Genomic DNA, 115,343 nt, shown 5'->3' with positions numbered 1-115,343 from the left:
TTTTGTCAATCCGATTGGTCAAAGATGTTTAAAAACTGAACAAATGATCATCGACTTTGCTAAACTTTATCAAATTAATGCTCATTTTAAATTTGTTGCTTTAAACAACTTTTTATCAATGAATAATTATCTCAAAAACAATAACTACAATTTAAGAAATATTAATTTGCGAAATAAGTTAACCGATGATGTTTATCAAGCTACGCTATATTACAAAGCAGCCACTTTTCAGGGGAATAGAAAGGGACGGCAATTTTTAATCAAATTACAGCATGCAATTAATGTACAATCTCAACCATTTAATCTAGAATTAATGAAAAAAATAGCGCTTAGTATCAAGCTTGATTGGAAAGTAATGACTCAAGATGCCAAAAGTGACTTAACTTTAGAACAGTGCATTGAAGATCAAAAAATCGCTTCCGAATTAAAAATCACCGAAACACCAACAACTGTTATTTATGATTATTCACAACATAAAAGTGCGCAAGCTGTCTGCTTAAAAAATGGTTCTACTTTAGAATTAAAGCACGTTTTAAATTCATTAGTTCCATCATCTAAAGCTCCAGCCAATGTTGCCAGTCCTGCCTTGCACTTAGTAAAATAGTGGTTTGCGAAATTAAGGGGAATTTTGCAAAAGCTGCCAACTTAGCATGATACACTAGCGGCACATAACAACCTAAATATTGATAAATTGGAAACACCGCCTGGGTCGGTGTTTTTTTGATCCAAGCTTTTAAATCTTGACGGTGTTGATAACACCAATTTTGTAATTGAATAAATTGTTGATCGGGATAGCGACAGTGGCTTTGGTACCATTGCGTCCAATTAACCGTTTCCATTTGATAGGAAACTAATTGGGGCCTAAATTGCATTAACTCTGGCCACGAAGCAATTTTTTTTAATCGCCACAACAACTGCCGGCTATTAGGATAGACCATTACTTGATAATACAAACGTAAAAAATTTTCCTGTGGTAATTTATAGAAAACATAATATCCCCAACGCGGATTAAAGCTTAAAATACTTTGTAAATGACGCAACTGCTGATTAAGTTGATAATGATATGGACCAAAAATCCATAATGGATGGAGCCCCTTTCGCAAATATTCATGATGACGTACCAATAATTCCGTGCGACTTATCGGCGAACATTGATATTCGATAGCTAATTTTTGATTGGCACGGTGTGCATAAACATCAATTCGTTGCTGCGGATCTAAAACATATTCAATTTGTACTTGAAAATGACGTTGCATAAATTTAGCTAACCAATATTTCCCTTTGTGATGGATAGCTGTCTCGTTATTTCCCCGATGCGTCACTTGATGGCGAAAATAAGGACGTTGATTACGCCGAGCAATGAGTTGAACTGGTCGGTTACATTTAGGACAAAAAACCGCCTGTGGTGCCTGATATTGACTAGCATAAATCAATTGTCCGGTTTTACTTTTAGCTATTAACACAGGAAACACCTTATTTTAATTACAAAAAAAGATACCAAAATAATCTTAAATTGGTTACTTTAACCACAGATTAAAATAGTATCTTTTTTTATTTAAGCAAAATAATATCGCGCTAGTTCCAAAGCCGTCTGTTCCATTACCAAATGACCATACTCAGATAACATTGGCTTAGAAATGTCGGCCAGCGAACCATATTCTTTAATCACAGCAATAACGTCAGCAACATTCACGCTATATAATTCGTCAGGATATAAAGTTAATTCTAAAAAATATTGATTTTGAAATTGATAGAGATTACTACCTAATGAATCAATTTGCAAAACTTTACTTAGGCTAACAAAATCTTCAAAGTCCTTAAAACTAAAAATCAAAGTTTTTGAGGAATCATCCCCATTTACTAAGTCTTCGTCATCGGCTAAACTCGGTTCTGATCGTCCAGAAACCACGTCCAAGGCATGCATCAGATCATGATCAACTTCATTATCACCTTGTTGCGAGTTAGGAACTTTCGTAATTAAAAGATCTAATCCCTTATGATTAGGAATAACCTGAAAAGTGACTGTCTGATCCTGCACAAAAGTATGAGATGTATCAACTTCTTCTAAAATATGATAAAAAAAGGTCTCAATTTGTTTGCGATTGCCGAGTAAATCTAGAACTGTTACTCCACGTTCTGCCAAGTCACGACTTTCCAAAGTTACTCGAATCATGTTTTCATTAACATGTTCCACTTCCACGGCTAACCCACCTCACTTATTACTTAATTCTAACAGGCATCACCAGAAAGTAAAAGGTTAATTTCAAGAATTTTAATTAAATGCTTGTGCCCGTTGTAGCTCTCGCAACTCCATTACCCGAATGGATCTTGGCAAAAAGCGGCGAATTTCATCTTCATTATAACCAACTTGTAAACTTTTCTCATCCATCATAATTGGACGACGTAACAAACCAGGTGTTTTCTCAATTAGACTAATTAATTCATCAACTGTTAAATCATTTAAATTAATTTTTAAAGATTGATAAGCTTTTGAACGTTTGGAGATTATTTCTTCGGTACCATCTTCAGTCATTTGAAGAATTTTCTTAATCTCATCTTTAGAAAGTGGTTGGGCAAAAATATTACGCTCTTTATAAGGGATATTATTATCTTGAAACCACTTCTTAGCTTTTCGACAAGATGTACAACTTGGAGACGTGTATAAGGTTACCATATAGAATTTCTCCTTTTACATAAAATTACAATTAGCTTAGTACAGATTAAATTATAGATATTATAAAATATAATGTCTAGTTTTATGCCTGTCTAATCAATTATTATCCAACACATTAATATTTTTTGTTGGAATCAGCAAAAAATTATTCAATTACTTGCGTCCAGCCTGTTTGGGCACGATCAACCGGAATGTTTCCAGCAGCTTGTTGTGCTTCATCAACTAGCAAATCTAAAGGATAAGTCTGTGGTAAATGTGATAATAACAAGCTTTTAACCTGTGCTGCTTGTGCCAATTGTCCCGATTGTGTTGAAGTCATATGCCAAATTTGTCCAGTTTTGTGAGCGCCAAAATTCGTATCGGTAATTAATAAATTTGCTTGTTGAGCAAAAGAAACTAAATCAGCAAAATAAGCCGTGTCCGCCGTAAAAGTCAAAATCTTTTGCTGCGAATCCAAAATTCTAGTAGCAAAAGTTGGTACTGGATGAATAGTTTGTTTAAAATTAAGCGTAAAGGGTCCCAGTTCTAAAGGGTGCTCGGGTGAATAAGCCCTTGCTTGTGTAAATGACCCAAAGCTCAAACTGGCAAAATTAAGAGGATCTTGCGTATTACCATAAATTGGTAACACTTCATGTTTTTTAGGACCCGCATGTAGCTGCCAATAATATTGTAAAACACCGACATCCGCAATGTGGTCGTGATGATAGTGTGTTAAAACAACGGCATCTAATTGCAAAGGATCTAAATAATTTTGTAATGCATTCAAGACCCCGCTACCACAATCCAAGAGTAAGTTATATCCTTGGTCTTGTAGTAAATAACCAGTCGTTGCCTGCTGCCGGTAAGGATAACCGCCATAGTACCCTAAAACTGTTACTTTCATTAACTTACACCTCGTTAGGAGAATTAATATGTCAGAAATCAGATTAGTATTTGGAACAAAATCTTTTTTAGAAACACATTTGGACAAGGATAGTACACTTGCTCATAATGTGCAACACCCCCAGGATTATTTAATCATTCAAAAACTAGCGGCTACCAAGCCCCAGGAGAATACTTGGCATTCAATTTTACTACAAGTTAATTTAAAAATTTCCACCACTTTTTACCTAGCTTTATTACAATTAAGTCCGGACAATGGCGCTTTATTAATCAATCAAGTGCATAAATTGCCCACTAACAGTATTTTATATCAAAAAAAGAAGCAGCTGCAATTTTTAATTATTACACCTGACCCACAAATTTTAAAATTTATTGCCACTTTATTAAATACCGATATTGAACATCTTAATGCTTCAATTGTTAAATACCTTAAAAGTTCAACAGCGAAGCATTAATGGCCACAATCACCGTTGATAGTGACATCAAAATTGCGCCCACTGCGGGACTTAAAACTAATCCTATTGGTGCTAAAAGGCCGGCGGCTAAGGGTAGTGCCACAATATTATAACCAGCACCCCACCATAAGTTTTGAATGGTTTTACGATGCGTATTTTTAGCTAACTGCAAAAATTTAACAATATCAAGGGGATCACTCTTAACCAAAACAACATCAGCAGCATCAATGGCAATATCGGTTCCCGCACCAATCGCTACTCCAATATTAGCTTGTGCTAAACTAGGGGCATCATTGATGCCATCACCAACCATTAAGACTTGATGACCTTGCTCCTGTAGTTGCTTAATAATATCCCGTTTATCCCTTGGTAATAAATCAGACTTAAATTCCGTAATGCCTAATTTTTGAGCGACTGCTTGCGCAACCAGTTTGTTATCACCAGTTAACATCAAAGGTTTCAAGCCTTGTTGTTTTAGTTGCTTAATCAAAGCTGATGCAGATGATTTAATCTGGTCACCGACACTGACGTAACCTAGAACTTGTTTTTGTGACACTAAATAACTAGTTGTCCCCGTTTGGGTTACTGCTGAAAGGGGCAAGTGTTGCTCTTGTAATGTTTTGAAGTTAATCAATTGGTACTCTTGGTTGTTAATTTTGCCCTTAATTCCGCGACCACTCAAGGTTTGAACTTGATGAGCTGTCAAAAATGACAGCTTCTTTTTTTGGGCTAATTGAACAATACTCTTAGCTATAGGATGATTAGACTGCTGTTCCAAACTAGCCATCAGCAGTAAAATTTCTTCATCTGAAATTTTTTTATCCAAGGACTTAACGGCCTGCACTTCAAAATTACCAACTGTTAGAGTTCCAGTTTTATCTACAACTACGTAATCAATTTGAGGACTAATATCAATGACCTGTCGGTTCCGAATTAACAAACCATTTTGCGATCCCAAAGCTGTACTTTTAGCATTGACTAATGGAATCGCTAGACCTAAGGCATGCGGACAAGCAATTACTAAAACGGTTACCAAGCGTAAAAATCCCGTTTGCAAATTAGTTAAAATACTCCACAAAATAAAAGCTAATAAACCAATAATTAGTGCCGCATAAAATAACCATCCGGAAACCTGATCAGCTAAAGTCTGCAAACGCGATTTAGCCTGCTGGGCGGTTTGAACCAACTGACTGACACCGGCCACAAAACCACTTTGAGCCGTTTGTGTAACCTTAATAACCAAAGTCTGATCCGTATTCAGTGAGCCACCAATCACTCGATCACCAATTTTTTTACTGATCAACTGAGCTTCACCAGTCACTAAAGATTCATTAACTTGACTATGACCAGTAATAACTTGACCATCGACTGGAATTGACGCCCCTGCTTTGACTAATACTTGATCACCTTTTTGCACTTGATTAATATCCACCGTTTGCCAGTGCTGTTGCTGTTTGACAGTGACCTGCTTGGGTAAAAGTTTAGCTAAATCTGCTACTGAATCACTCGCATTCATCACTGAATTCATTTCAATCCAATGTCCCAAGAGCATGATTAAAATCAAAGTTGCCAATTCCCAAAAGAAGTCCATCACTGGCGCTTGATTGGCAACAAAATTGTTCAGGACAAAGGCATACAAACTATATCCATAAGCAGTAATAATTCCCAAAGAAATTAAAGTCATCATTGCTGGTCGGTGTTGTTTGAGCTCACTCAATGCTCCCGTCAAAAACGGCCAACCACCATAAAAGAATAAGATCGTTGCAAAAATCATCACCATCAAATTGGAACCAGGAAATTGAAATTGAAAAGGTAGCCAAACTCCCATTGCTGATGAGCAGAACAAAATTGGCAACGCTAAAATGAGCGAATACCAAAATTTATGTTTCAAATTTCCCATATGCATCATTGTTCCGTTAGGCATCATTTGCATGGAATGCTTTGACATTGCTGAATCCATTTCCATGTTATGATCCATTTTCAGACCATGATCCTGCTTTGAATTATCATGAGACATTTTGACACCCCTCTCCCTTTAAACAATTACAAGCAATTGTTGTTGGTGCAGTTAATTGTTTCTGAGTTAAAATTTGCTGTAATGTGGCAATATCCGCTTGACTTAAATCCAGTTTTTGGATCAAATTAATCAAAGTACTGCCTTGTTTCATGGCACAAAGATGACTAAATAAATCTTGTACGGTTTGATCCATCATTTGCTTTTCACTAACTAAAGGATGATAAATTTGGGGTCGCTGTGATTTATCAACTCGAACAATTTGTTTTTTAACTAAACGTGTCAATAAAGTCTTGATTGTATTGGGTTGCCATGATGTTTGCTTTAAATTATTAATTATCTCTGGTGCCGAAGCAGTATTTAAAGTCCACAAAACTCGCATGACCTCCCATTCAGCGTTGGAAATATTTTCCATTCAGTTATGATCTCCTTTTAATTTTTTATGTTTAACAGTGTCAAATCAATATTAAAATCTTACTACTAAAATCACAATTGTAGTTTAGGCTATCCCTACTCAAAAAACAAATATTTCACTCATTGTACAATCAATCTCCACTCTGCCAAATAATTAACATTAATCTAAACAAAAAATGTGACTGGAATATAAAATCTTCCAACCACATTTTTATTAATTTTAAATTTTTAAGTTAATTTTACTTACGATGATTAGCTACAAAATCATTAACTAATTTTTCATTTTCAGCGTTACTTAAGGAGACATTCAAAGCTTGTTCAACTAAATCTTTTAATTCAGTTGTATCTAAATGCTTCATTAACGAACGAACTCGTAAAATTGAAGTAGCACTCATTGAGTATTCATCTAAGCCCATACCCAATAGTAATGGTACCATCACTGAATCTCCTGCTGCTTCGCCACACATACCAACCCATTTACCTTCTTGATGAGCTGAATCAATTACATGTTTGATTAAGCGCAAAATGGAAGGATTATATGGTTGATAGAGATAAGAAACATGTTCGTTACCACGATCAGCAGCCATCGTATATTGAATCAAATCGTTCGTACCAATACTGAAGAAATCAACTTCTTTAGCAAATTGATCTGCTAAAACAGCAGCGGCTGGAATTTCAATCATAATTCCAACTTCTAAATTAGCGTCAAATGGGATCTTTTCAGAAGTTAATTTATCCATTTCCTCTTTTAAAATTCCTTTAGCTTGCCGGAATTCTTGAAGTGTAGCAATCATGGGGAACATAATACGCAACTTGCCGTATGATGAAGCCCGCAATAATGCCCGTAATTGGGTTCGGAAAATATCCTGCCGATCCAAACTAATCCGAATTGCCCGATAGCCTAAGAATGGATTCATTTCTTCTGGTAATGGCAAATATGGTAGGTGTTTATCGCCACCAATATCCATTGTCCGCACAACAACTGGTTTACCATCCATACCTTCTAAGACTTCTTTATAAGCTTCAAACTGATCATCTTCAGAAGGTAATTCAGCGGAATCCATATACAAAAATTCAGTCCGGTATAAACCAATGGCTTCAGCACCATTAGCTTGAACACCCGCTAAATCCTTTGGTGTACCAATATTAGCGGCAATTTCAAAGTGCTTACCATCAGCAGTCACTGTTTTAGCACTCTTTAATTTAGCCCATTCAGCCTTTTCATTGGCATACTGTTCAGCTAGATCTTGATAATGTTTAACATCATCTGCAGTAGGATTAATGACCGCATCACCATGGACGCCATCAACAATCAAGTCATCACCGGCCTGAACTTCACTAGTTATTGTATCCGTACCAACAATGGCAGGAATTTCCAATGAACGCGCCATAATTGCTGAATGCGCTGTCCGACCGCCAATATCTGTAATGAAAGCCTTGACATACTTCTTATTCAATTGAGCTGTATCACTAGGAGTCAAGTCATGAGCAACAATAATAACTTCATGATCAATTAATGCTGGGTTAGGTAATTCAACCCCTAATAAATGACTCATAATTCGTTTAGAAACGTCACGCACATCAGCTGCACGTTCTTGCATATACTTATTATCAGTCATTGCTTCAAACATCGCGATGAATTTATTAGCAACATCACTTAAAGCTTGTTCGGCATTAACTTTATCAGCTTGAACTTGTTGAGCAACAGCGCCCGTAAATTCAGGATCAGCTAAAATCATTTTATGAGCATCAAAAACTTGAGCTTCTTCTTCACCCAAAGATTCTTTAGCAACATCGCGAATCGTTGTTAATTCAGCGTCGGATTTTTTAATTGCTGCTTGTAAACGATCGACTTCTGCTTGAGCGTCAGTAATCGTTTGTTTTTTAAAGGATAGATCAGGTTGCACTAATAAGTAAGCTGGTGCATGCGCAAAACCATCACTGGCAGCAATCCCCTTTAAAGTTTTAGTCATTATTCTGAAAGTCCTTCTTTAGTCATGGTTTCTGAAATAGCATTAATGGCTTCACTAGCATCATCGCCATCAGCTGTGATTGTAACATCAGCACCTTGACCAACACCAAGTGACATAACACCCATAATTGACTTCAAATTAACAGTTTTTCCATCATATTCTAAATTGATATCAGAACTAAATTTGCTAGCAGCTTGTACTAGCATCGTAGCAGGACGTGCATGAATTCCTGTTTCTGCAATTACGTGAAAATCTTTCTTTTCCATATTTAATAACCTCTCTTTAAGCCTAATTTTCATTTTGAATGAAAAGGGTTAACTTAACATCAAAACTACATTACCATTATTCAAAAAACAAGGCAAGTTTTTTCCGATAAAAATAAGAAAACCAAGGCGTTTACACCTAGCTATTTTCGTTTTCAGAAAAGCGGTAGGTAATCTTGCCATCACGATGGGCTGTACCAACAATTTGATTGTGTTGGTTAATTTTTAACCACGCCTGATTAAATTCCATAAAATGCTCACTATCAACTTCAATTCGATCTATTTTTTTATCAACCAAATCGTTCAATTGTTGTTCAAAATCCATTTTCTTGCCTCACAATGCAAATTACTTTAATAAACAAATCATTCCTTATATACTGTGTTTGACATGTAAAGTCAAGCTTTTTTTGAAGAAAATCTTAAATTTCTTCATTTTAGCACTTGCATGTTGAGAGTGCTAAATGTATAATTCACTTTGTACCATTAATGTACTCAATGACCAAAGAGGATAACTCCAGATTACAGTTGAGACCAAATTAGGACATCAAATAATAAATGAACCGTTACTTTCATCTATTATTGATCCGAGAGTTATCTTAAAAATTATTTCTACTATAGTATTTAGTTCGGAAGTGATTAAACGTTTTGGAAATTGAAACAAATTTCTCTCAAGAAAGGTGGAATGTAATTCATGCTTTGCCAAAATTGTCATAAAAATGAAGCAACTATCCATCTCTACACTAGTATTAATGGACAACGGGCGGAAGTAAATTTATGCCAGAGTTGTTATCGAAAGTTGCGTGAGCAACAAGCGATGGGAGGTAATTCTAATATGAATAATGATCCATTTGGTTTTGGTGACTTAAGTTCAATTTTTGGGGCAATGGACCCACAACAAGAAATGCGTCGCCAACAACAAATGTCAGCGCAAAGTCAACGTGGTGGCGGTAATAATAATAATTCAAATAGTATTTTGACCCAATTTGGTGTCGATTTAACCGCTCAAGCTAAAGCCGGTAAAATCGATCCCGTTATTGGTCGTGACAAAGAAATTGAACGCGTAATTGAAATTTTAAATCGGCGGACTAAAAATAATCCTGTTTTGATTGGTGAAGCAGGAGTTGGTAAAACTGCTGTGGTTGAGGGTTTAGCTCAAAAAATTGTTGATGGTGAGGTTCCGGAGAAACTACAAGACAAACGCGTGATTCGTTTAGATGTGGTTTCTTTAGTGCAAGGAACTGGTGTCCGGGGTCAATTTGAGCAAAGAATGCAAGAATTGATTACAGAGTTACAAAATAATAAAAATATTATTTTATTCATTGATGAAATTCACGAAATTGTTGGTGCGGGTAATGCCGAAGGCGGTATGGACGCGGGTAATGTCTTAAAGCCTGCTCTAGCCCGTGGAGAGCTCCAATTAGTTGGCGCTACAACTTTTAATGAATATCGTCAAATTGAAAAAGATTCGGCCTTAGCAAGACGTTTGCAACCAGTGGAAGTCAATGAACCCACGGTTGAGCAAACACTCAAAATCTTAAAAGGCATTGAGCCTAAATACGAAGCTTATCACCACGTTAAATATTCTCCAGAAGCTATTAAAGCCGCAGCAGTTTTATCCGATCGTTATATTCAAGATCGTTTCCTACCAGATAAAGCAATTGATTTGTTGGATGAATCTGGTTCACGCAAGAATTTAACTTTAAATCCAGTTGATCCAAAAGAAATTGAAAAGAAGATTAATGAAGCTGAAGCTAATAAGCAAAATGCACTCAAACAAGAAGACTATGAAAAAGCAGCTTTTTATCGCGATCAAACCAAAAAATTAGAAGCTGTTCGTGATAATAAAACCGATAGCGAAAAAGAACCGGAAGTTACGGAAAAAGACATTGAAAGTATTGTTGAAGAAAAAACAAACATTCCAGTCGGTGAATTAAAAGCTCAAGAACAAGAACAATTGCGCAATTTAACTCCAGAATTAGAAGCTCATGTTATTGGGCAAAATAAAGCAGTCGAACAAGTTAGTCGTGCTATCCGCCGTAACCGTGTTGGTTTTAACAAAACTGGCCGTCCCATTGGTTCGTTCCTCTTTGTTGGACCTACTGGAGTTGGTAAAACTGAATTAGCTAAACAATTAGCCAAACAACTCTTTGGTAGTGAAGATTCGATGATTCGGTTTGACATGTCCGAGTATATGGAAAAGCACAGTGTCTCAAAATTAATCGGTTCCCCTCCAGGGTACGTTGGCTATGAAGAAGCTGGGCAATTGACTGAACAAGTTCGGCGTCATCCTTATAGTTTAATCTTATTAGATGAAATTGAAAAAGCTCATCCCGATGTAATGCACATGTTTTTACAAATTTTAGACGATGGACGCTTAACTGATTCACAAGGACGGACAGTTAGTTTCAAAGATACTATCATTATCATGACCTCCAATGCTGGTCAAGGTGAAAGTGAAGCTAGTGTCGGCTTTGGTGCTGAGGCCAATGGCACGACCAATTCTGTTTTGGATAAATTAGGTAATTACTTCAAACCGGAATTTCTCAACAGATTTGATGGAATTATTGAGTTCGATCCGTTATCCAAAGAAAGCTTGCTCAAGATTGTTAACTTAATGATTCAAGATACTAATCGGATGATTGCCGATCAAGGTCTCGATATTGAAGTTACTCAACCTGCTAAAGAAAAGATCGTCGACTTAGGTTATGATCCTGCATTAGGTGCCCGGCCGTTACGTCGGGTCATTCAGGAACAAATTGAAGATCGCGTAGCTGATCATTACCTCGATCATCCTAAAGAAAAGCACCTCAAGGCAGTTTTAGAAAACGACAATATTAAGATTGAAAATAACACTGGCGAAGATAAAAAAGACAGTGCAACCAAAGCTAAAAAAACTCCTGATTCAACCAAGAAAAAAGACGATCAAGATAAGTAACGTAACCAAAAAAAGACAGCCACTTGGCTGTCTTTTTTTGGTTGTTCATTTATAAATGTTCAAACCTTGCTTACTTTTTCTTTTCATCCAGTAAAACAACGCCTTCAGGCGGATTTTGAGCAATGGTACCAACAATCGGATGCGGAACATAAGGTTCTTCCAAGTAGCGCACATCTTCCGGTGTTAACTTAATATTTAAAGCCTGTAAGGCACTATCAAAGTGCTGGGCTTTAGTGGCACCAATAATTGGTGCGCTGACGCCCTTGGCCCATTGCCAAGCAATCGCAATTTGAGCCATAGAAACTTGATATTTAGCTGCTAATTCCTGTACACGGTGCACAATTTTGATATCTTCTTGTTCCATACGATCATATTTACCAGTAGCAACGCGATCTGTTTTGGCACGTAGCGTGGAGCCTTGCCATTGAGGGCGGGTTAAATGCCCAGCCGCTAATGGACTATACGGCATTAATGACACCTGATATTGCTGACAAATCGGCATTAATTCACGTTCATCTTCACGATATAACAAATTATAATGGTTTTCCATAGCTTGAAATTGTGCCCAACCATATTGCTGTGCTACCAACTGTAAATTATGAAATTGATAGCCATACATGGCTGAAGCCCCTAAGGCTCGAACTTTACCGACTTTAACCAATTCATTTAAGGCTGCCATAGTTTCTTCCATTGGCGTTTGGTAATCAAAGCGATGAATCATGTATAAATCTAAATAATCAGTTCCCAAGCGCTGTAAAGTTCCGTCAACTTCTCGTTGAATCGCTACTTTAGATAAGCGACCAGGATTGAAATAAACTTTAGAAGCAATCACGACTTGATCACGCGCTACATTATGTTTTAAAGCTCGGCCTAAATATTCTTCACTAGTACCTTTGGAATAACTATTAGCCGTATCAAAAAAATTAATTCCTAAATCTAGAGCATGTTTCACCACTTGTTCAGTTGAACTGGCATCTAAAGTCCAATCATGCATTGTACCCGCTTGTCCAAAACTCATTGCGCCCACACAAATGGGTGCAATTTTAATCTCGGTTCGCCCTAAGTTTTGATATCTCATTTTAGTTATCCTCCATCATTATTTAACCAAAATCCGACCATGAAAATATTATTATTATGATCCCTCTTTCCTCAAAATTCGATAATCTTTTACTTGACCAGTTTGATATAAATTAATTTTATAATCCAAACGTGTTAAAGATTTTTGTAAGGCTACTTGTTTTTGATATAAAATGGCGCGTTGTTGTTCTAACAAAGCTTGACGTTGCTTTAAAGTAGTCGATCCCTGTTGCATTAACTTAACGTATTCAATTAGCGGTTCAACTGCTACTCCAGAATTACGTAGGCAAATAATCATTTCAATTAAATCTTGCAAGATTGGTGGATAATAGCGATTGCCGTTGGCTTGACGTGGAATTGGCGGTAATAAACCAATTTGTTCATAATAGCGTAAAGTTGCCGGAGTGATGTGATACTTTTGACTCACAGCAGTAATGGTTAAATTTGCCATCCTATCACTTCCCAAAAAAAGACTAGAATAATTTTAAGGACGAAAGCTTAACAAATCCTTAATTTTATTCTAGTCTTAGTTTATTACTTAAAGTTAACTTGAAGTCAAACCTTTAATTCAAAATAATATGACTGTCTTGTGCTTTTACTTCTAATTTAGTTGATGAATTAGCATTCATTTGCTGCCAATCATTTTTTATTTTACGATCCGTTGTTTTGATTAAGGTATCAGTCCCCAATATTTGATAATTGATGGTGGGATGTTGTAATTGCATAATCAATTTAGCATCAGTTAGCTGTAGCTGATTATTTTTATTTAAAATTGCATCAGTCATAACTATCCGTGAATCAACAATTTTTCCTTGCACTTGTGCTTTAATTTGCTGGAAATTAGCATGGCTGTCATCCAGTCGTAGGTGTAATTGTTTAAAATTAGAGTTCTCACTAGTAATCTTGGTATCATCAGTAATTAATTGTGCCTGTTGGTTCACATTCACTTGCTGAAGACGTAAATAACTGTCATCTTGGTGCATTAACAATTGCTTAGTCTGTAGCTGTTGAAGCTTAACATTGGCATCATCCGTCCGCACAATGATTCTTTGCAAATTGGTCTCTTTAGGAACAGTGATAATCAATTTAGGTAACTTAACCCCCAGCGCCATAATAAAATTATAATTAGGTTGTTTAGTTTGGACAACCAGTTGTTTTTGGTGGTTTAAATGATATTTAACTGCTTGATTATACGAACCGACCAATTTCATTTGATAGTTGGTTCCTGACTTGATTTGAACATCAGTGGATGAACTATTTATCTGCAAACCGGTAAATGCCGGTAATTTTTTTTGTTGCTGTAATTTATTTTTCTGACTCAAAACTATAATTTTTGTAGTAGGACCTTGACTGACAAAAGGTTGAACACCATGGTTTAAATAACCGATTATAGTCAAGATTAGGCCAATCACAAAAACTACCAAACTAATACGATATAATTTTTTCATGATTTACCTCCTCGACGAGTCAATTTTTGCCGAAAGTAATTTTTCTGCAAATATTTTTGCCCCATGTGGCGAGCAAAGTTTAAATAATGTGCTGTTAAAAAACGCACACTTTTAATTAACAACGGTACTAAGGCTAGTAAAACACCCAAAATTATCAGAGCAACTCCGATATAAAAACAGCCAACGGCCCAATCACTAGTTAATAGGAGTGGCGTTAACCTTAGCAAAATGAAAATACTGCTGATCAAACAAGCAAATATTATACAAATCCCCGCTACCACCACGGCCAAAACAACGATAAATGCAGCAATGAATAAGACAAGTATTGTTAACAAAGCCGGAATTCCGATTGGCGCTGCCAACATTCCTAATAAAATCCACCAAACCATTCGCAAATTATGCCGGGAAGATTTTGTCGTTGAACTATTGTTGGTTTGTTGCTTAGAAACTACAGGTAATAAAGAATCACTGGCTAAGTAATAGTCTGCTAAAATTTTATGCGCTAATTGTTTAGATGTTCCTAACTCAGCTTCTATCTCAACTAATTGATCAAAACCAGCATCCAAAATAAATTCACGATAAAACTCGACGACTTCTTGTTGTTCATCTACCGGTAATGGACTCAATTCAGTCATTAAGTCATTCAGATAATTTTCCACAATTTTTTTCATTGAGTTCCTCCATAACCTGATTAATTTGGCGACTGAATTGCTGCCAATCACTTTGAATTTCTGTAAATAATTCCTGCCCAGTTTGTGTTAAATGATAATAGCGCCGATTACGGCCTTGAAAAGGCTGATCATAAGTTTCTAAGTAACCACCCTTTTTTAAGCGACGCAAGACTGGATAAATCGTAGATTCTGAAATATCTAGTACTCCTTGAACTTGTTGCGTCAAAGCATAACCATATAGATCTTGCTTTCTTAAAAATGACAATACTGCACCATCTAACAGTCGCGTGGGAACTTGAATAGCCATCCCTTTCGCTCCTTTAACAATATTATATTTCATATAGTATTATATGATAAAAAAGCACCGTTGACAATAGTCATGCTGCTTTTTAAATTAGTTAGTAATTTTATTTTTCAAATAATTAAAAAAACTACATCAATTCTGTAAAGAAGCAACAGTTAGTCATCAAAGTCAAATAAAAAGGACTAACTCCGATTAAATATCGAAAGCTAGTCCCAAATTAAAATTCACTTTACTTTTAGGTGCCCATCATCATTTTGATTTTTGTCTAATCTTTTTATTTCACTAATTAAATTAAAAAACCGAATTTGTCACAGACCACGTTAATTGACCAGCATATTCACTATTATTAGCAAACGCGCCTAAATCTTTTAAATGCAACATTGGACCAGCAACCTGCTGCTTTTTGACGTTCCACCAACCTTTAGAAACTTCAGTTTCGACAACACCAATGTCATCTGCCAGAGAACGATTTAAACTATAAATAACTATTTCATTATTATCCAATATCTGCAACTCACCATCATCTTCCAGTTGATACTTTAAGATATTAGGCAATGAAGAATTAGCATTATTAGTAAAGGGCTTAGACAAGCGTACACTCAAATGCCAATGAGGCTGCTGAGTTGTGTCCTTAACTATTAAGGTCCCACTTTGACCTTTGGCAGTTAAACGAGAAATTGGATTAAGTTGCGGAATAATTTTACCAAAATCTAACGTCGGGACACTTTTTAAAGATACACAACCTGTATAATCATAATATAGATTAACATTAAATGGTTGGGGAATTGAGCTATCACCTACAGGTTTGGCTACTGATGAGAAGACCAATGAATCAGGCATATTTACTACAGCGTAACGTCGATATTTAGTTCTGATTACAGACTTAAATACCTCAGGAAGTTCACTAGTCCTAAATAAACTACCTGCTAGTCTAGTAACTTGTTCGTCACCGTAATTTCCAGTTTCGTCCAAAGACGGCAGCGCCACACCACTACCATCAATATAATAACTAACGTTAATCATACTATTCTCTGGGATAGATAAAATAATTGAAGAAAATTGAGGATTATTTGTCGAAAATTGACCGCCACTATCCACTGCATAGATATAAATTTTATGTGCCCCACCTCCCGGTTTAGGAGTAGCCAATTTTCTTAACAACGTTTTATTGTCAATACTAAAATTATAATCAAGCTCATTTATTGGGGTAGGCTTAACTGTCGTAAAACTATCAATTTTCGTACCTTTAGTTTGAATATTATTAATATCTGTCAATAATTGATCAATCGAATAATATAATGTCACACTAGTACTGTCAGTATCTTTTAAAGATATCCGTTCTGATATTGAATCAAAATTTTCTTCTTCCATATTCCAATTTTTGACATAGTCATGATTTTTAGAAGTACTACTAGTATCTCTAAAAATCAAAGTAGGTTCATCATTAACAAATTCCCGTTTCCAAACTAAAGTTTCTGGTGCACTACGATTAGTAGAAATATAGTTTCCTAGACTATCGACACTTTTATAAATTGTTCCTTTGGGATCATAATCGCTACCACTATCAACAGCCTGCCAATAGCCATGCTCAAAATTACCAATCGTTTTATAATTGTAATTATCATATAAAGATATTCGTCCTAAAGGCGGCATTTTTAAATCAGCAGCAACCAAGCGAGTATTTACCCCTAATTTAATTTTACTAAGTGATTCGTCTCCTCCAAACATTAGATCGGGCACTTTACCAAATGAACTCAAATCCAAAGCTTCTAAACTGTAGCACGCTCCAAATGCAGACCTATTATCAGTGATTTTATTAGTATTAAACTTAGTACCCAAATTGAGTTCAGGTAAGCTAGAACATTCATAAAACATATCTCGAATACTAGTAACTTGGCTCGTATCAAATTTATTCCCCAAATTAAGGCTAATTAAACTTTTACATCTAAAAAACATGCTGTTCATATCATTAACCCTACGAGTATCAAACTTATCGCCCAAGTCAAGATTAGTTAAAGTTTGACATCTATAAAACATATAACTAGTATCGTTAACCCTAATTGTATTAAATTTATCACCTAAGTTTAAGTTGATTAAATTATTACAATCACTAAACATTGAGTTCATATCGACAACTAGAACTGTATCAAATTTATCACCCAAATTTAAGTTGGTTAAATTATTACAACCACTAAACATATAATTCATATCTCTAACTTGACTTGTATCAAATTTATCGCCTAAGTTTAAGTTGGTTAAATTATTACAACCAATAAACATATAACTCATATCTCTAACTTTACTCGTATCAAATTTATCGCCCAAGCTGGTTAAACTACTACAACCGCTAAACATTGAACTCATATCATTGACTTGACTTGTATCAAACTTATCACCCAAGCTGGTTAAACTACTACAACCGCTAAACATTGAACTCATATCATTGACTTGACTTGTATCAAACTTATCACCCAAGCTGGTTAAACTACTACAACCGCTAAACATTGAACTCATATTAGTAACTTGACTTGTATCAAACTTATCACCCAAGCTGGTTAAACTACTACAACCGCTAAACATTGAACTCATATTAGTAACTTGACTTGTATCAAACTTATCACCCAAGCTGGTTAAACTACTACAACCGCTAAACATTGAACTCATATTAGTAACTTGACTTGTATCAAACTTATCACCCAAGCTGGTTAAACTACTACAACCGCTAAACATTGAACTCATATTAGTAACTTGACTTGTATCAAACTTATCACCCAAGCTGGTTAAACTACTACAACCACCAAACATTGAATACATATCATTGACTTGACTTGTATCTAAGTTTTCTAAACCATTAATTTTTTTTAAGTTAACTAATCCATTAAATAAATAAGAACAATCTTTATCTGCTTTTACATTTGGAAAGATATTAATTTGCGTTATGTTATAAATACTATCAACCCAAGGGCCAAATATTCCGTACTCATAATCGGACTCACTGTCAACAGGAACTAAAGTCCCTGCTTCAATATTTAAAGTTCGATTATTTTCGCTTAAATACCAATGGCAGCTTCCTAAATATCCAGAAGTCACTCTTAAACCAATTAAGGGTTCTTTTATTAAACTACGTTTTGATTTATTTGAATTTGATGACATTAAATTATGATTTATTCTAAATATAGAATCATCTACTTTGCTTTCATCCTTGCGATATTTTCGGACTGGACTGGACTGGACTGGACTGGACTGGACTGGACTGAATTCTGTTCTTGGGCAGCTGAAATAGTCATTAATTGTTGTGATTGAAATAAACTAACTGTCAAAAGCAAAAAAGTAAATACATATAGGTTCTTATTCATAAATTTAATTACCCTTTCATCAGTTCATAAGAACAAACATTTCCAAAAAATCATAATCATTAACTAATAATTTCGATTAATATACACCTAGTATAAAACAAAGAAATTGTAGCATATCATGAAAAAACTTCCAATACTTTTTAGTCCTCTTTCGTAAAATTTCCATTTAAATATTGGGGATAAATGTTTCATTAAAAATCAATGACAAAAAAGCCCAATTAGATTCCAATTTTGATTTTTTTAATCATCAAAAAAGTAAACCCAATTAGACTTATTCAAGTTTAAATATCACACTAAAATCTGATTGAAAAGACTAAACATTTTCTACAACTTAGCTGTTAGTTTTACATCCGGATATTTATTTTCAAACCACTGTTCAGCAAAACGATTTTCAAATAAAAAGAGTGGCTGTTCATCTAAATCTTTTACTAAAATATTCCGACTAGAAGACATGGCCGGATCTAATTGCTCAGGGTCAATCCATCTAGCAATTCTAGAACCAATTGGCTTCATAATCACTTCCGTATTATATTCATTTTGCATCCGAAACTTAAAGACCTCAAACTGTAGTTGACCCACAGCACCCAAGATATAATCGCCAGTTTGATAATTACGATACAACTGAACCGCACCTTCCTGGACTAACTGTTGCATCCCCTTATGAAACGACTTTTGCTTCATGACATTTTTAGGAATAACATCCATAAATAATTCTGGAGTAAACTGTGGTAACTCCGGATATTCAATCTCTCTTTTTCCTGTGTAAATGGTATCACCAATTTGAAAATTACCCGTATCATATAAACCTACAATATCACCAGCAACTGCCATTTTAACCTGTTCACGCTGATCAGACATAAATTCAGTAGCATTATTTAAGCGCAATTGCTTTTGCGTCCGTTGCAAGGTCACATCCATGCCCTTCGTGAATTCACCGGAACCAATCCGAACAAACGCAATGCGATCACGATGCTTCGGATTCATATTAGCTTGAATCTTAAACACAAAACCGGAAAATTCTGCATCATCTGCAGCAATCGTGGTTTCATCTTTTAATTCGTGTGCACTGGGTGCTGGTGCTAACTCTAAAAACTGATCTAGGAAAGTTTGTACGCCAAAATTGGTTAAAGCCGAACCAAAGAAGACGGGTGTTTGTTCACCTTGTAAGATTTTAGTACGATCAAATTGATTACCAGCTTCTTTAATTAAGCCAATTTCATCTAAAGTCTGTTGATAAATGCTATCATCTGTCAAAGGTTGATCGGAACTTAAATTTCCTTGTTCGTCTAATGGTAAAAAGCGTTCTTGACCATCTTGTGGGTGATACAATTCAACCCGATTATTCTGTAAATCATATAAACCTTGCAAGGTTTTACCACTACCCATCGGCCAGTTCATCGCACAACCTTCAATGTCTAAAAGGTCTTCTAATTCACCAATTAAATCCAATGGTTCACGACCATCGCGATCTAGTTTATTCATAAAAGTAAAAATCGGAATCCCACGTTTTTTAACAACTTTAAAGAGCTTTTTCGTTTGCGCTTCAATTCCTTTGGCCGAATCAATGACCATCACGGCCGCATCAACTGCCATCAGCGTGCGGTAGGTGTCTTCCGAAAAATCCTCGTGACCCGGAGTATCCAAAATATTAACATGCTTATCATGATAATCAAACTCCATCACCGAACTAGTTACTGAAATGCCCCGCTTTTTTTCAATCTCCATCCAATCAGACGTCGCATAATTGCCTGTTTTTTTACCCTTAACCGTTCCAGCAGAGCGAATTACACCACCAAATAATAACATTTGCTCAGTAATCGTTGTTTTTCCAGCATCCGGGTGCGAAATAATCGCAAAAGTTCGTCTCTGATCTACTGCTTTTTTTAAGTCAGCTTGTTTCATTATTAAATTACACACTCCACTAATTTTTTAAATTATCATCAAGTTTTATTTTTTAAGGATGTGCACCAATTTTTAAACCGTTCTCCTCTACCATTCGCCATCGGGTTTATACTATCTTTCTTAGACAAATGGCCAAAATTAAGCTAATATAAACATATGAAAGGAAATTGTTATGTCCAATAAAAAAGTTTTTGTAATTTATGCTTTCTTATTTATTATCCCTTATCTTTTGTGTCTGGCCTTAATTGGTACTGGCTATGATGCACTCGTTAATCATTATAACAGTTGGTGGCGATTAATCATATGTGCTTTTATTGGCGCGCTTTTGATGGTGGCGGTCAAGTCAATTGCCCATCGCCCCATTAAAATAATTACTCAGCAGACAACTAATCGTTCATTAAAGACAATTATTAATTTTTTCAATATTGATTACAGCTTAATTAATTTCTATTTGAACTTCATGATTGATTTTATTATGACCGTTATTTCAGCTAAGTTAATTCACGTTGTCTTTGCTCCTTACCAAATTCAAGGAACCTTAGTTGGTTGGCTGATTGCACTCTTAGTGTTATCACTAGTTTTAGCCTCTAACCTCGAATATAGCACATTAAGTATTGATCAACAATCAAAATAAATTTTGAATTGACTAAAAAAGCAGGCTGAGCCTGCTTTTTTAGTTTACATAGTCAAATCCTTCAAGCACGATGTAGAAGTTCTTGATATCTTTCATACCACAAATTAACATATCCAGTTGAAAAAGGTCCTTTTTTTTGATCAATCCAATCAATCAAAGTTTCAGTACTATTTTTTAAGATCTGATCAATATCAGCTGAATAATTCCATAAATGTTTATGAGCGGCATATTCATCAACGTCCAACAACCTTTTTTCGCCATCTGGAAAAACTTTTACATCTAAATCATAATCAATGTACTTCAAAGCTTCACGATCTAAAGCAAATGGTGTTGCTAAATTACAATAATACGATGGACCACTATCACGCAACATTGTCACAATATTAAACCAATAGTGTTTGTGAAAATAAACCAGCGCTGGTTCCCGTGTATACCAACGCCGCCGATCACTTTCAGTGACCAAAGTACGGTCATTACAGCCAATTAACTCATTTTCACTAGTCTTTAAAACCATTGTATCACGCCAAGTTCGGTGCAAATGACCATTATGCTTATAACTCTGGATTGCTATGTAATCTCCTTCTTTCGGAACTTGCATAGTTAAACCAGCTTTCCAATTACTAACGCAATTAAATTATATCAAACCAAGTATTTTATGCCACAGTTAATTTAAATTTTCTAACTGTAAACTGATTTGATTACTAGAAAAGCCACGCCTTAACAAAGCCGCATATAATTTTTGCTTAGCATGTGGTTTAGCCTGATAACGTGACCACAGCTTATCAATTGTTTGTTGTAATAACGCTAATTCTTTCTCCTCATCCTGTTGTAAAGCTAAATCTTGTAAAACTTGTTGAATTAAATCATAACTAAAGCCATTGGTTAATAGGCGCTGTTTAATTTTTTCTTGAATTTTTTTAACCGGTTGGCGCCGATTTTGTTGGGCACATTTTTGAGCCAACTTAGTAGCATTTTGGAGCTGAAGCTCTGGTGAATACAAAGTTAGTGCTTGTTGAATAAGATTAGCGACAACCTGCTTTTGTTGCAATTTATGTTGAATTTTCTTCGGACCATCCAAAGTGATTTTTATTTCAGTCCGAACTAAACTTTTGGCAAACTCACTATCATCCAAATATTTTTTTGCCTGTAATTCAGCAATAATTGACGAAATAATCTTTTCTGAAACATCTTGCTTACGCAAATAGGTTCTAATCTCGGCAGTACTACGCAGTTGATAACTCAAATAATTCAAAGCCTGATTGTAGGCGTAATCTTTACTCTCGGCTTGACGCAATTGGTCAACTTGCTCAGCGGTTAACTCTTGGCCCTTAGTTAATTGATAGGAAATCAATAAATTTTCACCCACTGCCAACGAAAATTGATCATCCAAAAAAATATTGTAACGTCCTGGACGTTTCTGAGTAGTAATTTTAGTAATTTTCACTGATTTCTAACCTCTTCTTTGCCTATGATATACTAACCTTATTATTTTAATTCAAGGGAGCTTATTGTGACCATCACTCAATCAGCAGTTAACACGGGACAAATCATTACACTAACAATTAAGAAAATGGGTATTAACGGCGAAGGTCTAGGTTATTACCATCATAAACCGATTTTTGTGCCACAAGCGCTACCTGGTGAAATCATTCACTGCCAGATTACCCATATCCAACCCAAATTTTTGCGGGGAAAAATGCTCGCTTATCAAACAGCTAGTACGTGGCGTAATTTACAACCACCCAAATTAGCTAATCAAGTTGGCGGTTTGGAGTTAGCTCATTTAAAATATTCCGCCCAATTAAAATTTAAACAACTCATTTTAAAACAAGCACTGAAACATTTTCAACCAGCGGGTTTTCGGCATTATCCGATTACCAAAACCATTGGGATGTCAAATCCGTGGCATTATCGTAACAAAGCTCAATTTCAATTACAAGAACAGAAGGGCAAAATTATTTGCGGACTCTATCAAAATCACACGCATCAAGTCGTTGACTCTTTACAAATCCCCACACAAAGTTCTTTAACTTTAAGCGTCTTACAAAAAGTAGTGGCAATCATGCAACAATTAAATTTACCAATTTATAATGAAGCTAAAAATGCTGGCATTTTTAAAACTTTAGTCGTACGTGAAGCAACAGCTAGTCATCGCGTACAATTAACCGTGATCACTCATTCTCGGAAGTTTCCCAAATTACGACCATTTTTGACTGCAGTTCAACAGCAAATCCCTGAAGTTCAAGGGATTTTTCAAAATTATAATCCCCAAACAACAAGTGATATTTGGGGAACAGAAACTAAGTTACTTTGGGGTAAAGAATATTTAACTGAAACTATTAATCAACAACAATTTTTATTGTCCCCCCGCGCTTTTTTGCAATTGAATTCCACCCAAGCTGCCAAATTATATCGTTTAGTGACTCAAGAATTAAATCCCACTTTTGATGACGTCATTGTTGATGCCTATGCGGGCGTGGGAACGATTGGCATTAGCCTGGCCAACCAAGTCAAACAAGTTATTGGTAGTGAAATCATTGCCGAGGCCGTTAACGACGCTAATTTAAATGTGCAACTCAATCATTTAGACAATACACACTACGAATTAGGCGCTACTGAGGATTTATATCCCCAATGGCTCCAACAAGGCTTAAAGCCAACAGGATTGGTAGTTGATCCGCCACGCGTTGGTTTAGCCAATAACTTGGCCAAATTATTAGTCGCCCAAGGACCTAAAAAGTTAATTTATGTTTCTTGTAATCCATCAACTTTAGCGCGGGATTTACGTCAATTAACTACCAGTTATCAAGTCAAAAAAATTATTCCACTGGACATGTTTCCACAAACCCCCCACGTCGAAAGTTTGACAGTATTAGAACGAAAAAAGACCGACTAAAATTTTTCAAAAAATTTAAATGAAGTTTGAAGACTTTAAATTAAAAAAATTCAATAAAGTCATTAAAAAAAGAAGATGAATTAACATTTGAATACAAATAGTCCAAAAGAATTTAAGACCTTGTCACAACAATGTAATATTTTGATTAATCAGCGTCAACTTCAGTTACCAAAATATGAAGAGCGGTCAAAATCAATTCAAAAAATTGAAAAAGAGCTTATCAGAAAAAACTATTTTGATTTAGTCAACGGCTTAGAAGATATAATAAATTCTTCTGATTCAAAACATAAATACTATGGCAATTATACCATCAATGATTTATTAGAATTATACAATCTAAACAAAAAGCTAAGGCAACTAATCTTATCTGCCATCAGTGAATTTGAAATAAGGTTAAAATCATCTATTGCATATTACTTTTCATCACAATACTCTCAATGGAATGATTATTGTAATCCTGAAAATTATAAAAATGTAACCCATAATGATCGTGATGAGATTTTTGTTGCACGCTATGGTTATTCTAGACAATATAGAGGAAATCATCCGACAATTAATCAAAAATCGATGCTTCCTTTCTTTATGACTGATGATAAATTAATTAGTAAATTCAAAAGAAGCAAACGATATCTCAGTTCTTATGGCGGTCATCCGCCACTTTGGATTGCAATTAAAGCATTAAATTTTGGACAACTGCATATAATGTTTTCGTTATTAAATGCCGATATTGCGACAAAAGTTTTGACGGAATTCAATTTCCAGCCTATGGATAGAAATAAATTTGAGTCAATATTACATGTCATAAACTGGTTGCGAAATGAATGCGCACATTTTGAAATGATTAATACTAGCAGATATCATGGTCGATACCCATTAGATCGATCATTAATCCATGATTTGCAATTAAGAACAAATAAATCCCGAAGAAACTTAAATTTATTTCAATCTATGTGTGTACTTGATAAAGTTCAATCATTTGAACAACGATTTAATGAATTATTATTAGATTCTATTCTCTCAGATAAATTAAAAAGAGAATATTTACGCAATATTGGCTACTGGCGACAATGTAATTGGATAATATCTATTGACTTTTAGCCTTAACATATTTACAATGTAGTAAATAAAAATATTTGCCAGTAATGGCGCTGTGTTGCTTAATAGTGCATAGTATAGAAAAACACTCGGATCTCAGACATACGTTTGAATGAAGGGTGTTTTTTAATACACTTTATTTTCAAGGTTATGTTGTAATAACAAATAATAAGGATTAACATTAAATCATTGATATTTAATCTATTTCATATATTCAGAATATAAAATCAAATTCTTAGCTCTTTGAATATTATAGGATAACTAGAAAATAGTTTTACCTAATATAAAGAAGTGATTATTATGTGTCAACATTCAAATGAACTGCAAGTTCAATTTGTACGTCATGGTTGTAAACCATTTTTCAAAAAATATAATGGACAAAAAAACTTAATTCAAACTAAAATTATCCATGCAATTGAACGAGAAGTTGCTACTGGAATGACTAAAGTTAAATTAGCAACACAACAAAGATTAGCTGGTGTTTCTTGTTATGAGTTTCGCTTAAACATTGGTTCCATTGGTTCGGTACGTATTGCATTTACAATACAAAAAAATCAAGCCAAAGTTTACTTTATTAGTCAACATTTACAAAAAGCAACTTTTAGCCAAGAATTAACGCAAGCTTTAAAGGGAGTTCAAGCATGAAAAGCATCCCAATTAAACAAGCAGCTTCGCTAATTAAAAAATTAATGAAAACTAAACGGCAACAACAAGTCACCTTTTTAACCAGAAAAAAAGACCGCTCGTTAATGATTATTACCAGCGATCCAACCATTAAATTAATTGAACAAGGTTATCAAAATCAAACAACTACCTATTTGCTCAATGATAGCCAAGCTAAACATGACATTCATACTGCTTTTAAACGCGAATTTCCTCGTAGTCATCAAGTTTACATTAGTCAAGACAAGTTATAATTGAACCCCATCAAAACTAGTTAACTAATTCAATGGAATAATTAGCACTGCCACTTAATAGTTTCGAAACAGGGCAACGCTTTTCTGCCTGTTTCAACATTTCACTTGCTTGTTCATGGTTAACACTGGGAATCTTAACTAAGGCTTGAACTAAAAATTCTAAACCAGTCGTTGCTTTAACCATCGTCACATGAACTTGAACTGACGATGTATGATCCAGTCCGTGTTCTTTTTCAATTGCCTGTAGAGTAGCATTTAAACAAGTACTCAACGCTAAACCCAATAATTGTTCTGGATTAGTGCCCGGAATTTCTGGTTTGCGTGGATCACTCACAGCCACCGAAATACCTTGGGGCACATACGCATAACCTTGAATACCGGCTTGATTATAAATATCAGTTTCATATAACTTATGATATTTTGTTTGTTCTGTCATTCAGACTCTTCTTTCCCATTTTAATGTTTATTTCAAACAAAAACAGCCAAGGAGAAATTTTCCTTGACTGTTTAGATGAGACAAGCAACTGCTCCCAATCCATTTTGACACAAAAACTTTTAACTTGCCTATTAAATTCATCCTAAAGACTGCTTCTAATAAATAAGAAAGTTTGATGTCTGATAAACAGGAACATCCGCATTGACTACTTTATCTTTAGTTGAATCCCCAAAAGCTGACGACTCAAAGTCCGCTTTTTAATCCATTTTAATACTTTAACCTTATCTTTAGATGCTAACGCATCTTGATAGCAGTTGCAGTAAGTTATCATCTCACCACGTCTTTATTATAGCACTTTTGAAATCGATTTCAACTTTTTTTATTCATATTTACGTTCATGATGCTCAATTTCTGCTAAATAATGCCCAGATGTCATATCAGATTGCGTCAATTTTTGTTGTGAACCGTCAGTAACCAGTTTTTGCTGAAATTGCTGTTCATATTCTGTCAAAGTTAAACGCTGGCGCTGGTTCAAAAGTAAGTGATGCTCTTTCGTTTTTAGTTCTGCACGAAAATTCGCTTGTAAAGTTCCAAAAAATAATTCTGCTTCTGAACCCGAACCATAACTATACAAACCAATACGTTGCCCTGGTAGTAAACTAGAATCATTTTCCAATAACGAAATCAAACCCAGATATAGTGAACCTGTATAAATATTTCCTACCTCTTGTCCGTAGATGATACTTTGCTCAAAACGCTGGGTTAAGCGTTGATAATCAGTAGCGGGAATTTGTTGCTCTAACGTTCGTAAAGCTTTCCGACCCATTTTAGAAAATGGGATATGAAATAATAGGGCCGCCAAATTTTCAACTTGAGTTTTTTGGGCAATAGTGGCTTGTTGCCAAAGTTCAGTAAACATTTGCAGATAAACTTCTTCCGAATACTTACCTCTGGCAAAGGCTTCTTGTGAATAATTAGGTCGCCAAAAATCGCCAGTACTTTGACTAGCATAAAATGATTTTTTTTCTAGCGCTAAAATTCGTGGTTCAGCACTAACTAGCATTGCTACCGCTCCTGCTCCTTGCGTTACTTCACCAGCAGTCTTTAAACCATAACGCGCAATATCACTTGCAATGACCAAAGCTTTTTGCTCTGGATGTAAACGTACAAAATCAGCAGCAATTTGTAAACCGGCAGTTGCCCCAAAACAAGCTTCTTTAATTTCAAAAGCCCGCATATTAGTTGGCAATTTTAATAAATCTTGCACAAATAAGGCAGCAGCTTTAGACTGATCAATCCCACTTTCAGTACCAATAATCAACAAACCTAGCTGTTCTTGATCAGTCATGGTTAAAATTTTTTCAGCTGCATTAGCAGCCATTGAAACAATATCTTGATCTAAAGGTGCTACTGCCATCTTTTTTTGACCGATCCCCAATAAATATTTATTAGGATCTACTTGGCGACCTTGTGCTAGATCAATTAAATCCAAATATTGTTGTGGCGTATAAAAATCAATTTTATCAATTCCAACTTGCATGTTTTTCTCCTAAGATTTGCGTAAATTTTGTAAAATTTGTTGTGCTAACGCTAAATTCGCAGTACTAGCGTGCTGCCTTAATTGCTGAACGACGACTGCTAACTCTGCGTCTTTGGCTCCTGCCATTAAGGCTAAACTTTTAAACTGTAAATTCATATGCCCCGCTTGAATACCTGTAGTTACTAACGCCCTTAAAGCAGCCAAATTAGACGCTAAACCAACACTAGCTACAATACTCATTAATCGTTGAGCCGTGGGATGTTGTAAAATTTTTAAACTAAGTTGTGCCATTGGCAGAGTGGAAATTGCCCCACCAACACTGCCTAATGGCAAAGAAATTTTAATTCGCCCAACTAAAAATTGCTCTTTGGTTTGCCAAGTAGTCCATACTGATCGTTCATTCGTTAATTGAGCATAACTAGCAGCGGCAATATTTCGCGTATCATTGCCAGTAGCCAACACCACAGCATAAATACCATTCATTATTCCTTTATTATGTGTTGCTGCCCTCAGCGTTGATTGCTGAGCAAATTGAGTAGCTGCAACAATTTTTTGTGCTACTTTTTGACCAGAAAAAGTTGCCGTTTTTAAAGCTGGAAAGGGAAATTTAGCCGTCACTACTACATTTTGTCGTGGTGCTTGATTAGACAAAATCGCCATTAATAAATCTAACTGTGGCAGCTGTGAAACTAAATATTGAGCCACTGCTTCAAGAATCGTATTTACCACATTAGCTCCCATAGCTTCACTAGGATCAATTAACAAGCGAAACTCGACAAAATGATCATTGGAGTGCACTTGAACTTGCTTTAAACCACCACCATGTTCTGGTAAACTCGGATGAGCTGCTAACGCGATTTGCTTAATTTGAACTAAATGTTGTTGCAAAAAAGTTGTTGCATCAGCCAAATTTCCTTGAAAAACGATTTGTCCATAAATCCCCTCACGCTGAACTTTTGTCTGAAAACCGCCACTCAAACAGCAGCGCTTAGCAGCATTACTAGCAGCAGCAATGACTGATGGCTCTTCAGTCGCCATTGGGATCAATAATTCTTGACCATCAATTATGAAGTTTTGTGCTAACCCCAAAGGTACACCAAAACTACCAATTTGATTTTCAATTAAATTAGTTGCAACAGCTGTGGGCAAATTATTGGCAGGTACTAATAGCTCTAAATCAGCTGCATCTAGCACTTCAGATTGATATAATTGTTGTAAGCGTTGTTTGGTTGTCAGCTCATAAAATTTAGTCATTGTAAATTCTCCACTTCCATTGCAATTCCTTGTCCACCACCAACACACAAGGCAGCAATCCCTAATCGTTGGTGCGTCCGCATTAAATTATGAATCAAAGTCGTCAGAATCCGAGCGCCCGAGGCTCCTAAAGGATGGCCTAAGGCTAGAGCTCCACCACTAATATTATAACGATCAGCTGGAATTTGTAATTCTTGCTGAACTAATAATGCCTGTGTGGCAAAAGCTTCATTAACTTCAAATAAAGCAATATCAGCCACTTGCTGTTGGTTTTTAGCTAATAATTTTTGAATCGCTAAAACTGGTGTATAGCCCATCAACTGTGGGTCATAACCGATTTCTTGATACCCAACAATTCTAGCTAAAGGCCGCCAATGATTTCTTTGTGCTTGCTCGGCCGTGGTGAGCACTAATAAACTAGCACCATCACTCAAAGAAGAGGCATTGCCAGCGGTCACTAAACCGTTAGCAGTAAAAGCAGGTTTTAAATGTTTTAAGGTTGCCAAAGTTGTTTGCGGACGAATGGTTTCATCTTGCTGCAAATTAGCGACGGGAATAATTTCTTGATCAAACCAACTAGCTTGTTGTGCCTGAGCTGCTTTTTGTTGTGACAAGACAGCATATTGATCCAATTGCTGGCGCGTTAAGTAGTATTTTTGATTAAGATTTTCTGCTGTCATACCCATCGCTTGTTGACTAAAAGCATCCGTTAACCCATCAATCAGCATGCTATCTTGCCACTGATCTGTCAAAAAGGTTGTCTTATCAAGACGCTTAGCCACAGCTGGTGCTTGAGACATCACTTCTACACCACCAGCTAATACAACTTGTGCATCTTCTAATAATAAAGCACTTTGAGCCAAGCGAATTGCTTTTAAGCCTGAGCCACAAACTTGATTAATTGTTAAAGCTGTTCCCCCTTCATTGAGTCCCGCTTGCACTTGCACCTGACGTGCAATATTTTGACCACTCCCCGCCGTCAAAACACTGCCTAAAATTACTTGTTGAATTATTTGATCAGCTATATTTTCCTTCGCTAAAATTTTCTGACATAAAGTTGTTGCTAATTCCACAGCAGTTAAATTTTTCAAACTCCCCTGGAACCTACCAGTAGGTGTTCTGTAAGCTGCTGTAATTACAATATCATTAGTTTTCAAAAATTTTATCCTCTAACATCAATCTTTTTATCGTAGTTTAAATTTATTTACTTACAATTTTTATAAATTGTCGAAAAGCCAGCTGCACACAAAAGGGCTTAGCAACTGAAAACAACTTAGAATTAATATTGGTTAGCTAATAACACTATCTTTGTAAGCATAGTAATGAATTAATATTGGTCTAACACTCAAAAAAAGACAATCCATTACCTAAAGCTTTCATTAACTATTCAATTTTTTAAATAACCAGTTTATATCAGTTGCCAAGACTTAATTTTGAAATTCATAATTCAGTGTTAACAAAAATTTCTTTTTATTTTAAATATTAACAGGAGAATCAGATGAATGTAGAAACTTTAATTCGGCTTTTAAGTGATATCAAAACTAAATGGCACGTATTTTATGAAGATTTTGATCACCATACTTGGGGAATCTCCAGTATATCATCAGTTTTTGCTTATGGAAACCATTATTTAATATTAAATACCAATCCTCAACATCATGCCTATCAAATTTGGGAACTAATTGCCCTTTTAAAGGTGCAACCAGCTGATACTTTGATTTACGTGAATTTAGCAAAAAAATATCACCAAATCTTTGGTTTACGATTTAGTGATGAAAAAATTTATTTAAAATAATTTTTTATTCTTTGGAATCAGATAACTTTTTACCTAAATCAATGATATATTTGCGTAAATCATCCTTGACTTCCGGATGATTCAAGCCGTATTCAATACTGGTCTTCATATAACCAAACTTATTGCCCACATCAAAGCGTTCACCAGTAAATTCATGAGCAAAGACCCGTTGGGTTTTATTCAGTCGATCGATCGCATCAGTCAATTGAATTTCATTACCGGCACCAGGTTCTTGCGTTTCTAACATTGCAAAAATATCTGGAGTTAACAAATAGCGACCAATAATGGCTAAATTGCTTGGCGCCTGATCAATTGCTGGCTTTTCCACAAAATTATCAACCCGATATAAACCTGGTTTCACTTCACCATCAGGATCAATAACTCCATACTTAGAAACGTCCTTCTTAGGCACTTGCATAACTGCTAAAGTTGAAGCATGAGTTTGATTGTAATCATTAATTAATTGTTTCGTCAATGGAACTTGATCAGTCATCAAATCATCACCCAACATTACTACAAATGGCTCATCTCCCACAAAGGATTTAGCTAAACTAACCGCATCACCTAAACCATTGGGATAAGATTGCCGAGTAAAATACAAGTTTACCCCGATATTAGTCGTATCTTGGACAATTTTCAGTAGTTCATCTTTATGTTTAGCTTTCAAATTTTGTTCTAATTCTGGTGCCGAGTCAAAATGATCTTCAATTGGTCGTTTACCTTTGCCAGTAATAATCAAAATATCTTCAATGCCAGAAGCCTTCGCTTCTTCAACAATAAATTGAATCGTTGGTTTATCAACTATCGGTAACATTTCCTTTGCCATTGCTTTAGTAATTGGCAAAAAACGTGTTCCCAAACCAGCAGCTGGAATAACTGCTTTTCTAACTTTTTCCATCGATCTTGTTCCTCTCACGGTTAATTGAAGCTGGGACAACCTGATCTAAAATTGAATTAAAAGTAGATCTATTTTAAATTTAAAAATAATTTTGCACGCTTTTATCTTTAAAGAGTAACCATCAAATTTTTTACATTAATTTTATTGTCCCAACTACCTAGTTCATATATTCTCATGATACAACAAAACTATAGTTAATGGTTATTTTTTCGTTTTTGATAAAATTGTTTCAAACCACCTGATTTAACTAATTTCCCCTTAAAAGCTTGAATTACTGCAGCATTAATCGCAGCACCAATTAAAAAAATGTAAGCAATAAAATTTAACCATAATATTAAAATGAAAAATGTTCCGATAGTTCCATAAGAATTCCAACGCCCACCAAAATACTTAATGTATAAAGAAAAAACTTGTGATAGCACGACAATTCCTAAAGTCGTAAATAACGTTCCCGGCCAAACATAGCTGAATTTTTCCCGTGAATTAGGCAAAAAAATGTATGCTACCGATAAAATTACAATTAAAAGTAAACCAGTAATCGGCCATTTCCAATGAATAAATTCTTGAAATAATTTTGGCCCCCACACAACATAAGTTTGTAACCAATTTAATAACTGCTGACCAACTAACAAGGTTAAGAGTAATACTAATAAAATGACAATTAACGAAGCGGTCACCAAAATGGCAGCACTACGTAATAAAATAAAATTCAAAAAAGATTTTTTAGTATAAAGGGTCTGGTTATCCAATCCATAAACTTGATTAACACTCCGTTTTAAAATATTAACCACCCCAGAGCTAGACCATAAGGTTCCAATAATCCCAAATGACAACAACCCGTTGCTTTTTTGCGTTAACAGCTTAATTAACAAGGGATTAATTAAATTAATTAGTTTTTGTGGAATTAATCCTTGGGCATAACTTAATAATAACTGGGGATTCAAATGAAATAATGGTAAAATGCTACCAACTAAAGAAATCAGTGGAAAAAAAGACAACAAACCATAATAAACCACTGCTTTAGATGAAAGACTTAAATTACCACTTTTGATTCGTTGAATCACCATTTTGACAAAATAGATAACTTTTTGAAAAAATGACAAGTCTGCTTCAACTAAGAGGTTTTGTTCTTTTTCAGAAACCAAATTTTTATCCTTTTATAAATATTTTTGATCACCAATCGGATCTTGCGAAGTTAAAATTTTGGGACCATCTTTGGTAATTGCTAAAGTATGCTCATATTGAGCAGACGGTGTTCCATCAGCAGAAACAAAATATTCCCAATTTTGATCAGTAAATTTACTATCAATTTGCCAAGTTCCTAAATTAACCATGGGCTCGATAGTAATGGTCATCCCCTCTTTTAAGCGTAAGCCCTTACCAGGTTCACCATAATGGGGAACATTAGGTGCTTCATGCATTGTTGGTTGAATACCATGACCAATTAAATCCCGCACGTCACCCATATGTTCTTGATCTTCAACATAATGCTGAATTGCATAGCCAATATCGCCTAACCGATTACCAACTTGAGCTTGATCAATTCCTAAATACAACGCCTTTTTAGTAACTTCCATCAAATGCTTCTTTTCTGGAGAAATATCACCAACCGCGTAACACCAACAAGAATCACTTTGATAGCCATCTAATTCAACAGTCATATCAACTTTTACAATATCACCATTTTTTAAAATTAATTTTTTCCGTGGCTCAGCATGGGCAACCTCATCGTTGACACAAACACAAGTTGCATATTGATAACCTTCAAATCCTTTTTCTGATGGATGACCACCATGATCGGTAATAAACTTATCAGCAAATTCCTCAATTTCAAAACTAGAAATTCCAGGCTTAATAATATCACGTAAACCAATATGAGTTTGGGCCAAAAGAGCCCCTGACTTTCTCATTCCTTCAATTTCTCTAGCTGATTTTAATGTAATCAAACACTTTACCTCCACTCTTTTTCACTAAATTTATTATAGCTCAATCACCTACAAATTGACGATTAAATTAATTTTCCCCTTTAAGTCATCGTTAAAAAGCTTTTGAAAACTTTGAATTATAAAAACTAATTTTTAAGTTGGAGCACTTTCTTATCTAAGCGCAACGTTTTTCTCATTATGATATAATGATTGCCGAGATTAGGAAATTGGAGTTAAATTTGTGACCAAAGTAAAAATCGTATACGCCAGCATGACTGGTAATGATGAAGATATGGCTGATATTTTAAGTGAAGATTTTGAAAATGCTGGTATGGATGTTGACGTTTCTGAAATTTCTCAAACGGATGTCCAAGATTTTCAAGCTGCTGATATCTGTCTGGTTGTCAGCTACACTTATTCTGATGGACTAGAAGGTAATATTCCTGATGAAGGATTGGATTTTTATCATGATCTTCAAGAAGCTGATTTAACAGGTAAAATTTTTGGTGTTTGTGGATCAGGCGATACTTTTTACCAAGATTTTGCCATTGCCGTCGATCATTTTGAAGCGGCTTTTCAAAAAGCCGGCGCAATTAAGGGTGCGACTGGTGTGAAAGTAGAACTAGCGCCACAAAATGATGATATTGCTAAATTGGATCAATTTGCGCAAACCATTATCAAACAATTTCAATAGAAAAGAAGAACTTGCATGGGCATCTACAAAAGACACCGTAATTTTATTGTTTATACCATCTATGGTTTTGTAGCATCAGTAATTAATGTTTTGGCTTTTAATTTATTCCATAATCACTGGCGCATCAGTATGTTGATTGCTAATACTCTAGCTTGGTTAATCGCCAATATTTTTTCGTTTATTGTCAACAAGCATATTGTTTTTAAAACTAGTTATCAAAGCATCAAATCCTTTATCCAAGAAAGTAGTTTATTTTTATCACAACGCTTATTATCATTAATTTTAGATAATATTTTGATGTGGCTCGGAATTAATTTATTAAATTGGAATAACTTACTAGTCAAAATGTTAGATCAGATCATTGTCGGCTTAGTGAATTATTTATCAACGCAAGCCATTTTTCTCAAAGAAAATAGTGCCATGATTCAAAGATTTAACCAGCATTTTCGACATGAAAAATAACAAGGTTGAAACAAAAGTATTCGTATTTTTTCTTTTTATCTCAATCTTATCAGATTCATAATTATATTCGTTCTAGAAATAAACAGCCATCACTCATATTGATTTCACAAAATAAGGACTTAAGATCTCAAAGCATCTTAAGTCCTTATTTGATTTACAACTTAGTTAAGTTTAATAAACTTAATCGGAGTCATTAACGCTGGTTCAGCCAACAAATCAAGCTGTTGTGAGTTGATTTTTAAATTAATCAGCTTATTCAGTGGTGCAATGTTCAACCAAAATTGACCATGTAAATCTTGCACTACTCCAAAATCAAACTGTGCAAACCGAACGTATAATTGGCCTTGAACATCATGTAACTGCAGCTGACCATAACCGGCATTTTGATAAGTACCCAACCATTTTTCTTGACTAGTGACCGGCACCAAAGTCGCACCAAATTGTTGCTTTATTTTTTCCTGGCGTAAATTTTTCTGAGATTGATCAGCTTGTAAAATCTTCTTAGTCCAATCAATTTCTTCTAAAGCAGCCGCTTGATCAATGATCTGATAAGCCAGCCCAAAAATCGAATTGGTTGAATCTAAGTTAGTCAGTACTCCAAATGCCAAATCTAGTTCTGGTACAAAACCTAAGATGGCACAATAGCCAATAAAAGAACCCGTGTGATAAAAATATTTGTAGCCGCGATAAGTTTCCATCATCATTCCAAAACCATAAGCACTGAACTGTGGCTGAGCATAATTACGACTAGGTTCCATTACAATTTGTGCTTGATACATTTGGGCAGCATTATTATTAGTCTGTTGGTGATAATTTTGTAATTGAAATTGTGCCCAACTTAACAAATCTTGCGGTTGAGCGAGCATACTACTAGCCCCGCCTAAATGCCCCGGCGACATGAATTTGATTGGCCGATTATACTTTCCTGCGGTTAAATATGCGGGTGCAATGAGTTCTGGAGTAACCACCTCATCGTGAACATAAGTATGATTTAAATTTAATTTGGTCAACAAATTTTGTTGTAAATATGAATAATAATCAGTTCCCAAAACTTGTTCCAAAGCAAATGTTAAAACTGCAAACATTAAATTACTATATTGCATTCGATAACGTAAATCGACATTAGGTTTTAAATATTGAACTTTGTGGACAGCTTCTTTAAGACTCAATGGTCCATTAGTGAAACGCATTAAATCATGGGCTGGTACACCACTACGATGACATAGCAAGTCTTTCCAAGTTAAATTTTGTGTCGCGTTAGCTGAATAAAGCCGAAAATCTGGCCAACTATCAATGAGTGGTTGATCTAGATCTAACACACCTTGATCAGCTAATTGACAAATTGTGGTAGCCAAAAAACTTTTAGATATAGAACATAGTGGAAAAAACCAATCACTTTGATAATCACCGTATTCTTGTACCATTGTCTGGTCATGACTGGCTACTCCAACTGCACAAGCTGGTAAATTAAATTGCTCAATACTAGTGGCTAAAGTAGTACTTAGTTGTTGAAAATTCATTTAAAAATCTCCTTTTAATTAAATTATCCAAACTCATACAAAATCAGAAATTAAAAATTTTTCTTAAAATCCTGCTTCGTCGTATACTTAACTTAAAATGGGGAGGAAAATAATGAAATATCTATCTATTAATCATGAATGACAGCTTGAACATCGATCATGACGGCGGTACTTTGGAATATTGCCAACAACAGCATCTGACTGTTCAGGCTTGGTTACCATTTCAAGACGGTTTTTTGAAGGCACCTTCATTGATAATCCACATTTTTCTAAGCTTAACACTTTTTTAGCCAAATTAGCTAAAAAATACCAAACTAAAAAAAATGCAATGGCCGCTGCTTGGATTTTACGTCATCCTGCTAAATGACAAGTAATCATTGGTACAACAACAACACAACCTCAACACATCCTAGATAGCAGTCAATGTAACAATTTTTCTTTAAGTCGTCAAGAGTGGTATGACTTTTATTTAGCTGCTGGTCATAATTTGCCTTAAATTAAAAACAAAAGTAGTTAGCACCTGAGTATGACCTAGAATAAGTGCTTGAGTCGATTTTTGACTGGAGAGTCTAGTTGTATATAGACGCAAATTGCTGTTTCTTGGATCACAATTAACAAACTGTGAACAAGACCAGCCAGCTTAGCCAAAGTATTTTAAGTTGATTTTAATAAAAAAACCAGCTGGATTAAAGTTCATTCCAATCCAACTGGTAAAATTATTCTATAATAAATTATCTCAATATCATTTTAATCTAAAAATTCTTGTGGTCGCTCTTTTAACTGTCCAAAATGGTAACGAATAGCGGCACAAATTCGTTCACTAGCTAAGCCATCACCATAAGGATTTTTGGCCTGAGCCATCTGTTGATAAGCCTTGGGATCATCTAATAAATGTTCCATTTCTGCTTTAACTGGTTGTGGATTAGTCCCCACCAATTTCAAAGTACCAGCAGCAACCCCTTCGGGTCGCTCCGTCGTATCCCGTAAAACTAAGACTGGTTTACCCAAAGCTGGGGCTTCTTCTTGCACACCACCAGAATCGCTCATAATAAAATAAGACCGCGCAGCCAAATTATGAAAGTCTAAGACATCCAAGGGATCAATTAAATGAATACGCTCATGGTCGCCTAAAACTTCATGGGCAGCTTGTTGTACCGTAGGGTTCAAATGAACGGGATAAATAATCTCCACATCATCATGTTTTTGAACTACTTCTAACATGGCCGCAAAAACACGACGCATGGGTGCACCCTGATTTTCTCGGCGGTGCATTGTTACTAGAATCATCCGTTTATTAGGATCTACTAAATCCAAAGCTGCATGGTGGTAATCACTTTTAACAGTTTGTTCTAATGCATCAATAGCCGTGTTACCCGTTACAAAAATTTGAGCCTTAGGATGATGTTCTGTTAGCAAATTAGCTTTACTTTGATTAGTTGGTGCAAAATAAAGATCTGCTAAATCATCCGTCATTTGGCGATTCATTTCCTCAGGCCAAGGTGAATACTTATTCCAAGTCCTTAAACCGGCTTCCACATGACCAATAGCTACTTGATGATAAAAAGCCGACATTGCTGCCGCCAAAGTAGTGGTCGTATCACCATGAACCAAAACTATATCTGGCTGTTCTTGCTCTAAAATATCATCCATATCAAGCAAAACTGAACTAGTAATCCCACTCAAGGATTGTTTTTGCTTCATAATATTTAAATCATAATCGGGTTTAATTTTAAAAATATTTAACACCGAATCTAACATTTCACGATGTTGAGCTGTTACAACTGTTGTAGTTTGAAAATATTCCGCTTGTTGTTGTAATTTTAAAACCAATGGCGCCATCTTAATTGCTTCCGGTCGAGTTCCAAAAACCGTCATTACTTTAATTTTTTGCACGAAAGTTTCCTCCTGAAACCAATCATTACTTAAAAACTAGGAGTCCTTATGATTAATTTAATACTTAGTGGTTTTTTATTATTACTTTGTGGCTTTGGCTTCAGCTGGTCAATTGATCAGCTGCTTCAAAAACATTGGCGATACAGTTGGCTTTTGTTACTGAGTTTAATAATTAGTAGTGGCATTTTTTATATCTTTTTAAAATGATATATTAATTTCTACAATGTCAAATCTTGCCGCATCAACTAAATCGTCAATATATTTCCTTTTCAGATTATAAATCACTTTGATTACAACTGTTACCAAATAATTTACAGTTTTAAAAAAGAGGTCAGGACAATAAGATTAATAACCGAATCATAGCCAAAACATTAATCATTATTATTTCCAAAAGTCAATAAGTTTGTATCCTGAAATGCTTATCAACTTTTGTCCCAGCCTCTCTAGCAAGATGATCCCGATCGGATTCGAACCGATAATCTACTGCTTAGGAGGCAGTTGCTTTATCCAATTGAGCCACGAGACCATAGTTTAATCTTGCCACGAAACTTTATAACTGTAAAGATTATTTTTTATGAGCATGATAACCCCGTTGTTTTTGATCACGTTGTCGTTTTTTATTTTTTCTTTTAATAGCAGCAGCTTTTTTAGATGTTGGCTTAAAATTGGTTCGACTAGCACTATCAGTTACCAATTGTTCTTGATCTAAATACACCTTTTGAAGTTTGATATTTTGTGCACGTAGTAGTTCTTGTAGCTGTCGAAAATCATGGTCATTACCCAATGTAATAACCTCACCTGCACGTCCCATCCGCCCAGTTCGGCCACTACGATGAATATATTCTGTTATGTCTTGGGGATTATTCCAATTAATGACAGTTGTTAAATTAGGTAAATCCATTCCCCGCGCAGCAACATCGGTTGTTAACAACAACGAAGTGTCATGAGCTTTAAAATCATTTAAAGCATCAGCCCGGCGTTTTTTAGGATCACTCGTATCAAGCACCGTAAAATAAGTTTTACGGTAACGTAAATCCGCCGCATACCGATGCAAATCTTTACTTGATTGATAAAAAACTAAATTTTGCTTATGTTTACGGTGAGCCAATCTTTGTAAGACTGCCATTTTTTGCGTATTAGTAGTCACAATAAAATAATGCTTCAGTCCGGCACGAAACTTCTGATCTCCCCGTAAATCAATGGTTACAAAATCTTGGGGAAACCACTTCTGCAATTCTTGAAAGATGGGGGCTGAAGTTGCGGAAAATAAAGCCAATTGAAATTGACTTTGCAGTCGTTTTAAAAGTTCACGAACCATTGTTAATTTATCAGTTAACAAATCGTCAGCTTCATCAATAACGACTGTTTGAATTTTATTCAATTTAAATTTGCGTTTGGTCACTAAGTCTTGAATGCGCCCAATAGTTCCTACTACTACTTCTGGTTTATGCTTTAATTGTTCAATTTGACGTTTGACATTAGCGCCACCAATAATGGCTAAAACCTGTAATTGTGAATTTAAGTCACGCAAAACGTTTCGTGTTTGAATGGCCAATTCCTGTGACGGCTCTAAAATTAATAATTGAATTCCCCCATCGACGGTTATTTTTTCTAATAAGGGCATGCCAAAGGCTAATGTTTTGCCAGAACCCGTAGGCGCCAAAGCTAAAATTGATTTTCCTTGAGCCAAGGGTTCATAAACTTGCGCTTGAATAGGGGTTAGTTTAGAAAAGTGATGTTGCTGATAGTAACTCTGATAACTTTTAGGTACTTGCATAATTTCCTCATTTCTATTGATCAGCAGAAAAATGAATTCCAGCCACTAAACGGACCTGGGTTAAAATCTGATTAACTTGATCTGCTAGTTGCCAAAGTTGTAAAAACTGCGCGTGATCTTGGTTGTTAATAATTTGACTAAATACTTGAGCTTCTGCCAACATCGGATTATGGTCGGTAAAATTTTGAACTGCTGATTGTTGATTATCCCAAATTTTACGAACTGTTCCGCCATCATCAAACAAAAGTGTTTGTTGATTACTATAAATCTCGGAGGGTAAAAACGAATTGCTAATTTTTCCGACTAATAGGGTCACATCAAATCTTTCATAATGTAAAACAATGGTTCCTTGTCCATCAACGTGTGTCACAATCATTTGGGGAAAATATTGCGCCGTTAACGGCTTACCGAAAAGACACAACGCATCATAAATTAGATAAACCCCTAAATCATATAAAGCTCCACCAGAAAATTTGGGTGAAAAAACATTGGGCACTTGTCCTGCCAATACTTGATCATAGCGACTAGAATATTTGCGATAAGTCAACGTTGCACCGGTGATCACCGGTAATTGGCGCACTCGTTGTTGCAATTGTTTAAACTCACTTTCGTGAATATGCCGTGCTGCTTCCAAGACATACAAATTAGGATGTTTTTGTAAAAACTTTTGCACTTGTAAAAATTCAGCTCGCGTTGACACCAAGGGTTTCTCCACAATTACATGTTTGTGATGGTGTAAAGCTGCCATTATATCTTGAAAATGTTGGCTATTAGGTGAAGCAACATAAATAACATCAACTTGTTTATTATTAAAGAGTTGCACTCTTTGGTCCACCAAATTAATGTTTTTCAAATCTAACTGTGCTAATAAATCTTGTGCATGCTCTAGAAAGCGTGAATAAATGGTGGTTAATTGAAAGGTTTTCGTAGCCTGAGTCGCTTGAATAAACTGCTTGGTAATCCAATTAGTGCCAATCACACCTAACTTCAGCATTTCTACCAACCTCCTGTTTGTAAATATTGTTCCCATTGTTGCTGATTACCGTTAAAAACTGCTAGACTATACTGATTGTCCGACGCCAAACTGGGAATCCGACCATTAGTCGTATATTGCCAAAATTTCACTTGATCGCCCTTAATTGGTCGTGGTCGTGTTTGTAAACTACCGCCAGCATCGCTTAACTTTAATAAATATTTCAAATCTAAAGTCGTTTGAATCAAAACTGGGCGCTGATAATATTTTACCAGTAAACGTTGTAATTGCGAAACGGATTTAACAATTCGGCGTTCTGCCATGTGCGCTGGTACTGGCGCTTGAACTTGAATCATGATTGGCAGTGTGCCAATTTGCTTGCCCACACTGGTTTTAAAATTATCAAATTGCGCTCTTGGCGCTGTTTGAAAACTAAAGTAATGTTCAACTCCCAACGGCAGTTGCGTGCCTTGTACACGCCAATAATTATTTAAAAAATCGTCGTCAAAGTAATTGGCTCCTTGTGTCGCCTTTAAGTAAACAAAATTAATGCCATGTTGTTTCAATAAATGAAAATCTTGATACCCATCGCTTTGACTCAAGCTAACACCCAAAATGGGATAGTCGTGTGCATCCGGGCGGCCACTTTTTTGCCAATAATTGCCAATCTGACTGCCGAGAAAAATGATAAGTAGAATACTGACAATTATTGTCAAAAAAATAATTTGTTTTTTGCGATAATTTTCTCGACGATATTGCAACCTAGATTTAACTTGCAATCTTGGCCCTCCCCCAATTAATCTGGATATTATAATAAAATAAGCTTATAATTTTTAAGCAAATAAGCAAATTTTTTTTAATACCAAATACCTTTTATGTTAGGAATGAATCAAATGAAACGTCAACTCTCGCTCTTTTCGGCCTTAGCCACTGTCATGGGCACCGTTATTGGTGGTGGCGCCTTTTTTAAAATTGCTAATATTGCCAATTTAACGCAAAACAATTGGTTAAGTATCTTAGTTTGGCCTTTAGCTGGGTTCATTACTTTAATGGCTGGACTCACTATCGCCGAATTAGCGGCTGCTTTTCCAGAAAATGGTGGTCCAGTGAAATATTTAAGTGAAATTTATGGTCCAAAAATCGCCTTTTTATTTGGCTGGTCACTTATTATTGTATACTATCCGGCTAATATTGCGGCAATTTCGATTGTTTTTGGTACACAAGCGCAAAAACTTTTTCATTCATCTCCAAATAAGACGACGCTTTGGGCTTTAGGCTGCTTAATCTTTTTACTTATCGTTAATTGGCTTGGAACTAAATTAAGCAGTCAGGTACAAAAATTGACCTTAATCATTAAGTTAATTCCTATTGTTGCTATTATTATTGCCGCCTTAGGTTTTAATACCACTAATCAATTGGATTGGTCAACGATCAATGATTCGCTAAAAATTCAACACCCTCAAGTTTTTGGCTCAGCTTTACTAGCCACCTTATTTGCTTACGATGGTTGGTTAAGCATCGGTAATTTAGCCGGTGAAATTAAGCGTCCTGAACAAAACTTAGCTAAAGCCATTGTGTGGGGACTATTAGCCGTCACCATTGTTTATACTCTCTTAAATTGGAGTTTTATTAAAATACTACCTTTTCACCAAATCATGAACAATCAAGCTACTGCCATGTTAACTGCGCAAAAATTATTTGGTCAAATTGGTGGTCAAATTTTGACAATCGGCATCTTAGTCTCGGTGTTTGGCGCGGTCAATGGTCATTTAATGGTCGGTTCTAGAATGCCTTACACTTTGGGAATCAAAAATCAATTACCAGCGGCCAAATTTTTCAGTCATTTAAGCCCAATGACCCATATCCCCACCTATAGTTTATTATTTGAAGGATTTATTGCTATAATTATGATTTTTTCAGGAACATTTGATACTTTGACTGACATGTTGGTTTATGTTTCTTGGATTTTTTCAATCTTATTATTTGTTGGCAGCTTTATTTTACGGAAACGGCAACCATCATTAAAACGACCTTATAAAATTTCCTGGTATCCTTTACCACCAATTCTAGCAATTTTGGGCGGTTTATTTATTGTTATTAATACAACGATTAGTCAACCTTACTTAGCATTAGCTGGAATTATCTTAACTTTAAGCGGACTGCCTATTTATTCTTGGCAACAACATCATTTAGCTAAAAATAAATCTTAAGATGAACATTTGGCATCAATTAGACTAAAAAACGTCTTATAAAAAGAAGAATTCTTCTTTTTATAAGACGTTTTATTTTCATAAAATTTGACAGATAGCGTTACTTAAAATTATTCAACTGGAAAAACCCAGCCATCGGGACCCTTACGATCACCAAATTGAATCCCAGTTAAGGCATCGTATAATTTTTTCGTTACTGGTCCCACTTCGGTTTCGCTATAAAAGACGTGCAAGTTACCATTATGTTCCAAGCCGCCAATTGGTGAAATAACGGCCGCCGTTCCACAGGCACCAGCTTCAGCAAAACGATCCAAATCATTAATATAAACATCGCCTTGCTCGGTTGGCATATTAAACTCATGCTCAGCTAAATATAATAGTGAGAACTTCGTAATACTTGGTAAAATGGAAGGTGACTTAGGAGTAACAAATTTACCATCCTTTGTGATGCCAAAGAAGTTTGCAGAACCAACTTCTTCAATTTTTTCATGATTGACCGGATCTAAATAAACACAATCTGAGAAACCATTTTTATGAGCGTCTTCGCCGGGCATTAAACTAGCAGCGTAATTACCACCCACTTTACTTTGACCGGTTCCTTTATGAGCCGCACGGTCATATTGAGAAGTGGTAAAGTTGGTTGGTGTTAAACCACCTTTAAAGTAATTACCAACGGGCATGGCAAAAATACGGAAAAGATATTCAGAAGCTGGATGGACACCAATAACGCCCCCAACGCCCATCATAATTGGCCGTAAGTATAAAGTAGCACCGTTACCATAAGGTGGAACAAAATCAATGTTAGCTTTGACTACTTGTTTGACAGCATCAACAAACATCTCCGTTGGCACTTGGGGCATTAACAACCGTTGACAACTATTTTGCATGCGCTCAGCATTTTTATCTGGTCGAAATAGTTGTACATGACCGTCTTTAGTTCGATAAGCCTTCATTCCTTCAAAAACAGATTGTCCATAATGTAAAGAAGTTGAAGATTCACTAATTGATACGTTACTTTCTGTTACTAGACCTTGATCTTGCCATTGACCATCTTTATAAGTTGCTTGATAGCGATAAGGTAAGTCTAAGTAATCAAATCCCAAATTATTAAAATCAACTTCTGCTGCTTGAACCTTTGTCATATTACTTACCTCTCTTTTTTAATTTTTCTTTAATGTAAATGATAGCATCAACTTTTAATTTGTCAACGATTTCCCCAAAAAACTCACTGGCTTAATTGGATTTTTTTAATCTAAAATATCTATCATTAGTCACTTATAGTTTCCTGAAAATCCCGATCTATTATCAATTTCATTTTAAAATTTATTGCTGAATCACTTGTTTACAGTCTTTTTCTTAATGTTTATACTGATGATGTTAACGATTACTAAAAGGAGTAATTAACATGACTAAATTAAAAACTAATTTTTTCTGGGGTAATTCGACTTCCAGTATGCAAACTGAAGGAGCTGTCCATGAAGGTCATAAAGGAGCATCGGTTTATGATTTACAAGCGGCTGGCCCCAATAATTCTGACTGGGACGTTGCCATTGATGAATACCATCGTTACCACGAAGACATTGCTTTAATGAAAGATTTAGGTATGAATTTTTATCGTTTTCAAATTTCTTGGAGTCGAGTGCAACCAACTGGTCAAGGCGACTTTAATCCGCAGGGTTTAAAATTTTATCATGATTTAATCGATGAACTACTGACCAATGGAATTCAACCTATGATTTGTCTCTATCACTTTGATATGCCTTTAGTTCAAGCCCAAAAATATAATGGTTTTATTAGTAAGAAAGTGGTGGAACATTTTGTCGCTTATGGAGAAAAAATGATCGCTGAGTTTGGTAATCAAGTTAAGTATTGGTTAACATTTAATGAACAAAATTTATACAGCACGCCAGAAGCTTTTCACTGTAGTGGTTATTTAACTGGTCAAAAAACTGCACGCGAATTATTTCAAATTCAACACAATGTTGCGCTTGCTCATGCTAGAATTGCCAATTTTATTCACCAAAACTATCCTGACTTATTAATTGGCGGCATGGAAGCTTTTCAAGAAGCTTATCCGGCTACCTCTAATCCCCAAGACGTTGCTGCCGTTCGTAAATTCAAAGAATTTACGGACTACAATTTACTACGAATTTTTACTGAAGGTCAATATTCTGATGAGGTAATAGCTTACTTACACCAAAATCATTGGGCAGATCTTTTAGTTGCCGAAGATTTAACGGAAATCAAACAAACGCGTAGTGATTTTTTGAGTTTTAGTTATTATACAACTACTTGTTTAGACAGTAGTCAAATTCCCGTTGGAACGCTTCCTAATTATTTTGGTAGTGTCGGTCAGGTTCATAATCCTTACTTAGCTACAAATGAATGGCACTGGCAAATTGACCCCCAAGGTTTTTATGGCGTTTTAATGGATCTAGCCAATCGCACGCATTTACCAATTTTTCCGATTGAAAATGGCATTGGCGTTCGCGAAACTTGGGACGGGCAAAACGAAATTAATGACGATTACCGGATTAATTATCATCGTGACCATTTACTGGCTTTAAAACAAGCGGTTCGTGATGGCGCTAATATTATTGGTTATCTCGGTTGGGGCTTAATTGATATTCCTAGTTCGCAAGGTAACGTCGATAAACGTTATGGCGTTGTCTATGTCAATCGGACAAATCATGATTTAAAAGATCTCAAACGTGTTCCTAAGAAAAGTTATCATTGGTTGAAAAAAGTTATTCAAAGTAATGGTGAACAGTTGTTTTAAAACACTAATTTTAAGTACCAAAAGGAAAAAATTAATGAACTTAGACAAACTACATTATTTCATCGACTTAGTTAATTCTAGTAGCTTTACTAAAACGGGACAGAAAAATCATATTGCCCAAACTAGTGTTAGTCAGCAAATCCGCTCTTTAGAAGATTACTTTGACGTTAAATTAATAGATCGTAGTACCACCCCTATCAAACCAACAGCAGCAGGTAAACTTTTCTATGACGAAGCACTCAAAGTTTGTCAACAATATGACTGTCTAGAACAAAATATGCAAGACTTTAAATTACATCAAAAACGAATTCGAATTGAATATACTTCCATCATTGATCTCAATTTTTTACTCAAGATAGTCACCGTTCTCCAACAAAGAACTAATTTAATTTTTGAATTAGAAAAAGTCCAATTAAAAGATGTCGCTGCTAATTTGAAAACAGATCGTTATGATTTGGCAATCAGTTTTGATTCGGAATTTCAAGCCGAAAAATTATTAAAAACCATTAGTCTCTATGAAGGATCTTATTGTGCTTTAGTTGATCAAGAACATCCTTTGTACCAACAAGAAGAAATTACTGTATCTCAGTTATATCAATATCCTTTAATTATGCTAGCACCACAGACAATTGGTAAATCTTATCATCTGATGTTGCAACATGCCCAACAAGATGGTTTTGTGCCTAATATTCAGACGACCGTTAATGATTTAGAAACTGAAATCTTTTTGATTCAGACACAACATCTAATTGGATTTTTTCCAGATAACTATCCTTTGCCATTGCATTCAAAACAAATCAAGCTTTTGCCAATCAAACAAACGCATCATCAATTTAAGATCGTTTTCGCCTATCGTAAAGATTTTGATCGTACCAAATTACAGCAAATTGTTCAGTTAGCTCATTTACTTTCCTTAGAGGTAAAACCTCTAACCAATTGATTTTTTATATTTGTGATAATTCAAACAATCACATAAGATGAAAGTAATCAAGAAAGTGAGGAACTTAATTTATGAGCAAACTAATTTTAACTGGTGTTGATGGTAATCTAGGCTCTCAGGCTGCCACAGATTTATTAAAATTAACCAATAAGAAGGATTTGATTTTTTGCGGTTATAACCAACAAGTTTTAAGTCAATACGCCCAAAAGGAAATTGAAGTTCGCCAAGCTGATTTCAACTCGCGCATCGGACTGGAAAAAACATTTGCTGGTGGCGACACTTTAGCCTTAATTTCAATGCCCTTCGTTGGCAAAAAACGCCAGCAAGCTCATCAAAATGTCATTGATGCCGCTAAGAAAGCTGGGGTTTCTAAAATAATTTATACTTCTTTAGTTAATGCTAGCGATCCTGATAATCCGAGTATCGAAAAAATTGATCATGCCTATACTGAAAATTATCTTCAACAAAGCGGTTTAGATTACATTTTTCTGCGTAATTCACAATATGCTGAAGCTATGATCACCAATTACTTTACTTTTGTGAAACAAGGTCAAGATCTAGCCAATAGTCAAGGTGATGGTCAAATGGCCTATATTTCACGCCAAGATTGTGCTAAAGCTGTGGCCTATGCTTTACTAGCAGATAATCTGCACCATAAGATTTTAAATATTAACGGTAAAGAGCTGTTAACAATTAGTGAATTCATTGAAATTGCCAATGATGTGACTGGTAATAATCTTAAATATCAAGCTATTAGTGATGAGGAAAACTATCAAATCTTCGATGCTATGGGAGTACCACGAACCACAGCTGGTAAATTTAAAAAAGATTCAGAGGCTCCTTTTTCTTCTGACGGCATGGTCACTTTTGCTCAAGCCATTCGCCAAGGTAAAATGAATACCTATACTGATGACTTTTATCAATTAACTGGTAGTCAACCAATTTCCGTGCGTTACATGTTTGAACATCAAGCAGAATTTCAAATTGGTGCCCGGCACTCCAAAGACGATTAGCTATCCTGCTGTGACCAAAAGCAATTAGAAAAAGGACCTAAGATTGTTTTTTATCTTAAGTCCTTTTTCATTTTGGGAGCATTATTAATTATCTGTTCTTATCTATTTTATTATTCAACTGTCACATATTTACCATTAACCCATTCATAACCCGCCACTCGATAATAAGTTGCTTGATTAATTGTCGCTTTTTTATCAAATTTCCAGCGGCTATGCGTACTTAAGGCGCGATTCGGTAAAATTTTAAAACCCGGGCCGGCATCATCCCAAGCATTTAAAAAGACCACTCCTGGTGCAGTAACATTAACTACACCCCGTTGGCGAGTAATTGTTGCTGTCCCAGTTTCAACAAAAACAGAGTTCTTATCACCAAATTGGACATCAGAAGCTAAAACATATTCAGTTGGTGAAACTTTATACAAGACCCGACCATCATTTAAAGTCCGCTTACCATCAGTAACCCAGTTAGTATTGGCTGCTAGTGCCCGATCCAAAATAATGGTACCATTGGCATCATATAAACGAGCATAACCACCATCAACATTAGAATTAACTGTTACTGCCCCTTTAATAGCATGTGTGACAATAACTGGCTGGGAACTATTATTAGTATCGTTTGAATTGGCTGGCTTGTTCGTATCATCGGGTTTCGTAACATCAATCGGCTGATTACTTGAGTGATCGGGATCAGTTGGTGTTGTTGGTTTATCACCAGCATCGGTCGAATCTGGTGGAGTCGTTGGTTTGTCAGTTTCGTCTGGTTTTGTAACATCAATCGGCTGATTACTTGAGTGATCGGCGTCAGTTGGCGTTGTTGGTTTATCACCAGTATTGGTCGAATCTGGTGGAGTCGTTGGCTTGTCAGTTTCGTCTGGTTTTGTAACATCAATCGGTTTATTACTTGAATGATCAGGATCAGTTGGCGTTGTTGGTTTATCACCAGTATCGGTCGAATCTGGTGGAGTCGTTGGCGTTGAGGTGTCGGGGTCAGTGCCGGAAGAATCCGTCGGTTTATCAACACTAGCCGGTACTTCCACATTTAATTGCAAGTAAAGTGGGTTATTAATCGGCTGCTGGTCTTTTTGCAACGTTATTTTTTCAGTCACAGACCCACCTTTAGTTTTTAAATCAGTAATTAACTTTTGATAATCGGCTGGATTAATTTTTTGATCTTGATAATAAACATCAACCTGTACTGCTAAATCTGGATATTTTTCTACTAAAGATTTAGCCACTGGCTGCATTTCTTTATCCCAAAAAGCGCCAGCTAAACCGTTAATACTATAATCCTTGTTATTAATAAAACCTTGTGCTTCTCCTTCTTCAAATAATTTCGTCGAAGAATTAAACAAACCGATACTTAATTGTGGATCGTCAGCTTTAATCTCTAATGGCTCCATGGCAAAAGCGTCTAAAAAAGATGAGGTTTTAACATATGCTAAATCATCGGCACTTGATAAAATTCTTAAAGTCAAAGCAATGGTCTTGACCGGTGTTGCATCAGCTTTTCTAACAATATTAATAGTTTCCGTAATATTGCCACCCTGATTCAATAACTCTTTTAGTTGCGCATCAGTAACTTCTGTAGTTGCGTCTTGATTATCAATTTGAAAATTCACAACTGTTTGATAATTATCACCTAATTGACTCACCATCTTGGCAGCTGCTAGTGCTTCTTTAGAATCTTGACGATAAAAAAGTGCCCCAAAATCGGCCACTTGACCTTTGGTATCGACAAAACCAGTTTGACTCAAATTAGAACCTAATGATTGATTAACATTGAGTTTCAAATCAGCTAAGCTTTCTGCAGCTTCAGCATTGCTGACCACCAACGGATCTTGATTAAAATAGGAAGCAAACTTAGTAATTGCTTCTTGATCACTTGTTGGCGTAGTTTCAGCTTGAACTTGATCCGCATTAAAAATCGAACTAATTCCAACTGTCGTCATTGGTGCAACTGCCAAAAGTGCCATGACAGTAGCACTTAATGGCAAATTCATTAATTTATTCATTTGAATCCCCCTGATAACAAATTATAAATTTACTTAAAAATCATTTTAATATAGTACTTGCTTATTGTATATATAAATTAAGTAAAAAAGTTAAAATAATTCTAATCATCAAGATTGGTTGTTCTTAAATACATAATTTTTGCAAAAATAAATATTGTTATTAGCTAAATAATCAATAAAGAATTAAATATAGCTTTAAAAAGATATATTTGCATCTTAAAAACGAAACTAATAGCAGACACCTATTAACTCAAATTTTAATTAATATTTTTTGCATTGTTAATTTTTAATTACCTTATCTGTCCTTTTCTTCCCAACCCCAAAACCAGTTCAAAGCTCTTGCAAATTTAACCTTGTTATTAAAATCATCCCCACCCCCTATTATTGGAATAAATTAAAAGTGCTCCACAATTAGCGCAGTTGGCTAACTATTGGAACACTTCTGACATTGGAACAATTGAGGTTAATATCAATGTTTCAGACTTAAAACTTAAAAGTTAAACTCAAGTTTTAAGCGTTTTTTTCAAGCTTGATTATTAATAGTTTTCTAACTTCCACATGTAACGCCGTTTGGTCAAAGGATGTTGCCGTGCTGCTGCTAATTTATCGGCATAAATCCGCATTACTCCCGTAATTAACATGGGGTTAAAATAATCAATAACATGTTTTGAAGCAATCGAAGCTAAATTGTGATCCTTGGCATCAATTACTGTATATTTTGTGTCAAATCGTTGTAAGAAGGCTAATACCCGGGCATCCAAATGCCGTGTTGCCCCATCATTCATGAATAAAAGATAAGGCGCATCCTTAACTGCTAGTTCAAATGGACCATGGAAAAATTCTCCGGAATGAATAATATTGCCCGTAATCCACTGCATTTCCATAAATAAGAAGGAAGCCGTAGAATAAGCGGCACCATAAGTTGCGCCACTACCAATCACATATAAGCGATCTTCATTCTGATACTGTTCAGCAAATTTTTGCGCGGCTGGTTCAGCCATTTGCACTTGCGCATTAATTAAATCAAACAACCCAGCAAACGCGTTTTGCGCTTCATCATAATATTGATAGCCTTCATATTGATTCATAATTTCGATTGCTAATTGCAAAGCCATCGTCATTTTTTCGGTTTTATGGGCATAATCTTCTTCAAAGCCATGGATCAAAACATACTGTGCAGCTTTGACAATGGGAGATTTTGGATCATGTGATAAAGTGATAACCTGAGCTCCCAATTGAACCGCCAATTTAGTAGCGGCAATCGATTCCGGTGTAGTTCCTCCTAGTGAGGCAGTAATCACAATCGTATTTTTCCCAACAAATTTTGGTGTATCATAATTAAATTCATTAGCCTGCATAATTTGGGTATTAAATTTTTGACTTTCGTGATCTAAGAAATAATAACCAGCGTACAAATCCGCCATGGATGCTCCACAACCGGTAAAAATAACATGATCAATTTGTTCATTCTGTTGTTTAATAGCTGCAATAATTTCCTTTGGTGTTTGTGTCATAACTTTATCCTCCTAATATTATTAAGCAAAAATTCCTAATGGACTTAAAACTAAGCCTAAAGCAATACAAATTATTAAAATCCAACCGGTACTAACATGCTTTTGTAATAACCAATACATTAAAAAAGTAAAAACTAAGGGGATCATCTGTGGAAAAATAGAATCTAACGTCTTTTGTAAATTAAAAGATTTCCCCAAATGGATGGGCGTGGTAATACCAATCATACTAGCAATCATGGAACCAATAACCATTAAACCCACAATCGTCACCAAATACATGGCACGATCCATAATCCCTTCACTGGTCAACTGCTTCAAAAATTTATTCCCCGCATTATAGCCAAATTTACCACCGTAATAAGTAACTAATAATGCTGGCACAACCGAAATTAAAACGGCCAAAATTGGTCCCAAGATACTGCCTTGCTTAGCAAAAGTGACGCCTAAACCAAAAGCCAAGATTTTGATGGTTCCTTGAAAAAATGAATCCCCTACTCCAGATAAAGGCCCCATCAACGATGATTTCACTGCATTAATTGAATTGGGATCAAATTCTTCAGGATTACGTGCATATTCTTCCTCCATGGAAGAAGCAATGCCCAAAACAAAAGCGCTAGTTTGTGGTGTACAGTTATAAAAAGCTAAATGCCTTTTATAAGCCGCTTTTTTCATTTCTAAACTTTTTGACTGACCATCACCATAAAGGCGATCAATCACGGGCGCAATGCCGTACATAAACCCCAAATTCATTTGACCTTCATAATTCCAAGAAGCTTGGATCGCATAAGAACGCCAAACAAATGACCAATAACGGCGTTTTAACTGTTTGTCATTTAACGTTTGAACCTCGTGAGCAATAACCATGGCTTAACCTCCTAACTATAATTCTTCTAATTCATCATCATTGTCTTCAACAACTGCTGACGGCGATTTTTTCGGGATAACTTCGTTCAAAACTAAAACTAGTAACACCGCAAAAATTGCAACCCCAGTTACTGAAATCCGGCCATATGCAGTAATAAAGAAGCCCAATAATAAATAAACGACCGTTTTTTTCGTCAGCATGGTCTGCATCAACAAGGCAAAACCAAAGGCTGGTAAAATTTTGCTGGCTAAAGTCAAACCAGCAGTTAACCATTTAGGAATGGCTGCTACGACAGTTTTAACCAAGCCAGTACCCAAATAAACTGATAGAAAAATTAAAACAAAATATAAAGCACCATATAATAAGACTCCCCACACAATATGGTAGCGTCGCGCTTTAGCAAATTTTCCGGCATCAATTGCTTTTTCAGCTCCACGGTTAAAAGTTGAAATAAACATCCGTACCACAATAGCTAACATTTGCCCTAAAATTGCGACTGGTAAAGCGATAGTTAAAGCCGTTTGGGCATTAGTATGCGATAAGATAGCAAAAGCCGTGGCAATCACTGATCCCAAAACCATATCAGGTGGTGCTGCTGCACCAATATTGGCCATCCCCATAAAAACTAACTCCAAGGCTGCGCCAACCAGTAATCCTTTGGTGATATCTCCCAAAACAACTCCCACTAAACAACTCATTACCAAGGGTTGTTCTAAGTTGCTACGGCCTAACAAACGTGAATCGGCAATTCCGATTAAGCCAACGATTCCTAATAAAATAGCTTTAATAAGCATCTCAGTTTCCCCCTCTCTTAGTTCATTATTGTGTTCCAAAAATCAACGATTGGCGCCTAACATCGTTAACTTTTCACAATCAAGTTAGGACTTTGTAATTTAATTCTGTTAGTGCTCAATTATTAAACAACTTTTATCCAGCTCTTTAATCAATTGCTTTGCAGCCTTAAATTAATTTATTGAGACTTTCTTTTTTCGAAGTGGGCACTTGCTGCATTGATAACTCAAAGCCTTGATCTTTTAACTGTTGACTTTGTTGAACTTCTTTGGGAGTTAGATAAATTGCATTACTATATTTCTTCGTGGTGGCACGTTCTGGAATCCCGCCATAATTAATGGTCTTAATATTCTGCAATTGGGGCGCTACTTGCGCCGTTTCTGCCACATTACCAAAAATTATCAGCGTTGGTTCTTTGACAGCATTAATTTTATCAAGGCGTTGTAAAGCTTGTTCAACACTAAAAACACTCAACTTAATATCTGCTGGCTTTGACAGTTTCATCGACATTTTCTTAAAATCATCTTGCGCGGCAGTGTCATCAATCACGATGATGCGTTCAATTCCTTGTGATTTTGTCCAAGCAAACATGACTTGACCATGCAACAAGCGATGATCAATGCGAATCATTTTGATCATAAATCATCCTCCTGACTAGGCTGATCCAATTGATCATTCATATAATGTAAGCTGGCTTGACTTTCTTGAATAATCTGTCGGATCGCACTTTTATTTAAGTCCCCTGTGTAAGTCACTAGAGCCAACAATAGTGGTAAATTCATCCCAGTAATTAAGTGCAAAGTTGGTTGTTGCAATACCAATTCCATTAGCTGGTTATTAACTGAGCCACCAAAAATATCAGTCAACAGAACAATCGGATCAGCACTTTCTTTAATCTGGTCTTTGATTAACGGCAAAATATCCTGATCTTGTGGACCATAAGCGCCAAAGGCTATTACCGAACTTTGCGGACCAACAATCATTTCCAAAGTATTTTTTAAACCTGGAGCTAATTGGCCATGACTAGCTAAAATGAATTTCATAATCACTACTCCTTTATTCTTACACGCACTTTCTTCTAAGCAAAAAGCATGCCAACTTTCTGGCATGCTTTTTAAAAGAATGAAAAGAGTTTAATTTTCAAGAATCTGCTTGCATAATATCATAAATATAACCTAATTCTGCATCCGGAATGCTGACACTATATTCTTTTTCAATGACACTAAATGCCATTTTGATTTGTTGAAGTGTCTGAATTTGACTAGTGTCCGCCACGTTATTCCAATCATAAGTTTCAATCGCCTCATTGCGAATTAAACGTTCAATTAGGTAACTAACATGAACATATAATGACATGCGTGTAACATTATTTAATTGATGATTAGTTAATTGAGTATAATTACGCACCGCTTCATCAATATTTTTCATGACAACATTTGCATCTAAAATTGTAATCGAATTGATCACACGCTCTAACGTAAAATTATGAATTAAGCGGTCATTGAATTTTTTTAAGTCCGTGGGCGGTAAATAATTCTTTAAAGTCTGACTTAATGCTGGTAAATCAACACCTGAAATAATTTGTTCTAACGCAAAATAAGGTACTGCGGTCAATTGCGGATCAATCGTCCCAATGACCATCACGACATTATAGACCTGAGTTAATAACTTTAATTCTTGCGGATCTTGTAATTGAGCTTGCTCCAAAGCTTGCACACTAACTTGCACTGCTGATGGCAAACTGTCAGACACTAAATCTCGAATTTTTCTGGCCGTTCCCACACCCGTAAAACAACAAGTGACAATCAAATTCTTTTTAGTGGCTTGGGGATAAATCACTTTTTGAGTAGGATTTAATGCGTGCGTCAATTGTTTACTGATTTGACTAAGCGTTTGTTGTTGCAATATCCCTTCTGCCACCAACAATGCCGATTGGGTTGAAACATTATTAATAATAACAATGGGAAAAGAAACTGCTTGAGTAATATATTTTTGAATACCAACTAATGAACCCATATCTACTAGTAAGATCAAACCTTGATCCACTGGGTGTGTCTGCAAGTACTGATTAATTTTTTCCCCAATCGTTGCAATTTTAATATCCAACGGCATATCAATCGCATCTAGAACATGAACGTGTTGCATTTGATTGACGACATTAACAATACTACTAGCTGTTGAGTAACCATGCGCTAAGACTAAACAACGAAGTGCAGGTTCGCGATAACTATGAACTAAATCATCCAAATAAATATAAAGAAATAGGTCATCAATGCTATCATATGCCAAACTGATTGACTTAGTTAAAGTAGTCTTAATCGAAACAATAATGTTATTTAAAGACGGATTTTTGGTTTGAAACTGCTGGATTATTTTTTGACAAATCCGTTTTTCCTTATTACTTAAGCGCCAATGGGCCGACTGTTTATTATAAAAATAATACGCTAACATCAAAATTGTGCTGCCGGTAAACTCAAGATTTTGCTGTGTAGTAATTGTTTGAAAAATATTTTTTAAAAAAGTTAACGGTACCGCGTTTTTTTGATGATCTTTTTCAAAAATTAAATAGTCACATAGTTGGGTAATCTGTTCTTGACTAGTTGCTAAAAAGTCATCAAACGCGGAAGTTCTTTGATAATTCATTAATATTTGTTGAAACGTCTGTTGAATTTCGTTAATTGGTGTTAAATTTGACGGCATTAATTCTAGTTGTGATTGGCTATCGTTCAGCATTAAATAGCCCGTTTTTAAAGTAATTGCTCCTGATTGTGCACTAATATTTTCTAAAATTTCCTGGGGCAAATTAGGTAACTCAACTTTTAGTGGTTGATTTATATTGGTCAAATTTTGTAAAGCACTAGCGACTGAAATTACAACAGCATTTTTTAATTCGCCGACATTGTAGTGATAAGGAACTGCTAACAGTGCATTAATGACTGCTTGGTTTAACTCAATCGGTCGTTTAATTTGTTGAACTTGTTGCCAATAAAACAATTTAATCAATGCTTCAACTTCTTGACTAGCTCGGCTTTTCAAACCAGGAATAGTAATTTGAATCGGAATTCTTCGTAAAAAAGTATCTAAAAAATAACTTTGTAAATCCTCGGTTGTTGCACAAATCAATCGGACTTGAACCTGATGCTTAGAATGACCGGAACCTAACGGCATAATGTAGCCACTGTCTAAATAGTTGAATAATTTTTCTTGTCCCTTAGCATCTAAGCGATGAACCTCGTCTAAAAATAAAATCCCCTGATCCGCTTGATCAAAAATCCCCAATTGATCACGCACAGCACCAGTAAAAGCTCCCTTTTGATAACCAAATAAATTACTAGTCAATAATTCTGGATTATCTGCATATTCAGCACAATTAAAGTGAATAAACGGAGCATTCTTTTCCAAATATCCTTGTTCCAAGCAAAACTGATAATAAATTTGAGCCAAAAAACTTTTACCTGAGCCGGTCGGTCCTGTAATCAAAACTGGTAAGCCTTGAGGATAACCAGCCGCCACTTTTAAGCGTTCAATTGCTACATACAATGAGCCGTTGCTACCAATCACTTGGTCAAAAACACTAGTTGAGGTCTTTGATGTCGTTAAAGTTTGTAACAATTCATCTTTGGAAGCATATGCACTATGTAATGTGACTTGATAATGTTGCATTAAAACTTTGCGATCCCAATAAATTACTGGTCGCGAATTAATTTTGACTGCTTGCTGATTCTGACACAATAAATTCAAATGATGACTAGCGGTATTGCGTTTAATTTGTAACTGTTGGGCAACCTCAATCGCTGTCAAACCATGCTCGCTCCACTGATTAATCTTGGTGGCCTTATATAATAATTGTGCAATTTTTTCTGTTAACATTTTCATCACCATCACCACTTGAACCTGAGACAAAGTTGCTTCATTTAATAATTTAAAAAGTAAGACTTGATGTTTACCCAAATCTATCAACAATTTTCCTATTAGTTAACTGAACACAACCAATTTTATCTATAGATATTATCATATTTCATTAAAAAAAGCCGTTATGATGATTAGAAAAAATTAACCCAGGTCACGTTTGACAAGAAACACTTAAAAAGTCTCATTTTTAGAATCTTAACGTTCAAATAAATAACGGCCTTAAACTTCAAAGTTTTGCTTGAACTTTGAAAATTTAAGACCGTTAAACATAAATGATTAATTTTTCTTTAAGCTATCGAGATCGGAGTATTCTAAAGTAGTTTGGTTTATTACTTATTTATTATCTTGGTAAGCGATCTGCCCGCTTCAAAAACGGACGCAAGGGGTGATGCGGTTCACTTTGATACCAATAAGCAACTGTCGAAACATCATCACTGCGTTCAAATAAGCTAATGTCATCATTCCCAATATCTTGAAAAGTGACTTTTAAACTCTTCGAAAAAGCAATCGGATCCGGTAAATGCCAGCGATATAAACCATGCTGTGGTAAGCCATCATTGCCACAAGCATGAACCGAATTGGGATCGGGTTTGCCCGCACTAAAATGATCACGCGAATGATCTTGTGTTTCATGAAACGGATAGCCTTGATAGAGCGTAGAATAAGTTAAAGTTTCTGGTAATTGCCCATAATCTTGCTTCTGAAAAGCCCACGCTCCACCAAAGTAATCTTCTGCTCCAGTCGATGTCACCGTAGGATACAAGTCGTCATCATCAATATAAAACTTGAATTCACCTTCCCCCCACCAGTAACGTTGCAGAGAGCATAACGCCATGTAAGTACCAACATAATAGCCCTGACCTTGAATTTGATCAACTAATGTATAATCTTGGCCTTTGACAACTGGATTTTCTCGATTCCAATAAGCATGAAAATATAGTAAATCCCGAGCTAATTGATCGTTTTTTACATAATTAATCGTATAAAAGAAATGTTTAATAAAAGCCGGATGCTCATTAGTAATGGTAATTTTAGCATGCTTTTGAAATGGCATTTTAAAATAACTATTCATCCCGCCAACAGGATTAACCACAATCGGTAAGGAGTTAATTTGACAGCGGGTCGCAAAACCATTGCAGAAAAAATCACCTAGTGGTACTTCAACGGAGGGATTTTCTTCATGATCCCAATAAATTCTTAAGACTAAATCTCTTAAAACAAAACTCCCTTTGGTGGTTTTATCCGTTACTGTAAACCACATGTGGCGAATTTCGCCGGGACCGTCAATCTCAGCTAAAGTAACGCTTTGTCCTTGATCTAAAGAAATATCGGCACATCCCTTACGCTGCGGACCTAATTTACCAGTTGCTTTAGCCGCTTGACCGGGCGCACCACTTGGATTTTCAGCCGAAATAGTTCGACTACGTTCATGATCAAAATGTAAAACATCATCTAAGACACTCATCTAATCCTCCTTTATTAACAAATATTATTCATCATCATCATTGTCAACAACATTAGTCTGGGCAACATCTAATAATTGTTGCCGTGCTTGTTGAATCATTTGTGTTAAATCAATCGGTAAATCATTTTTAACTGCTAAAACTAATTCCAAAGCGAAAGGTAAGTTAATCCCAGTAATAACATGAATCTTTGGCGCCAAAAATTGACTCATCAATTGATTGACACTCCCAAAACTCAAGTCCGTCAAGATATAAAACTCATCCTGAGTATTTAACAAAGCAGTGACTTGTTGTTTTAATTCAGCTTGACCGGCATTATCTAAATAAGCGCAAACCGCCATGACGGTTTGATCATCACCAGTTAATCCCTGTAAAGTTGCTTGGTAACCCTTAGCCAGAGTATAGTGTGTTACAATAATTACTTTTTTCATAAACTACCGCTCACTCCTCAGTCCTATTTTAAGAAGCCAAATGCTGCCCCAAACATTGCAATCACGATAAATAGTAAAATTACCCATGTCATACTAATTTTCTTGGATTTTAATAACTCATAGGCAAAATAAACTAGTAAGGCAGGAATTAATTCTGGCATAATTTTATCTAACATTGGTTGAATGCTCATTGCTACTTTACCAAATTGAAACTTCAATGGACAAGTCACGGAAATTACCGATCCAACTAAAGAGCCAACAACGGTAATCCCCAACACCGAAGCTGCCTCGGTTAAATAATTAATTTTGTCTCCATATTCTGTGATAACTTTGGAACCTTGCCGATAACCAAATTCAAAACAGTGCATCCGTAAGAAAAAGATAATCGCAATTAAAATGCCCCACAATAAAATACCAAACGGATTATTTTCTAATGCCATGTAAGCCGCAATCGAACCCATAATCGTTGGAATCATCGTCATTAATAACGAATCCCCAATTCCAGCCAAAGGTCCCATCGTCCCGACTTTAAAGTCATTAATTGCGTGTTTAGCAGCTAAGCCCTGCTTTTCTTCCATAGCAACACAAGCTCCTAAAATAATTGCTGCTAACCACGGCTGCGTATTATAATATTGAAAATGATTATCCAAAGCTTCGACATAATCATCATCGTTAGGATAAATTTTTCTTAAGATAGGTGACAGTGCATAAGCCACAGAAGCCCCCTGCTGTGTTTCGTAGTTAAAGGTTTCAACACTCATTAGCCACCGATAATTAGCTTTATGCAAATCTTTTTTCGAAACAAGTGGACCGTAAGCTTGCTGATCTTTATTCTTTTTAAACATGTCTATTCATCCTCCCCGATTCCAGTATCACCAGTATTAGCTGCTGTTGTTGTGCGCATTTGATCATCTTTTTCCGTCCGTTTATATGATGAGAAAGCTAATGCAAAACCGATGATGGCAGCACCAATAATCGGCACTTTTAAAAAGGCAGTCAAGAAAAAGCCAATTAATAAGTAATTCACCAATTTGCCAGTTGGCATATAATTTAATAACATCGCAATCCCAACGGCTGGCAACATCTTGCCAGCAATTGTTAAACCACCCATGAACCAATGTGGCATACTATGCAAAATAAAATTAACAGCGGATTGACCTAAAGTTACGGCAATTAAAACTGGAATGGCAGCTGACAAACCAAAGAATAGTGGTCCTAACCAAGTCACCGCATTCATTTTTTTGAATTTTCTAGCATCCGCATAGCTTTGGGCTTTTTTGGCCACAAAGCCATTTAAAATTTTGACTACTACGTCTAATTGCACGCCTAACATCCCAACGGGTAACCCAATTGCTAAACCAGCACTTTTGCCTAAAGTTACGCCAAAAGCAGTGGCAATAATGGCAGTGGTCCCATAATCAGGCACTGAAGAACCACCAAAACCGGCCACGCCTAATGACATCAATTGCACAGTCCCGCCAACAATCAAGCCAGTTTTCATATCACCCATTAATAAACCGGTAAATAAACCCCAAAAAACAGGGTAGTTGACAAACAACATTGGAATTCCATAATAATCAATGTGCTTAATAAAAGCTAAAATGGTTAAAATAATAATTTGGATCAACGTAAAGTGCATTATTCTTCCTCCTTACCTGCCAAAAAGTCGGCTGTAATTGTTACTTCTTTATCAGCTGGTACATATTGTGTCACTAAGGGCACACCCGCTTGTAAAATTTGTTGATAAATAGCTACTTCCTCTGGCGTAGCAAAAGCACGCTTAGAAATTGCTAATGCATCTTCTTTAGCAACTGTGCCACCAATATTTAGTTTTGGTAACTGCACGCCGGCTTGAATTAAATGTAAAAACGTACTTGGTTCTTTACTTAAAACCAAAACTTTCTCAGGATCATATTTGCCACTTTTAAAATTAGTCAAAGCTTTGGCTTCCGTAATAATAGAAATTGCATTTCCGGCGGGCCGCGCCATCTTCATCGTGGCTTTAGCAACTGGATTATTAGCGGTATCATCATCAATCACCATTACCCGATTAGATCCCGATTGTGGTGCCCATTGTGTTACAATAATGCCATGTAACAAACGATTATCAATTCTGGCTAAAACTACACTCACTTTAAATTCCTCCTTCAAGTACTCCATCATTTTTGCAGTAATAATCCACGGTTCAACGTCAGATGATAAATTTCATAACGTTTATGCTTGTGAACTGAGCTTGTTGCTTGATTATTACCAACTCTCTATAAGCAAAAAGCGTGCCAATTTTTGGCACGCTTTTTTTTATGGGGCAAACGCCCGAAAAATCCTTTAATGTTGTAACAAATCATAAATATAGGCAATTTCTGTCGCGGGAATTTTAATACTGTACAGATTTTCTATGACACTAACAGCCGCCTGCACTTGTTTTAACTCTTGGGGATGTTGTTGTTGCAATTGTTTTAAATCGGGATAAGTGGCAATGGGTTCATTGCGAATTAAACGCTCTACTAATCCACTAATATGCACGTATAAAGCAACGCGTAAACGGTTTTCCAATTGTTTCTTGGTTAAATACTCATACTTACTAATAAATTGATCAATAGCTTTAAGAACCGCTTGAGCATCTAAAATCGTTAACGTTCCTAAAACTCGTTCTACGGTGAAGTTGCGAATAATATTGGTTGCTAATTCTTTAGACAACTTAGGATCATGCAGTTTTAATAATTGCACTAATTCATCCAGATGATCACCGGAAATTAAAGATTCCAATGAAATAAATGGGATCTTTGACAAATGAGGATTAATTGTCCCCACTACTGCTAAGCAATGGTACTTACTCTGTAACATTTCCCAAATGGAATGATTCTCAAGTTGGCGTTCATCGTAGGCCAACACTCTAGTTTTTAAATTGGCCGGAAAACTTTCTTCTAATAATCGTTTAACTTTCGTTGCTGTTCCTTGCCCCGTTTCACAACATGTTAAAATCACATCTTGGCGATTTTGTTGGGGATATTTCAAACTAGTTTTAATCTTTGCAGTCTGTTGGACTTGCGCTAAAATTTGTTCTAAGTTTTGCTGTTGTTCAATCTTTTGAGCAACTTGTAAAACCACGGATGTCGAAATATTGGTTACCATGCCAATGGGAAAATCTACATCAACGGTTAACTCTTTTTCAATTTCGGTTAATGAACCCATATCTACTAATAAAATTAATCCCTGTAAAAATTGACGATGAGCAATAAAATGTGATAATCGCCGGCCAATTTCACTAGGCTGCACATCAAACGGCATATCTAGTGCATCGACAATCAAACGTCCCACCAAGCGATTAACTACTTCAGCCATACTACTAGCTGTCGTTTGTCCATGGGCAATTACTACACAACGAATGGTTGGACTATCATCTGCTAAAACCGCACTCTTCAAATAGATTCCCATAATTAATTGGTCAATCGGATCAGCGGTGAAATTTAAAGTATTGGCTAAAACTTGTACCAATAAATCTAACATTTGTTCCTGTAACGAATTATTTTTCAATAATCGTTTTAAAGTTTTGACTGTTAACTTAGTTTCAATTTTATCTTGAAATGTATAAAATTCACGCAAATACAAATAATGAGCTAGCTGCGCCCCCAAATTTCCCAGAAAATCAACGTGAAATTGTTCTTTGAAGGATTCTAAAATTCGTTCAATTCCCCTTTTCAAAAACAAATATTGATCACTAGTCATCGAAATCATCCCATCAGACGCTAACGTATCAGTTAAAACATTAATTTGTCGAAATAATTCTGGGCGGCTAGGTTGCGAATTATTAATTAAACAACCAAATTTCTCTAAAAGCGTATCAACTTTTTGCTGGATTAAGCGGTGGGTCGATAATTTCGTTAAATCAGTTTGCGCATTAATTACTAAATCCGGTTGGTTTTGGTCAACATCTAAACTTGGTTTAATTTGCCATAAACGTAATTTAGGTGGTAAACAATTCAAATCAATCACCACTTGGGCAAGCTTATTAATGCGCTGTTTTTGTAGAACTAACGCTTGGGCCACTGATAACGTAACATAATTTTTTAAATCACCAATGTTATTCGGATAATTAGCCGCTAATAATGCTTGACGTACTGTATTTTTAATTAAAAGTGTCTGATTGACCTTTTGTGCCTCATTCTGATAAAACGACAAAATTAATTCTTCCAATTCATTTTGCGGACGCTCTAATAACGAAGGAATTTTGACGTGAATCGGAATTCGCCGAATAAAAGTCTGCAAAAAATTATTTTGTAAATCCTCTGTAGTAGCCAAAACTAAACGAACATTAACCTGCCGGGCATTGCTTGTTTGTCCCAGTGAAGAAATCTGTCCTCGATCTAAATAACTAAATAATTTTTCTTGCCCTTTAGCATCCAAGCGGTGAACTTCATCTAAAAATAAAACGCCTTGATCGGCTTGATCAAATAAGCCACGATGATCTTGCTGTGCACCCGTAAATGCACCTTTAACATAACCAAAGAGTAAACTAGATAGTAATTCTGGATTATCTGCATACTCCGCACAATTCAACTGTACCAATTGTCCCTGCGGCGCAATTAAGCGCCTTTGTTGACAATAACGGTAATATATTTGTGCCAAGTAACTTTTACCTACACCAGTAGGTCCAGATAACAAAATTGGTAAACCACTGCCAGGATAATTGGCAGCAGCTTTTAATTGTTCTAATTGACTATGTAAAGAACCATTAGCACCGATAACTTGGTCCAAAACCGAGGTCATTTGAAATAATTTGAGGTCGGCTAAAAAAGCTGACCAGTTGGGATATTGGCTATTAAAACCTAATTGATACTGTCTTTGAAGCGTCTTTTTGTCTAAAAACAAGACTGGCCGCCCATTAATTTTAACAGCCTGCTGTTCTTGACTTAATTGATTTAAATAGTGACTAGTGGTATTACGTTGAATTTTCAATGCTTGGCTTAAAGATTCTGCCGTAAATGAAAATTGCTCTTTAGTAAAATCAATGACTTGGGTTCGTTCCCTTAATAAAGTAGCAATTTTTTGTTTATAATTCATTTCAAGCCTCCTGGAAGCGTTACAAATTATCTATATTTTAACCCTAGAAACAATTTGTATCCAAAAGATTTCAGATTGAAATAAAAATTGATCTAAGCATTTATTCTAGGTTATGTTCAGTTGCTAAGAACCTTTGTCCACAACTTGATAAAAATGCGCTCACAAGACTATAAGCAATCAGCTAACTATACCTCAGAAATTCAAGTCAAAAATCAGCTTAAATCCTGAGTTTAGGTGATCTCCTTGCTTCTAATCGCTTTTATTCGCAACTTGATCTTGATTTGGTAAAATTAAATTTAGTAAAATACCTAATACCGTTGCCACAGCCAAACCAGAGAACTGATATTTTCCCAATTGTAAATAAGCATTGCCAATCCCAATTACTAAGATTAACGAACCAATCATTAAATTACGTTTTTTGTTAAAATCAACTTGATTTTCAATCAAGATTTTTAAGCCACTGGAGGCAATAACCCCGAACAATAAAAAACTCACACCACCAATAACTGGCGAAGGAATACTTTGAATTAAGGCACTTAATTTACCAATAAAGCCAAAAATAATTGCTAAAACAGCTGCTCCACCAATCACCCACACGCTATAGATTTTCGTAATCGTCATCACACCAATATTTTCACCATAACTAGTAATTGGTGGTCCACCAATTAACCCAGCAATAATTGAAGCCGTTCCATCACCAGCTAAAGTATGATTTAACCCTGGGTCTTTAAAGAAATTTCGATTGGTCAAGCTATCTAAGACCATAATGTGCCCCATATGTTCAGTCATCGTTACAAAAGAAATCGGCACTAGACTTAAAATCGCTCCCCAGTAAAATTTAGGTTGATAGGACAGAAACGGAATTTCAAAATTAGGCAATTGAAACCAAGGCGTAGTTAAAACTTTCTGAAAGTCAAACAAACCAAAAGCCACTGCTACCAAATAGCCACCGATAATTCCTAGCAAAATTGCGATTTGATTCAAAAAACCTTTTAAATAAATGTTAAGACAAACCGTCAATAAAGCAGTAATTAAGGCTACGGCGAAGAACTTTAGGTCATAATGATTGCCATTCATCGTTGCATCCTTAGCGGCAGTGGCAGAAAGCGAAAGCCCAATAACCATGATGATGGGACCAACAACAATCGGCGGTAAAATTTTATCAATCCAATCCGAACCGATTAAACTGATAATCACTGAAGTAACTAAATAAACTAATCCCACAGCAATAGTTCCTTGAGCAATACCGGGATAACCAACCGTTTTCATCAATGCAACCATTGGCACAATAAAAGAAAAACTAGAACTCATATAAGCTGGAATTTTACCTTTGGTAATTAAAATATACATTAAGGTGCCAACTCCCGAACTAAATAAAGCAATTCCCGGATTTAGACCCACCAAAATAGGTACTAAAACAGTTGAACCAAACATTGCAAACAAATGTTGAAATGATAATCCTAGCCAATGTCCCGGACTTGGTCGATCAGAAATATCCATCAAAATTTCCGAATTATGTTTCACCATGATTTCCTCCTTAACTACATTAAAACCCTCATAGCCAAGGAGGTTATGAGGGTTCACTTAAACAGAAGTTGTTAGAGTTCCTTCATAGCCTCTCAGGACTAATCATTAAAGGATTAATTTCTAGTATCATAACGGGAAAAAATTTATTTGTCAAACTAATTTTGCTAAACAAATCATTAGTTTAGATATCTTTTGAAAGTTGAAGATTATCAAATAAGGTTCTATAATATTGAGTTTTGATGAGTGATTTCATCGGCACTCTTTTTATGTAGACCAACTCATTTTTGAAAACAAAAAAAAGCAGAATTAATTTTACTAATTCTGCTCAATTATACCGGTGATCGGGGTCGAACCGATACTCCTTTAACAGGAACTGGATTTTGAATCCAGCGCGTCTGCCAATTCCGCCACACCGGCAAAACATATATACATGGCAAAAGCCAAAGGCGGTAACCGGATTTGAACCGGTGATCAAGGTTTTGCAGACCTCTGCCTTACCACTTGGCTATACCGCCAGGTAAATATTGGGTTAGCTGGATTCGAACCAGCGCATAATGGAGTCAAAGTCCATTGCCTTACCACTTGGCTATAACCCAAAAATAAAAGGGCGGTATATGAGACTCGAACTCATGTGTGCCGGTGCCACAAACCGGTGTGTTAACCAACTTCACCAATACCGCCAAGATAATAACAGGGATAGTAGGAGTTGAACCCACATCGACGGTTTTGGAGACCGTTGTTCTACCATTGAACTATATCCCTATTACGATGGAAGGGAGTGGATTCGAACCACCGAACCCGAAGGAGCGGATTTACAGTCCGCCGCGTTTAGCCAGACTTCGCTACCCTTCCATAAATGGCGCGGGACAGAATCGAACTGCCGACACATGGAGCTTCAATCCATTGCTCTACCGACTGAGCTACCGAGCCATCTAACGGTCCTAACCGGACTTGAACCGGTGATCTCCTGCGTGACAGGCAGGCGTGATAACCAACTACACCATAGGACCAAATTGCGGGAGTAGGGTTTGAACCTACGACCTTCGGGTTATGAGCCCGACGAGCTACCAGACTGCTCCATCCCGCGATAATAAAATAAAAGGAGGATGTGGGATTTGAACCCACGCACGCTATTACACGCCTGACGGTTTTCAAGACCGTTCCCTTAAGCCACTTGGGTAATCCTCCAAATCGCTAACTATGGAAATATAATTCCAACGGAGAAGGAGGGATTTGAACCCTCGCGCCGCTTACGCGACCTACACCCTTAGCAGGGGCGCCTCTTCAGCCACTTGAGTACTTCTCCAATGGGCCTAAATGGACTTGAACCATCGACCTCACGCTTATCAGGCGTGCGCTCTAACCAGCTGAGCTATAGGCCCATAAAGCGGGTGACGAGAATCGGACTCGCGACAACAGCTTGGAAGGCTGTGGTTTTACCACTAAACTACACCCGCAGTTCTCAAGTAAAATGGCGCGGGACAGAATCGAACTGCCGACACATGGAGCTTCAATCCATTGCTCTACCGACTGAGCTACCGAGCCATCTAACGGTCCTAACCGGACTTGAACCGGTGATCTCCTGCGTGACAGGCAGGCGTGATAACCAACTACACCATAGGACCAAATTGCGGGAGTAGGGTTTGAACCTACGACCTTCGGGTTATGAGCCCGACGAGCTACCAGACTGCTCCATCCCGCGATAATAAAAGCGTACCACAAAATCCATAACAAGTCCATGGACCTTGTAGGACTCGAACCTACGACCGAACGGTTATGAGCCGTTTGCTCTAACCAACTGAGCTAAAGGTCCGATCAATAGCGGCGAAGGGGATCGAACCCCCGACCTCCCGGGTATGAACCGGACGCTCTAGCCAGCTGAGCTACACCGCCATAGCTATTAATAAAAAGCTAATCGGGAAGACAGGATTCGAACCTGCGACCCCCTGGTCCCAAACCAGGTGCTCTACCAAACTGAGCCACTTCCCGAAATATGCACCCAGTAGGAGTCGAACCTACAACCTTCTGATTCGTAGTCAGACACTCTATCCAATTGCGCTATGGGTGCTCATTATAATGCCGAGGACCGGAATCGAACCGGTACGGTAATCACTTACCGCAGGATTTTAAGTCCTGTGCGTCTGCCAGTTCCGCCACCCCGGCGTGATTATAATGAAAGCGGAAGACGGGATTCGAACCCGCGACCCCCACCATGGCAAGGTGATGTTCTACCACTGAACTACTTCCGCATAATGCCGACTAGAGGATTCGAACCTCCGACCCCCTGTTTACAAGACAGGTGCTCTGCCAGCTGAGCTAAGTCGGCATAATAAAATAACAATATCATATTTTCAAAGTTCATGTTGCAAGTGCGGGAGAAGGGACTTGAACCCATACGTCCAAAGGACACTAGAACCTAAATCTAGCGCGTCTGCCAATTCCGCCACACCCGCAAAATGAGTCGCGTGGGACCCGAACCCACGACCCACGGCTTAAAAGGCCGTTGCTCTACCAACTGAGCTAGCGACTCAATGGAAGATACAGGGCTCGAACCTGTGACCCTCTGCTTGTAAGGCAGACGCTCTCCCAACTGAGCTAATCTTCCAAGGCAATAAGACCAGCATGGCAACGACCTATCCTCGCAGGTAGTTTCCCACCAACTACTTTCGGCGCTGAGAAGCTTAACTTCTGTGTTCGGCATGTCGACAGGTGTTTCCTCCTCGCTATCGCCACCACACTTGCTCTCTTCTTACCTTCTGAAAGAACCTTAGTCCTCTCAAAACTGAATATTATGATCCTACTCGACTACCTCGGTTAAGCCCTCGACCGATTAGTATTGCTCAGCTCCATATATCACTACACTTCCACTCGCAACCTATCTACCTCATCTTCTTTGAGGGGTCTTACTTCATTCCTGAATGGGAAATCTCATCTTGAGGTGGGTTTCACACTTAGATGCTTTCAGCGTTTATCCCTTCCATACTTAGCTACCCAGCTATGCCTTTGGCAAGACAACTGGTTCACCAGTGGTATGTCCATCCCGGTCCTCTCGTACTAAGGACAGATCCTCTCAAATTTCCTACGCCCGCGACGGATAGGGACCGAACTGTCTCACGACGTTCTGAACCCAGCTCGCGTACCGCTTTAATGGGCGAACAGCCCAACCCTTGGGACCGACTACAGCCCCAGGATGCGATGAGCCGACATCGAGGTGCCAAACCTCCCCGTCGATGTGAACTCTTGGGGGAGATAAGCCTGTTATCCCCAGGGTAGCTTTTGTCCGTTGAGCGATGGCCCTTCCATTCGGTGCCACCGGATCATTAAGCCCGACTTTCGTCCCTGCTCGACTTGTCTGTCTCGCAGTCAAGCTCCCTTCTACCTTTACACTCTACGAATGATTTCCAACCATTCTGAGGGAACCTTTGGGCGCCTCCGTTACTGTTTAGGAGGCGACCGCCCCAGTCAAACTGCCTACCTGACACTGTCTCCCGCCGTGATTCAACGGCGCGGGTTAGAGCTTTCATATAACAAGGGTAGTATCCCACCAGCGCCTCCTTCGATACTAGCGTACCGATCTCTACGGCTCCTACCTATCCTGTACATGTTACACAAAAACTCAATATCAAGCTACAGTAAAGCTCCATGGGGTCTTTCCGTCCTGTCGCGGGTAACCTGCATCTTCACGGGTATTATAATTTCACCGAGTCTATCGTTGAGACAGTGCCCAAATCATTACGCCTTTCGTGCGGGTCGGAACTTACCCGACAAGGAATTTCGCTACCTTAGGACCGTTATAGTTACGGCCGCCGTTTACTGGGGCTTCAATTCTGGGCTTCGACTTACGTCTAACTCATCCTCTTAACCTTCCAGCACCGGGCAGGCGTCAGCCCCTATACGTCATCTTACGATTTTGCAGAGACCTGTGTTTTTGATAAACAGTTGTTTGGGCCTTTTCACTGCGGCTGGCTCTTACACCAGCACCCCTTCTTCCAAAGTTACGGGGCTATTTTGCCGAGTTCCTTAACGATAGTTCTCTCGCTCACCTGAGGATTCTCTCCTTGACTACCTGTGTCGGTTTGCGGTACGGGTACTCAGTATCTAACTAGAAGCTTTTCTCGGCAGTGTGACTATTGTGCTTCGCTACTTTATTTTCGCTCCCTATCACATCTCATCCTTCTCGGTTACAAGCATTTGACTCATATCCAGACTCGATGCTTAGACATGCTTTTCCAGCTGCATGCTCACAATTCATCTCCTGCGTCCCTCCATCGTTCAAACAACACTGAACAGTACAGGAATCTCAACCTGTTTTCCATCGATTACGCCTCTCGGCCTCATCTTAGGTCCCGACTAACCCTGGGCGGACGAGCCTTCCCCAGGAAACCTTAGTCTTCCGGTGGACCAGATTCTCACTGGTCTCGCGCTACTCATACCGGCATTCTCACTTCTAAGCTCTCCACCAGTCCTTACGATCTGGCTTCTTCGTGCTTACAACGCTCTCCTACCACGTACATATCTTTCAATGCACATCCACAGTTTCGGTACCATACTTAGCCCCGGTACATTTTCGGCGCAGAACCACTCGACTAGTGAGCTATTACGCACTCTTTAAATGGGTTGCTGCTTCTAAGCCAACATCCTAGTTGTCTATGCAGTTCCACTTCCTTTTCCACTTAGTATGGATTTTGGGACCTTAACTGGTGATCTGGGCTGTTCCCCTTTCGACGATGGATCTTATCACTCACCGTCTGACTCCCGGAGAAAGATCTTTGGCATTCGGAGTTTATCTGAATTCAGTAACCCATGTTGGGCCCCTAGTCCAAACAGTGCTCTACCTCCAAGATCCTCTTCTCCGAGGCTAGCCCTAAAGCTATTTCGGAGAGAACCAGCTATCTCCAAGTTCGTTTGGAATTTCACCGCTACCCACACCTCATCCCCGCAATTTTCAACTTACGTGGGTTCGGTCCTCCAGTGCGTTTTACCGCACCTTCAACCTGGACATGGGTAGGTCACTTGGTTTCGGGTCTACAACTACGTACTTCCTTTCGCCCTATTCAGACTCGCTTTCGCTTCGGCTCCGTCTTCTCAACTTAACCTCGCACGCAATCGTAACTCGCCGGTTCATTCTACAAAAGGCACGCCATCACTCTTTAACGAGCTCTGACTACTTGTAGGCACACGGTTTCAGGATCTATTTCACTCCCCTCCCGGGGTGCTTTTCACCTTTCCCTCACGGTACTTGTTCTCTATCGGTCACTAGGGAGTATTTAGCCTTGGGAGATGGTCCTCCCTGCTTCCGACGGGATTTCTCGTGTCCCGCCGTACTCAGGATCCTGGTAGAGCGTCTTCGATTTCGCTTACGAGGCTTTCACTCTCTCTAGCTCAGCTTCCCAGCTGATTCAGCTATCTTCGACTGTCTCACGTCCCAGTCCTACAACCCCAAAGAGCAAGCTCTTTGGTTTGGGCTCTTTCCGTTTCGCTCGCCGCTACTTGGGAAATCGATTTTTCTTTCTCTTCCTATGGCTACTTAGATGTTTCAGTTCACCACGTCTTCCTCACTTTATCTTTCAACAAAGTGTGACTAAGCTTTACCTTAGCCGGGTTCCCCCATTCGGACATCTCCGGATCTTCGCTTACTTACAACTCCCCGGAGCATTTCGCTGTTCGTTACGTCCTTCTTCGGCTCCTAGTACCTAGGCATCCACCGTGCGCCCTTTTTATCTTAACCTATTTATTACTTCTTACTTCTCGAATCTCTCGATTCTCGGTGTCTTTCTTATCATAATATTCAGTTTTCAAAGTACTAATTATCTTCCTTGACAAGTTTCACCTCGTCAATGGAGGTTAACGGGATCGAACCGATGACCTCCTGCTTGCAAAGCAGGTGCTCTCCCAGCTGAGCTAAACCCCCGTACTACTATAATGGGCCTAAATGGACTTGAACCATCGACCTCACGCTTATCAGGCGTGCGCTCTAACCAGCTGAGCTATAGGCCCGATTTTTACTGCGCTTGTCTTCAACCCTTGAGAGTAAACCTCTCAAAACTAAACAAAGTTTCTAGCCAAATGCTTTCCGTATCTTTTCCTTAGAAAGGAGGTGATCCAGCCGCAGGTTCTCCTACGGCTACCTTGTTACGACTTCACCCTAATCATTTGTCCTACCTTAGACGGCTAGCTCCCCGAAAGGTTACCCCACCGGCTTTGGGTATTACAAACTCTCATGGTGTGACGGGCGGTGTGTACAAGGCCCGAGAACGTATTCACCGTGGCATGCTGATCCACGATTACTAGCGATTCCAACTTCATACAGGCGAGTTGCAGCCTGCAATCCGAACTGAGAATGGTTTTTAGAGTTCCGCTTGCCCTCGCGAGTTCGCTTCTCGTTGTACCATCCATTGTAGCACGTGTGTAGCCCAGGTCATAAGGGGCATGATGATTTGACGTCGTCCCCACCTTCCTCCGGTTTGTCACCGGCAGTCTCACTAGAGTGCCCAACTTAATGCTGGCAACTAGTAACAAGGGTTGCGCTCGTTGCGGGACTTAACCCAACATCTCACGACACGAGCTGACGACAACCATGCACCACCTGTCTTCCTGTCCCCGAAGGGAACCTTGTATCTCTACAACTTGCAGGAGATGTCAAGACCTGGTAAGGTTCTTCGCGTTGCTTCGAATTAAACCACATGCTCCACCGCTTGTGCGGGCCCCCGTCAATTCCTTTGAGTTTCAACCTTGCGGTCGTACTCCCCAGGCGGAGTGCTTAATGCGTTAGCTGCAGCACTGAGAGGCGGAAACCTCCCAACACTTAGCACTCATCGTTTACGGCATGGACTACCAGGGTATCTAATCCTGTTCGCTACCCATGCTTTCGAGCCTCAGCGTCAGTTACAGACCAGAGAGCCGCCTTCGCCACTGGTGTTCTTCCATATATCTACGCATTTCACCGCTACACATGGAGTTCCACTCTCCTCTTCTGCACTCAAGTTTGACAGTTTCCGATGCTCTTCCTCAGTTAAGCTGAGGGCTTTCACATTCAGACTTTTCAAACCGCCTGCGCTCCCTTTACGCCCAATAAATCCGGACAACGCTTGCCACCTACGTATTACCGCGGCTGCTGGCACGTAGTTAGCCGTGACTTTCTGGTTGAATACCGTCACTATCTGAGCAGTTACTCTCAAATACGTTCTTCTTCAACAACAGGATTTTACGATCCGAAAACCTTCTTCATCCACGCGGCGTTGCTCCATCAGACTTTCGTCCATTGTGGAAGATTCCCTACTGCTGCCTCCCGTAGGAGTTTGGGCCGTGTCTCAGTCCCAATGTGGCCGATTACCCTCTCAGGTCGGCTACGTATCATTGCCTTGGTAAGCCGTTACCTTACCAACTAGCTAATACGCCGCAGGTCCATCCTTTAGTGACAGCCGAAACCGTCTTTCATTCCTTAATCATGTGATTAAGCACTTTATGCGGTATTAGCAACTGTTTCCAATTGTTATCCCCCGCTAAAGGGCAGGTTACCTACGTGTTACTCACCCATCCGCCGCTCGCGTCCATATCTTCCTACCCGAAGGTATTCCGTTACTTCTGCTCGCTCGACTTGCATGTATTAGGCACGCCGCCAGCGTTCGTCCTGAGCCAGGATCAAACTCTCATTTTTTGTTAGTTTGTTGACTCAGACTTAGAACTCTAACGTTCTTTGTCTTCTTTATTTTTGTTCAATTGACAGGTTCTTTTTCAGAACCCAGCACTTGGTGTTAAAAGAAACTTTGTTCAGTTTTCAAAGATCTACTTTTTATCATTTGCCACTTGATTAAGCGGCTTGTTTAGTTTATCATTTTATCATGAGCTTGTCAACTGTTTTTTTTATTTGTTTAGCAGCGACCTGCATGACTCATTGACAACAGAAAATATATTATCAACTTTTCGTCCTTTTTGCAACCCCTTTTTGATTTTTTTTTAGTTTTTTTTAGTTTTTTCATTTATCCAGGCTTCTCTTTGGTGTTTAAGAGTCTGATATCCTAGGTGTTTATGGCGATACGTCCAATAAACTTTTCGATGATAATGTTGTGGGTCATAGTTAGTCTTTTGCATAGCTCGTAAAGATAAACTAATTTTACCATCATATTCATCAATATCTAAAACTCGTACCTTAATGGCCTGACCAATTTTTGAAAAATTAGTAATATCTTCTACATAACCATTTTTACATTCTGAAATATGAATTAATCCCTGTTGCGCATCATCAATTTTGACAAAGACTCCATAGGGACGAATACCAGAAATTTCGCCACTAATTACTTGACCGATTTTTAAATCCATAAAATTTGTTTCCTCCTTTTTTCAGATTAACATATAATATTAGTTAATGTAACTAAACTTGAGGTGCTAAATGGAAAAACAAAAATTTGATCTAGCAGTAATCGGCGGTGGCCCTGTGGGAATTTTTACCGCTTATTATGCAGCCATGAGAAATCTAAATGTGGTCTTAATAGAAGGAATGACCAAATTAGGTGGTCAACCGGTTAATCTCTATGCCCAAAAAAAGATTTATGATGTTGCCGGTAAATACGGAGTTAGCGGTCAGCAACTAATTGATGATCTTATTAAAACAGGTAATAAGATTACCTATCAAACAAAATTAAATACTATCGTTCAACAAATCGTTACAAAAGATGATTCTTGCTTACTCAAAACAACGCAACATGATATTCTAGCCAAAACCGTTATTATTGCCGTTGGTAATGGTCCGTTTAAACCACGAAAATTAGCTTTTAACTATGATGAAAATCTAGAAGGAAAACAATTAGATTACTTTGTTCAAAATCTGGATCAATATGAAAATAAACATGTTTTGGTCGCTGGCGGTGGAGACACCGCAGTTGATTGGGCTTTAGAAATTAACAACCGAGCCAAAAGAACCTTTCTATTACACCGTCGGAATCAATTTCGCGCTTTAGAATCAAGTGTTAAAAACCTTGAAGAATCTTCCGTTGAATTATTAACACCCAAAATCATCACTGGTATTCAACCCAATCAAAATCAGCAATTAATCGTTAACTATAAAACTGTTGGTCAAGATCAAACCGAAAGCATTGTTGTTGATAAATTATTAGTTAACTACGGCATTATGAGCGATTCAAGAATTTTAAGAGCTTGGAATTTACAGCTCAAAGGACCTTTTATTCAAGTTAATTCAAATATGCAGACTAGTCGTTCACATATTTATGCCGCTGGTGATGCAGTGAGTTATTCAGGAAAAGAACGCCTCATTACCCTCGGCTTTAGTGAAGGTACAATTGCGGTCAACTCAGTCGTTAAGGAACTTTATCCTGACAAAAACCGCTTAATTCATAGTTCGTCAATGTTTAATTAAAATTTAACGTGGCACTTCTTCGTTGAACCAAGTAAAATATAATTAAAAGTTATTAAGGAGAATTTATGCAATTAATTGATTTCATAATGAATGTTGATAAGCATTTAGTTGACTTAGTTAACCACTTTGGTAGCTGGTCTTATATTATCTTATTTTTGATTATTTTTATTGAAACGGGTGCTGTGATTCTCCCATTTTTACCAGGTGATTCACTGCTATTTGCAGCCGCCGCCTTAGCTGCCAATCAAGCCAGTGGTTTAAATATTTGGCTGTTATTTTTCTTATTTTTATTTGCTGCCATTATTGGCGATTCATGTAATTATTTAATTAGTAAATATTTAAATCATTGGTTACAAAAAAAATCCTGGTTTAATAAATTAGTTAAACCAGAATATATCACTCAAGCCCAAGAATTTTTTGATAAACACGGTGGTAAGGCAATCGCCATGGGGCGTTTTATCCCGATTGTACGGACTTTTGTTCCTTTTGTTGCTGGTGGTGGCGCCTTAAAATATTCGCGTTTTTTGCATTATAATCTTATTGGTTCATTCATTTGGGTTAGTATTTGCTTAATTTGTGGTCACTTTTTTGGTAACTTACCTTTTGTGCAAGAACACTTTTCAATGATCGTCTTAGCCATTATTTTCATTTCCGTTTTACCGGCCGTGATTGGCATGTTACGTTCATCTAAAAAAAGTAATTAAATTAAAATAAAAAAGAACAGCTGGGAAAATAGCTCTTAGCTGTTCTTTTTTGTTACTCTAAAATCATGTTGTCCTAATAAAATCACTAAAATAATTAATTCAAAAATAACAAACGCCAATAAAAAACAATGTAAGAAAAAAGTATCCGGCAAGATATTAATAACTGGATCTTTCAAGGGATCAAATAACCAATCATTGTTTCTAAATAATAATTGATGAAAAGCAATAAATAAGCCGTCAAAGTCAATTAAGGATAATACACCTAAAACGATGGGTAAACTCCCCAAAATTTTAAACCAGTAGCTATTAAGCTTTATTAAGGGGAATAATTGCTGACGTTGGTGCCAAATTATCAACATCACTAAACTCAATAGCCATAAAATGGCGACCAACATAAACAAGACTTTTACTTCACGAAAGTGTTCTCGTCCTGCAGCTGAACTCACAAAATTAGTTAATATCAGTTGCTTTTTAGTGGGCAATAGCAAGTAATCCATGATTTGACAATAGTTCTGCCAAATTTTGGTATTTGATAAATGAACCACCAAATTCAACTGTAAATAATGTAAATCCGACCAAAAAATCACATAACTCCCCACAATTGTCAGCATAATACTCGAAGTTAAAATAAAGACTGAGCTAATTAAACAAAATAACAAACTTAAGGCCGTCATCAAACTGACCAATCATCTAAGCTCTGAATTTGATAAGTCGGCTTTTGCGTCAATTGAGCCACCTGTTCGGGCGTACTAACTCCTGTATAAACCAAAATGGTATCAATTTGTGCGTGCAGACCACATAAAATATCAGTTTGATAATTATCACCGATAATTGCCACTCGTTGGCGTTGCCAGCCTAATTTTTTCAAAGCATAATCAGCAATCACTCGTTCCGGTTTACCAATATAAGTAGCTTTTTGCTGCGTTGTGGTTTCCACTAAAGAAATTAAAGCACCGGCTCCTGGTACTAATCCGCGTTCATTCGGTAAATTAGTATCAGCGTTAGTGCCAATAAAACGCGCCCCCCGTCTAATAGCTAAAGTAGCAGTTTCAAACTTACGATAAGAAACGTCTGTATCTAAACCTACCACCACATAATCTGGATCTTGTTCATCATAACTTATTCCAGCGGTTAATAAAGCTTTTTTGAGTCCCCATTCACCAATCGCAAAACAAGTAATTGGTTTGGCGCTTGATTGTTGCACCAAATAGTCGGCCGTCGCGGCCGCTGGGGTAATAATCTGCTCTGGATTAACGTTAATTTGATGATTTTTTTGTAGATTAGCGGCAACTTGTTGTGGCGTTTTGGTCGTATTATTACTAAAAAAAGCAAACGATATATGCTTTTCTTGCAAACGTCTAATAAATCTAGCGGCAGCCGGTATCGGTTCACTTCCCCGATAAGTAGTTCCATCTAAATCAATTAAATAGCCTTGATATTTCATGTGATATTTATCCTTTAATTATTGAGATTGCGAATCTTAAACTTAGCTTTCTTGGTCACTTTAGCGTTAGCTTTCGGTTGCTTTGGTTTAACCTGTTGTTTTAAATGACGCCGTTTAAAATGAGTTCCTGGGGCCTTGGTAGATTTAGTTCTAGCATTTTTAGAAGTTTTTCTTAACTTAGAGTGTGTCGCTTTAGTATTAGTTTTTAAATGCTTGCGTGTAGCTGTCGTTTTCTTAGTTACTGTACTATGAGTTTCGGGCAACTTTTGCTCTCTTTCTAAAACAAAATAAGCGCAGCCAAAATTACAATATTCCAGTAAATAATCCTGCAAAGTATAAATTTTTTGATCAATTTTAGCATGAACGCGATTATTATCATAGAATCCACGTAACCGCAGTTGCCCATAGCCCCAATCACCGACAATATAATCATATTTTTTTAAAACTGAATTATAACGCAAGGCTAAGCGATTCAGATCTAATCCATGTTGATGATTAGCCATGATTAGATAAGTTTCCTGATCAATTTTTAGTTTATCAGTACTAATTTGTAACACTTCTGCTACTACTTGCTCATCATCAGTTGCTTGCGCGTTAGTAGCCGCAATTGCATGTTCAATACTACGACTAAGAATTGATTTTTTCTTGGTTGTGACCGTACAATTTTTCTCATTATTCATTATTATCACCTTCCTTATTTAACGGAAATTGCTGCGACAAATACTGTCCAAATGCTTCCCGCAAAAATTCTGGATACAAAATAGTATTTTTACCAACAATTTGAATCGTCGGAAAAAACGGTATAAATAAGTAATGATCTAATAGAGCAATCCGATATTGTTGATCGGGTTGCAGTACTTTTCCTTGATAAAAAACCTGTTGCGTTTGTTGATCAAATTTGACACCAGAAAAAAAGATTTCACCAAAAATTTTACCACGAAACCCCATCCCTTTTTGTTGAAAATTACGTAAAAAGCCACGGTTCTTTTCTACTTCCATGATAAAGCGCCAAAAATCTTGACCACTTAATTGTGTGATCATTAAATGAACTGCGTGGGGTAATTGCTGATGCAAATCATCACTGGTTATCGTTCCTTTTGGTAAATTACTCAAAAACAAGCCACTACTTAACATTGCTGCTGGACAATTAGTTTTGGTCATCAGAGCCTGCAATGCTAATTTTAATGCCGCATGCTTAGCCGTTGGCTCCCTTGATAACTGATAAGGTAAAGTGGCAATTTTTTGTTGTTTGAGCAGCTGATGACCTTGTTGTTGATAGCTCAGAATTGTATTCTGGTCACCAGTAATCGCTGGTAGTAAACGTGTTTCAATCGTTTGGGCTTGTTTGGCAATAATCTGATGCTGCTTTAATTTTAACGTAATTGTCCCAATATGTTGCCCGTATTTACCAGCAGCAGTTAGTAAAGTCTGACCAATTACTTGCCCCTGAGGTAATAAATGATGGGTATGCGCCCCAATAATAACATCTAACTGGGGAAATTTACGGGCTAACATTTGATCTGTCGGCCAACCTAAGTGTGATAATAAAATTAAGAGATCAACTTGAGGTTGTACTTGTTTGATTAACTGTGGTAAAACCTGTTCTACTGTTTGAATTTTCCAGCCAGCTAATGGATAAGTCAACTCATAAGGTGCCGTTAACCCTAGTAAACCAATTTTGGTTTGCTGAGCCGTTGTCAAAATTTTATAGTTCTGTAAAAACTTGGGTTGTGTCCCATCTTGTTCTTTTAAATTACCCAAAACAACAGCAAAATAAGCTTGATCATACATATGTTCTAAATCATCATGTTGATAATACAAGCCTTCACTATTGCCAATAGTAACAGCATCATAATGTAGTCGATTCATCCACTGAACATTAGCACGCGCCTTGGTTGCTTCAGTTAAAGGATGTTGCCGATCTGAGGCATCCCCAATATCAAACAGTAATGTTGTCTGTTGTAATTGCCGATTTGTTCGACGTTGCTGTTGAATAAACCGTTCAATCCGAGGAAAATTTTCAAAATGAGAATGTAAATCATTGGTGTGAATTATTTGAATTTGTTCTATCATAAACATCATCTCTATCTAAATTAAGCTGTGAACAAAAACGTTTAGCAACTGAGTATAACCCAGAATAATTTTTCAAGTGGGACTTTAACTTGAAAGATTATTCTTAGTTAGACGCAGTTTGCTGCTTTTGTGAACGCAATTAAAACTAAGCCGTGAACAAGACTGGGCAGCAACCGTCAGCTAACCTAGACTAAGGACTTAAGATTGGTTTGCATCTTAAATGCTTAGGCGTAGTTAGATGGAGGTTGTTAGTCTTGTGAGCGCAATTAAAGTCAAGCCGTGACAAGAAACGGTTAAAAGTTGAGTACTAACCTAAACTGACGATTAAACCCGAATTTGGCTTGATTATCAGTTGTAGTTAGACGCAAACTTTTGTTTCTTGAAGCGCAATTTTCAAGCTACAGACAAGACCGTTTAGAAGCAAGAAGCTAAACTCCGGATTTAAGGCAATTTTGACTTAAGAATTTAGGCTCAGTTAGATGCAATTATTAAACTGCTAGTCTCAATCACTCGTTAGCGTATAATCAATTAATGTGGTTAGCATGTAAAATTTGTTCAAAGGCGGTTTTTATTTTACCTTCTGGTTTAGCCCACTCTTCCCAATGATCAAAATCTTCTTTGGGAAAAGTATATGTTTTATTGATATAATCTTCATAGGTTTTAACAGCTGTAGAACGTGGAATATTTAACTGCAAAATTCGCACTTCTTTAATCATCTTACGTTCGGCTGCCAATTCTGCTCGTCCGTTCATGAACATATTAGAAATTTCGTAATATTGAGTTCCGTCATTGCGTGTAATTTGTTCAATTAAATCTAAAGTTTGATAATCATGCAAAAAAATCGCTCCTTTAAGAGGTAAATTCTGTGTTTAAAAAATCTTTTCTTTCTATTCTACTATTAATTAGTTTAATTTTTAATACTGGTTTTGTTGTTGTTGGTCATCGTGGTGATCCCATGAAAGCTCCAGAAGAAACTTTTGCTAGCATCAACGCTGCCTTTAACGATGGCGCTCAGTGGGTTGAACTAGATCTGCACGAGTCAAACGATAATCAGCTCATCATTTCTCACGACCGTAATCTGCAACGCGTGACTGGCGTCAACGCTATCGTTTCTCAACATTCTGCTGCTCAGCTTACGCAACTCAAACAAAGTAATGGTCAAAATATCTACACCATTGACCAATTGTTTGCTCATTACCAAAATAATCCTAACATTAAATTCTTAATTGAAACTAAAAAAACAAAACATAACAATCCACAAAATATGGAAGAATTATTAGTTGCCGCCATTAATAAATACCACATGCAAAATCGAATCATGGTTCATTCTTTTTCATTGGATAGTTTAAAAACTTTACAACAACTAGCTCCGCAAATTCCTAGAATTTTCATTGCTGGCAGTTTAAAAAAATTAAATTTTGATGTCTTTTCCTTTACTAATGCAGTTAATGTCTCCTCTGCTATTATCACACCAGACTTAATTAATCAATTGCATGCTATTGGTCAGCAAGTTTTTGTTTGGGATGAAATGACAGAAAATCCCAAACAATGGAATTGGTTGGTTAATTTGCCAATTGATGGTGTAGTGACTAATTTCCCGGGACGTGCCAGTTATTATCAGGGCTTAAAAAAGCAAGCTAATCAAAGTAATGTTAACTTTGATGCAACTTTGATTAATCGACAGCCGCAACCAATTTGGGAAAATCCTTACCCACAATCTCCGCAAAAGGGAACTTTACTGCCCAATGATTCGGTTCACATTCAAAAAATTGTTTATTGGAATGGTCAAACTTACCTTCAAATTGATAACAATCGCTTCATTTTAGCTAATGGCTTAGTCCAAGCAGATCTGGTCAATAACTTATCACCCTTTTTAAAACAATCAGTCATCGTAAAAAATACCTACGTTGATCGAAATTTACGACTACAACCTACAGCTGACTCAACTCAAAAAGGTAGTTTAAGCCTTAACCACTCTTATCAGATTACCGCCTTACAAAACATTGATGGACAAAACTGGGCTCAAATTAATTTTCAAGGTTGGATCAAATTAAACAATCTCTTAGTTTTAAATAATAAAACAAATTCCGTAGATTATGGACAAATTACCATTCAATTACTAAATAATTTAAATCAGCCCATCGATATTAATAAACAACAAGCCATTAAAGCCAATATTGTTCGCCCACAGTTCAACTCCAAGGTAGCAACTATGCCAGCAATTACTTATACTGACTATGTTGCTAACAATCTGTTCCAAATTAAAACTAACGCAGATTGGTAATTTTTAAGCTGCGAACAAGACCGTTTAGAAGCAAGAAGCTAACCTAAACTCAGGATTTAAGGCGGTTTTTGACTTGAATTCTGAGTTGTAGTTAGATGATTGCTTCTGGTCTTGTGAGCGCAATTTTCAAGCCGTGACAAGATACGCTTAAAAGTTGAGCACTAACCTAAACTGATGATTAAGCCTGCACTTGGCTTAATTGTCAGTTGTAGTTAGGCGCAAACTTTTGTTTCTTGGAACGCAATTATACTAAGCTGCGAACAAAAGCAGTTAGCAACTGCGTATGTTTTCAAGAAGTTGAGGTTAGTCATCTCAGAAATACCGATTTCCAAACATCACCACAGTCTGGAATAATCAATTTTTCTAACAAAGAATATGAATTAAACAATAAAACTCATTAAATATCGTTCCGGTGTTCTTATCTCATTAAAAAATCTGCTATATTAGTAATAACAATCTTTACTGGAGGTCAAAACGATGAATTGGAAACAATTAGCGCGAAATTATCAAGAAGAAATGGTCGATGATTTAAAATCCTTAGTTGCGATTAATAGTGCTAGTGATGAAGAACATCAAACATCTGAATATCCCCTCGGTCCTGGACCAGCCAAAGCTTTAAAGCAAATGTTAACTTTAGGTCAACGTGACGGCTTCGTTACCAATAATGTTGATAACTTGGGGGGGCATATTGAATATGGTCAGGGTCAACAAATTCTGGGAATTTTTGGACACATGGATACTGTACCTGCTGGTGAGGGTTGGCATAGTGACCCCTTTTCATTAACTCAAATCGGTGATAAATTATATGGTCGTGGAACTTTAGATGACAAAGGGCCTTCATTAGCTGCTTTTTATGCTTTAAAAATTCTCAAAGATCAAAATTTTCGCCCTCATAAAACAATTCGCTTGATTTTTGGAACTGACGAAGAAAATCAATGGCGTGGTATTAATCATTACTTAGAGGTTGAACCGCTGCCCGACTTAGGTTTTTCTCCAGACGGTGAATTTCCGGTTATCAATGGTGAAAAAGGGATCGCTTCTTATCAAATTACTTTTTCTGCTAGTTCTCAAAAATCTGAGCAAACACTCATTAGTTTTAAAAGTGGCTTACGTCCTAATATGGTTCCCCAAAGTGCAACCTGTCGCATTGAAACACTCGATAGTTCTAACATTGTCAATGCTTTTAATCACTATCTCAAGCAAAATCCGCAACTTAAGGGCAATGCCTTAATCCAAGATCAGATCGTAACATTAAAATTAGTTGGTCATGGTGCACATGCTATGGAGCCAGAAAATGGCGTTAATGCTGCTACTTTTTTGGCTGACTTTTTAACAACTCAAAAGTTCGATTCCGCTGGTCAAGCTTTTATACAGGCAATTGCTCAAAAACTCCATTTAGATTATTTTGGTCAAAAAACTGGTATCGACTACCAAGATAAGATTATGGGTGCTTTAAGTCAAAGTCCAGATATCTTTGAGTTTCAGCAACATCATGGTGGCAAAATTGTGGTTAATGTTCGTTATCCTAAAGGCATCACTTCTGAACAAATTTTAAAGGGCTATCAAACCGCTTTTCCTAATGCTGAAGTTCAACTGGTTGGTCATGCTCAAGAGCCTCATTATGTTGATGCACATGATCCATTGGTCAAAGAACTCTTAATTGCTTATCAAAATCAAACTGAAGATTATCAAAGTCAACCCATGACCGTAGGTGGTGGAACTTACGGTCGGTTGCTTAAACGTGGTGTTGCTTTTGGAGCGATGATGCCTAATGGACTTAATGTTATGCATCAACCTGACGAATATATTGAATTAGATAATTTATTAACAGCCACGGCAATTTATGCTGATGCGTTATGGCGTTTAAGTAAGTGAGTAAATAAACTACACTAAAAGTAAAAAATGCTCCAGCCGCGTGGCTGGGGCATTTTTTTTATTCAATTCTGCTAGTTTACTTTGTGCAAAGCAAACCTTTGTACAATAAGTGTAATTAAAAAAGAGATAAACAAAATCACCACTACTAATAAATATGGACTATTCGGATTTAAGTCCATCAAAATTCCCGCAATAATTGGTCCCACGACGTTACCGACACTAGTCAAAGACATATTTAAACCATTGATCAAACCTTGATTGGCATGACTCATCTTCGTTAACACGGTTGTAATCGCCGGACGCAAAAGATCAAACGCGGTAAAAACAATCAAAGTGGCCACAATCACTACCCAGTGACTTTTAGTTTGTGTAATCCACAAAGTGGCTGCTGCACCACAGAAAAAGCAAATGGCAATTAAGCGAATTTCACCAATCACCCGCGTCAACCAATCAAACAATACTACTTGGAAAAACAGGGAAATGATTCCGTTTAAAGTCAAAACTAAGGCAATTGAGCCCATTCCAAAATGGAAAACTTGATTAACATAGATACTGTAAATACTTTCAAAACCTTGCAAGCCAAATGATGAAATAAAAATCATCACAAATAAAATTACTAACATCGGTGTCATAAACGTACGCCAATTAATTTTTTCAGTCTTCGTTTCATGATCTTGAATTTGAACATTTGGTAAGAAAAATAACGTAAAAATAGTACTAACTAACCCTAAAAAACCAGCGGCCCAAAATGGAACTTTATAAGTGATATGAGCCAACATACCGCCAATTCCCGGCCCCAAAATCAAGCCCCCACTGAAGGCTGCTGAAATCCAGCCAACGACCTTGGCACGTTGTTGATCATTAGTTAAATCAGCGGCCATTGCCATTGAAGTGGGAACAAACATCGCCGCTGATAAACCACCAATAATCCGCGAAACATTAAATAACCAAAAATGATTAGACATGGCAAAAATAAACTCTGAAATCATATACATTAATAAACCAGTAATAATGACTTCTTTACGGCCAATTCGATCAGAGATCCGCCCAATAATGGGAGAAGCAATAAATTGAGCAAAAGCATACAAAGCAGTCATAATTCCCACATCAGTAGTTGTTAAATCATAAGCTTTCTTTATATAAGGCTCAACTGGTATCACCAAGCTAATACCGAGACAAATCAAAAAATTTCCAAAAACTAAAATATAAATTGCTCTTTTGGCAGACTTATTCATACAAATTACTCCTTACTTTTAAAAATAATGAACTTGGGACAATAAGATTAATAAAGTTTGCAAAGTTAACTACAACAATGAGGCCGGGACAATAAAATTAATGATCGCATTCTATTTCGAAGTAAACGAACATCATTTTTTATTGCATTCCAAAAGTCAGCCATTTCACCCACTGATATCGAATCTTTACAATTCTATTCAGACTTAGCGATTTAATAACGTGAAGTGCTCAGTTACTCAGCGACTTTTGTTCCAGCCTCATTTGATAAATCAATTATAAGTAGTTACTGATCAAATAAGTAAATCTTCAGCAAAGTAAATTAGACTTATAATAGCATATTCAAAGCATAAGGTATACTTCGAATTTGAATCTTGCTCGCCAGATAATTGATTTGTTGTATAATGATTAGAATAGATATATTGTTGCCAATTATTTCTATATTATTAAAAGCAATCATAGACGAAAGTAGGTTTTTTTTTGAGAAATCAAGATTCATGGTGGGACAGACTTTTTAATAAATTGCGAAATCATTTTTTAGAAACTGATCAACCCATTGGGGTTCATTCACAAAATCATTTTCGTTCGCAACCAATCCCATCTAAACAACAAAGTACACCTACTACTAATTCTCATCATGTTGTAGATCCGAAAGATATTCCTACTACTTGGAAAGGGCGCATCACTTTAGGAATTAGTATTATTCGTAAATTATTACTAGTTCTTGTAGTCGCAACAATTCTAATTATTGGATTTGGTGCGGGAATTGGTAGTGGTTATCTAACGGCATTAATCAGTCATGAGCCGATTCCAAGCTATACAAGCTTAAAGAATCAAATTGAAAAAGTAGACCAGTCAACCACGCTTTACTTTGCTAACAATGTCAAAATGGAACGAGTTCCCAGCGATACGCACCGTGAACCAGTTAAATTCAACCAAATTTCGCCATATTTAAAACAAGCGGTCGTGGCCACCGAAGATGAAAACTTTTACCAACATCATGGCGTAGTGCCTAAATCTGTCATCCGGGCCATTTTATCGCAAATTACTGGTTATGGTACTCAAACTGGAGGTTCAACTTTAACCCAACAATTAGTTAAAATGCAAATTTTGTCGTCTGAAACAACTTGGAAGCGTAAAGCGACGGAAATTCTCTTAGCGACCCGTTTAGAAAAACATTTTTCTAAATCGCAGATTTTAGAATCTTACTTAAATGTAATTCCACTAGGGCGCAACAATCGCGGTCAAAATATTGCGGGTGTTCAAGCGGCTGCCGAAGGCTTATTCAATACCTCAGCGGCTAATTTAAGCTTAGCTCAGGCTGCTTTTATTGCTGGTTTACCTCAAAGCCCTTCTGTATACACTCCCTTTGATCAGAGTGGGCATTTAAAACAAAACTTGAAGTTAGGTTTAAAACGCAAAGACATTGTTTTATTTCGGATGTATCGGAGTGGTGACATCACTCATAAACAATATTTGGCTGCTAAAAAAGTTGATCTTAAAGATCAATTCATTGCCCATCAACCAGCGCCTAAAGTTCATATCAAATATGGTTATCTTTACAACTTGCTAACTGATAAATTACGCGTTAAGCTCATGCACCAATTAGCCAAAGACGATAATCTGAAGTATTCGCAAATTATTAAAGATAAAGATCTCTACCAAGTTTATTATCAGCGCGCTAATCGTTTGATGAGCGAACATGATTATCACATTCATTCCACCATTAATAAAGATTTATATGATAATATGCAAACTGCTTTCGCCCAAAATGCTAGTTTATTGGGGACAACCCATTATTCTACGGCTAAAGATCCTAACACTGGCGTAAACGTTAAAGTTCAAGAACCCGTGCAAAATGGTAGTGTTTTACTTGATAACAAAACCGGTGCGGTCTTAAGTTTTGTTGGTGGACGCAACTTTAAGAAAAACCAATTAAATCATGCCTTTGATACTTTCCGTTCCCCCGGTTCTTCAATTAAGCCTATGCTCGTTTATGCACCTGCGATTGAAAATGGCTTGATTGGTAGCAAGAGTATGATTGCGGACTTTAAAGTTAAATTCAAAAAATATGCTCCAACTGATTTTGATGATACTATTGGCAATAAATTTGTGCCAGCTGATAAAGCCCTGGAACAATCACTCAACATTCCTGCAGTCCAGTTGTACCAAAAACTGCAAGCCAAGACTAATCCTAAAACTTACATGGATAAAATGGGATTAGCGTTGAGTAATCAAGAGTACCACGAATTAGGAATTTCTTTAGGCGGAACGCGCAATGGCTTTAGCGTTGAACAAGAAGCTAGTGCTTTTTCAACTTTTGCTAATCAAGGTGTACACGTTAATCCGTATTATATTTCCAAAATCACTGATGTGAATCATCATGTCATTTATCAGCATAAGACTAAAAAACAACGCGTCTTCCAAAAAGGAACTGCCTATATTATGCAGCACATGATGCACGGCGTTATTGAACAAGGAACGGCTTCATCTTTAACTTATCAATTAAACTTTAATTATAAAAATGCTTTTGGTAAAACGGGAACTTCTAATAATTTCCGTGATAATTGGTTTGTTGGTAGTACACCTGGTGTGACTTTAGCTTCGTGGATGGGTTATGATAATTTATACGGTCATAATTACAACTTAGCTGAGGACTCAACAGAAACTAACCAAACCACTTGGGCTAACTTGATGAATAGTGTTTATCAAACTGATCCGAATTTATTAAAAGAAAATCAGACCATGCCAAAACCTGCCAGTGTCAAAGCACAAAAGGTTTTAAGTGCCACTGGTACTTTGCCAGGAAGTACAACTTATCAAGGTTACGATACTAATTTGACTTCCCCAGTAACTACGAGTTTGTTCTATCGAAGTCAAGCTAAACCACTATCCAAGCATTTTGCTATCGGTGGAACTGCCAAAAATTATCGTCTCTTTTGGAATCATTACTTTGGGTCTGATAATGGTTATGGCGTAACCAGATATTTAGATAACGAAACATTATCTAAAAAAACCACGCGTAAACGGAGCTCTAATGGTTTACCAGATTCGCTCTTGGGCGACTATGTTCCGCCAACTCGTAATTCAGAAAACGCTAATAGCTTTTCCAATAGTGAAAGTAATAATTCTTATAATAATTCAACGATTAGTGGTGCGGGTAGTAATGAAAATCCTACTAGTCCACAAGCTCCAGTTACAGACGGAACTAATAATTCTACCGCCAACTCGTCAGTAACTAGTGGTGAAAGTTCAGCCCCTACTAATGAAACTAGTGATACTACCAGTTCACAAGGCGAAGCAGGACAATAAAATCAAGCTGTGAATGGTCTGCTTATAGCAGTATATAAAACCATATAAAAAAACGTTTTGACTAAAATTTTAGCCAGAACGTTTTTTAATTACTATCAATCAAACAATTTTATTATTTAGTTGTATTACGTCTAATCAAACTGTATGGCAAACGAACATCCAAATCATCAACTTCTTCACTATTCATGAGCTTAGTTAACATCCGCATCGCTACCGCACCAATATCATATAAAGGCTGAGCAATCGAAGTCATTTTTGGACGGGTCACATCACACAAAATCGTATTACTGCTGGTAATCACTTCAAACTCTTCAGGAATCTTAACCCCAGCAGCAGAAGCAGCATTAACAATCCCTGCTGCTAATAAATCGTTGGCCACATAAACAGCGGTGGCACCACTATCGCGAATGGCATCAAATACTGCTGCACCAGCTTGCAAATTATAGACTGTTTCAAAAACATTATTGGAAGAATAAGTTAAACCAGCTTGCTCCAAAGCTTCACGATAACCTTGCAACCGATATTTACCGTTGATTGAATTACCTAAATCATCAGCTACCAAAGCAATCTGTTTATTACCATTATTAATTAGTAATTGTACGACATCACGCACAGCAGTCCGATAATCAATATTAACACTGGCAATTTTACCACTATCATCAATGGCACCAGCAAAAACAACTGGCACCCGTGAATTTAACATTTCCTTGTGTAATTCGTTGGAAACACTTTCGCCCATGTAAATAATGCCATCAACTTGCTTAGCTAACAATTCATTGAATAACTGTTGTTCACTGACAATGCCCTTATTAAGACTTGACAAAATGATATTGTACTTATACATGGAAGCAACATCATCTATCCCTTTAGCTAAATTGGCGTACAATAAGTCAGTCATACTAGGAATAATAACCCCAATAGTGGTACTTTTTTTACTTGCCAAGCCCCGGGCCACGGCATTCGGCCGATAATGTAATTTATCAATCACAGCCATTACTTTTTTACGTGTTGTTTCTTTAACATTATTATTACCATTTACAACTCGAGAAACAGTTGCCATGGATACGCCAGCCTGTCGAGCCACGTCCGTAATCGTTATATCTTTCTCTGGTTTATCCATTTTCAATACCTCAACTTACTTTGGGAAATTTTCATTTATTTTCATAACTAATTTAGCAAAGATAATTACAATTTGCAAGCGCTTATATGAAAATACCTCATTTTTTCCAAAAGTGCTATACTTTACTTAACTATCTTGGGAGGTTTAATATGAATCATTTACAGAGTTTACAAAAATGGGTTGCTGATCAAAACTACGATGTAGTCTATATTAGTAATCCCACTGACATTCTTTATTTCACAGGTTTTCATAGTGATCCTGAAGAACGCGTTTTAGCCTTGTTTGCCTTTCCTGAAGCCGAGCCGTTCTTATTTACACCACAATTAGAAGTTGGTGCCGCCAAAAAAGCTGGTTGGAAACATGATGTTTTTGGCTACTTAGACCACGAAAATCCCTTTGGCTTAATTGCCGATCATATCAAAGAACGGACTAATAAAACAACGAACTGGGCCATTGAAAAAGCTGATTTATCATATATTCGTTATGAAGAGATTAAAAAGCAATTTCCTGATGCTCAATTTCCAGGTAATGCTTCCGAGTTTTTGGATCAACTCAAACTAATTAAATCACCTGAAGAAATCGAATTGATGAAAGAAGCCGGCCGCCAAGCTGATTATGCCTTTAAATTAGGATTTGAAGCTTTATCAACCCAACGGACCGAACAACAAGTGGTTGCAGAAATTGAATATGGCTTGATGAAACAAGGCGTCATGCACACCAGTTTTGATACGATTGTGCAATCCGGTGACAATGCTGCTAATCCACATGGCGTACCTGAAAAACGTAAAATTGAAGCTAATGCGCTAGCCCTATTTGACTTAGGAACCATTAATCAAGGTTACATGAGTGATGCTAGTCGAACCGTTGCTTTTGGCACCCCCAATGCTAAACAAAAAGAAATTTATCAAGTTTGCTTAGAAGCCCAATTAGCAGCGATGGATGCAGCTAAACCGGGAATTACTGCTGAAGCTTTAGATGGTATTGCCCGAAAAATTATTACTGATGCTGGTTACGGTGAATACTTTATTCATCGTTTAGGCCATGGCATTGGTACTTCTACGCATGAATTTCCATCAATTATGCAAGGCAATCAAATGGAGTTAAAACCAGGCATGTGCTTTTCTATTGAACCCGGCATTTACGTTCCTGGTGTTGCTGGTGTGCGGATTGAAGATTGTGTTTACCTAACTCAAAATGGTTGTGAAGCCTTCACCCACACCACTAAAGAATTACAAACGATTCCCGTTCGTTAAAAACATTATCAGAGTTTGAAACTCCCATGGAGAAACAGTTATCCGTGATTGAGCTTCAAACTCTTTTTTTGAATAATTTTAGAAAGAAGACTTTTTGATGAAAAAAATCGTTCAAATTTGGCTGGGATTGAGCTTACTAGCGACCATGATCCTTTCTTATGCCTTATTCCAAACCCAAACACTGGTTTTGGCTGCACCGAAATATCACTCCAGTAAACCCTTTAATCAAGTCAGAATTAGTGTCGTTGATGCTAACGTTAACATTAAAACTGGTAAAAAATTTAATGTCAATTTTCCCACCAATCATCACATTATGGTACTGAGTAATGACGAACAAAAACTTTCACTTGTCCAAAAAAATCACGGTGTCCGCCCTGGCTCGAAATTAGGTCTGACCAAGCCCACGATCACCATTACCGTTCCCAAAACTAATTCGATTAAGCAATTAAATTTAGATCTCGACAGTGCTCAAATAAAAATCGATCATTTAACATTTCAAAAAATGAAAATCTCTGGTAGTGATGTGAACAGTCATTTTAATCATGTTCAAGTCAAAAACCAAACCAAATTAGATAATGTTGACGCCCAAGAAGATTGGCAAAATAGTCAATTACATCAAGTACAACTAGCTAGTGATGATGATGGTCAATATACTTTTAATCATAGTCAAGTGACTGATTTAAAATCATTAAATGACTTAGATGATACTCAATTTAATTTTAACTATTCGACAATTAAGAACTTACAGTTAGAGTTCAATTATTTCACCACCAAAATCTCTTTTAATCAAACTAAACTGCAAGGGAAAAACTTTTTAACGGGTGACAAATTAGCTTTAACCATTAACCAACTCAAAGCACCTTTGAATTTAACTACTAGGGGAAAAGTTAAATTCCAACCAAGTAACTCCAAAACACTCCAGAACTTAAAAAATAATTCTAACCAATCTAACACTTTAAAAATCAACGTTCAACATGGAACCATCCAAACCAAATAAGAAAGGAAAATCAGCTTAAAACCTTACTTAAAGTATCTAGTGATTAGTTAATTGCTTATTTTAGGAGCAACAACTCATACTTCTATTATTCAAGCGACCACCCAACAATTTCAATCTCAGCAATCCGGCAATCGAATGAAGCTAAGTAGGGACTTTGTGTTTAAGATCTTATTTTCGAAGATCTTTGCTGATTTTGACAACGATAATTTAATCTACTTATTGCGTTATCCAAGTCAACAGTTTTTGCCTAACGTTACTAGATTTTTAAAGTAAAACTCAACTTTGAAATTTAATAGCGTTAGTGCGCAACTGCTAACCGACTTTGAATCACAGCATTTTAGAAATCAAACAAAGAAGTCCGAGAACGACCCAGAACAAAGCTTTATTCCTTTCTTCAGAATGTAATTTGTTACAGTTTTTACACCATAAGCCTCACGCTCCTTCATAAAGAAGCCACTAGCTTAGCCTTTGCCTTATGTAAAAATCAACTGTAACATTTTAATTTTCCAGCTAAACGTGTTACAATTTATGTAAATCGAAGTTGGTGCAGGAACACCAACTTCTCATAAGGCTGCTAAAAGCGGCTTCTTATAAAATAATTTAGCCCCTGCTAAGCTTTGAAGCTAAATAGGGACTTTGCGTTTAAGATCTTATTTCCGAAGATCTTTGCTGATTTTGACAACAATAATTTAATCTACTTATTGCGTTCTCCAAGTCAACAGTTTGTGCCTAACGTTATTAAATTTTCAAAGTAAAATTCAACTTTGAAATTTAATAGCGTTAGTGCGCAACTGCTAACCGACTTGGATCACAACCTTTTAAAAATCAAACAAAGATGTCCGAGAACGACCCAGAACAAAGCTTTACTCCCTTCTTCAGAATGTGATTTGTTATAGTTTTTACACCATAAGCCTCACGCTCCTTCATAAAAGAAACCACTAGCTTAGCCTTTGCCTTATGTACATAGTTAGTATAACATTTTTGAGATACACTTTTTAAGATAATTTTAATTATTAAAAAAAGAAAGTCTTCTTTTTACGGAAAACTTTCTTTTATTTTGTTTTAATTAACTTTAATTCAATTTAACATCAACATCTCTAACCCAATCATTATCACCAACTTGATAATAACGATGACCGTTAACCGTTAGAACTTGATCGAAGTTCCAAGTTACTTGGCGAGTTAAATGTTTATCCGTAGAACGACTTAAGAAACCAATTTGTGGTTGGTAATGATAAATCGGTGCCGCTTGTTCTTTCAAACTTAAAGTTCCAGTTTCGGGCTTCGTAACAATTGCTGCCGTCATAACCGTAACATCAAGGGCTCGCACATATTGATGTGGGGCTACTTGATAATAAACTTGTCCGTCAGCTAACGTTTCTTGGGCATTAACTAACCACTGTGTGCCTGTTGGCAATTGTTGCTTCAGCGCGGCACCTTGATCACTATACACGGTGATGAAGTCTTGACCAGCAGTTGGTTGCGCGGTAATTACTCCATCAATGATTTGGCGTTTACCAATCTTGGTGTAGTTAACATCGTCGGCTTTGACATATTCATTAGCCCCTACGCGGTAATACATCGTGCCATCATTTTGCGTATAAATATAATCGACTTTCCAATCAGTATTGGCGGCTAAGACTTGCTCCAACTGGTGACCTTGCTGGTCATACAAGTGAATGAAACCACCCGTGACATCTGGTTTAACAATGGCAATTCCCGGATTGCGAACGCTATGACTTTGACTCAAGCCACCACCTAAATTATCAGCCAAGTTGACACTACCCGTGCCCGCTAAACTATTAATGCGTTGAATGCAATCATTTTGGGCTTGATTAACTGCTGCGACACTTGTTGCTTGTTGAACTTGGTCAGTGCCCGCACTTTCAGCATGCCGTACCGCAAAGATCCGATCTTGACGTTTATCAGCGGCTAAACTGGTATTGTTCTCTAAGTTCTTGACGGCTTGATCAGCTGCTTGATGAATGGCCACAATAGCTTGATTAATTTGAACTTTAATCACTGCATTGTCTATGTTAATTTCGCCAGTAACTTCAGCAGCATTGGCATCTTCAGCAGATTGGCTTTGATCAATTTGGTCTTTGGCGTTTTGATAGGCCACATCAATTGCATGTTGTGCATCGTCTTTGTGTTCCGGTGTTAAGTCGGTTAAATCCTCCAAATGATCCTTGGTATCTTGATAATGTTGCTCTAAAGTGGTCAAACTATCATCCTTAGCTTTCGTCACTTGAACCACTTGTTGCATGTTTTCAATTCCGGTTTGTTTGTGCGGATCAACTTCTGACAAGTTAGCTTCAGTAATGCTGCCTTGCGCTGCTTGATAAGCGGTCTCCAACAACCCCTTCAAACTGCCAATTTGATCCTTATAATGCGTCAAGCCGTTAATCTTAGCTTGTTCATCTTGACAGGTTTGTTTTAATTCCTGCATCGCTTGGTTCTTGTGGTTAATCAAAGTCTTAGTGTCATTTAATTGCGTAGTTCCGGTTTGTTGAACCTGATCCACACCACTTTGATCTGTCGCAGCTAAGATTTGATTAATAGCTGCTGTTGCTTGTTGATTAATCTGACTCTGCAAGGCCGTTTGTTGATCACTATTTAAAGCTTTCGCAGCATTATAAGCTTGTTGAACTTGTTTTTGTGTTTGCTTAATCTGTTGCACTGCCTGGGCTTTTTGTTGTGCCAAAGTAACTTGTTGTTTCATTTGCTCAATCGTTTGTTGTTGTTCACCAACTATATTATTGGCCACCGTTTCTTGTTTAATTTGGTTTAAACCAGACTCATAAGCAGTTGTAACTTGTTGTTGTAATTGGTTAACTTGATCGCTACTTAAGTTACCACCTTGCGCTAAACTACCTAATTCTTGTTGCTCACGATTTAACTCATCATCCAAGGCATTCCAAGCGGCATTTTGTTGTTGCTTCAAGTCTGTTACTTGCTTAATTCTTTCCACACCATCTTTAGCCACTTGGTTAATAGATGTGGTCGAACTAGCTTGATTGATAGCGGCAATCGCCTGCACTTTTTGGTTTTGAACATCTTGTTTTAAGCTGTCTTGGTCAGCTTGATAATGATTTAAACCAGCAATTACCTCATTGGCGGCCGCTGCTGCCTGGTCAACTTGTTGCATGGCTTCATTGATCGTCTCGGCTAAGTCTAACGTTGGTTGTAACTTCTGCTTTTCTTGATCCAACCAATTATTAGGCAATTGACTAATATCAGTAACTTCATTTAAATCATTTAACATCGCTGTTTGTTCGGTTGTAACTTGTTCCAATAAGTTGTTAACTTGACCAGCGATTAAGTGACCGTCTTTGTCTGGTTTACCTAAATCTTTGATCTTTTGCTTGGCGTCATTGACTGCTTGATTAATACTTGCTTGTAACTTCTGCTTCTGTTTAGCAGTTGCTACTAATTGATCTAATGCATTATTTTGTTGACCAGCAGCATTAGTGACATCTTGCGCCGTCTTACTAGAATCTTGTTGTGCCGTTTCAATAGCAGCCACACCCGTTGTTGCTGTTTGGTCAGCTTGGTGTTGTAATTGATTGATTTGGTCTTGGTCTAACTTGTTATCACCTTGACCTAAATCATTAATCTTTTGCTTATTAGCAGCTAATTGTTGCGCTAAAGCCACAATTGCTTGAATGGCGGCGGTTCCTTTGTTAAAGGCCGTAGCTTCGGTGTTACTATCTTTCATACCAGTTAAAGCCGTAGTAGCTGCCGTATTGACTTGATTTAAGAAATCAGTTTGTTGAGTAACACTAATATTAGTTAAACCATTTAAATCGTTGTTAGCTTGACCTAAAGTAGTGGCTAAACTCGTTAAATCCGTAATAACTTGGGGCTGAATTTGGTTAATGGCTTCGACGCTTGCTGCTGCTTTGATTTGAGTAGTTAAAGCAGTTTGAGCTTGATTTAATTGCTCCTTAAATTGCATCTTTTGCGCAGCCGTTAAACCAGCCGTTGTCTCAAGCTGATTCTTAGCTGTGGTAATTTGCGTCTGCAAGGCTGTTAAAGCATCATTTTGAGCCTGCGGTAACTTCAATAACTTATTAATAGCTTGTTTACCATTTTGAGCTAATTGGTTCAAATCAGTTGTTGCTGTAGCATTAGTAATTTGTTCAACAATTGAGTCTTTAGTTGTTGTAACTTGTAGTTTCAAGCCAGCTTGTTGGTCAGTTAATTGATCCAACTTACCAATAGCAGTATTAGCGGCAGTAACAGCTGAATTAACCACACTCATGGCGGTATTCATGGCCGTTGCTTTAGCAGTTACCGCAATTAACTTCTGTTTTTCCGTTTCCAAGTTGAAGTCGGAACTAGGATTTTTCAGATCACTCAAGACTCCATTGTAAGCTGTCGCTAAATCAGCTAATAATTTACCAACTTGAGATTGATGTTCAACATCAGGTGCTGTGGTTGTTAAATGACCTTGTTTATTGTCGCCTAAATTACGAATCTTCTCAGCTTCGTCATTGTACCATTGCGTAACTTCATCAGCAGTCGTAGCTTGACTGACAATATTGTTAATCTTTTTTTGAGCAGCTTGATAAGCAATAGTGGCAGAGTCTGCATCAGCAGCTTGATCAATCGTTGCTTGACCTTTGGCTTGTTCGGTTTCTTTATTTGAATCAGAACTTGTAATTTGTTCTTTATACTGTTGCTTTTGTTCATTTGTCAAATGCGTTAAAGCATCAATTTGATTAACAGCAGCCGTGACCCCATTTTGAAGTTGCGCACTAGCTAACTTCTGGGCAATTTGTTTTAGACCAGCCTTAACAGCATCATTAATTTTAGCTGGCATTGTCGTTGTAGCAATCAAGGAATCTAAGTTACCCACGGCCGTATTATAAGCACCATCAATGTTATCTTTATAATTTTGTGGATTAGTTAAGGCGGTTAAATTAGTGTCGATGGTTTGTTTGGCATCATTTTTAGCAGTTTGTAGATTATCCATGGCTTTATCCAAGTTCGTGGCTAAGGTAATAATCGGCGTAATTTTAGCTTTTTCGTTGGTCTTCCATTCTTCAGTTAAGCCATTAGCAGCTAAATTATTTAAATCAGTCGTAATCACTGCTTGAACGTCGTCTATTAAAGCCCACAATTTGCCAACTTGCTCATTTGTATCGGATGGATTACTGCCAACCGTCAAATGTTTTAAGTCCTTAATCTGTTGTTTAGCTGCCTCAATCCAGCCAGCCAAACCATTATCGGTATCGTCTGTTAAGAAGCCACTATTAACACCGGCCACACCTTGAGCAGCTTGAACAATCTTATTAATAGCTGTTTGGGCAGTGGTAAAGGCACTATTCGCACCGTTGGCGTCACTCGCACTATCAATGTTAGCTTGACCTTTTGCCTGCTCACCAGTCTGGGCATGCGTAATTTGATCCACATAACCCTGAATGACACCAGAACTTAAATGACCACCGTTCGTGGTGCTTAAAGCATTCAGGTCAGTTTGTGCTTTGTTGACACAATCTTGTAGTTGACCACTGGCTAAGCCTTGCGCAATTCCTAATAAACCAGTATCTTCAATCTCTGTTACCTGAGCTTGTGTTGTTTGATCAGTAATGGTATTTAAATTGTTCGTTGCCGTCTCATAAGCAAGATCCACTTGGTCAGTGTACTTCTTCTTATCCTGAGCCGTCGCTAAGTTTGGTAAACGATTAATTGTCGTATTGGCGTTATCATATTGAGTCTGTAACTCATCCATGGCGGCATTAATCTTATCCGCCAAGTCGGTAATCTTTGTAACTTTCGCTTTTTCTTTATCCTTAAAAGCATCAGTTAATTCACCAGCACCTAAATTATTAACATCTTTGGTAATCTCTTTTTGAACATTGTCCACTAATGCCAATAATTGACCAACTTGCGCACTCGTATCAGCTGGTGTATTACCGACGGTCAAATGTTGTAAAGCCTTAATCTGTTGTTTAGCTGCCTCAATCCAGCCAGCCAAACCATTCTCAGTAGTATCTGTTAAGAAGCCACTATTAACACCGGCTACACCTTGAGCCGCTTGGACAATATTATTAATGTTCGTTTGAGCTTCAGTAAAAGCTGTATTAGCAGCATTGGCATCATTCGCACTATCAATGTTAGCTTGACCATTAGCTTGTGCACCAGTTTGGGCATGCGTAATTTGATCAAGATAACCGTTAACTTGGTCTTGACTTAAAGCACCACCTTGAGCCGTACTTAAAGCATTCAAATCATCATGCGCTTGATTGACACAATTTTGCAGTTGCGCACTCGCCAAACCTTGCGCAATTTTCTTTAAGCCGAGATTGGTCTGATCGGTAAACTGCACCGTCGTTTTATTAAAATCAATCAGTTCAGTTAATTGATTGACTGCATCATCATAGGCCGTTTTAACTTGTTCTTTATAACTTTGCGCATTGGTTAATTGACTTAAACTATCAATCTGACTAGTTGCTTGTGTTTGACTGGTATTTAGTTGTTCCATATCGTCATTCATGGCACTCGCTAAAGCCGTTACAGCCGTTAACTTTTGTTGTTCAGTCGTATCCTCAAAAGTGACATTGGAATCTGTAATATCAGACAAAACATTGTTGTAAACCTGTTTTAATTGATCTAACCAAGCTTGTACTTGGGCTGGATGAGTCTCATCTATAGCCACAGTAGTTAAATGACCATCAGCCTGGTCTTCACCAAGATTAGTAATATTAACCTTTTCGGTATCATACCACTGTGTCACTTTATTCGCGGTGTTAGCTTGCGCTAAGATATTATCAATGGCAGTTTTTCCATCTGCCAAGGCAGCATCAGCTTTTTCAATACTGGTGGCCGTCTTAATATTTTGCTCAGCAACTGGTTTGGCACCAGTTGTGACATCAGTAATTTGAGCTTTATAAGCCACCAATTGTTCTGAAGATAAAGCCGTTTGATTATCTAAAGTATTCAAAGCTTGTTGGGCATAATCAGCCAACTGTGCTCGATCCATAACTTTTTGTAAAGCTAACTCACCACTAACTTCGGCATTATCTTGACGTTCAAAAACATTTTGCGCCGCTTGGTCATAAGCTGTTTGTAATGAAGTTAAATAATCTTGTTGATTAGAAATATTAGTTAGGCCACTAATGATTTGTTTTGCAGCTGTATTCTTCGCCGTTAAAACCTGCATGTCGATATCAATCACTTGGGCTAAATCCGTCACAGCTGTAATCTTTTTCTTTTCGGACGTCTGGAAGGCAGCTGAATTATCACTCTGATTCACGTCAGTCGTTAATTGTTCTAACGTTGGTAATTGATCCAGCAATTTTTGAATTTGATTAGGTTGGTTCAAATCTTCTGAATTAGCACCTAATAAGTTGTGTAAACCATCAGTTCCTTGTCCCTTAATCTTATCTTGCGCCGCGGTTAATAGATTCTGTAATTCAGTTAAAAAGTTTGACTTATTATTATCAGCAGTTTGCGCAGTCGTTAAAATTTGATCCAATTTAATTTTGGCACCATTAGTACCACCAAAAGCATCAGCAGCTCCTTGGGCATCAGTCGCGGCATTAATATTTTCTTGACCTTTGGCTTGTTCACCAGTTTGTGGCTTGGTAATTTGTTCTTGATACTTTTGCTTTTCTGCACTACTTAAATGGGTCAAATTATTAATTTGATTAATCACATCTGTTGCGTGATCTTGAAGTTGGCCACTCGCTAATCCTTGCGCAATTCCTAATAAACCAGTGTCTTCAACCTCTGTTACCTGAGCTTGTGTTGTTTGGTCAGTAATAGTATTTAAATTGTTCGTTGCCGTTTCATAAGCAAGATCCACTTGGTCAGTGTACTTCTTCTTATCCTGAGCCGTCGCTAAGTTTGGTAAGCCATTGATTGTCGTATTGGCGTTATCATGTTGAGTCTGTAACTCTTCCATAGCGGCATCAATCTTATTCGCCAAGTCGGTGATTTTTGTAACTTTCGCTTTTTCTTTATCCTTAAAAACATCAGTTAACTCACCAGCACCTAAATTATTAACATCTTTGGTAATCTCTTTTTGAACATTGTCCACTAATGCCAATAATTGACCAACTTGCGCACTCGTATCAGCTGGTGTATTACCGACGGTCAAATGTTGTAAAGCCTTAATCTGTTGTTTAGCTGCCTCAATCCAGCCAGCCAAACCATTCTCAGTATCGTCTGTTAAGAAACCACTATTAATACCAGCTACACCTTGAGCGCCTTGCACAATCTTATTAATAGCTGTTTGGGCAGTAGTAAAAGCACTATTCGCATCACTTGCAGTACCAGCTTGGTCAATGTTCGCTTGACCTTTAGCCTGCTCACCAGTCTGGACATGCGTAATTTGATCAAGATAACCATTAACTTGATCTTGACTTAAAGCACCACCTTGAGCCGTACTTAAAGCATTCAAATCACTCTGCGCTTTGTTGACACAATCTTGCAGTTGCGCACCCGCCAAAGCTTGCGCGATTTTCTTTAAGCCAAGATTGGTCTGATCGGTAAACTGCACCGACGTTTTCTTAAAATCAATCAGTTCAATTAATTGATTAACCGCGTTATCATAGGCCGTTTTAACTTGATCTTTATAACTTTGAGCATTGGTTAATTGACTTAAACTATCAATCTGATTAGTAGCTTGTGTTTGACTGGTATTTAGTTGTTCCATATCGTCATTCATGGCACTCGCTAAAGCCGTTACAGCCGTTAACTTTTGTTGTTCCGTCCGATCATCAAAAGTGACATTGGAATCTGTAATATCGGACAAAACATTGTTGTAAACCTGCTTTAATTGATCTAACCAAGCTTGTACTTGGGCTGGATGAGTCTCGTCTATAGCCACAGTGGTCAAATGACCACCAGCCTGGTCATCACCAAGATTAGTAATATTAACCTTTTCGGTATCATACCACTGGGTCACTTTATTAGCAGTGTTAGCTTGCGCCAAGACATCAGCAATCGCAGTTTTACCCGCAGTTAAAGCAGCATCAGCTTTTTCAATACTGGTAGCCGTCTTAATATTTTGCTCAGCAACTGGTTTGGCACCAGTTGTGGTATTAGTAATTTGAGCTTTATAAGCCGCCAATTGTTCAGCTGATAAAGCCGTTTGATGATCTAAAGTATTCAAAGCTTGTTGGGCATAATCAGCCAACTGTGCTCGATCCATAACTTTTTGTAAAGCTAACTCACCATTAGCTTCGGCATTATCTTGACGGTCAAAAACATTTTGCGCCGCTTGGTCATAAGCTGTTTGCAATGAAGTTAAATAATCTTGTTGATTAGAAATATTAGTTAGGCCACTAATAATTTGTTTTGCAGCTGTATTCTTCGTCGTTAAAGCCTGCATGTCAGCATCAATCACTTGGGCTAAATCCGTTACAGCCGTAATCTTTTTCTTTTCGGCCGTCTGAAAGGCAGCTGAATTATCACTCTGATTCACGTCAGTCGTTAATTGTTCTAACGTTGGTAATTGATCCAATAAATCTTGAACTTGATTTGGTTGATTAGGATCCTGAACATCACCATTTAATAAACTGTGTAAACCATCAGCTCCTTGTCCATTAATCTTATCTTGCGCCGCGGTTAATAGATTTTGCAACTCAGTTAAAAAGTCTGACTTACTATTATCAGCAGTTTGCGCAGTCGTTAAAATTTGATCCAGCTTAGCTTTAGCACCACCATGACCATCTGTTCCTTGATAAGCAGTTGTTACCTCGTCCACACTAGTAGCTGCCGTAATGGTAGCTTGACCTTTGGCTTGTGCACCGGTTTGTGGCTTGGTAATTTGTTCTTGATACCTCTGTTTTTCTGAACTATTTAAATGGGTCAAATTATTAATTTGATTAATCACGTCAGTGACGTGATCTTGTAGTTGACCACTGGCCAAGCATTGCGCAATTCCTAATAAACCAGTGTTTTCAACATTTGTTACATCATCCTCGGTCGTTTGGTCAGTAATGGTATTTAAATTGTTCGTTGCCGTTTCATAAGCAAGATCCACTTGGTCAGTGTACTTTTTCTTATCCTGAGCCGTTGATAAATTTGGTAAACCATTAATTGTCGTATTGGCGTTGTCATGTTGAGTCTTTAACTCAGCCATAGCGGCATTAATCTTATCCGCCAAGTCGGTGATCTTTGTAACTTTCGCTTTTTCGTCAGCTTTAAAAGCATCAGTTAAACCACCAGCACCTAAATTATTAACATCTTTGGTAATCTCTTTTTGAACATTGTCCACTAATGACCACAATTTGCCAACTTGCTCATTTGTATCAGATGGATCACTGCCCACCGTCAAATGTTGTAAGTCCTTAATCTGTTGTTTAGCTGCCTCAATCCAACCAGCTAAACCATTCTCCGTATCGTCTGTTAAGAAACCATTGTTAACACCGGCCACACCTTGAGCGCCTTGCACAATCTCATTAATAGCTGCTTGGGCGGTAGTAAAGGCGCTATTCGCATCACCAGCAGTACCAGCTTGGTCAATGTTAGCTTGACCTTTTGCCTGTTCACCAGTCTGAGCATGCGTAATTTGATCGATATAACCATTAACTAGTTCTTGACTTAAAGCACCACCTTGAGCCGTACTTAAAGCATTCAAATCAGTCTTGGCCTGATTAACACAATCTTTGAGTTGACCACTAGCTAAACCTTTGGCTAAGTCCACCACACCTTGCTTAATTAAATTCTCTTTAGCCGTGGCTGTACTTGCTTGTTGATAAGCCGTGACAATAGCTTTAACATTTTGATCAATTGGCGTTAACGCGGCACTAACTTCAGCGGCACTTAAATGTCCACCATTAGCTTGACTTAAGCCGTTGATACCATGGTTGGCATCATTAAACTTAGTTGCTAAATCAACTAACGTATTTAAAATACTTTCCGCTGTAGTTTCAGTGGCATGGGCAGCTGCGCTAGTTGTTGTTGCCTCAATTTGATCTACAGCCGTTTGGTAAGCCTGATAAATTAAACCTACTTGCGTCTCATCATTTTCATTAAAATAGTTAATTTGGTCAGCGCTTAAACTATGACCTTGAGCTTGACTTAGCTTATTAACCGTTTCTAAAGAAGCATTTAACTTCTCTTTTAATTGACCAAGAGCAGTATCTAAAGCTGTAGCCAAAGTAACTAAATCAGTTAACTTTTGTTCACCAACACCGCCTGCATTAGTAGCAGCTGTTGAATCAGTAGCAGCTTTAATATTTGTGACAGCTTGTTGATAAGCTAATGGTACTTGACCAGTGGTTTCGTCATTAAAGTAAGAAATTTTATCAGAAGTTAGATTATTTAAACCGTTAATTGCTGGCAGAGCACCATTAGTGCCATTATACTTAGCTTTCAAACTATTTAAAGCATCATTTTGCGCTTTCGGTAAATCCATGACGCCAGCCATCGCAGTTAAACCATTTTGCTTAGCAGTATCAATGTCGGTAACTGAATTGGCTGTCTTAACATTATTAACTGCGGTAGTGTAAGCAGTTGTTAAAGAAGTAATTAAATCGTTCGTATTATCCAGATTAGTAGCCATACCTTCTAAAGCGGATTTATCGGTATTAAATTGAGTCTCTAAAGCTGAGAGTGCGGTTTGATATTCAAATAACACTGCTGTATCTAAATCATAAACTGGACTATCTTGAAAGTCTTTTTCAGCAGTTAAAACTAAATGGTCACCTTTTTGTAAAATACCATCTGGAATAACAAAACTAAAGTTACCATTAGCATCTGAATGGGTAATGTACAAAGGTTTGCGCCAATTATCACCATTTTCAACTAAATTAGAATTATTAGGAAAATCAATTAAATGAGCACCACGTTTAATTTGAACATGAATATTTGCATCAGGTAAACTGGTTTTACCAGTCACTTTGTTATCATCAGGTGATGTATGAATTGAATTGTCAACAAAATTTACTAAACTTAAGTCTGTTCCAAAGTGTTTGCCTAAGAAAGTATGATTTTCCAAAATAGACTTAACCGCTATTTCATCTGCTCGTGATGTTCCAACAATATCACTTAAATCTTCATTAGTTACATTTTGAATAATAGTTTGTACAGTGTCACTATTTAACTTAAAATTAAGTTTTTTAAGAACATGCAATTTTGACTTACTATCAACAAATTTGATATTATTAAAGTTAAAATTGACATTACCGTTAAAAAATTGAACTTGGTCATTATCTCCGGCATCTAAGACAAAATCAACTGGATCTTTAACAGTGACTGTTTTTGAACCACAAATATCAACAATTTTGCCATCCCCATCAGTTAAAATACTCAAACTACCACCATCAACATTTAATGCAGTATTAATAATACTCAAATCGGTAGAAGTTGTCATGTTAGAACAGTTAATTTGTAAAATACCATTTTTATTGATATTTAGTTTACCAGCACCCAAAAACACATTACCACCATCCATAATATATCCATCAGTGGTAACACTAAGACGTGCATTATTATCAATATCCAAAATACCATCCAAATAAAAGGCTAGTGTATAGCTATTCTCATCCTCTTTTAAATTCAATGTTAATTCTGAACTATCATCCATCTTGATTTGACTATTTACGTCAACATTAAAAATTCTCATGTCTGTCTTAGTCGTATTAGAATTAATAATAACTTTGGCATTATTACATAATTCAACCAATGCTTCGGTCATATAAAATACGACCATCTGTCCATCCAGAGTTCTAAGTAAATTAAAAGTAGTTTGTGAATCATCTTCAAAGATTAGTTTTGAATTCTTGCTAACCCAAACTGTAAATAGAATAGCAGATTTAACTGATACCTTTAAACCATTTATAGGTGATATATATGAAGGTACATTATTTATTGTATTAATACCACTTAAGTACAATTCCGTTTTGCTACTATCAGATTCCGATATAAATAACGCATTGCCATATATATTGGAATTACATATATAGACATCACCACTTCTTGATTCCATATCAATAAAAGAATAATTAGAATAAATAGTTAAATTATTAAATCTCAAAATTCCCATCGTTGATAATCCAGCTTCGTATGCCGATGATAATGAATACTTAAATTCCAATATGTGTTGTGTATCAGGTTCACTTTCAATCGTTAAATCTGCACTACTGGCAACCAGAGAAGAAGAAGTTTTAATTATCAAATCTTTAGATATAATAATTTTTTTAGTACTAGAACTCTGAAAAGCAGCAATAAATTGTTGAGAAGTCGTTACAGTTACAATTCCGTTACCATCAAGGTTAGCGATACTTGGTTGGGTCGTTTCTTCATTATTATGTACTGCCGCTTCACCACTGTCACTGTTTATTGTATCTGTTGGCTGCTTGGAAGAATTTATCTCGGAATTATCTGGTCGATTTGGTACTTCATTAACTACTGAATTTGCGTTTGCAGCACTACTATTAGTAATATTGCTATTTGTATCGCCATTATTGTTATCGCTTACATCAGAGCTACCTACCGAACTATTGGTACTGTTTACAGTAGTACCGCCCATTACTGGCTGATTGTTATTAGTTGATTCATTTAAACTGCTATCTGCAGTATTGCCGATTGCCGATTGCCGATTGCCGATTGCCGATTGCCGATTGCCGATTGCCGATTGCCGATTGCCGATTGCCGATTGCCGATTGCCGATTCCATTTATTTCACTGGGATCGGTCGTCTGAATTTCTTCTCCGGGAGCTGCCTGATCAAACTTGCCTTGATCATTAACAGTGTCTGCTTTAGTGGTGGTTTTATTAGCCGTCAACCATAACGTTGATGAAAACAGTGTCACGCCCATCGTTGCTAATAGTCTTTTTCTTCTATTCATTTGAATCTTCTCCTTCTATAATCTTAAATCCTTATATTTCTCACACAATTTTGATTATTGTCAGTCCTTATTAGCAAACGTTATTTATCGAATAATAAGTTAACAATAATCTTATTCTCTGATATATCTCATATTATACTTAGTTAATCAGTGATAAATCAAACACTATTTTTATAAAAAGGCTCTCACAAGCTGATTTTGATTTATACGTGACCCAAAACGAACATTTTATTTTTTCACATATCTGGCACAAATCCTATTTTCATCGCCTTAGTCCTTGTGAATGTTTTTTTGAAAAATCTGCAGTTTCTAAATGTTAAGATTTCTTAAACAGTTTAAGTTTTTCTTAAGATCCAACACTAGTGTTGGATTATTTTTCTCCGCTAATACAAAAAAAGCTGACCTCAATTCGGTCAGCTTTCTTCACTACAGATTGAAATTTCTATTTTAAAATAAAACTAGCAAGCACATTTTTATGTTCACTATAAAAAATTAGCCTAATCTTCCTTACTAGGTGTCACAATTTGACTTTCATCTAATTTAATATCATCAAAATTAGTTTGCACAGCACTCGTTTGACCAGCCGCTAATGCTTGCTGTAATTTGTGTGTGTCGTTATCAAAAAGTTGTTGGGCAACATCAAATTTGGTTTGCGGTAACTTACTAAAACGTTCAATTAAGTAATCGGTAATTTCACTGCGGTGAGCTTGCCATTGCTTCAAAGTCCAATAAGTTAAACCAGTACCCACAATTGTTCCTAGAATAAACTTTCCCTTTGCCATTTTTAAGAACCTCTTTATTTTCTTCGATAAATTTTCCAAGCAGCTTTTGCTAATTTACCGGCAGTCTTGGGACTTAATTTAGCAAAATGACCTTTACTTTCTGTTTCAGATTTGTCAGTCATTTTTTGTAAACTAGTACCAACATTTTCCAAAGTACCAAAAATTGGATTTAAACTAGCAACTTTTTCATTAACGTCATCCATTAATACATTAACTTTAGCTGTTAAGTCATTACCTTGATTCGCAATCTTATCAACATCAATAGTCAAAGTTTTCACAGTTTTCGTGGTTTCTTCCACCGTGGCCTGCAAATTCTTCAAAACTTTGGCTAATTGAACTAACATCATTCCCAAAAAGATTACTAAGACTACAAAAGCTAAAGCGGCAATTAAACCGGCTATTTGTCCTAATGTCATAATTGAATTCCTCCAGTTTTTACGTTATCAGTTAAATTTTATCATCAATTCATGACAACGGCAATTTTTGCGGTTATACTTAAATTTAGTTCTTGATTTAAAGGAGAATTTTAACGTGAATAATCTTTTAGGAAAATATAATCTCAACAATAATAACACGAATCAACAGCCAAATAATGCGGCGCATAATCAACTGTTCTGGCAGCAATTAAACAATCCTCAATATTGGATTAATCTGTTAAATACCGTCGTTAGTAATCTGATCAAGATCATTTTACTTTCCATTGCTTTTTGGTTGTTATACAAGTTAGGGCGACGTTTTGTCTCGCGCATTGCCAACAATTTAAAAAGTAATGAAACTAGTTCTAATCGCACCAGAACTATTGCTACTTTGACGCAAAATATTTACTTTTACTTCTTAGCTTTTATTTACATTTACATGGTCTTATCAATTTTAGGTGCGCCCGTTGGGACATTAATTACTGGCGCAGGAATTTTTAGTTTGGCTTTAGGTCTTGGTGCCCAAGGTTTCGTAAGTGACGTGGTAACTGGTTTCTTTATCTTAGTTGAACAACAATTCGATGTTGGTGATTCGGTTACTGTTGGTGAAATCTCGGGTACGGTCACTTATATTGGTTTAAGAACCACTCAAATTCGCAGTAGTGATGGCACTCTGAATTACGTCCCTAACCGCAATATCACAATTGTCAAAAATCTCTCTCGGGGTAATATGACGACAATTATTAATTTACAATTATTTCCCCATACCAACGTTAAGACCGTTACGAAAGTTTTGAGTCAGGTTAACCAACAATTAACGCCCGAAGATCCTGACTTAGTTAGTGCTCCTCATTTATTAGGTCCTACAGACGTTCAAAATGGTTTATTAATCTATCAAATTCAAATTGATACGCGCAACGGTGCCCAACTGATTGTGAAACGTAAATTTTTGGAAGCTTATCTGGCCGCTTTGCAAGCAGCAAAAATTACGCTACCAGAAAATAAACTAGACTTAACTAAATAAGCTGCGAACAAGACTGTTCAGCAAACGTTAGCTAACCCAGACTAATAACTTTAAGATTGGTTTTCATCTTGAGTTATTAGTCGCAGTTAGATATAGGTTGCTAGTCTTGCGAGCGCAATTTTTAAGCTGCGAACAAAGTCGCTTAGAAGTTGAGGATTAACCTAGCCAAGAGACTTAAGTTTGTACTTTAACTTGAGACTCTGGGCGTAGTTAAACGCAAACTTCTGACTTTGTGAGCGCAATTTTTAAGCTGCGAGCAAGACCGCTTAGAAGTAAGAAGCTAACCTAATCTCAGGATTTAAGTCGGTTTTTGACTTGAATCCTGAGTTGTAGTTAGATGATTACTTCTGGTCTTGCGAGCGCAATTCATTAAGCTGCGAACAATGATATGCCACCAAAATCAGGGTAGATTTTTAAAGTTTAACTTAGGACTAATTTTCGATACTCAATCGGAGTTAGTCCTTTTAATTTGAGTTTGATTCTTTGATTATTAGACGTAAGTTTTATTGCTAGTTTCATGATATAAAAAAGCCAGACTATTAGTCCAGCTCCCTAAATTATTTACACTACCATAACACCTCTTAACCATCGCTTTTTTCCTATAACATTTCCCTCTGATTTCCCCTAGATTACGAAATTTTTTGTCAAGATTACATATCTAATCCTATAGCATTCAAGAATTTCTTGCTTACTCTTCTTTTAATTGGTCTCTTTTTGACCTTCTCAATAAAACCAATTTCCTCTAAAGAATCTAATTTTTCTCTAGTCCATTTAGCAGGTAAGTTTTTTTTCTTTTTCATAAACTCTTTCATAGTATTATCATCAATACTTCCATCTATGTCATTAAATGTGAACTACGTCGGCACTAAAGTACCGAGCTTCTGGGAACAGACTTAACTTGCTAAGCTTTGTCTGACAACTTAGTAGCGGTTTATCCTAATTGACCATGGCTTGTTCCAAGCCTAATTGTTTTATATTTAACGCAGCATTGACATCACGGTCATGTTGCATTTTACATTGTGGACATTGCCACTGTCTGACATCTAACTCATGTTTTCCGTCATCATAGCCACAATGTGAACAGATTTGGCTCGTTTTTCTGGGATCGACAGTAATTAATTGTTTACCATGCCACGCACATTTATACTCTAATTGCCGTCGAATTTCCCGCCACGCTTGATTAGCGATGGCTTTAGCTAAATGGTGATTTTGCAACAGATTTTTGGTTTTCAAATCTTCAATCACAATCACATCATAGTCTTTAACTAATTTGGTCGTTAACTTGTTTAGATAATAATGGCGCTGATTAGCTATTTGCTCTGAAATCTTGGCAACTTGCTGCTTAGCTTTAACATAATTGTGACAATCATTTAGATCAATTTTGTTATCAGGATGCAATCGATTATGCATGAAAACATGCTTTTTAGCCAAAGTTCGCCGGCGAGCTAGTTTACGTTGCCATTGACGCTTTTTATGAGATAACTGATTATCAAACCGAACCGTTTTAAACTTTTGACCATCAGAACTAATCATTAAATCGGCAACTCCCAGATCCAAGCCCACAGTTTGACCCGTTTTCTTGAATGGTGTTTGGTTTTCGCACTCAATCAATAAAACACAATAAAACTTGCCTGCTGGACTCAGCTTAATTGTCGCCGACTTAATCTTGGCAGTGGTGGAACAACCGCGATATTTGACGATTCCTAATTTAGGCAATTTCAAATAATGTTGCTTCAGGACTCTAATGTTTTGCTTAACATTATTGCAGGTATAACTTTGCTTGGCATAATGCTTAGATTTGAACTTCGGGAAACGAGCTTGCTTGTGAAAGAAGCGTTCATAGGCAATTCCGAGGTTTTTATTAACATTCAACAAACTAGTAGCTTCAGCGCTTTTTAAGAATGTATATTCTCGTTTTAATTGTTTAACCAAATAATTCATGCCAAAAGTTCTTACGAATCGACCACCATTACTGTGGCGTTCTTGCTGCATCGCTAACATTTGATTCCAAACAAAGCGCACCGCACCAAAGTTTTCGATGATTTGTTGCCGTTGTGTTTGGTTAGGATAGATTTTTAGTTTAACAGCTTTGAACACCACACTCTTGCACCACCCTTGGTTTAATAAATTAATTATAAACCATAAATATTTACAAAACAGCTAAAATTTAAACATGTAGCAATTCATCACGTCCTTAAAAGAGGTTCCTTGCTCGTTTTAAAAAACTAACCAAAAACTAACTAGCCCCATTAACAATCTAGTTAGCTGAAAATTAATTATCAACATTGTTTTATATAGAACACCTTATTGTTTTTTTGGTGCTATCATTTCACTTCTCGTCTTCTTCATTCAACTGCTGGTAGGCGGCTACAAACTTTTGCAAAGCTTGTGCGCGGTGACTAATCTGATTTTTTTGAGTCGTCGTTAATTGCGCTAACGTTTTATTCAACTCCGGTACCAAAAATAACGGGTCGTAACCAAAGCCATCATCACCTCGGGGAACAGTTAAAACCAAGCCATCCAATTGACCCTGAACAACTAACTTTTGGTCTGCAATAGGATCCAAATAAACCATGGTGGTCACAAAATGAGCCGTGCGTTTTGCCAACGGTACACCACCTAATTCTGCTAGCAAGCGGGCATTATTAGCGGCATCATCATGATCACCCGCATATCTGGCTGAGCGAACTCCTGGTTGACCGTGCAAGGCATCAACCATTAAACCAGAATCATCAGCCAACGTGGGCACATTAAAAGCCGCCACGGCAGCTTGAGCTTTTAACAGAGCATTGCCTGCAAAAGTAGTCGCCGTTTCCGCCGTGTCTGGAAATTGCGGATAATCCAATAACGTTTTGAGAGTCACTTCTTCTTGCGCCAAAAGCGGTAATAATTCGCGTGCCTTATTTTGATTTTTGGTCGCAATTAAGATTTCTTTCATCGTTATCCCTCCTTTAACTGAACATTTTGCACCACAACGGACTGTTGTAGCCATTGTTGGGCAATTTGCTGAAAAGCTTGCGGGTCGCCCGTCGTATAATAGCGATGATGAGCCATTTGGTTCGGGCTAGCCGTTAACTTTTGCTGTTGTAAAAATTCTTGCAAATTTTCCACAGCGGCCGCTCCTGCATCAATTAGTTGAACTTTTGACCCCAGAAAATCTTGAATTAACGGTCCTAATAACGGAAAATGGGTACAACCTAAAATTAGGGTATCTAAGTCTAGCTTTTTAAAAGGCTCTAAGACTTGCGCAACTTCTTTTTTGGCCTGTTCACTAGCCAGCTGGTCTTGCTCTACTAAAGTGACGAAACTCGGTGCTGGTACTCCACAAATGTGTAACTGGGGCTGCAGCTTCATCAGCTCTTGTTCATACGCTTGTGAGTCAATCGTTCCTTGAGTGGCAATCAAACCAATTTGCGTTTTTTGGGTAGTGGTTACCGCTTTTTGACTACCAGCACTAATAACCCCAAAAACTGGTACTGAAACTAATTGCTGCATGAGTGGCAAAGCCGCTGCCGTCGCAGTATTGCAAGCAATTAAAATTGCTTTGACATCTTGCTTAATTAAAAAATCCACTAGCTGTTTGGTAAATTGCTGAATTTCTTGAGGTGGCCGCGGACCATATGGCAACCGTTCTTGATCACCAATAAAGACAGAACTCTCATGCGGTAGTAATTTTAAGGCGGCTTTAACTGCCGTTAAACCGCCCACTCCTGAATCTAAAAAACCAATTGGTCGATTATCCATCAGCACACACCTTCACCCTTAAATTATCGTTAATACTTAAGCTTACAGTATACTACAATGAATTTTAAGTATCGAATTTCTACCAGAATTTTTCTCTTAATTTCCAGCAAAAAACCCACCAATTAGTCTGTTCAAAAACTAATTAGTGGGCATTGTTAAACTTTAATTATTGATATAACGTTTTGAAATAGTAGTTGGCTGACGTTGCTGCCAATCCTTCGTGTAAAAATAGTCATGCAAGTGATATTTAGGGTGTTGTGTTTGGCGCTGTTTAACAAAGTGATTAACGTCTTGATCAACACGTACCCAACCACGCCAACCTAAGTGGATAGTATCTTGCATAAAGTACGGAATATCACCGTCATTATGCAAGTCAACAATTTTATCAAAGCCTTGCACCCGTAATTGATAAGAAATTTTCCGGTCAAAATTAGCCAACATCGTTTCTTTTAAGCCCGTATAGGCCATCCACTGACTATTGATCGGCGGAATAATGAATAAGGGAGTAACATCGTGCTTTTTAAACTGATTTAATAACAATTGAAAGTCTGAATATTCAGGACCATATTCATAAGTGTAATGTGTCTGACTATTCTTTAAACCAGCAATTGACCGGCGAAGTTTTTGATTGTAAAACTTGTTATCAATTCCTAAAACATTATTAGTTGAATGTTCCTTACCCAAGTTGCCCGCCATAATATCCAATTGCGGATAACTATATTGATTAGGCAAAGCGCGGGAATGCTCGTCAATCAAACCGCGGCGATCTTTGATAAAAAAGCGGGTAAATAATTGATCTTGATGTTGTAAATTTTTGCTGGCTAAATTTTTAATCAAAAATTTTTGTTCAGCATTAATCGATTGTCCCGCCGCAATATTTTTTAAAGCACTCTCAACATTTTCATCAGCACTCCCTGAAGGCATTGCTAGTAAGCGTTGGGCTGCATAGCGATCAGCTTCAGTTTTGGGCTGGGCGTGATTAATAAAATAAGTGGCTTGTTGTTTGGAATAATAATAATCAAACATATTGGGGTCAACGCCTTTTTTCACAAACCATTGGGGTGAAATAATCACCACTACGCGTTTATGATCTAAATGTTTACCCATGGCTTGTGCAGAAAAAAAATGCGTCAACGACTGTGTACCCGGAGCACCCAATAAAAATGGTTGATACCCCCGTTGATACTTGTGCGTCAAAACGGCGGGATGAAATGTATCAAAACGTGACAATTCCGATGAACCCATAAACATTAAATAACCGTCATCTAAGGCGCGATCTTTAATTTGATCCCCTCGCAAAACATTAGCTGATAATGAAGTAGCCGCTTTTTCCACAGTTGCTGGACTAGGAGCGGGCAACTTCCAGGGACCATATAAGACAATGATTGCTAAGAAGCCGGCCGTTAACATCGGCGCAATAATCTTGATTAACTTTTTAAAGTTACTCATTTCTCAAGCTTTCAACCTTCGCAATAATTTTATTTGGTGTATCCCATTCACTGCGTTCCAATTCTGAAACGGGCACATCAATTTCTAATTGCTGTTGTAATTCTAGTAACAATTGCACGGTGGCCATAGAATCTAATAAGCCACTATCAAATAAGGACTCGTCTAAATTCTCCTTCACAGAATCTGTTCCAGTTAAATCTGCTAAAATGTCTAACACTGTTGTTTTAATATCCATAATAAAATCCCCTTTTTATTTTAAGTCTTTTTTAAAAACTGTTTGTCTAATTAAACCATAACTGGTCCAAAAAACCAGAGAAAATCAAAAAGCTAAAGCAAACGGTATTGAAGGTTAGAACAATCCCCAACGCCTTCGTCCAACGATTTGATGGCAACTGCTCACGGTGTTTTTTCTTAAAGCGCAGCCAAGCATCCGTAATGATGATAAGTGTGGCATGGAATAAACCATAAACAATATAATACCAAGTTTCGCCATGCCAAATACCCATTAAGCCAAATAACAGCAAATAACCAATATTGGCCATTGCCACCCGACTTTTCAGCAATTTATGTTTCATTGCCCAAAAAACAAAACGCATATAGATATAATCACGGAACCAAAATGACAAACTCATATGCCATCGATTCCAAAACTCTTTAATATTGGGCGCCAAAAATGGCTTATTAAAGTTAACGGGAGTTTGAATGCCCATCAAGTAACTCGTCCCAATCGCAAATAAACTATAGCCCGCAAAATCAAAGAACAAATACATACTATAACAGTACATAACTGCAATCACATAAAGTGAAAGGCCTAAAAAATGGCCATTACGTTGCAACAAGGCTAAATGTTCCAGTCGCGGTAACATAACTGTACCAAAAATATAACCCAAAATAAACTTATATAAAAAACCTAAAAATAAATTATGCAGTCCTTTGCCAATCAATTCAACATATTGTTCTTGACTGGGAACATTGTCATAATCTTTAATGAAGCGACGATAACGATCAATCGGACCAGACGATAAGGTGGGAAAGAACAATAAAAAGTGTAAAAATTTACTTAAATTAAATTTTTTAATCGCACCATCCCGAATTTCCATGAGCATGCCGACCGTTTTAAACGTTAAATAACTAATACCCAAAAATGCTACAATCGAATCACGGCCGTTATCAAACAATGGTGTAAATTTAACCAGCACCACTTGCACGATGGATAATGCCACAGCTAGTGCAAATACTCCAAATTTATTGGGCGAGTCTTTTTTAGTTCGATAATGACAATAACTGGCAACAATAATTACTTGAATAATCGTATAGCCAATTAAAGCGAGCCCTTGTTTTAATTTATCATTATCAAAAATTAAAATTAAAAATAGTAATGACACTATAGTCTCATACCAACGCCAGCGTTTACCATGATACAAACCAATCATTAAGGGTAGGAGTAAAATTAATAATAAAATAAAATATTGCGGATTTTGGTAAGGTTGCACATTAGGCATGATGATTTACCTCAGCAATTAAAGCCTTCCGGTCAATCTTGCCATTAGCGGTTTTGGGTAACGCGTCGCGGACTTCAATCCGTTGCGGAATCATATACGACATGACATTTTGGGCTAATTCTTCTTTTAGCTTAGCATTAGGATCCGCCACCTTTTGATTTAACACTACAAAAGCAATTAACTGACTAACTTTTTGTTGGCTATCATAACGCGGTACCGTAATGGCCTGTTCAACTTGGGGTAAGGCCGCCAAATTTTGATCAATATCTTCTAATTCAATTCGATAACCGTGTAATTTAACTTGAAAATCGGTGCGCCCCCGATAAAATAACAAGCCATCCGCATTGATCGTGGCCAAATCCCCAGAACGATAAGCTAAACGCTCTGCTTGATGCACAAAAGCTTGTTGCGTTTTCGCGGGATTATTGAGATAACCCTTAGACACACTCGGACCACTAATAATTAATTCGCCTGCAGCAGCTGGTTGATTATGTTCATCAACTAACGTTACCTCCGTGTCTGCTTTAGCATAACCAATAGGCAAACGCGCATATTGCTCCACAATTTGTGGCGTAATTTCAATAGCCGTCACTGCTACACAAGCTTCTGTTGGGCCGTAAGTGTTAAAAATTTGTGCTTGGGGGAAGCGTTGTAACAATATTTTAGCCGTACTATTCGTCAATTCTTCGCCACAGAAAAGAAAATGTTTTAAATCGGGATGATGCTGCTGATCAAAATTCTTATCTAATAAACATAATTCGACAAATGACGGGGTGGATACCCACTCTTGTAATTGTAACGTTGGCAAAACTTGAAATAATTTGCCAAAATTATCAGTTGTTGCTTGATCTAAGGCCACTAAACAACCACCTAAAGTTAGAGTGGGATATAAATCCATCACCGATAAATCGAAGGAATATGGTGGCTGTGATAAGCACCGAACTTTTTGTGGTAAATCAAAATCACTTAACATCCAGTTAACGTAGCTTAACAAATTATTGTGACTAATTTGCACCCCCTTAGGTACACCGGTAGTTCCAGAAGTAAAAATGATATAAAAATTATCATCACCTTGAACACTCAAACTAGGATCTAACGGTGGCTGCTGTACTGTTAGTGCCGTCTGAATTTGCGTTGGTGTGACGTTAACAATATCTAAAGTAACTGGCAACTCTTTTACGCCAATGACTGCGGCTGGTTGCGCAATTTCACTAATTTGAAGTAAACGCTCATTGGGCGAATGCACATCCACCGGAATATAAGCATGACCAGCTTTAACACTGGCTAACATCGTTACCACAGTTAAAAAACTTTGATCCCCATAAATAATAACTGGTGCTCCCACTGGTAAATCT

The 115,343-nt window shown here is 37.1% G+C and carries 88 protein-coding genes, 29 tRNA genes and 3 rRNA genes (2 of these 120 cut by a window edge); 24 read left to right on the top strand and 96 right to left on the bottom strand.

The features are described from left to right. On the top strand, positions 1-604 hold the 3' portion of the coding sequence (locus tag AC3B7A_RS07495) for a DsbA family protein (protein WP_489755475.1). It extends 17 nt beyond the left edge of the window; 604 of the gene's 621 nt are visible here — the last part of the coding sequence; its start codon lies off the left edge, out of view; it ends in the stop codon at positions 602-604. Here AC3B7A_RS07495 and AC3B7A_RS07490 read toward each other — a convergent pair. The 4 genes from AC3B7A_RS07490 to AC3B7A_RS07475 all read right to left on the bottom strand — a co-directional run bounded on the left by AC3B7A_RS07490 (position 555) and on the right by AC3B7A_RS07475 (position 3,557). Then, positions 555-1,463, bottom strand: a complete 909-nt coding sequence (locus AC3B7A_RS07490) for a competence protein CoiA (RefSeq protein ID WP_489755474.1) — start codon at positions 1,461-1,463, stop codon at positions 555-557. The genes AC3B7A_RS07495 and AC3B7A_RS07490 overlap by 50 nt on opposite strands. Positions 1,464-1,555: 92 nt before the next feature. Continuing rightward, entirely contained in the window at positions 1,556-2,200 is a 645-nt protein-coding gene (locus AC3B7A_RS07485) for an adaptor protein MecA (RefSeq protein WP_489755473.1), read from the bottom strand. Between the two features lie 72 nt (positions 2,201-2,272). Then, positions 2,273-2,674 (bottom strand): transcriptional regulator SpxA, encoded by a 402-nt coding sequence (gene spxA, locus AC3B7A_RS07480; RefSeq protein ID WP_489755472.1) that lies wholly within the window; start codon positions 2,672-2,674, stop codon positions 2,273-2,275. 145 nt (positions 2,675-2,819) lie between these two features. Beyond that, the gene (locus tag AC3B7A_RS07475) at positions 2,820-3,557 is read right to left on the bottom strand and encodes an MBL fold metallo-hydrolase (protein ID WP_489755471.1); all 738 of its coding nucleotides are present in this window, start codon (positions 3,555-3,557) and stop codon (positions 2,820-2,822) included. A gap of 28 nt (positions 3,558-3,585) precedes the next feature. Here AC3B7A_RS07475 and AC3B7A_RS07470 point away from each other — a divergent pair, with 28 nt between their 5' ends. Beyond that, complete coding sequence (locus AC3B7A_RS07470) at positions 3,586-4,011, top strand: hypothetical protein (protein WP_489755470.1); 426 nt, start codon at positions 3,586-3,588, stop codon at positions 4,009-4,011. Here AC3B7A_RS07470 and AC3B7A_RS07465 read toward each other — a convergent pair. The 5 genes from AC3B7A_RS07465 to AC3B7A_RS07445 all read right to left on the bottom strand — a co-directional run bounded on the left by AC3B7A_RS07465 (position 3,986) and on the right by AC3B7A_RS07445 (position 9,000). Beyond that, the gene (locus tag AC3B7A_RS07465) at positions 3,986-6,028 is read right to left on the bottom strand and encodes a copper-translocating P-type ATPase (protein WP_489755469.1); all 2,043 of its coding nucleotides are present in this window, start codon (positions 6,026-6,028) and stop codon (positions 3,986-3,988) included. The two genes, AC3B7A_RS07470 and AC3B7A_RS07465, sit on opposite strands and share 26 nt — an antisense overlap. Then, a complete protein-coding gene (locus tag AC3B7A_RS07460; RefSeq protein WP_489755468.1) occupies positions 6,018-6,440 on the bottom strand; it encodes a CopY/TcrY family copper transport repressor in 423 nt (140 codons plus the stop codon). Before AC3B7A_RS07460 ends, AC3B7A_RS07465 begins: the two co-directional genes overlap by 11 nt. A gap of 238 nt (positions 6,441-6,678) precedes the next feature. Then, on the bottom strand, positions 6,679-8,412 hold the full coding sequence (gene ptsP / locus AC3B7A_RS07455; protein ID WP_489755467.1) for a phosphoenolpyruvate--protein phosphotransferase: 1,734 nt from the start codon (positions 8,410-8,412) through the stop codon (positions 6,679-6,681). Beyond that, positions 8,412-8,678 (bottom strand): phosphocarrier protein HPr, encoded by a 267-nt coding sequence (locus AC3B7A_RS07450; protein ID WP_489755466.1) that lies wholly within the window; start codon positions 8,676-8,678, stop codon positions 8,412-8,414. Before AC3B7A_RS07450 ends, ptsP begins: the two co-directional genes overlap by 1 nt. A gap of 136 nt (positions 8,679-8,814) precedes the next feature. Next, the gene (locus AC3B7A_RS07445) at positions 8,815-9,000 is read right to left on the bottom strand and encodes a hypothetical protein (RefSeq protein WP_489755465.1); all 186 of its coding nucleotides are present in this window, start codon (positions 8,998-9,000) and stop codon (positions 8,815-8,817) included. A 366-nt stretch (positions 9,001-9,366) separates the two neighbouring features. On the opposite strand from AC3B7A_RS07445, the gene AC3B7A_RS07440 reads away from it, so the two are divergent. Next, complete coding sequence (locus AC3B7A_RS07440) at positions 9,367-11,610, top strand: ATP-dependent Clp protease ATP-binding subunit (protein WP_489755464.1); 2,244 nt, start codon at positions 9,367-9,369, stop codon at positions 11,608-11,610. A 70-nt stretch (positions 11,611-11,680) separates the two neighbouring features. On the opposite strand, the gene AC3B7A_RS07435 is transcribed toward AC3B7A_RS07440, so the two are convergent. The 7 genes from AC3B7A_RS07435 to AC3B7A_RS07405 all read right to left on the bottom strand — a co-directional run bounded on the left by AC3B7A_RS07435 (position 11,681) and on the right by AC3B7A_RS07405 (position 20,368). After that, positions 11,681-12,688: an aldo/keto reductase gene (locus tag AC3B7A_RS07435; protein WP_489755463.1), complete on the bottom strand. Its 1,008-nt coding sequence runs from the start codon at positions 12,686-12,688 to the stop codon at positions 11,681-11,683. Positions 12,689-12,742: 54 nt separating this feature from the next. Beyond that, positions 12,743-13,138, bottom strand: coding sequence for a MerR family transcriptional regulator (locus tag AC3B7A_RS07430; protein WP_489755462.1), 396 nt, complete (start codon positions 13,136-13,138; stop codon positions 12,743-12,745). A 112-nt stretch (positions 13,139-13,250) separates the two neighbouring features. Beyond that, the gene (locus AC3B7A_RS07425; RefSeq protein ID WP_489755461.1) at positions 13,251-14,135 is read right to left on the bottom strand and encodes a DUF4097 family beta strand repeat-containing protein; all 885 of its coding nucleotides are present in this window, start codon (positions 14,133-14,135) and stop codon (positions 13,251-13,253) included. Continuing rightward, entirely contained in the window at positions 14,132-14,806 is a 675-nt protein-coding gene (locus AC3B7A_RS07420) for a DUF1700 domain-containing protein (RefSeq protein WP_489755460.1), read from the bottom strand. The genes AC3B7A_RS07425 and AC3B7A_RS07420 overlap by 4 nt, the downstream gene beginning before the upstream one ends. Further along, positions 14,775-15,113, bottom strand: coding sequence for a PadR family transcriptional regulator (locus tag AC3B7A_RS07415; protein ID WP_489756565.1), 339 nt, complete (start codon positions 15,111-15,113; stop codon positions 14,775-14,777). Before AC3B7A_RS07415 ends, AC3B7A_RS07420 begins: the two co-directional genes overlap by 32 nt. 288 nt (positions 15,114-15,401) lie before the next feature. Then, positions 15,402-18,263, bottom strand: coding sequence for a BspA family leucine-rich repeat surface protein (locus AC3B7A_RS07410; protein WP_489755459.1), 2,862 nt, complete (start codon positions 18,261-18,263; stop codon positions 15,402-15,404). A gap of 527 nt (positions 18,264-18,790) precedes the next feature. Further along, a complete protein-coding gene (locus AC3B7A_RS07405) occupies positions 18,791-20,368 on the bottom strand; it encodes a peptide chain release factor 3 (protein WP_489755458.1) in 1,578 nt (525 codons plus the stop codon). A gap of 172 nt (positions 20,369-20,540) precedes the next feature. Between AC3B7A_RS07405 and AC3B7A_RS07400 the strand changes: the two genes are divergently transcribed. Continuing rightward, complete coding sequence (locus AC3B7A_RS07400; protein ID WP_489755457.1) at positions 20,541-21,002, top strand: hypothetical protein; 462 nt, start codon at positions 20,541-20,543, stop codon at positions 21,000-21,002. Positions 21,003-21,063: 61 nt separating this feature from the next. Here the strand turns inward: AC3B7A_RS07400 and AC3B7A_RS07395 are convergent, their stop codons facing one another. Both AC3B7A_RS07395 and recX read right to left on the bottom strand, forming a co-directional pair. Then, entirely contained in the window at positions 21,064-21,600 is a 537-nt protein-coding gene (locus AC3B7A_RS07395) for a DUF402 domain-containing protein (protein WP_489755456.1), read from the bottom strand. Between the two features lie 66 nt (positions 21,601-21,666). Continuing rightward, the gene (gene recX, locus AC3B7A_RS07390) at positions 21,667-22,446 is read right to left on the bottom strand and encodes a recombination regulator RecX (RefSeq protein WP_489755455.1); all 780 of its coding nucleotides are present in this window, start codon (positions 22,444-22,446) and stop codon (positions 21,667-21,669) included. Between the two features lie 66 nt (positions 22,447-22,512). On the opposite strand from recX, the gene rlmD reads away from it, so the two are divergent. The 4 genes from rlmD to AC3B7A_RS07370 all read left to right on the top strand — a co-directional run bounded on the left by rlmD (position 22,513) and on the right by AC3B7A_RS07370 (position 25,910). Beyond that, positions 22,513-23,898 carry a 23S rRNA (uracil(1939)-C(5))-methyltransferase RlmD gene (gene rlmD, locus AC3B7A_RS07385; RefSeq protein WP_489755454.1) on the top strand — a complete coding sequence of 462 codons (1,386 nt, stop codon included), beginning with the start codon at positions 22,513-22,515 and terminating at the stop codon, positions 23,896-23,898. Between the two features lie 87 nt (positions 23,899-23,985). After that, positions 23,986-24,996: an Abi family protein gene (locus AC3B7A_RS07380; protein ID WP_489755453.1), complete on the top strand. Its 1,011-nt coding sequence runs from the start codon at positions 23,986-23,988 to the stop codon at positions 24,994-24,996. A 297-nt stretch (positions 24,997-25,293) separates the two neighbouring features. Continuing rightward, positions 25,294-25,638 carry a hypothetical protein gene (locus tag AC3B7A_RS07375; protein ID WP_489755452.1) on the top strand — a complete coding sequence of 115 codons (345 nt, stop codon included), beginning with the start codon at positions 25,294-25,296 and terminating at the stop codon, positions 25,636-25,638. Next, complete coding sequence (locus tag AC3B7A_RS07370; RefSeq protein WP_489755451.1) at positions 25,635-25,910, top strand: hypothetical protein; 276 nt, start codon at positions 25,635-25,637, stop codon at positions 25,908-25,910. Before AC3B7A_RS07375 ends, AC3B7A_RS07370 begins: the two co-directional genes overlap by 4 nt. A gap of 16 nt (positions 25,911-25,926) precedes the next feature. Here the strand turns inward: AC3B7A_RS07370 and AC3B7A_RS07365 are convergent, their stop codons facing one another. The 4 genes from AC3B7A_RS07365 to AC3B7A_RS07350 all read right to left on the bottom strand — a co-directional run bounded on the left by AC3B7A_RS07365 (position 25,927) and on the right by AC3B7A_RS07350 (position 30,297). Next, positions 25,927-26,346, bottom strand: a complete 420-nt coding sequence (locus AC3B7A_RS07365) for an OsmC family protein (protein WP_489755450.1) — start codon at positions 26,344-26,346, stop codon at positions 25,927-25,929. Between the two features lie 379 nt (positions 26,347-26,725). Further along, positions 26,726-27,886 carry a hydroxymethylglutaryl-CoA synthase gene (locus tag AC3B7A_RS07360; RefSeq protein WP_489755449.1) on the bottom strand — a complete coding sequence of 387 codons (1,161 nt, stop codon included), beginning with the start codon at positions 27,884-27,886 and terminating at the stop codon, positions 26,726-26,728. A 9-nt stretch (positions 27,887-27,895) separates the two neighbouring features. Further along, positions 27,896-29,140 carry a hydroxymethylglutaryl-CoA reductase, degradative gene (locus AC3B7A_RS07355; protein WP_489755448.1) on the bottom strand — a complete coding sequence of 415 codons (1,245 nt, stop codon included), beginning with the start codon at positions 29,138-29,140 and terminating at the stop codon, positions 27,896-27,898. Then, positions 29,137-30,297: a thiolase family protein gene (locus tag AC3B7A_RS07350; RefSeq protein WP_489755447.1), complete on the bottom strand. Its 1,161-nt coding sequence runs from the start codon at positions 30,295-30,297 to the stop codon at positions 29,137-29,139. Before AC3B7A_RS07350 ends, AC3B7A_RS07355 begins: the two co-directional genes overlap by 4 nt. 341 nt (positions 30,298-30,638) lie before the next feature. Here AC3B7A_RS07350 and AC3B7A_RS07345 point away from each other — a divergent pair, with 341 nt between their 5' ends. Next, positions 30,639-30,935: a hypothetical protein gene (locus AC3B7A_RS07345; RefSeq protein WP_489755446.1), complete on the top strand. Its 297-nt coding sequence runs from the start codon at positions 30,639-30,641 to the stop codon at positions 30,933-30,935. A 4-nt stretch (positions 30,936-30,939) separates the two neighbouring features. Here the strand turns inward: AC3B7A_RS07345 and galU are convergent, their stop codons facing one another. The 3 genes from galU to map all read right to left on the bottom strand — a co-directional run bounded on the left by galU (position 30,940) and on the right by map (position 33,779). Beyond that, the gene (gene galU, locus AC3B7A_RS07340) at positions 30,940-31,833 is read right to left on the bottom strand and encodes a UTP--glucose-1-phosphate uridylyltransferase GalU (protein WP_489755445.1); all 894 of its coding nucleotides are present in this window, start codon (positions 31,831-31,833) and stop codon (positions 30,940-30,942) included. 194 nt (positions 31,834-32,027) lie between these two features. Then, the gene (locus tag AC3B7A_RS07335) at positions 32,028-32,978 is read right to left on the bottom strand and encodes a YihY/virulence factor BrkB family protein (protein ID WP_489755444.1); all 951 of its coding nucleotides are present in this window, start codon (positions 32,976-32,978) and stop codon (positions 32,028-32,030) included. A 12-nt stretch (positions 32,979-32,990) separates the two neighbouring features. Continuing rightward, the gene (map, locus tag AC3B7A_RS07330) at positions 32,991-33,779 is read right to left on the bottom strand and encodes a type I methionyl aminopeptidase (RefSeq protein WP_489755443.1); all 789 of its coding nucleotides are present in this window, start codon (positions 33,777-33,779) and stop codon (positions 32,991-32,993) included. Between the two features lie 220 nt (positions 33,780-33,999). On the opposite strand from map, the gene AC3B7A_RS07325 reads away from it, so the two are divergent. Continuing rightward, positions 34,000-34,452, top strand: a complete 453-nt coding sequence (locus tag AC3B7A_RS07325; RefSeq protein WP_489755442.1) for a flavodoxin — start codon at positions 34,000-34,002, stop codon at positions 34,450-34,452. A gap of 15 nt (positions 34,453-34,467) precedes the next feature. Beyond that, positions 34,468-34,914 (top strand): GtrA family protein, encoded by a 447-nt coding sequence (locus tag AC3B7A_RS07320; protein ID WP_489755441.1) that lies wholly within the window; start codon positions 34,468-34,470, stop codon positions 34,912-34,914. A 161-nt stretch (positions 34,915-35,075) separates the two neighbouring features. On the opposite strand, the gene AC3B7A_RS07315 is transcribed toward AC3B7A_RS07320, so the two are convergent. After that, positions 35,076-36,434 carry a serine hydrolase domain-containing protein gene (locus tag AC3B7A_RS07315; protein ID WP_489755440.1) on the bottom strand — a complete coding sequence of 453 codons (1,359 nt, stop codon included), beginning with the start codon at positions 36,432-36,434 and terminating at the stop codon, positions 35,076-35,078. 181 nt (positions 36,435-36,615) lie between these two features. On the opposite strand from AC3B7A_RS07315, the gene AC3B7A_RS07310 reads away from it, so the two are divergent. Next, the gene (locus AC3B7A_RS07310) at positions 36,616-36,801 is read left to right on the top strand and encodes a hypothetical protein (RefSeq protein ID WP_489755439.1); all 186 of its coding nucleotides are present in this window, start codon (positions 36,616-36,618) and stop codon (positions 36,799-36,801) included. Positions 36,802-37,181: 380 nt separating this feature from the next. Here the strand turns inward: AC3B7A_RS07310 and wecB are convergent, their stop codons facing one another. The 5 genes from wecB to AC3B7A_RS07285 all read right to left on the bottom strand — a co-directional run bounded on the left by wecB (position 37,182) and on the right by AC3B7A_RS07285 (position 41,856). Next, positions 37,182-38,327 carry a non-hydrolyzing UDP-N-acetylglucosamine 2-epimerase gene (gene wecB / locus AC3B7A_RS07305; RefSeq protein ID WP_489755438.1) on the bottom strand — a complete coding sequence of 382 codons (1,146 nt, stop codon included), beginning with the start codon at positions 38,325-38,327 and terminating at the stop codon, positions 37,182-37,184. A gap of 452 nt (positions 38,328-38,779) precedes the next feature. Then, positions 38,780-38,853 (bottom strand) — tRNA-Arg (locus tag AC3B7A_RS07300). Between the two features lie 39 nt (positions 38,854-38,892). Beyond that, on the bottom strand, positions 38,893-40,104 hold the full coding sequence (locus tag AC3B7A_RS07295; protein WP_489755437.1) for a DEAD/DEAH box helicase: 1,212 nt from the start codon (positions 40,102-40,104) through the stop codon (positions 38,893-38,895). Positions 40,105-40,117: 13 nt separating this feature from the next. Next, positions 40,118-41,098 carry a Gfo/Idh/MocA family protein gene (locus tag AC3B7A_RS07290; protein WP_489755436.1) on the bottom strand — a complete coding sequence of 327 codons (981 nt, stop codon included), beginning with the start codon at positions 41,096-41,098 and terminating at the stop codon, positions 40,118-40,120. 2 nt (positions 41,099-41,100) lie between these two features. After that, positions 41,101-41,856 carry a GH25 family lysozyme gene (locus AC3B7A_RS07285; protein ID WP_489755435.1) on the bottom strand — a complete coding sequence of 252 codons (756 nt, stop codon included), beginning with the start codon at positions 41,854-41,856 and terminating at the stop codon, positions 41,101-41,103. A gap of 114 nt (positions 41,857-41,970) precedes the next feature. On the opposite strand from AC3B7A_RS07285, the gene AC3B7A_RS07280 reads away from it, so the two are divergent. After that, positions 41,971-43,287, top strand: coding sequence for an APC family permease (locus AC3B7A_RS07280; RefSeq protein ID WP_489755434.1), 1,317 nt, complete (start codon positions 41,971-41,973; stop codon positions 43,285-43,287). 110 nt (positions 43,288-43,397) lie between these two features. On the opposite strand, the gene AC3B7A_RS07275 is transcribed toward AC3B7A_RS07280, so the two are convergent. Continuing rightward, positions 43,398-44,429, bottom strand: coding sequence for a branched-chain amino acid aminotransferase (locus AC3B7A_RS07275; protein WP_489755433.1), 1,032 nt, complete (start codon positions 44,427-44,429; stop codon positions 43,398-43,400). A 263-nt stretch (positions 44,430-44,692) separates the two neighbouring features. On the opposite strand from AC3B7A_RS07275, the gene AC3B7A_RS07270 reads away from it, so the two are divergent. From AC3B7A_RS07270 to AC3B7A_RS07260, 3 genes are all read left to right on the top strand, one after another. Continuing rightward, positions 44,693-46,066 carry a glycoside hydrolase family 1 protein gene (locus AC3B7A_RS07270; protein ID WP_489755432.1) on the top strand — a complete coding sequence of 458 codons (1,374 nt, stop codon included), beginning with the start codon at positions 44,693-44,695 and terminating at the stop codon, positions 46,064-46,066. 34 nt (positions 46,067-46,100) lie between these two features. Then, positions 46,101-47,006 carry a LysR family transcriptional regulator gene (locus tag AC3B7A_RS07265; RefSeq protein ID WP_489755431.1) on the top strand — a complete coding sequence of 302 codons (906 nt, stop codon included), beginning with the start codon at positions 46,101-46,103 and terminating at the stop codon, positions 47,004-47,006. A gap of 71 nt (positions 47,007-47,077) precedes the next feature. Further along, positions 47,078-48,019 carry an NAD(P)H-binding protein gene (locus AC3B7A_RS07260; RefSeq protein WP_489755430.1) on the top strand — a complete coding sequence of 314 codons (942 nt, stop codon included), beginning with the start codon at positions 47,078-47,080 and terminating at the stop codon, positions 48,017-48,019. Between the two features lie 110 nt (positions 48,020-48,129). On the opposite strand, the gene AC3B7A_RS07255 is transcribed toward AC3B7A_RS07260, so the two are convergent. From AC3B7A_RS07255 to AC3B7A_RS07030, 46 genes are all read right to left on the bottom strand, one after another. Beyond that, on the bottom strand, positions 48,130-50,031 hold the full coding sequence (locus AC3B7A_RS07255; protein ID WP_489755429.1) for a hypothetical protein: 1,902 nt from the start codon (positions 50,029-50,031) through the stop codon (positions 48,130-48,132). A gap of 536 nt (positions 50,032-50,567) precedes the next feature. Next, entirely contained in the window at positions 50,568-51,545 is a 978-nt protein-coding gene (locus AC3B7A_RS07250) for an SIS domain-containing protein (protein ID WP_489755428.1), read from the bottom strand. A 21-nt stretch (positions 51,546-51,566) separates the two neighbouring features. After that, positions 51,567-52,409, bottom strand: a complete 843-nt coding sequence (locus AC3B7A_RS07245; RefSeq protein WP_489755427.1) for a PTS system mannose/fructose/sorbose family transporter subunit IID — start codon at positions 52,407-52,409, stop codon at positions 51,567-51,569. A gap of 15 nt (positions 52,410-52,424) precedes the next feature. Beyond that, positions 52,425-53,204, bottom strand: coding sequence for a PTS mannose/fructose/sorbose/N-acetylgalactosamine transporter subunit IIC (locus AC3B7A_RS07240; protein WP_489755426.1), 780 nt, complete (start codon positions 53,202-53,204; stop codon positions 52,425-52,427). Positions 53,205-53,370: 166 nt separating this feature from the next. Further along, entirely contained in the window at positions 53,371-53,841 is a 471-nt protein-coding gene (locus AC3B7A_RS07235) for a PTS sugar transporter subunit IIB (RefSeq protein ID WP_489755425.1), read from the bottom strand. Next, positions 53,838-54,245, bottom strand: a complete 408-nt coding sequence (locus tag AC3B7A_RS07230; RefSeq protein ID WP_489755424.1) for a PTS sugar transporter subunit IIA — start codon at positions 54,243-54,245, stop codon at positions 53,838-53,840. The genes AC3B7A_RS07235 and AC3B7A_RS07230 overlap by 4 nt, the downstream gene beginning before the upstream one ends. A gap of 97 nt (positions 54,246-54,342) precedes the next feature. After that, positions 54,343-57,165: a sigma 54-interacting transcriptional regulator gene (locus AC3B7A_RS07225; RefSeq protein ID WP_489755423.1), complete on the bottom strand. Its 2,823-nt coding sequence runs from the start codon at positions 57,163-57,165 to the stop codon at positions 54,343-54,345. Positions 57,166-57,454: 289 nt separating this feature from the next. Further along, the gene (locus AC3B7A_RS07220; protein WP_489755422.1) at positions 57,455-58,579 is read right to left on the bottom strand and encodes a glycoside hydrolase family 172 protein; all 1,125 of its coding nucleotides are present in this window, start codon (positions 58,577-58,579) and stop codon (positions 57,455-57,457) included. 24 nt (positions 58,580-58,603) lie between these two features. After that, on the bottom strand, positions 58,604-59,008 hold the full coding sequence (locus AC3B7A_RS07215; RefSeq protein WP_489755421.1) for a PTS sugar transporter subunit IIA: 405 nt from the start codon (positions 59,006-59,008) through the stop codon (positions 58,604-58,606). Between the two features lie 23 nt (positions 59,009-59,031). Further along, positions 59,032-59,853, bottom strand: coding sequence for a PTS system mannose/fructose/sorbose family transporter subunit IID (locus tag AC3B7A_RS07210; RefSeq protein WP_489755420.1), 822 nt, complete (start codon positions 59,851-59,853; stop codon positions 59,032-59,034). Between the two features lie 2 nt (positions 59,854-59,855). Then, positions 59,856-60,647: a PTS mannose/fructose/sorbose/N-acetylgalactosamine transporter subunit IIC gene (locus AC3B7A_RS07205; protein WP_489755419.1), complete on the bottom strand. Its 792-nt coding sequence runs from the start codon at positions 60,645-60,647 to the stop codon at positions 59,856-59,858. Then, on the bottom strand, positions 60,647-61,141 hold the full coding sequence (locus tag AC3B7A_RS07200; RefSeq protein ID WP_489755418.1) for a PTS sugar transporter subunit IIB: 495 nt from the start codon (positions 61,139-61,141) through the stop codon (positions 60,647-60,649). The genes AC3B7A_RS07205 and AC3B7A_RS07200 overlap by 1 nt, the downstream gene beginning before the upstream one ends. Positions 61,142-61,333: 192 nt before the next feature. Next, on the bottom strand, positions 61,334-64,069 hold the full coding sequence (locus AC3B7A_RS07195; protein ID WP_489755417.1) for a sigma 54-interacting transcriptional regulator: 2,736 nt from the start codon (positions 64,067-64,069) through the stop codon (positions 61,334-61,336). A gap of 249 nt (positions 64,070-64,318) precedes the next feature. Beyond that, the gene (locus AC3B7A_RS07190; protein ID WP_489755416.1) at positions 64,319-65,596 is read right to left on the bottom strand and encodes a uracil-xanthine permease family protein; all 1,278 of its coding nucleotides are present in this window, start codon (positions 65,594-65,596) and stop codon (positions 64,319-64,321) included. A gap of 332 nt (positions 65,597-65,928) precedes the next feature. Continuing rightward, positions 65,929-66,013: transfer RNA gene (locus tag AC3B7A_RS07185), tRNA-Leu, on the bottom strand. Between the two features lie 27 nt (positions 66,014-66,040). Continuing rightward, positions 66,041-66,111 (bottom strand) — tRNA-Cys (locus tag AC3B7A_RS07180). Positions 66,112-66,120: 9 nt separating this feature from the next. Continuing rightward, a tRNA-Gln gene (locus AC3B7A_RS07175) sits at positions 66,121-66,192 on the bottom strand. Positions 66,193-66,202: 10 nt separating this feature from the next. Beyond that, a tRNA-His gene (locus AC3B7A_RS07170) sits at positions 66,203-66,276 on the bottom strand. Between the two features lie 11 nt (positions 66,277-66,287). Further along, a tRNA-Trp gene (locus tag AC3B7A_RS07165) sits at positions 66,288-66,358 on the bottom strand. A 7-nt stretch (positions 66,359-66,365) separates the two neighbouring features. After that, positions 66,366-66,448 (bottom strand) — tRNA-Tyr (locus AC3B7A_RS07160). A gap of 5 nt (positions 66,449-66,453) precedes the next feature. After that, positions 66,454-66,526: transfer RNA gene (locus tag AC3B7A_RS07155), tRNA-Phe, on the bottom strand. Positions 66,527-66,532: 6 nt separating this feature from the next. After that, a tRNA-Asp gene (locus tag AC3B7A_RS07150) sits at positions 66,533-66,606 on the bottom strand. A gap of 3 nt (positions 66,607-66,609) precedes the next feature. After that, positions 66,610-66,683 (bottom strand) — tRNA-Met (locus AC3B7A_RS07145). Between the two features lie 13 nt (positions 66,684-66,696). Next, a tRNA-Ser gene (locus tag AC3B7A_RS07140) sits at positions 66,697-66,784 on the bottom strand. 30 nt (positions 66,785-66,814) lie between these two features. After that, positions 66,815-66,902: transfer RNA gene (locus AC3B7A_RS07135), tRNA-Ser, on the bottom strand. A 2-nt stretch (positions 66,903-66,904) separates the two neighbouring features. Then, positions 66,905-66,978, bottom strand: a tRNA-Ile gene (locus tag AC3B7A_RS07130). Between the two features lie 4 nt (positions 66,979-66,982). After that, positions 66,983-67,053 (bottom strand) — tRNA-Gly (locus AC3B7A_RS07125). Positions 67,054-67,068: 15 nt separating this feature from the next. Continuing rightward, positions 67,069-67,141 (bottom strand) — tRNA-Phe (locus AC3B7A_RS07120). A gap of 6 nt (positions 67,142-67,147) precedes the next feature. Beyond that, a tRNA-Asp gene (locus AC3B7A_RS07115) sits at positions 67,148-67,221 on the bottom strand. Between the two features lie 3 nt (positions 67,222-67,224). Beyond that, positions 67,225-67,298 (bottom strand) — tRNA-Met (locus tag AC3B7A_RS07110). A gap of 37 nt (positions 67,299-67,335) precedes the next feature. Beyond that, positions 67,336-67,409, bottom strand: a tRNA-Ile gene (locus AC3B7A_RS07105). 6 nt (positions 67,410-67,415) lie between these two features. After that, a tRNA-Met gene (locus tag AC3B7A_RS07100) sits at positions 67,416-67,489 on the bottom strand. Positions 67,490-67,511: 22 nt separating this feature from the next. Continuing rightward, positions 67,512-67,585, bottom strand: a tRNA-Pro gene (locus tag AC3B7A_RS07095). Between the two features lie 5 nt (positions 67,586-67,590). Then, positions 67,591-67,664, bottom strand: a tRNA-Arg gene (locus AC3B7A_RS07090). Between the two features lie 9 nt (positions 67,665-67,673). Further along, positions 67,674-67,759 (bottom strand) — tRNA-Leu (locus AC3B7A_RS07085). 14 nt (positions 67,760-67,773) lie between these two features. Beyond that, a tRNA-Gly gene (locus AC3B7A_RS07080) sits at positions 67,774-67,845 on the bottom strand. 4 nt (positions 67,846-67,849) lie between these two features. Further along, positions 67,850-67,922 (bottom strand) — tRNA-Thr (locus tag AC3B7A_RS07075). A gap of 44 nt (positions 67,923-67,966) precedes the next feature. After that, a tRNA-Leu gene (locus AC3B7A_RS07070) sits at positions 67,967-68,049 on the bottom strand. A gap of 4 nt (positions 68,050-68,053) precedes the next feature. Then, a tRNA-Lys gene (locus AC3B7A_RS07065) sits at positions 68,054-68,126 on the bottom strand. 2 nt (positions 68,127-68,128) lie between these two features. Next, a tRNA-Val gene (locus tag AC3B7A_RS07060) sits at positions 68,129-68,201 on the bottom strand. A gap of 15 nt (positions 68,202-68,216) precedes the next feature. Beyond that, positions 68,217-68,333 (bottom strand): 5S ribosomal RNA (gene rrf / locus AC3B7A_RS07055). Between the two features lie 73 nt (positions 68,334-68,406). Continuing rightward, positions 68,407-71,324: ribosomal RNA gene (locus tag AC3B7A_RS07050) — 23S ribosomal RNA — on the bottom strand. 110 nt (positions 71,325-71,434) lie between these two features. Continuing rightward, positions 71,435-71,507 (bottom strand) — tRNA-Ala (locus AC3B7A_RS07045). Positions 71,508-71,519: 12 nt separating this feature from the next. Further along, a tRNA-Ile gene (locus AC3B7A_RS07040) sits at positions 71,520-71,593 on the bottom strand. Positions 71,594-71,686: 93 nt separating this feature from the next. After that, positions 71,687-73,253, bottom strand: a 16S ribosomal RNA gene (locus tag AC3B7A_RS07035). The 16S, 23S and 5S rRNA genes sit together here with 28 tRNA genes alongside, the layout of an rRNA operon. A 299-nt stretch (positions 73,254-73,552) precedes the next feature. After that, a complete protein-coding gene (locus tag AC3B7A_RS07030) occupies positions 73,553-73,915 on the bottom strand; it encodes a CvfD/Ygs/GSP13 family RNA-binding post-transcriptional regulator (protein ID WP_489755415.1) in 363 nt (120 codons plus the stop codon). Between the two features lie 70 nt (positions 73,916-73,985). Here AC3B7A_RS07030 and AC3B7A_RS07025 point away from each other — a divergent pair, with 70 nt between their 5' ends. Further along, positions 73,986-74,969 (top strand): NAD(P)/FAD-dependent oxidoreductase, encoded by a 984-nt coding sequence (locus tag AC3B7A_RS07025; RefSeq protein ID WP_489755414.1) that lies wholly within the window; start codon positions 73,986-73,988, stop codon positions 74,967-74,969. Between the two features lie 65 nt (positions 74,970-75,034). After that, positions 75,035-75,673: a VTT domain-containing protein gene (locus AC3B7A_RS07020; RefSeq protein ID WP_489755413.1), complete on the top strand. Its 639-nt coding sequence runs from the start codon at positions 75,035-75,037 to the stop codon at positions 75,671-75,673. A gap of 35 nt (positions 75,674-75,708) precedes the next feature. Here the strand turns inward: AC3B7A_RS07020 and AC3B7A_RS07015 are convergent, their stop codons facing one another. The 5 genes from AC3B7A_RS07015 to AC3B7A_RS06995 form a co-directional block, all read right to left on the bottom strand. Continuing rightward, positions 75,709-76,284 (bottom strand): TIGR01906 family membrane protein, encoded by a 576-nt coding sequence (locus AC3B7A_RS07015; protein ID WP_489755412.1) that lies wholly within the window; start codon positions 76,282-76,284, stop codon positions 75,709-75,711. 62 nt (positions 76,285-76,346) lie between these two features. Continuing rightward, positions 76,347-77,117: a TIGR01457 family HAD-type hydrolase gene (locus AC3B7A_RS07010; protein ID WP_489755411.1), complete on the bottom strand. Its 771-nt coding sequence runs from the start codon at positions 77,115-77,117 to the stop codon at positions 76,347-76,349. Positions 77,118-77,131: 14 nt separating this feature from the next. After that, positions 77,132-77,797, bottom strand: coding sequence for a YutD family protein (locus tag AC3B7A_RS07005; protein ID WP_489755410.1), 666 nt, complete (start codon positions 77,795-77,797; stop codon positions 77,132-77,134). Then, positions 77,790-79,190, bottom strand: coding sequence for a bifunctional metallophosphatase/5'-nucleotidase (locus AC3B7A_RS07000; RefSeq protein ID WP_489755409.1), 1,401 nt, complete (start codon positions 79,188-79,190; stop codon positions 77,790-77,792). The genes AC3B7A_RS07005 and AC3B7A_RS07000 overlap by 8 nt, the downstream gene beginning before the upstream one ends. A 524-nt stretch (positions 79,191-79,714) precedes the next feature. Further along, a complete protein-coding gene (locus AC3B7A_RS06995; RefSeq protein ID WP_489756564.1) occupies positions 79,715-80,032 on the bottom strand; it encodes a hypothetical protein in 318 nt (105 codons plus the stop codon). 23 nt (positions 80,033-80,055) lie between these two features. On the opposite strand from AC3B7A_RS06995, the gene AC3B7A_RS06990 reads away from it, so the two are divergent. Both AC3B7A_RS06990 and pepV read left to right on the top strand, forming a co-directional pair. Then, positions 80,056-81,474, top strand: a complete 1,419-nt coding sequence (locus AC3B7A_RS06990) for a glycerophosphodiester phosphodiesterase (RefSeq protein WP_489755408.1) — start codon at positions 80,056-80,058, stop codon at positions 81,472-81,474. 477 nt (positions 81,475-81,951) lie between these two features. Then, on the top strand, positions 81,952-83,349 hold the full coding sequence (gene pepV, locus AC3B7A_RS06985) for a dipeptidase PepV (protein WP_489755407.1): 1,398 nt from the start codon (positions 81,952-81,954) through the stop codon (positions 83,347-83,349). Positions 83,350-83,420: 71 nt separating this feature from the next. Here the strand turns inward: pepV and AC3B7A_RS06980 are convergent, their stop codons facing one another. Then, positions 83,421-84,584 (bottom strand): MFS transporter, encoded by a 1,164-nt coding sequence (locus AC3B7A_RS06980; RefSeq protein WP_489755406.1) that lies wholly within the window; start codon positions 84,582-84,584, stop codon positions 83,421-83,423. A 478-nt stretch (positions 84,585-85,062) separates the two neighbouring features. Between AC3B7A_RS06980 and AC3B7A_RS06975 the strand changes: the two genes are divergently transcribed. Continuing rightward, positions 85,063-87,894: a transglycosylase domain-containing protein gene (locus tag AC3B7A_RS06975; RefSeq protein WP_489755405.1), complete on the top strand. Its 2,832-nt coding sequence runs from the start codon at positions 85,063-85,065 to the stop codon at positions 87,892-87,894. Positions 87,895-88,006: 112 nt separating this feature from the next. Here the strand turns inward: AC3B7A_RS06975 and ccpA are convergent, their stop codons facing one another. Then, positions 88,007-89,014, bottom strand: a complete 1,008-nt coding sequence (gene ccpA / locus AC3B7A_RS06970; RefSeq protein WP_489755404.1) for a catabolite control protein A — start codon at positions 89,012-89,014, stop codon at positions 88,007-88,009. Between the two features lie 149 nt (positions 89,015-89,163). On the opposite strand from ccpA, the gene AC3B7A_RS06965 reads away from it, so the two are divergent. Continuing rightward, positions 89,164-90,267 (top strand): M24 family metallopeptidase, encoded by a 1,104-nt coding sequence (locus AC3B7A_RS06965; protein ID WP_489755403.1) that lies wholly within the window; start codon positions 89,164-89,166, stop codon positions 90,265-90,267. 97 nt (positions 90,268-90,364) lie between these two features. After that, a complete protein-coding gene (locus AC3B7A_RS06960) occupies positions 90,365-91,264 on the top strand; it encodes a hypothetical protein (RefSeq protein WP_489755402.1) in 900 nt (299 codons plus the stop codon). 1,072 nt (positions 91,265-92,336) lie between these two features. On the opposite strand, the gene AC3B7A_RS06955 is transcribed toward AC3B7A_RS06960, so the two are convergent. The 3 genes from AC3B7A_RS06955 to AC3B7A_RS06945 form a co-directional block, all read right to left on the bottom strand. Then, positions 92,337-105,071: an SLAP domain-containing protein gene (locus tag AC3B7A_RS06955; protein WP_489755401.1), complete on the bottom strand. Its 12,735-nt coding sequence runs from the start codon at positions 105,069-105,071 to the stop codon at positions 92,337-92,339. A gap of 497 nt (positions 105,072-105,568) precedes the next feature. Beyond that, complete coding sequence (locus tag AC3B7A_RS06950; protein ID WP_489755400.1) at positions 105,569-105,853, bottom strand: hypothetical protein; 285 nt, start codon at positions 105,851-105,853, stop codon at positions 105,569-105,571. Positions 105,854-105,867: 14 nt separating this feature from the next. Next, a complete protein-coding gene (locus AC3B7A_RS06945; protein WP_489755399.1) occupies positions 105,868-106,269 on the bottom strand; it encodes a DUF948 domain-containing protein in 402 nt (133 codons plus the stop codon). A gap of 115 nt (positions 106,270-106,384) precedes the next feature. Between AC3B7A_RS06945 and AC3B7A_RS06940 the strand changes: the two genes are divergently transcribed. Beyond that, positions 106,385-107,293, top strand: a complete 909-nt coding sequence (locus AC3B7A_RS06940) for a mechanosensitive ion channel family protein (RefSeq protein WP_489755398.1) — start codon at positions 106,385-106,387, stop codon at positions 107,291-107,293. A 650-nt stretch (positions 107,294-107,943) separates the two neighbouring features. On the opposite strand, the gene AC3B7A_RS06935 is transcribed toward AC3B7A_RS06940, so the two are convergent. From AC3B7A_RS06935 to dltA, 8 genes are all read right to left on the bottom strand, one after another. Continuing rightward, positions 107,944-108,105: a hypothetical protein gene (locus AC3B7A_RS06935; protein ID WP_489755397.1), complete on the bottom strand. Its 162-nt coding sequence runs from the start codon at positions 108,103-108,105 to the stop codon at positions 107,944-107,946. Between the two features lie 124 nt (positions 108,106-108,229). Continuing rightward, the gene (locus AC3B7A_RS06930) at positions 108,230-109,393 is read right to left on the bottom strand and encodes an RNA-guided endonuclease TnpB family protein (protein WP_489755396.1); all 1,164 of its coding nucleotides are present in this window, start codon (positions 109,391-109,393) and stop codon (positions 108,230-108,232) included. A gap of 229 nt (positions 109,394-109,622) precedes the next feature. After that, positions 109,623-110,231, bottom strand: coding sequence for an XTP/dITP diphosphatase (locus tag AC3B7A_RS06925; RefSeq protein WP_489755395.1), 609 nt, complete (start codon positions 110,229-110,231; stop codon positions 109,623-109,625). Between the two features lie 2 nt (positions 110,232-110,233). Continuing rightward, positions 110,234-111,037: a glutamate racemase gene (gene murI / locus AC3B7A_RS06920; protein ID WP_489755394.1), complete on the bottom strand. Its 804-nt coding sequence runs from the start codon at positions 111,035-111,037 to the stop codon at positions 110,234-110,236. 162 nt (positions 111,038-111,199) lie between these two features. Next, positions 111,200-112,486 carry a D-alanyl-lipoteichoic acid biosynthesis protein DltD gene (dltD, locus tag AC3B7A_RS06915; protein WP_489755393.1) on the bottom strand — a complete coding sequence of 429 codons (1,287 nt, stop codon included), beginning with the start codon at positions 112,484-112,486 and terminating at the stop codon, positions 111,200-111,202. Next, a complete protein-coding gene (dltC, locus tag AC3B7A_RS06910; protein ID WP_489755392.1) occupies positions 112,479-112,721 on the bottom strand; it encodes a D-alanine--poly(phosphoribitol) ligase subunit DltC in 243 nt (80 codons plus the stop codon). Before dltC ends, dltD begins: the two co-directional genes overlap by 8 nt. Positions 112,722-112,767: 46 nt before the next feature. Further along, on the bottom strand, positions 112,768-113,988 hold the full coding sequence (dltB, locus tag AC3B7A_RS06905) for a D-alanyl-lipoteichoic acid biosynthesis protein DltB (protein WP_489755391.1): 1,221 nt from the start codon (positions 113,986-113,988) through the stop codon (positions 112,768-112,770). Further along, positions 113,981-115,343, bottom strand: partial view of a D-alanine--poly(phosphoribitol) ligase subunit DltA gene (gene dltA / locus AC3B7A_RS06900; RefSeq protein ID WP_489755390.1) — the 3' portion only. 149 nt of this gene lie beyond the right edge of the window; only the last 1,363 of its 1,512 coding nucleotides appear in the window; its start codon lies off the right edge, out of view; it ends in the stop codon at positions 113,981-113,983. Before dltA ends, dltB begins: the two co-directional genes overlap by 8 nt.

Source organism: Bombilactobacillus sp. ESL1202 (genome assembly GCF_058107125.1).
The sequence above is the reverse complement of the archived record's forward strand: the minus strand, read 5'-3'. Positions and strand labels throughout refer to the sequence as shown.

Bases quoted from the DNA above. Each gene is read 5' to 3' on its own strand.
- spxA (WP_489755472.1), bottom strand. From the start codon at position 2,674: ATGGTAACCTTATACACGTCTCCAAGTTGTACATCTTGTCGAAAAGCT.
- AC3B7A_RS07475 (WP_489755471.1), bottom strand. From the start codon at position 3,557: ATGAAAGTAACAGTTTTAGGGTACTATGGCGGTTATCCTTACCGGCAG.
- AC3B7A_RS07470 (WP_489755470.1), top strand. From the start codon at position 3,586: ATGTCAGAAATCAGATTAGTATTTGGAACAAAATCTTTTTTAGAAACA.
- AC3B7A_RS07465 (WP_489755469.1), bottom strand. From the start codon at position 6,028: ATGTCTCATGATAATTCAAAGCAGGATCATGGTCTGAAAATGGATCAT.
- AC3B7A_RS07460 (WP_489755468.1), bottom strand. From the start codon at position 6,440: ATGGAAAATATTTCCAACGCTGAATGGGAGGTCATGCGAGTTTTGTGG.
- ptsP (WP_489755467.1), bottom strand. From the start codon at position 8,412: ATGACTAAAACTTTAAAGGGGATTGCTGCCAGTGATGGTTTTGCGCAT.
- AC3B7A_RS07450 (WP_489755466.1), bottom strand. From the start codon at position 8,678: ATGGAAAAGAAAGATTTTCACGTAATTGCAGAAACAGGAATTCATGCA.
- AC3B7A_RS07445 (WP_489755465.1), bottom strand. From the start codon at position 9,000: ATGGATTTTGAACAACAATTGAACGATTTGGTTGATAAAAAAATAGAT.
- AC3B7A_RS07440 (WP_489755464.1), top strand. From the start codon at position 9,367: ATGCTTTGCCAAAATTGTCATAAAAATGAAGCAACTATCCATCTCTAC.
- AC3B7A_RS07435 (WP_489755463.1), bottom strand. From the start codon at position 12,688: ATGAGATATCAAAACTTAGGGCGAACCGAGATTAAAATTGCACCCATT.
- AC3B7A_RS07430 (WP_489755462.1), bottom strand. From the start codon at position 13,138: ATGGCAAATTTAACCATTACTGCTGTGAGTCAAAAGTATCACATCACT.
- AC3B7A_RS07425 (WP_489755461.1), bottom strand. From the start codon at position 14,135: ATGAAAAAATTATATCGTATTAGTTTGGTAGTTTTTGTGATTGGCCTA.
- AC3B7A_RS07420 (WP_489755460.1), bottom strand. From the start codon at position 14,806: ATGAAAAAAATTGTGGAAAATTATCTGAATGACTTAATGACTGAATTG.
- AC3B7A_RS07415 (WP_489756565.1), bottom strand. From the start codon at position 15,113: ATGGCTATTCAAGTTCCCACGCGACTGTTAGATGGTGCAGTATTGTCA.
- AC3B7A_RS07410 (WP_489755459.1), bottom strand. From the start codon at position 18,263: ATGTCATCAAATTCAAATAAATCAAAACGTAGTTTAATAAAAGAACCC.
- AC3B7A_RS07405 (WP_489755458.1), bottom strand. From the start codon at position 20,368: ATGAAACAAGCTGACTTAAAAAAAGCAGTAGATCAGAGACGAACTTTT.
- AC3B7A_RS07400 (WP_489755457.1), top strand. From the start codon at position 20,541: ATGTCCAATAAAAAAGTTTTTGTAATTTATGCTTTCTTATTTATTATC.
- AC3B7A_RS07395 (WP_489755456.1), bottom strand. From the start codon at position 21,600: ATGCAAGTTCCGAAAGAAGGAGATTACATAGCAATCCAGAGTTATAAG.
- AC3B7A_RS07375 (WP_489755452.1), top strand. From the start codon at position 25,294: ATGTGTCAACATTCAAATGAACTGCAAGTTCAATTTGTACGTCATGGT.
- AC3B7A_RS07370 (WP_489755451.1), top strand. From the start codon at position 25,635: ATGAAAAGCATCCCAATTAAACAAGCAGCTTCGCTAATTAAAAAATTA.
- AC3B7A_RS07365 (WP_489755450.1), bottom strand. From the start codon at position 26,346: ATGACAGAACAAACAAAATATCATAAGTTATATGAAACTGATATTTAT.
- AC3B7A_RS07360 (WP_489755449.1), bottom strand. From the start codon at position 27,886: ATGCAAGTTGGAATTGATAAAATTGATTTTTATACGCCACAACAATAT.
- AC3B7A_RS07355 (WP_489755448.1), bottom strand. From the start codon at position 29,140: ATGACTAAATTTTATGAGCTGACAACCAAACAACGCTTACAACAATTA.
- AC3B7A_RS07345 (WP_489755446.1), top strand. From the start codon at position 30,639: ATGAATGTAGAAACTTTAATTCGGCTTTTAAGTGATATCAAAACTAAA.
- galU (WP_489755445.1), bottom strand. From the start codon at position 31,833: ATGGAAAAAGTTAGAAAAGCAGTTATTCCAGCTGCTGGTTTGGGAACA.
- AC3B7A_RS07320 (WP_489755441.1), top strand. From the start codon at position 34,468: ATGGGCATCTACAAAAGACACCGTAATTTTATTGTTTATACCATCTAT.
- AC3B7A_RS07315 (WP_489755440.1), bottom strand. From the start codon at position 36,434: ATGAATTTTCAACAACTAAGTACTACTTTAGCCACTAGTATTGAGCAA.
- AC3B7A_RS07295 (WP_489755437.1), bottom strand. From the start codon at position 40,104: ATGCAAGTACCTAAAAGTTATCAGAGTTACTATCAGCAACATCACTTT.
- AC3B7A_RS07290 (WP_489755436.1), bottom strand. From the start codon at position 41,098: ATGCTGAAGTTAGGTGTGATTGGCACTAATTGGATTACCAAGCAGTTT.
- AC3B7A_RS07280 (WP_489755434.1), top strand. From the start codon at position 41,971: ATGAAACGTCAACTCTCGCTCTTTTCGGCCTTAGCCACTGTCATGGGC.
- AC3B7A_RS07275 (WP_489755433.1), bottom strand. From the start codon at position 44,429: ATGACAAAGGTTCAAGCAGCAGAAGTTGATTTTAATAATTTGGGATTT.
- AC3B7A_RS07270 (WP_489755432.1), top strand. From the start codon at position 44,693: ATGACTAAATTAAAAACTAATTTTTTCTGGGGTAATTCGACTTCCAGT.
- AC3B7A_RS07265 (WP_489755431.1), top strand. From the start codon at position 46,101: ATGAACTTAGACAAACTACATTATTTCATCGACTTAGTTAATTCTAGT.
- AC3B7A_RS07260 (WP_489755430.1), top strand. From the start codon at position 47,078: ATGAGCAAACTAATTTTAACTGGTGTTGATGGTAATCTAGGCTCTCAG.
- AC3B7A_RS07255 (WP_489755429.1), bottom strand. From the start codon at position 50,031: ATGAATAAATTAATGAATTTGCCATTAAGTGCTACTGTCATGGCACTT.
- AC3B7A_RS07250 (WP_489755428.1), bottom strand. From the start codon at position 51,545: ATGACACAAACACCAAAGGAAATTATTGCAGCTATTAAACAACAGAAT.
- AC3B7A_RS07245 (WP_489755427.1), bottom strand. From the start codon at position 52,409: ATGGTTATTGCTCACGAGGTTCAAACGTTAAATGACAAACAGTTAAAA.
- AC3B7A_RS07240 (WP_489755426.1), bottom strand. From the start codon at position 53,204: ATGCTTATTAAAGCTATTTTATTAGGAATCGTTGGCTTAATCGGAATT.
- AC3B7A_RS07235 (WP_489755425.1), bottom strand. From the start codon at position 53,841: ATGATCAAAATGATTCGCATTGATCATCGCTTGTTGCATGGTCAAGTC.
- AC3B7A_RS07230 (WP_489755424.1), bottom strand. From the start codon at position 54,245: ATGAAATTCATTTTAGCTAGTCATGGCCAATTAGCTCCAGGTTTAAAA.
- AC3B7A_RS07220 (WP_489755422.1), bottom strand. From the start codon at position 58,579: ATGAGTGTCTTAGATGATGTTTTACATTTTGATCATGAACGTAGTCGA.
- AC3B7A_RS07215 (WP_489755421.1), bottom strand. From the start codon at position 59,008: ATGAAAAAAGTAATTATTGTAACACACTATACTCTGGCTAAGGGTTAC.
- AC3B7A_RS07210 (WP_489755420.1), bottom strand. From the start codon at position 59,853: ATGTTTAAAAAGAATAAAGATCAGCAAGCTTACGGTCCACTTGTTTCG.
- AC3B7A_RS07205 (WP_489755419.1), bottom strand. From the start codon at position 60,647: ATGCACTTTACGTTGATCCAAATTATTATTTTAACCATTTTAGCTTTT.
- AC3B7A_RS07195 (WP_489755417.1), bottom strand. From the start codon at position 64,069: ATGAATTATAAACAAAAAATTGCTACTTTATTAAGGGAACGAACCCAA.
- AC3B7A_RS07190 (WP_489755416.1), bottom strand. From the start codon at position 65,596: ATGGTGAAACATAATTCGGAAATTTTGATGGATATTTCTGATCGACCA.
- AC3B7A_RS07030 (WP_489755415.1), bottom strand. From the start codon at position 73,915: ATGGATTTAAAAATCGGTCAAGTAATTAGTGGCGAAATTTCTGGTATT.
- AC3B7A_RS07025 (WP_489755414.1), top strand. From the start codon at position 73,986: ATGGAAAAACAAAAATTTGATCTAGCAGTAATCGGCGGTGGCCCTGTG.
- AC3B7A_RS07020 (WP_489755413.1), top strand. From the start codon at position 75,035: ATGCAATTAATTGATTTCATAATGAATGTTGATAAGCATTTAGTTGAC.
- AC3B7A_RS07015 (WP_489755412.1), bottom strand. From the start codon at position 76,284: ATGCTGACAATTGTGGGGAGTTATGTGATTTTTTGGTCGGATTTACAT.
- AC3B7A_RS07010 (WP_489755411.1), bottom strand. From the start codon at position 77,117: ATGAAATATCAAGGCTATTTAATTGATTTAGATGGAACTACTTATCGG.
- AC3B7A_RS07005 (WP_489755410.1), bottom strand. From the start codon at position 77,797: ATGAATAATGAGAAAAATTGTACGGTCACAACCAAGAAAAAATCAATT.
- AC3B7A_RS07000 (WP_489755409.1), bottom strand. From the start codon at position 79,190: ATGATAGAACAAATTCAAATAATTCACACCAATGATTTACATTCTCAT.
- pepV (WP_489755407.1), top strand. From the start codon at position 81,952: ATGAATTGGAAACAATTAGCGCGAAATTATCAAGAAGAAATGGTCGAT.
- AC3B7A_RS06980 (WP_489755406.1), bottom strand. From the start codon at position 84,584: ATGAATAAGTCTGCCAAAAGAGCAATTTATATTTTAGTTTTTGGAAAT.
- ccpA (WP_489755404.1), bottom strand. From the start codon at position 89,014: ATGGATAAACCAGAGAAAGATATAACGATTACGGACGTGGCTCGACAG.
- AC3B7A_RS06965 (WP_489755403.1), top strand. From the start codon at position 89,164: ATGAATCATTTACAGAGTTTACAAAAATGGGTTGCTGATCAAAACTAC.
- AC3B7A_RS06960 (WP_489755402.1), top strand. From the start codon at position 90,365: ATGAAAAAAATCGTTCAAATTTGGCTGGGATTGAGCTTACTAGCGACC.
- AC3B7A_RS06955 (WP_489755401.1), bottom strand. From the start codon at position 105,071: ATGAATAGAAGAAAAAGACTATTAGCAACGATGGGCGTGACACTGTTT.
- AC3B7A_RS06950 (WP_489755400.1), bottom strand. From the start codon at position 105,853: ATGGCAAAGGGAAAGTTTATTCTAGGAACAATTGTGGGTACTGGTTTA.
- AC3B7A_RS06945 (WP_489755399.1), bottom strand. From the start codon at position 106,269: ATGACATTAGGACAAATAGCCGGTTTAATTGCCGCTTTAGCTTTTGTA.
- AC3B7A_RS06935 (WP_489755397.1), bottom strand. From the start codon at position 108,105: ATGAAAGAGTTTATGAAAAAGAAAAAAAACTTACCTGCTAAATGGACT.
- AC3B7A_RS06925 (WP_489755395.1), bottom strand. From the start codon at position 110,231: ATGAAAGAAATCTTAATTGCGACCAAAAATCAAAATAAGGCACGCGAA.
- murI (WP_489755394.1), bottom strand. From the start codon at position 111,037: ATGGATAATCGACCAATTGGTTTTTTAGATTCAGGAGTGGGCGGTTTA.
- dltD (WP_489755393.1), bottom strand. From the start codon at position 112,486: ATGAGTAACTTTAAAAAGTTAATCAAGATTATTGCGCCGATGTTAACG.
- dltC (WP_489755392.1), bottom strand. From the start codon at position 112,721: ATGGATATTAAAACAACAGTGTTAGACATTTTAGCAGATTTAACTGGA.
- dltB (WP_489755391.1), bottom strand. From the start codon at position 113,988: ATGCCTAATGTGCAACCTTACCAAAATCCGCAATATTTTATTTTATTA.